Source organism: Variovorax sp. CCNWLW235 (genome assembly GCF_037204085.1).
GTDB lineage: Bacteria > Pseudomonadota > Gammaproteobacteria > Burkholderiales > Burkholderiaceae_C > Variovorax.
The window spans coordinates 110440-225782 of the sequence record NZ_JBBCBW010000003.1 but is presented as its reverse complement, the minus strand read 5'-3'; the positions used below and the strand labels follow the sequence as shown (position 1 = coordinate 225782).

The following is a 115343-nucleotide window of genomic DNA, read 5'->3' as shown; positions in this document are numbered from 1 at the left end:
GAAGATCGTTCGCCACCCGATCGTGATCGTCGGCGCAGGCCCTTCCGGCCTCACGCTGGCCTGCGACCTGGCACAACGCGGCGTGCGTGCCGTGCTGCTCGACGAGGACGACACCGTCGGGGTGCGCGGCGCCTCCTCCCGCGGCATCTGCTATGCGCAAAAGAGCCTCGAGATCTTCGAGCGGCTTGGCGTCTACGAGCGCATGGCCAGCAAAGGCATCACGTGGTCTTTCGGGCGCACCTTCTCGGGCGAGCAGGAGGTCTACAACTTCAACCTGCAGGCGAACAGCGTCTCCAGGCAGCCGCCGTTCATCAACCTGCAGCAGTTCTACGTTGAATGGTTTCTGGTCGAGCGCATCCTCGAGCTCGGACTGACCGACGTGCGCTGGAAGAACCGCGTGGCCAGCGTCGAGCAGTTGCACGACGGCGTACGCATCGAGGTCGAAACACCCGCCGGCCGCTACTCCATCGAGGCCGATCGGCTGATCGACGCCACCGGTGCCAACAGCCCGATCCGCACGCAGTTGGGCATCGATGCCCACTCGTCGCGCAGCACCGACCGCTGGTGCATCAGCGACGTGCGCTTCAAGAAACCGCTGCCCACCGAGCGCTGGACCTGGGTCGACGCGCCCTTCAATGAAGGCCGCGGCGTGTGGCAGCACCTGATGGCCGACGGCGTGTGGCGCATCGACTACCAGATGCCCGAGGATTGCGACACGAGCTACATCAGCAAGCCTGAAGTGGCGGGCGCGCGGCTGCGCGAACAGCTGGGGCCAGGCGTGGAGTTCGAGTTCGTGTGGATCGGGCCGTACGGCTACCGCGACCATCTGCTCGACAGCTTTCGCCATGGCAACGTGTTCTTCATCGGCGATGCCGCGCACGTGGTGAGCCCGTTCGGCGCGCGCGGCGGCAACAGCGGCATCCAGGATGCGGCGAACCTCGGCTGGAAGCTGGCGCTCGTTGCGCAAGGGCAGGCGAGCGAAGCGCTGCTCGACAGCTACAACGCCGAACGCCAACCCGCCGCGCAAGAGAACCTGCGGGTGACGAGCCGCTCGGCGCGCTTTCTCGCCCCGCGTTCGCCGGCCGAGCACACGCTGCGCCGCGCGGTGGTGTCGTTGGCCGCGCGATATCCGTTTGCGCGGGCGCTGGTGAACACGGGCCGCATGTCGGTTGCGAACGACTATCCACCCGCGCCGCAATTGCCCGAAGGGGGGCGCAGCGTACAGAACCTGCCGCTGCGCTGGGCCGACGGAAGCGAGACAACGCTGATGCAGTTGCTCGCCGATGGCACGCAGTGCATCGGGCTGTGGCTGGCGCCGACACGCGCCGGGGCGGAGGCGGCGATGGAAGCGACGGCGTCGTTGCCGCTGCGCCTGCTGGCCATTGGCGGCGACAGCGGCTTGCCGACACTGCAAGCCGGCGAACGGTTCACGAACCATCTGGGCCTGCGTGACGCGGGCAGCCTTGTGCTCGTGCGCCCCGATGCCTACCGCGCCGCGACGCTACCTCACGCCACGCCCGCAGCCATTGCCGATGCGCTTCGCACGGCGCTTGCCCGAAACACCAATTCATGATCACCGAGCCCCGCATCCCCGATCCCGATGGCTTCTACGCCGCCTTGCTTGCGGCCCACGAAGGCCTGGGCGAAGCACAGAGCGCCGACCTCAACGCCCGCCTCATGCTGCTGCTGGCCAACCAGTGCGGCGACCAGGCCGTGCTGCTCGATTGCATCCGCGCAGCGGCCGTAGACCTCACGACCCTTCAAGCCCCATGAACGCCAACGTCTCCTTCGCTTCCGCCTCCGACACACGCGAGCAGAAACCGCAGCTGCGCGAGCTCGCGCCCGGCGTGTACGGCTACATCAGCGACTTCGATCCGAACTGCGGCTTCGTCGTCGGCGACGAGCATGTGGTGCTGATCGACACGCGCCCGACGCCGCGCATGGCCCGCGACTTTCTCGCCGCCATTCGCACGGTGACCGACAAACCCATCAAGACCATCGTGCTCACGCACTACCACGCGGTGCGCGTGATGGGCGCGAGCGCTTTCGACGAGGTGCAGGCCATCATCGCGAGCAACGGCACGCTCGACTGGATTCGCACGCGCGGACAGGCCGATTTCGATTCGGAGGTCGGCCGCTTTCCGCGCCTCTTCGCGGGCGTGGAAGAGATTCCAGGCCTGACCTTTCCGACGATGAGCTTCGAGCGCGAGATGAGCCTGTGGCTCGGTTCGCGCCCAGGCCTGGGCCGCGAGTTGCGCTTGATGGCGCTGGGCCGCGGCCATTCGAGCGGCGACACGGTCGCGTGGCTGCCCGATTGCGGCGTGCTTTTCTCCGGCGACGTAGTCGAAAACCACTGCGGCGTGTACGCGGGCGATGCCTACATCGGCGACTGGGCCGGCACGCTCGATGCGGTGCGCGCCCTGAAGCCCCGCGTGCTGGTGCCGGGACGCGGCGCCGTGCTGCAAGACGAGGCCGCCTGCGCCGAAGCCATCGAACTCACCCAGGCTTTTCTTGGAACCCTGCTCGACAGCGTCAAGGTCGGCATTGCCGCGGGCGAAACGCTCAAGGGCTGCTTCGCGCGCGCAGAAGCAGCGATGACGCCGCGCTTTGGCGCATGGCCCGTGTTCCAGCACGTACTGCCCTTCGACGTATCGCGCGCCTATGACGAGTTGCGCGGCATCGAACACCCCGTGGTGTGGACGGCGGAGCGCGACCGCGAGCTCTGGCAGACGCTGCGCGGGGACTGACCCGCTACCCATTTCAAAACAAGCAACGGAGACACAGACAATGAAACGATTTTTCCACCTGCTGGCTGCACTCGTGGCGCTGGCTGCCGCACCTCTTGCCTCTGCCCAGCAGACCGCCTACCCGAGCCAGCCCGTCAAGTGGATCGTGCCCTACGTGGCCGGCGGCGGCACCGACAACCTTGCGCGCGCATTGGCGGAAGCCATGCAGCCTTCGCTCGGGCAGCCGCTCATCATCGACAACCGGCCGGGCGCGTCCACCAACATCGGCGTGTCGGTGCTGATGCAGGCCAAGCCCGACGGCTACACGATCATGCAGGCCGAGAACGCGGCGCTGCTCTTCAACGAGCACATGTTCGCCAAGCTGCCCTACAAGCCTGCGAGCGACTTCACCTACATCGGCACCATCGGCCGCTTTCCGGTGGCGCTGGTGGTGCACCCGGACTTTCCCGCGAAGAACGTGGCCGAGTTCGTGCGCTACGTGAAGGCCAACCCCGAGAAGGTGAGCTACGCCTCGCCCGGCAACGGCTCGCCGCACCACATGGCGATGGAACTCTTCAAGCAGAAGGCCGGCATCAGCATCACGCACGTGCCCTACAAGGGCGCCGCGCCGGCAATGACCGACGTGATGGGCGGCCAGGTGCCCACGATGATGCTCGACCTAGCCTCGGGCCTGCCGATCATCAAGGCGGGCAAGGTGCGGGTGCTGGCGATTGCGCTGCCGCAGCGTGCGGGCGCATTGCCCGAAGTGCCGACCTTCGTCGAGGCCGGGTTCAGCGACGTGAACGCCTATGCCTTTCACGGCCTGATCGGCCCGGCCGGCATGCCGCCGGAAGCGGTCGCGCGCATCAACAGCGAGCTGCAGAAGGCGATGAAGGCACCGAAGGTGGTGAAGCTGTTCGCGGAGTTCGGATTCGAGCCGCTGCCGGGCACGCCGCAGGAGTTCTACAAACTGTCGCGGGCGGAGAGCGAGCGCTGGGGCAAGATCATCCAGGCCGCCGGCGTGAAGCTGGACTGAAATTTTTTACCAGCCCAGCCACAGGTGCAGAGGCAGGTACACGGCCATGCCCGCCAGCATCGTGCCGAGCACGCCGCGCCGCCAGTAGTAATAAGCGGCGCCAACCACTGTCGCGTACAGGCGCGCGTCGTGCAGCGTGGTGATCAGGTGGCCTTGGGTCATCACGATCTCCGGCGCGATCACGCCCGCCAGCGCAGCGGCCGGCGCGTAGTGCAGGGCGCGGTGCGCCCAATCGGGCAACCCCCAAGGCCGGTCGAGAATGAAGAAGAAGCAGCGCGTGAGCACGGTGACTCCCGCCAGTCCGACGATGATCGCGAGCGTCCAGAAATCGGTGGTGCCGCTCATTTGTTGTCTTCCGCATCCGGGTCGAGTCCGAGCTGCTTCTCGAGCCAGAAGCACAGCAGAACCGCCGTGCCGATGGCCACCACGATGTTGAGCTTGAGCGGCAGCGCATAGGCGGCCACGGCGGTAACGCTGGCAATCAGCGCGGCCAGCATACGCAGCGGCGTGGTCGCCATCGAGCAGACGATGGCCACCAGGCTCAGCACGCCTGCAAAGCCGAGTCCCCAGTTCTGCGGAATGAAGTTGGCGAGCGCAATACCCAGAAGGCTCATGCCCATCCACGAGCACCAGGTCACGAAGTAGTTGCCGGTGAGGTAGGCCTCCTGGGCCTTCTGCTCATCGGGCCCGACCGGCGGCGACGCATAGCGCCGGGTGAACAGCGCATAGCTCAGGTCGGCGGTGAGATAGCCATGGGTCATGCGGCGCCAGCGCGGCATGTGCATGAGGTATGGCCGCAGGTGCAGGCTGAAGACCACGAAGCGCAGGTTGACGCAGAAGCCCGTGGCCAATATCACCCAGGCCGGCGCGCCTGCAAACAGCAGCGGAATGGCGGCGAGTTGCGAACTGCCGGCGTAGACCAGCAGTGTCATCGCCACCGATTCCAGCACGCTCATGTTCGACTTGACCATGGCAACGCCGGTCATGAGCCCCCAGGCGCCGATGCCCAGAGCGGCCGAAGACATGTCGCGGATGCCGGCGCGGAATTCGGGGCGGCGGCGGATGGCTGCGGACAGGAACATCAGCCGAACACCTGCCCGGGCTTCAGGTCGAAGCCGCGCAGGAAATCAGCCACGGCCAGGCGCTTGCCGCCGGGACGCTGGAGTTCGGTGACCATCACGATCGAGCCGGCCGCGGCCACAGCAATGCCGGTGTCGGTCACGGCCAGGATGGTGCCAGGCGCAGCCGATTGCTCCGCAGGGGCAGCGTGTGCGGCCCAGAGCTTGATGGTCTCGCCGTCGAGCGGACTGTTGGCGCCGGGGAAAGGATCGAAAGCACGAATGCGCCGCACGATTCCATCGGCAGGCTGGTTCCAGTCGACCTGCGCTTCGTGCTTTTCGACCTTGTTGGCGTAGGTCACGCCTTCGGCAGGCTGCGGCGTGCGCTCCAGCTTGCCGATATCGGCCAGCGCCTGGACGATCATGCGGCCGCCCAGTTCGGCCAGCCGGTCGTGCAGGCGGGCGGTGTTGTCGTTGCCGATATCCACCGACTCGCGCAGCAGCATGTCGCCCGTGTCCAAGCCGGCGTCCATCTGCATGATGGTGATGCCGGTTTGCGTGTCGCCGGCCTCGATGGCGCGGTGGATCGGCGCTGCCCCGCGCCAGCGCGGCAGCAGGCTGGCGTGGATGTTGAGGCAGCCGAACTTCGGCAGGTCGAGCACCCATTGCGGCAGGATGAGCCCGTAGGCCGCAACCACCATCACATCGGGATTTGCTGCCAACAGGGCCTCGCGCGCGGCCGAGGCGTCTTCAGGGTACTTGCCGTCGAGCCGCAGGCTGCGCGGCTGCGCCACCGGCCATTTGTTGGCCACGGCGCATTGCTTGACGGGAGAGGCCTGCAGCTTCATGCCGCGCCCGGCGGGCCGGTCGGGCTGGCTCAGCACCAGCACCACTTCATGCCCGGCAGCGGCAATGGCCTCAAGCGCGACGCGCGCAAACTCGGGCGTGCCCGCAAAAACGACCTTGAGCGGGTTCAATCCCGGATCCGTTCGAGTTCGAGGTCATCCCCCGTGTGATAGCGGCGAACCACGCCGGTGGGATCGATGTAGATATAGAGCATGCGGCGTTCGTTCACGGCCTTGTAGCGCCAGGTCCAGACGGCTCCGTCGAATGAACTGACGCGGCTGATTTCATAGGGCCGGCCATAAAAGGCGACCACGTCGTTCTGGCGCCATCGGTCGACCTTGATGTCGTGGCCGAAGCGCGCCTCGTTGAGCACCTGCGTCACGGAAACGACCTTGCCGGAGGCATCGACGTCGATGTCGATCACCTCGAAGCCGGCAGGCATGCGCGAATACTGCAGGCGTTCGCCGCCGCCGGTGAGCGGGTAGCGGCCCGTCGGAGGGCCCAGGCGCTGCAGGGTTTCGACCGCCGTGGTGCCCGGCACGATGCGTGTCGGTTCGCTGGCGCAGCCGGCCAGCAGCAGCCCGGCGGCAACGACGAAAGCACTCGGCCAAGCGAAGCGCATTCTCAGGCCCGGCCCTCTCGGGCGTCTTCGCGTTGCTGCTTGAGCAGCTTGCTCTTGATGCGGTTGCGCTTGAGCGGCGACAGGTATTCAACGAACACCTTGCCCAGCAGGTGGTCGAGCTCGTGCTGAATGCACACGGCAAGCAGGCCTTCGGCCTCGATGGTGCGCAGTTCGCCGTTTTCGTCCAGCGCCTGGACCTTGACCGAGGTGGAGCGCATCACGCCGTCGTAGATGCCGGGCACGGAAAGGCAACCCTCTTCGTTCAGCACCTTTTCGTCGCTTGCCCAGATAATTTCGGGGTTGATGAGCACCAGCGGCTCGTTGCGCTCTTCGGAAACGTCGATGACGACCAGGCGCTCGTGCACATCGACCTGGGTGGCGGCCAGTCCGATGCCGTTGGCGTCGTACATGGTTTCCAGCATGTCGGCAACCAGGGCCTTGATGCGTGCGTCGACGCCCTGCACCGGCTTGGCAACCGTGTGCAGGCGCTTGTCCGGGTAACTCAGAATGATTCGTTTGGCCATGAAAAACGGGAAAAGTTGTGGCTATTTTCGCCAATTCCGCGACGCGATGAGCTCGGATCGCCTGAAAACGTTGCCCTTCAAAGGGCTTCGGGCGCAGAATTCGTAGCAAATTGTGAGATTCGTATGCGCACCGATACTTTGATGCGCTCACCCATCCAGACATGAAAAAGCTCCGAACCCCTGTCCGCCAGCGCCCGCATCTTTTCGCCACGTTGGCAGCCCTTGCGGTAATCAGCGGCGGCACGACGGCCTGGGCTCAGAACTACCCCGTCACCCCGCAGCAACGCGCCACGGCACAGCAAACCGCCCAGAACGGCGTTCCGCTGAGCGAACTGGCGGCCAGCGCGCCGGACGAATACACGGTCAAGCCCGGCGACACGCTGTGGGCCATTTCGCGCCTCTACCTGCTGCGCCCCTGGCGCTGGCCGGAACTGTGGGGCATGAACATCAACGAGATCGCGAACCCGCACCGCATCTACCCGGGCCAGGTTCTCTACCTGGACAAGACGGGCGGCCGCGCACGCCTGACCATGCGCCGCGGCGCGGGCGGCAGCGCAGACGGCGGCACCATCAAGCTGTCGCCGCGCACGCGCTTCGATTCGCTGGCCGGCATGGCGCTGCCCACGCTCAACCCAAGCATCATCGAGCCGTTCCTGAGCGAGCCGATCGTGGTGGACGCCGACACGCTGCAAAGCGCGCCGCGCATCGTGGCCGGCAACGACAGCCGGGTGCTGCTGTCGCGCGGCGACCGCGCTTATGCGCGCGGCAATGCTGACACCCCGCTGCTCGAAACGCCGGGCCCGCTGAAGAACTTCCGCGTGTTCCGCAGCGCCACGCCGCTGAAAGACCCGGGAACGGGTGAAATCCTCGGCTACGAGGCGCAGTACCTGGGCAAGGCCCAGCTCCAGCGCGGCGAATCGACCACGGTCGAGACCCAGAAGGACAAGGACGTCATCACGGTGGTGCCGGCTAGCATCGACATCATCGCGGCGCGCGAGGAAATTCGCGCTGGCGACCGCCTCCTGCCCGAGCCGCCGCGCCAGCTGCTGAGCTACGTGCCGCGCGCGCCCTCCACGCAGGTCGAAGGCCGCATCATCTCGGTCTACGGCAATGCGGTGCAGTTCGCGGCGCAGAACCAGGTGGTGGCCATCAACAAGGGCACGCGCGACGGCGTCGACAGCGGGCACGTGCTGGCCATTCTGAAGAACGGCGAAACCATTCTCGACCGCACCGGCGAACGCAAGGAAACGATCAAGCTCCCGAACGAACGCATCGGCCTGCTGATGGTGTTCCGGCCGTTCGAAAAGGTGTCGTACGCGCTGGTGCTCGAAATCACCGACACCCCGCGCGCCGGCGACTTCCTCGTCAATCCCTGACGCTTTTTCGCTTCGTTTGGAACGCGCAGAACTCGCCGGCTGGCTGCGGCTTTCACTGACGCCGGGCATCGGCGACGGCGCCGCACGCAAGCTGCTGGCGGCCTTCGGGCTGCCCGAGGGCATTTTTGCGCAACCTGCCGCGGCGCTCCGGCAGGTGGTGTCGCAGGCGCAGGCCGACGCATTGCAGCAGCCGCCCAACGGCCTCCAGGCGCAGGTCGACATGACCTGGCAGTGGCTGCAACCCGGCCAGGACGAAGGCACCTCACGCCGCATCGTGACGCTGGGCGATTCGGGCTACCCCGCCTCGCTGCTCGAAATGGTCGATCCGCCGTTGATGCTCTACGTGCTCGGCGCGTCGAATCTCGACCTGACACAGCTCACCAACAGCATTGCCGTGGTGGGCAGCCGCAACCCCACGCCGCAGGGCGCCGCCAATGCGCGGGCCTTTGCACGGGCGCTGGGCGACGCGGGCTTGCCGGTGATATCGGGACTGGCGCTCGGCGTGGACGGCGCGGCGCACCAGGGCGCGTTGGACGCAGCCGGCGATACGCCCCGGCTCGCCACCGTGGCCATCGTGGGAACGGGCCTCGACCGCGTCTATCCGGCCCGGCACCGCGACTTGGCGCACCGCATCACGCAGCAGGGACTGATCGTGAGCGAGTTGCCGCTCGGCACACCCCCGCTCACGCAAAACTTTCCGAAGCGCAACCGGCTCATTGCCGGCTTGGCGCGCGGCACGCTGGTGGTCGAGGCCGCGCTTCAATCGGGTTCGCTGATCACGGCACGCCTCACTTCGGAACAAGGCAAGGAAGTGTTCGCCATTCCGGGCTCGATCCATTCACCGCAATCGCGGGGCTGCCATGCGTTGATCCGCCAGGGCGCGAAGCTGGTCGAGTCGGTGAACGACATCCTCGAAGAGTTGCCCGACCTGCGCACATCCAGCGCTAACGCGGGTCTTTTCGGCGATTCGGGTGCTTCCTCGTCAGCCGCGGAGAACCCGCTGCTCGAGGCCTTGGGCTTCGATCCTGTGAACCTCGACGCCCTGAGCGCACGCACCGGCTGGAGCGCGGCCGCGCTGCAGGCGAAGATGCTCGAACTCGAGCTCGACGGCCACGTGGCGCGCCTGCCCGGCGGGCTCTTCCAGAGAACGGCAGCGGCTTAGTATTTTCCTCCCCCCAAAAAGGGCCGAAGAAGTGACATGAAGCCCGGGAGCTCGCAACAAGCTTCGGCTATATTGGGCTCATGTTCGAAGTGCTCGTTTTTGTCTACGAAAACTATTGGCGCGGCGATGCTTGCCCCGAACCCGTACAACTGGGCCGCAAGCTCAGTGCCCACGGCTTCGAGGCAGAAGAGATCCGCGATGCGCTGCACTGGCTCGACGGCCTGAGCCTTGCAACACAAGGCTTGCAGCTCGAGCGAAGCGCCAATGACGACACCGTCGCCACCGTCACGCTGCAGGGTGCGCCCGAAGCCGCGCTGCCCCAGTCGAGCAACGCCATGCGGGTGTATTCCCAGGCCGAGCAGGAGCACCTGGGCGCCGACTGCCTCGGCTTCATCCGTTTTCTCGAGTCGTCGAACGTGCTGTCTTGCGGTTTGCGCGAAATCGTCATCGACCGCGCCATGGCCGCACCGGGCGACCCGGTGGCGCTGGACGAACTCAAGATCATCGTGCTGATGGTGCACTGGAGCACCGGCATCGAGCCCGACGCACTGGTGCTCGACGAACTCTGCGAAAGCCGCGAAGGGCGCGTCGCGCACTAGCCGACTAGTTCAACAGCCGTTCCGGGTTGGCGTCGAGCTTGGCGAGCGCCTCGCGCGTGGCGCGCACGGTGAGCGTTTCTTCTTCGGCCGGCACCAGCAGGCCGGCCTGCAGGTAGTTGGCCAGCCGACCGACCTGGATGAGAAAGCTGCGGCCGTCGGCCGAGGCGAACAGGTGCAGCTGCTTGCGGTCGCTGCGCCAGACGAATTGAACCTGGCTCACGCGGTCGTTGTGGTCGAGCATGAACCAGTTGCCCACCTGCAGTTCGTGCGCCCACTCCAGCATGTCTTCGGCCACAACGGCGCCGGAGGTGTCGGGCACCACCTCGATCGAGGCCGCATCCACGCCGAGCAGCAGTTCGATGCTGTTCGCATCGAGCGGCAAGTTGGAAGCGCCGCCTTCGTCGCTCACAAAGTCTTCAAGGTGCGCCAGGCGCTCGGCCATGGCGTCGATCTTGGCTGCGGGAATGGCCTCGGTCTTCGACAGGAAGGCATCGGACAAGGTCGCGCCGATGGTCTTGATGTGGGCTTCCTGCGGCTCGTCGATGATGCCCAGCAGGTTCATGCCCAGGCGCAGGCGCTGCAGCAGCTGCGGCAGGTCCTGGATCACGCGGGCGCGGTCGGCGCGGTTGGGTTTGGCGCTCGCGGCCCACACCAGTTCGGAGGCGACGCGCTTGAGCATGACCGTTTGCTCGCCCTGGGCGCCGTAGCGCAGTGCGGCAATGGCCAGCACCTCGGCCCAGACCTTGAAGAGAAACTCGCGTATCTCGTCGCGCACCGGCATGTCGTTGAGCATCTTGCGCAGTTCGATGGTGTACTGGATCGCCATCGTTTCCTTCTGCTCGACCTGCTGCGCCACGCTCATGACACGCTGGGTGGTGTCGCTTTGCGTGAGATAGCGGCCCAGGAACGCGACGAACTCGTCGAACACCAGCTTGAAGACGCGCTGCCCGGTTTCGGGGTACTGCTCAATCACCTGCACCACGCGGCGGATTTCGCCTTCGAGCGCACTGCCCGAAATGGCGGCGGCGTCGAAACCCATCACGCAGGAGCCCATGCGGTCGATCAGCATGCGGGCCGGGTGCTGCAGCGTGCCGAAGAACTCGGGTTCGGCAATGGCCACGCGCAGCACAGGCATCTGCAGTCGCGCAAACCATACGCGCGCCGAAAAAGGAATGCGCTCCTCCGCGAGGATGGCCTGGAACATGAGCGCCACGATCTCGACGGTGGCCTTGTCGGCGGTGGTGGGCGCCCGCTTCTTGATCTCGGCGCTGCGCCGCCGCAAGTCGACCGAGGCCTGCTGGATGACGGTGGCCGCGTCGCCGGGGTGGTTCTGCATGTACTGCGTGGCGGCCATCCGGTAGGCGGCTTCGGCGTCGGCGATCACGCCCGCAAAGGTGTTGGAAACCGCGCGGGAGGTGCCGCCGCCACCCCCGCCAGCACCGCCCGCGGGCGCGCCGCCGCCGTCCATTCCGGCGACTGACTGCGGCGACGAAGACATGGTGGACTGCATGTCCGCCGCGCCGATACGGGCGGCGACGAAGCGCTTGAGACTCAGCAACGCCGTTTGCGCGCGCTGGCGGGCGAGCAGCAACGGAGAGCCGCCCGTCGTTGCGAGCGGCACCGACGGCGCAAAGCCGCGGTTTTGCGGCGACGCATCCGAGCCGTGGCGCGAGGCGGCACCCGGAGCCTGGCTGGCACCGCCGCCGGCATATGGCGACCCGGGCACCGTTGCCGGCCCGCTGGAGCCGCTGCCGGAAGCGCCCGTGCGGCGCACAAAATTCTTGAGATCGATCTCCTCCATCACGCCCTTGGAAACCAGGAACGCATTGGCGTCTTCGTAGGCCTTGACGACCACGCCGACCAGGAGCTGCTGCACGGTGTCCTGCACCCGAGCCCAGAGCGCACGGCTCAAGCCGGCCGCCAGCCATTGTTCGACCAGCAGCTTGGACAGCGCTTCGGGCCTGAGCACGTCATTGGCGTCCAGCTCGGTGCTGCCTTCGAGATGCTGGATGCGCAGACGCAGGTCGCTGAGTTCGAAACTCGCCTTTTCCTGGATCGCCTGGGCCAGGCGCGACGACAGGATGTTGCTTTCCATCACGTCGTCGCCGATCAGTTCGAGCCGCAGCCCGCCTGTGGACGATCCGCCGGCCGACGCGCCCGTGGCGTTGACCGACTTGCGCCAGTGGGTCTGGGCGAGTGAAACCCACTGCGTGGCCTGCCCCTGGAACGCCACGAAATCGTCACGGCTTTCCTGCATGGCGCGGGCGCTGCCGATTTCAGAGGCCTGCTTGGTCAGCCGGTCCCGGATGGCTTGCGCCAAGGGAACGATGACGCTCCCGGTCGCCAGCACGAAACGCTCACGCGTCTCGCGTGCGAGCTGCAAGGAAGAGGCGGACCGCGCAATACTCATTGAAAGATCGGAAAGGCCGGTGAGGCTCTATTCGGCAACAGCCGAGAGCTTGCATCGGGAAAAGCAACTGCACAAGTGTGCATCAGCTTCCTTGCAGTTGCTGACTTCCCGCGGCACTTTCCTTCAGTTTCGGTGGCGTCAGACCACGGCGCCGGCGTTCGGGTCGTCCTCGGAATCGCCGTCGCGCTTGGCCGGCGTGCCCTTGATGAGGTCTTCGCGCTTGATGCCCAGCCACATGGCGATTGCCGCCGCCACGAAGCACGACGAGTAGATGCCGAAGCAGATGCCGATGGTCAGCGCCAAGGCAAAGTAATGGAGCGTCGGGCCGCCGAAGAAGAACATCGAGAGCACCACCAGCTGCGTCGAACCGTGCGTGATGATGGTCCGGCTGATGGTCGAGGTGATCGCGTTGTCGATGATCCCCACCGTGTTCATCTTGCGGTAGCGGCGGAAATTCTCGCGCACCCGGTCGAAGATCACGACCGATTCGTTCACCGAATACCCCAGCACCGCGAGCACCGCCGCCAGCACCGCAAGCGAGAACTCCCACTGGAAGAAGGCGAAGAATCCCAGGATGATGACCACGTCGTGCAGGTTGGCCAGCACGGTGGCCACGGCGAACTTCCATTCGAAGCGCACCGCCAGATAGATCATGATGCCGACCACCACCATGCCGAGCGCTTTCAGCCCGTTGGTGGTGAGCTCCTCGCCCACCTGGGGCCCGACGACTTCCAAGCCGCGCTGCGTGGCCGAGGGGTCGACCGACTTGAGCGCCTGCATGACCTGCGCGCTTTGCTGGTCGGAGCTCATGCCCTTTTGCGCCGGCAGGCGGATCTGCACGTCGCGCGACGTGCCGTAGCTCTGCACTTGCACGTCCGGATAACCGAGCTTGCCGATCGCCTCGCGCACCTTGCCGATGTCGGCGGACTGCTGGTAGGCCACCTCCATCACGGTGCCGCCCGTGAACTCCACCGACAGGTGCAGCCCGCGGTGCAGCAGGAAGAACACCGCCAACGCAAAGGTGGCAAAGGAAATGATGTTCAGCACCAGTGCATGGCGCATGAACGGGATGGTCTTGTGGATGCGGAAGAATTCCATGGCGCTTGTCCTTGACCTTTACTTGCCGTCAGCCACGGCCGTGCCGTCGGTCTTGGGCCGCCACACGGTGCCGATCGACACCGACTTGAGCTTTTTCTTGTTGCCGTACCAGAAGTTCACGAGGCCGCGCGAGAAGAACACGGCGGAGAACATCGAGGTGACGATGCCGATGCAGTGCACCACCGCAAAGCCGCGGACGGGGCCCGAGCCGAACGCCAGCAACGCAATGCCGGCAATCAGCGTGGTCACGTTGGAGTCGAGAATCGTGCCCCAGGCGCGGTCGTAGCCGGCATGGATGGCGGCCTGCGCCGAAGCGCCGTTGCGCAGCTCTTCGCGTACGCGCTCGTTGATCAGCACGTTGGAGTCGATGGCCACGCCGATGGCCAGCGCCATGGCCGCAATGCCGGGCAGCGTGAGCGTGGCCTGCAGCATCGAGAGAATGGCCACCAGCAGCATCAGGTTGACGGCCAGCGCGATCGACGAGAACAGGCCGAACAGCGCGTAGTAGGCGCACATGAACACCATGATGGCCAGGAAGCCATACATCACGCTCTTGAAGCCCTTTTCGATGTTGTCGGCGCCCAGGCTCGGGCCGATGGTCCGCTCCTGGATGATTTCCATCGGTGCGGCCAGCGAGCCGGCGCGCAGCAGCAGCGCGAGGTCGGCCGCTTCGGACACGGTCATCGAACCCGAGATCTGGAAGCGGTTGCCGAGCTCGCCATTGATCGACGGGGCCGTGAGCACTTCGCCCTTGCCCTTCTCGAAGATCAGCATCGCCATGCGCTTCTTGTAGTTCTCGCGGCTCACGTCGCGCATGATCCGACCGCCCTTGGCGTCCATGGTCAGGTCGACCTTGGGCTGGTTGCTCTGCTGGTCGAAGCCGGGCTGCGCGTCGGTGAGGCTTTCGCCGGTGACGAGCACCTGCTTCTTCACGATCACCGGGCGGCCGTTGCGCTCGAAGAATTTCTCGGAGCCGAAGGGCACCGGTCCGCCGCTCAGTTCGGCCGCGCGGCCTTCGGCGCTTTCGTCGACCAGGCGCATTTCGAGCGTGGCGGTGCGGCCCAGGATGTCCTTGGCCTTGGCCGTGTCCTGCACGCCGGGCAGCTGCACCACGATGCGGTCCAGGCCCTGCTGCTGGATCACCGGCTCGGCCACGCCGAGTTCGTTGATCCGGTTGTGCAGGGTGGTGATGTTCTGCTTGAGCGCCGCGTCCTGGAGCCGGCGCGCGGCCTCGGGCTTGATGGTGGCGGTGAGGCGCCAGTTGGCGCCGTCTTGCGTGTCGGTGGTCGCGAGATCCGGAAACTGGTCCTGGATGAGCTGCTTGGCGGTTTGCAGCGTGGCCGCGTCGCGGAACGAAACCTCGATGGTCTGGCCGTTGCGGTTCACCGAGGTGCCGCGAATGCTCTTGTCGCGGAAGGTGGTGCGCAGGTCACCCGCGAACGACTCGGCCTTCTTGTCGATCGCGCCCTTCATGTCGACCTGCAGCAAGAAGTCGACCCCGCCGCGCAAATCGAGCCCCAGGTACATCGGGAACGCATGCAGCGACGTGAGCCATGCCGGCGACCGCGAGACCAGGTTCAGGGCCACCACGTAGGGCGGCTCGGACGGATCGGGCACCAGCGTGCGCTGCAGAACGTCGCGCGCCTTGAGCTGCTCGTCGGGCGTGCGGAAGCGCGCGCGCAGCGAGCCGCCTTCGAGCGTGAGCAGGTCGGGCGTGAGCCCGGCTGTTTTCAGCGCCTCCTCGACCCGGCCCTGGGTGGCGGCGTCGACCTTGACGGTCGACTTGGCCGCGGACACCTGCACGGCAGGCGCCTCGCCGAAGAAATTGGGCAGGGAATAGATCAACCCCACAAGCAGCACGATCACGATGATCGCGTACTTCCAGACCGGATAACGGTTCATGAGAAAGCGCTTTTCAGAAACGAAACACGGCGTGACTTGAGGCCTTGCTCCACAAAGCGCAAGGCCGGGCCACGCATTTATTGCTTACTTGACGGCGCCCTTGGGCAAGACCTGGACCACAGCGCTGCGCTGGATCTTGATCTCCACGCCATTGGCGATTTCGAGGCCGAGGTACTGGTCGCCGAGCGACGTGATCTTGCCGAGCACGCCGCCGGCCGTTGCCACTTCGTCACCCTTGGCGAGCGCCTCGATCATGGCGCGGGCTTCTTTCTGGCGCTTCATTTGCGGGCGGATCATCACGAAATACAGCACCACGAACATCAGCACCAGGGGCAGCATGCTCCCGAGCGAGGACAACATGTCGCCACCGCCGGAAGCAGCGGGCGCGGTTTGGGCGAAAGCAGAGGAAATGAACAAGAGAGTCTCCAGCAGAGAGAAGAGGAATGTCAGAAGCGCGGAACGGGCCCGCGGTTCCGCGGCCCCGTGGAAAAGGCCGCGAGTCAGAGCGTGAAGCGGCATCGGCCGCGCACAGCAGCGGGCATTGTATTCGTGGCAATGCCCCGCTCCGCGCGCTTATCCGGCGCGCCGGGCAGGGCTTTCCAGGGCTTGGGGCGCGCCTCTGGCGCTATCTTTTCGGGAGCAAAGCACAGCCGCAGGCCGGCTGCTCCCTAAAAAATCAGGCTGCCGCGCGCTGCGCCGATTGCGGGTTGCGCCACTTGGCGAGCAATTCGCTCCAGCGGGTGCGGGCAGCGGCCAGGTTGCGCTCCTTCACATGGCCGTAGCCGCGAATCTGCTCGGGCAGGCTGGCAATCTCCAGCGCCAGCGCGTGGTTCTCGGCGCGCAGGCCGGCAATCACCTCTTCGATGCTCGCGCGGTATTCGCCGATGAGCGCGCGCTCGGTCTTGCGCTCTTCGGTGCGGCCGAAGATGTCCAGGGCCGTGCCGCGCAGGCCCTTGAGCCGGGCCAGCAGCCTGAAGCCGGAGAGCATCCACGGGCCGAATTGCTGCTTCTGCAGCTCGCCCTTGGTGTTCTTCTTGGCGATGATGGGCGGGGCGAGGTGGTAGTTGAGCTTGAAGTCCTTGCCCATCTCGCCCTCGAACATGCCCTCGACCCGCTCCAGGAAGCTGCGGTCGGTGTGCAGGCGCGCCACTTCGTACTCGTCCTTGTACGCCATCAGCTTGAACAGGTAGCGGGCGACCGTTTCGGTCAGCGCGGTCTTGCCCAGTGCCGATTCGGCCTGCTGCACCTTGCCCACGAACTGCCGGTATTCATCGGCATAGGCCGCGTTCTGGTAGCCAGTGAGAAATTCAACCCGGCGCGCCACCAGGCTTTCGACGGTTTCACGCTTCTTGAACTCGATGACCTGGCCGGGGCGCACGCGCTTTTGCAGCGCCCCCGGGTTGACCGCCGCCTGGCGGCCCCAGGCGAAAGCGGTCTTGTTGTTCTCGACCGCCACGGCGTTGAGTTCGATGGCGCGCAGCAGCGACTCGAGCGCCAGCGGGATCCAGCCCTTTTGCCAGGCAAAGCCCAGCAGCATCGGGTTGGCGTAGAGGCTGTCGCCCATGAGCGTGGTGGCGGCCGCGTCCGCATCGAAGGTGCCGAGCGCATCGGTGCCCACGACGCGTGCGATCTGGTTCGCGCAGTCGTCTTGCGGATTGACCCAGTTGGCGTTGCGCACAAAGGCGGCCGTGGGCGTGCTGTGCGTGTTGAGCGCCACGTGCGTGCGCCCTTCGCGCATGCGCGCCAGGGTTTCGGCGTTTACCGCCACCAGCGGGTCGGCCGCCAGAATCAGGTCGGCCGCAGCGGTGCCGACGCGCGTGGTGCGGATCGCGTCCTGCGATTCACCGATGAGTGCATGGCTCCACGTGGCGCCGCCCTTTTGTGCGAGGCCGGCCGCGTCCTGCGTGACGATGCCCTTGCCCTCGATGTGCGCCGCCATGCCCAGCAGTTGGCCGATGGTGATGACGCCCGTGCCGCCGACGCCGGCCACCACGATGCCCCACACCTGGTCGCGGGCCAGCACCGGCACGGCCGGGTCGGGCAGCGCGCCGAGTTCGAGCGGCGTATCGGTCTTGTTCTTCGCCTTCTTCTTGAGCTGGCCGCCTTCGACGGTGACGAAGCTCGGGCAGAAGCCCTTGAGGCAGCTCATGTCCTTGTTGCAGCTGCTCTGGTTGATGGTGCGCTTGCGGCCGAACTCGGTCTCGAGCGGCTCCACCGACAGGCAGTTGCTCTTTACGCTGCAATCGCCGCAGCCTTCGCAGACCAGATCGTTGATGACCACGCGCTTGGCCGGGTCGACAGCCGTGCCCCGCTTGCGGCGGCGGCGCTTTTCCGTGGCGCAGGTCTGGTCGTAGATGATGGCAGTGGTGCCGGCAATCGCGCGGAACTCGCGCTGGATGTCGTCCAGCAGATCGCGGTGCTTCACTGCCACGTGGTCGCCGGGGATGTTCACGCCCTCGTACTTCTCGGGCTCGTCGGTCACGATGACGACCTTCTTCGCGCCTTCGGCATGCAGGCTTTCGGCAATCTGCAGCACCGAGTGGCCCTCGGGCCGCTCGCCGACCTGCTGGCCGCCGGTCATGGCCACGGCGTCGTTGTAGAGAATCTTGTAGGTGATGTTCACGCCCGCGGCAATGCTCTGGCGAATGGCGAGCAGGCCGCTATGGAAATACGTGCCGTCGCCCAGGTTCGCGAAGATGTGCTGATCGGTGGTGAAAGGCTGCTGGCCCACCCACGGCACGCCCTCGCCGCCCATCTGCGTGAAGCCGATGGTGGAGCGGTCCATCCAGGTGGCCATGAAGTGGCAGCCGATGCCGCCCATGGCGCGCGAGCCCTCTGGCACCACCGTGCTGGTGTTGTGCGGGCAGCCCGAGCAGAACCACGGCTGGCGGTCGGCGCCTTGCACGCCGCCCACCTTGAGCGCTTCCATCGAGCGCTCCTTGGCTTCGAGGATGGCGATCTGCGCATCGATGCGCGCATGCATGTCGGCGCCGGCCTGGTCCAGGATGCCGAGCTTGCGCAGGCGCTGGGCAATGGCTTTGGCGATGAGCGCGGGGTTCAGGTCGGCATTGGCGCGCAGCAGCGTGTTGGCGGTGGGGTTGGGCATGGCCCATTCGCCGCCGGAAAAATCGCCGTCGAGCTCGTTGAACTTGCCGAGCACGTTGGGCCGCACGTCGGCACGCCAGTTGTAGAGCTCTTCCTTCAGCTGGTATTCGATGACCTGGCGCTTTTCCTCGACCACCAGGATTTCCTGCAGGCCGGTGGCAAAGTCGCGCGTGAGCTGCGCCTCCAGCGGCCACACCACGCCCACCTTGTGCAGCCGGATGCCCAGTTGGCGGCAGGTGGCGTCGTCCAGGCCGAGGTCGATCAACGCCTGGCGCGTGTCGTTGTAGGCCTTGCCGCTGGCCATGATGCCGAAGCGGTCGTTCGGCCCTTCGATCACGTTGTGGTTGAGCCGATTGGCGCGAATGTAGGCCAGCGCGGCGTACCACTTGTAGTGCATGAGGCGCGCCTCTTGCTCGAGCGCGTGGTCGGGCCAGCGAATGTGCAGGCCGCCGGGCGGCATCTGGAAATCGGTGGGAATGACGATCTCGACGCGGTCCGGATCGATCATGGCCGTGGCGCTCGACTCGACGATTTCCTGGATCGTCTTCATGCCCGACCAGATGCCCGAGAAGCGGCTCATCGCAAAGGCGTGAATGCCCAGGTCCAATATTTCTTGCACATTGGCCGGAAAGAACACCGGCGTGCCGCAAGCCTTGAAGATGTGGTCGCTCTGGTGCGCGGCCGTGCTGCTCTTCGAAATATGGTCGTCGCCCGCTACTGCAATCACTCCGCCCCATTCGGTGGTGCCGGCCATGTTGGCGTGCTTGAAAACGTCGGAGCAGCGGTCCACGCCCGGGCCCTTGCCGTACCAGATGCCGAAGACGCCGTCGAACTTGTTGGTGCCCGCGGGCGAGAAGCCCAGTTGCTGGGTGCCCCAGAGCGCCGTGGCGGCAAGCTCTTCATTCACGCCGGGCTGGAAGACGATGTTCTGTTCCTTCAGGAACTTGCTGGCCTTCCATAGCGCCTGGTCATAGCCGCCGAGCGGAGAGCCACGATAGCCGCTGATGAAGCCCGCGGTGTTCTTGCCGGCCTGCTGGTCGCGCAGCCGCTGCAGCATGGGCAGCTTGACCAGCGCCTGCACCCCGCTCATGAAGGCCCGGCCGTAGTCGAGGCTGTATTTGTCGTCGAGCGTGACGGTTTCCAGCGCCTTGCGGATGTGCTCGGGCAACGGTGCGTTCATGTTTGTCTGTCTCCGTGTGGCAGGGCCTTGTGGGCCTGGCTGATGGGTGTGGGTCTGTGCCCGGGTCGGGCGCGAGCCCATGATCACGCAAAGTGTATGCCGGGGCCAGCGACAGGTGTTTGCGTTCTTCGCCTCGAAAAACCGCCTTTCAGAAAGAATCTTGCTTAAGATCGGCGCTTATGGAAAGCATTGACAAGTTCGACCTTGCAATCCTGCAAGAACTGCAGGCAGATGGCCGCCTGACGAATGCCGAGCTTGCGCAGCGCGTAGGCCTTTCGGCCGCACCCTGCTGGCGCCGGGTGCGCGCGCTGGAAGATGCCGGCTTCATCAAGGGCTATCACGCCGAGATCGACCGCCACAAGATCGGGCTTGGCGTGCTCGCTTTCGTGCGAGTGGACACCGAACGTGTGACGCACGACGCCACCCAGCAACTCGAGGACGCCATCCGCAAGCTGCCCGAGGTGGTGGCCTGCCACTACATCAGCGGCACCGGCACCTTCGAGCTGCAGGTGGTGGCGCAAGACCTCGACAGCTTCTCGGCCTTCGCGCGGCGCCACCTGATGAACCTGCCCAACGTGAAAGACCTGCACACCAGCTTCTCGCTGGGGGAGGTGAAGGCCAGCAGCGCCTGGCCGCTCGGGCACTTGGCACGGTAGTGCAACTTAGACGCTTGGCACGCTAGTGCAACCTAGACGCCTGGCACGCTAGCTGCAACCTAGAATTCCCGCCCACCACAGACACATGCCGCCCCATTGGCGGACAAGAGGAAGAAGCTCCATGAACTCCATCCGCCGCGCCCTGGCGCTCGGCCTTGCCGCCGCCACGCTCGCCTTCGGCGCCCAGGCACAGAACCGCGAACTCACCGTGGCCTCGAGCGCCACCTACGCGCCCTTCGCCTTCGAGAACAAGGACAAGCAGATCGTCGGCTTCGACATCGACATCATCAACGCCATTGCCAAGCAGCAGGGCCTGAAGATCAAGGTGGTCAACACGCCGTTCACCGGCATCTTCGGCGCGCTCAACAACGGCGACGTCGACCTGGTGATCTCGGGCGTGACCATCAACGAGAAGCGCAAGCAGAGCTACGACTTCACGCCGCCCTACTTTGCGGCACGACAGCTCATCGCACTGCCGAAGAGCAGCACGGTCGCGTCGCTGAAGGACCTCGCCGGCAAGAAGATTGCCGTGGTGAGCGCCTCCACCGCCGACGACATCGCCTCGCGCGAGTTCGGCAAGACCAGCCCCAACATCCGCCGCTTCGAGAGCACCCCGCTCATCATTTCGGAACTGGCCGGCGGCGGTGTCGATGCCGCCATGGGCGACAACGGCGTGATCGCCTACCGCGTGGCACAAAACCCCGATCTCAAGACCATCGACGACAAGTCCTTCCCTGAAGAGGGCTTCGGCATCGTGGTGAAGAAGGGCGACAAGGCGCTGCTCGACAAGCTCACGGCCGGCCTGGCTGCGATTCGCGCCGACGGCAGCTACAACACGATCTACAAGAAGTGGTTCAACAAGGACCCGAACGCCCGATGAGCAGCAGCACGTCCGGCCCGGGCGCAAGGGAGCACTAGATGGAACAGCCGATCCTGTTGTTCGGATGGTTCCGCTGGGACATCCTGGTCGAATACAAAGACCTGTTCTGGCAAGGCGCCTGGATGACGCTGCGCATGACGGTGGTGTGCGTGCTGCTGGGCGCAAGCTGGGGCCTGTGCCTGGCGCTCGCGCGGCTCGCGCAGCCGCGCCATGCGCCCTGGACGTGGGTTGCGCGGTTCTTCCTGCGCTGGCCGGCCACGGTGTACGTGAGCTTCTTTCGCGGCACGCCGCTCTTCGTGCAGATCCTGCTGATCCACTTCGCGGTGATGCCGGTGTTCATTCACCCGAGCACGGGCCTCCTGATCGACGGCGACCTGGCGCGTACGCTCAAGCAGGAACACGGCGCGCTCATTTCGGGCGTGGTGGCGCTCACGCTCAATTCGGCGGCCTACATCTCCGAAGTGTTCCGTGCCGGCATCCAGTCGATCTCGCGCGGGCAGTTCGATGCCGGCCGGTCGATCGGCTTCACACCCGCGCAGGTCATGCGCTACGTGGTGCTGCCGCAAGCCTTTCGCCGCATGCTGCCGCCGCTTGGCAACAACGCGATCGCCTTGCTCAAAGACACCTCGCTGGTCTCCGCGATTGGCTTGGCCGAACTGGCCTACGCCGCGCGCACAGTGGCGGGCGCCTATGCGCGCTATTGGGAGCCGTACCTTGCGATTTCGGTGGTGTACTGGGTGATGACGCTCGTGCTCACCACGATGCTGCGGCGGCTCGAACACCGCCTGGCGCGCAGCGACAGGGGATAGGCACAATCGGGCGACATGCCACCGATTTCCCCCGAAGAGACACCCATTCCCCCAGCGCGGCCGCAGCCGCCGAAGTTCGCGGCGCTGGAGCCGCTCAAGCTGCCCGTGTTCCGCATGCTGTGGAGCACCTGGCTCATCGCCAACATCTGCATGTGGATGAGCGACGTAGCGGCGGCGTGGATGATGACTTCGCTGACCACCTCGCCGATCTGGGTGGCGCTGGTGCAGTCGGCCTCCACCTTGCCGGTGTTCCTGCTGGGCCTGCCCAGCGGAGCGCTGGCCGACATCCTCGACCGCCGGCGCTGGCTGGTGGCCACGCAGTTCTGGCTGGCGGGCACGGCCATCGTGCTGTGCGCGGCCATTGCGCTGGACATGATGACCGCGCCGCTTTTGCTGGCACTCACTTTCGCCAACGGCATCGGCCTGGCGCTGCGCTGGCCGGTGTTCTCGGCCATCGTGCCCGAGCTGGTGCCGCGGCCGCAGCTGCCGGCGGCGCTGGGCCTGAACGGCATTGCGATGAACGCCTCTCGCATCATCGGCCCGCTCACGGCCGGCATGCTGATTGCCAGCGCGGGCAGCGTCTGGGTGTTTGCGCTCAACGCGGTGCTGTCGGTGGCCTCAGGCTTCGTGGTGCTGCGCTGGCGGCGCGAGCACAAGCCCAATCCGCTGGGGCGCGAGCGGCTCATCAGCGCGATGCGCGTGGGCGTGCAGTTCGTCTGGCAGTCGCAGCGCATGCGGGCGGTGCTCTCTCGCATCACGATCTTTTTCTTTCACTCCACCGCGCTGCTTGCGCTGCTGCCGCTCCTGGCGCGCAACCTCGAGGGCGGCGGTGCCGGCACCTTCACGCTGCTGCTGGCGGCCATGGGCTCGGGCGCGATCGTCGCGGTGCTGTTCCTGCCGCGGCTGCGCCAGGCGCTGGGGCGCGACCAGCTGGTGCTGCGCGGGACGATGCTGCAGTCCCTTGCCACCGCGGTCATGGCCTTTGCACCCAACGCGTGGGTTGCGGTGCCTGCCATGTTCTTCGGCGGCATGGCCTGGATCACCGTGGCCAACTCGCTCTCGGTGTCGGCGCAGCTGGCGCTGCCCGACTGGGTGCGCGCGCGCGGCATGTCGACCTACCAGATGGCCATCATGGGCGCGAGCGCGATCGGCGCGGCGCTGTGGGGCCAGGTGGCCACCGTCACCAACCTGCGCTCCAGCCTCGAAATTGCCGCGGTGAGCGGCACGCTGATGATGCTGGCGGCGCTGCGCTGGGTAACCGACGTCTCGGGCGAAGAGGCCGACATGAGCCCCGCGCGCGCCGGCTGGGCGGCGGGCCCGCCCGCGGAAACGCCCGAAGAAAACGGCCGCGTGGTCATCACCATCGAATACATGATCGACCCGGCACGCGCGGCGGCCTTCCACCTTGTGATGCACCAGACCCGCCGCGCGCGTCTCGGACAGGGCGCCATCGGCTGGGAACTGCTGCATGACATCTCGGAGCCCGGCCGCTACGTGGAAGAGATCGTCGACGAAAGCTGGACCGATCACCTGCGCCGCTTCAACCGCGCCACGGCCGCCGACATGGCCCTGCGCGAACGGCGGCTGGCGTTTCACATCGGCGAGTCGCCGCCCGTGGTGACGCGCTATGTGGTCAAGCGCTGAATCCGACCAGCCGCTTTGGTTTGCGGTAGCCGGTTTTTCGGGGTGATCGGCCTGTCTGGGTAACTACCGATCCATCTTTTTTTGACCGATTGGATAATTTAGACCATCATCCCGCCCTGATTGCCCGTCACCACGAGGTACGCCACGATGAACCCGGTCCCCCTGCGCAGCCGCTTCTGGTCCGACCTGACCAGCGAAGAGTTCTCCCGCCTCGACCGTGAACGGCTCATCGCCGTGCTGCCGGTAGGCGCCACCGAACAGCACGGCCCCCATCTGCCGATGTCGACCGACACGGCCACCATCGACGGCATGGTGCGCGCCACCCTCCCGCACCTGCCCGAGGACCTGCCGGTGCTGTTTCTCCCCACCGTGCCCTACGGCAAGAGCAACGAGCATTCGCGCTATCCGGGCACGCTCACCGTGTCTGCGAACACGCTGATCTCGCTGTGGAAGGACATCGGCGCCTGCGTTGCAAAAGCCGGGGTGCGCAAGCTGGTGCTCTACAACAGCCACGGCGGCCAGATGAGCGTGATGGACATCGTGGCGCGCGACCTGCGCGAGGAGCACGACATGATGGTCGTGGCCGCCAACTGGTACACGCTGGGCTTGCCCGAAGGCCTGTTCACCCCGCACGAGGGCAAGCACGGCATTCACGCGGGCGATCTCGAAAGCTCGGTGATGCTGCACCTCACGCCGGACTACGTGCGGAAGGACCAATTCCAGAATTTCAGATCGATGACCGAGCAGTTGGCCGCTGAAAACAAGTTTCTCTCGATCACGCCCAGCGGCAAGCTCGGCTGGCAGATGCACGACATCAACCCTTCGGGCGCCGCCGGCGACGCCACGCGCGCCACTGCCGAGAAGGGCGCCGCGGTGCTCGACCACGTGGGCCGGCGCTTCGTCGAACTGCTGCACGAGGTCGACCGCTTTCCGCTCTCGCGCCTTGCCAACGAGCCCGCCTGGAAATGAGCTCCGCCGCCACCACTCCGCCGCTGGTCAGCCTGCGCCACGTCAGCAAGCGCTTTGCCAACGGCACGCTTGCACTGCAGGGCATGACGCTCGACATCGGCGAGCACGACTTCATCAGCTTTCTCGGCCCGTCGGGCTGCGGCAAGAGCACCGCGCTCAGGCTCATCGCCGGGCTCACCCGGCTCAGCTCGGGCGACATGCACTGGTCCGGTGCCAACACCGGAAAGACGCAAAGCGACCGCGACCTGGGTTTCGTGTTCCAGGAGCCCACGCTCATGCCCTGGGCCAAGGTGTTCGACAACGTGTGGCTGCCGCTCAAGCTGGCCGGCATGAGCCGCGATGCGGCCGCGCCTGTGGTGCAGCAAGTGCTGGAGATGGTCGGCCTTTCGCGCTTTGCCGACGTGTACCCGCGCGAACTTTCGGGCGGCATGAAGATGCGCGTGTCGATTGCGCGCGCACTGGTCACGCATCCACGCCTGTTGCTGATGGACGAGCCCTTTGCCGCGCTCGACGAAATGACGCGCATCAAGCTCAACAACGACCTTCTCGCCATATGGCGCGAGCACCGCTTCTCGGTGGTGTTCGTCACGCACAGCGTGTACGAGTCGGTGTATCTCTCCAATCGCATCGTGGTGATGGCCGCCCGCCCCGGCCGCGTGATCGAAGAGATCCGCATCGACGAGCCGTATCCGCGCGGCGAAGAGTTCCGCACGTCGAGCCGCTACAACGCGCACTGCACGGCGGTGTCGCAATCCCTGCACGGAGCGCTGCATGACGTCGATCACTGAACCCGTGGCGCCGCCCGCCGAGGTGGCAGTGAACCCGGCCGACGCGGCGCCGTCGGAAGCAATGCTGCGCGCGCATGAAGACAAGCTGCGCCGGCGCGATTCGGTGCTGCGCATCGTGGTACCGGCGGCCATCGTCATTGCGCTGCTGCTGGCATGGGAATGGATGGTGCGCGCCAACAACATTCCGCACTACATACTGCCCGCGCCCTCGCTCATCCTGCGCACGCTGTTCGACAACTGGTCGTCGCTTTCGAGCGCGCTGTGGTTCACGGTCAAGCTCACGCTGCTGGCGCTGGCCGCGGCCATCGTCGGCGGTGTGCTGCTGGCGATTGCGTTCGCACTCTTCAAGTGGGTGGAGATCGGCCTTTTCCCGATTGCCGTGATCCTGCAGGTAACGCCGATCATCGCAATTGCGCCGCTGATATTGATCTACGTCTCGAGCACCACCGCGGCGCTGTTGCTCTGCGCATGGATCGTGGCTTTCTTTCCGATCCTGTCGAACACCGTCGTCGGCCTGAAAAGCGCCGACAGCAATCTGCGCGACCTGTTCCAGCTCTACAAGGCCTCGCCCTGGCAGACCTTCCGCTACCTGCTCGCGCCCAGTGCGCTGCCGTACTTCATGGCGGGCCTGAAGATCGCGGGCGGCCTGAGCCTGATCGGCGCGGTGGTGGCCGAGTTCACGGCAGGTACGGCAGGCAAGGAAACTGGGTTGGCTTCGCGCATTCTCGAATCGAGCTTTCGCACCGAGATCCCGATGATGTTCGCGGCACTGCTGCTGGTGTCGCTGCTCGGTATCGTGATCTTCATCGTGTTCGCTGCGTTGTCGCGATTGGTTCTAGGTCACTGGCACGAAAGCGAGATGCGCCGTGAACGCTAGGGCGATGCGCACCGCCACCGATTGGGATGCCGTGCGCGAAGACCTGCGCGGCCTCAATGTCATCACCGCGCCGGCCCAGCGCAAGCAGCTCTCCAAAGACTTCTACTGGTACAGCCCCATCCTCACCGCGCAGCTCGCGGGCTGCGTAGCCGACCTGGTCGTCAAGGTCAGCACCGAGGACGACGTACGCCAGGCCGCCGCCGTGGCCGCCAAGTGGAAGCTGCCGCTCACCGTGCGCGCCGGCGGCACCGGCAACTACGGCCAGTGCGTGCCGCTCGAAGGCGGCATCGTGCTCGACGTGACGCAGATGTGCCGCGTGCTCGATATCCAGCCAGGCCGCATTCGCGCGGAAGCCGGTGCGCGCATGCACGACATCGACCTTGCCGCGCGCGAGACGGGCCAGGCGCTGCGCATGTGGCCCTCGACGTGGCATGTGGCCAGCATCGGCGGCTTCATCGCGGGCGGTTTCGGCGGCATCGGCTCGTTCCGCCACGGCATCCTGCGCGACCCGGGCAACCTGCTGCGGGCGCGCGTGATGACGGTGGAGCGCGAGCCCCGCATCATCGAACTGCACGGCGACGAGATCCAGCAGGTGCACCACGCCTACGGCACCAACGGTTTGATCCTCGACGTGGAGGTGGCGCTAAGCCCGGCCGTCGAATGGGTGCACTGCACGGTGCTGTTCGACACGTACCGCGGCGCACTCGACTTCGGCATTGCGGCGCAGGCGCCAACGCTGGACATCTTTTTGCTATCGACCGTCGAAGCGCGCTTTTCGCCCTACTACACGGCGATGCGCGACCGCTTTCCGCCTGATCGGCATGCGGTATTTGCCATGGTCTCGCCCGAATCAATGGCGGATTTCCGCGCACTCGCCTATGCGCACGGAGGCACGATCTCCGTCGCCGGCACGGAGGCCGAGCTGCTCGCCGACGGCCTGCCACCCGCCTACGAATGCGCGTTCAACCACACGACCCTGCAGGCGCTGAAGGCCGACCGCGGCTGGACGTACCTGCAAGTCGCCTATGCCCAACCCTTCGACCCGGCGGTTGTCGAGCGCCACCTGCAGATCTTCGGCGACGACGTTCTGCAGCACCAGGACTTTGCGCGAGCCGGCGGTGAATGCGGCACCTTCGGCATCCTGCTGGTGCGATGGAAGGGCGAGGCCCACCAGTACGAAGTGATTCGCGAGATCGAATCGCAGGGCAGCTGCCAGATCTTCAATCCGCATGTCTTCACCATCGAGGACGGCGGAATGAAGACCATCGACACGCAGCAGATCGAGTTCAAGAAGCGCAGCGATCCGATGGGTTTGATGAACCCTGGAAAGACGCGCGGCTGGACTTCAGATATGGCTGTCGAGCGCTGAGATGACGGCCCGCTTTGTCGTTCGTTGTGATGGTTTTCGCGGCCGCTGTTCGGGGCGCGCACCCGCCGACGGGGGACATTCGCGGAGGGGAGTACCCGGTGGCCTGTGCACAAGCCCTGAACAGCAGCACCAAGAACCCCGACGCCCCAACAAAAGCCCCCAAAACAGCGCACCAAAAGTTTGTTCCGTCACACGCCCGCTGACATGAAAATCCCCCGCAGTATTCAACCCAGGAGTCCACTGCCATGCGCGTTCCCGCTCTGACCATCCGTCCGCTTGCTCTAGCCCTCGCCCTTGCGGCCGCTACCTTCGCCGCACAGGCGCAGGAAAAAGTGGTGTTTGCCACCAACTGGAAAGCACAGGCCGGCCACGGCGGCTTCTACCAGGCGCTGGTGGACGGCACCTACAAGAAATACGGCCTCGACGTCGACATTCAGCAGGGCGGCCCCATGGTCAACAACCGGCCGATGCTCCCGGCCGGCAAGGTCGATTTTCTGATGACCGGCAACCTGCTGCAGTCCTTCGACAACGTGAAGAACGGCGTGCCCACCGTCGTGGTTGCGGCCTTCTTTCAGAAAGACCCGCAGGCCATGTTCGCTCACCCAGGCCAGGGCTTCGATACCTTCAAGGACATGGCCAAGGCGCCCGTCGCCTTCATCGGCAAGGACGGCCAGTTCAGCTTCTGGCAGTGGATGAAATCGGAGCACGGCTTCAAGGATTCGCAGCTCAAGCCCTACACCTTCAACGTGGGCCCGTTCCTGGCCGACAAGAAGTCTATTCAGCAGGGTTATGCCATCTCGGAGCCGCTGTCGATCAAGGCGCAGGCCGGCTTCGACCCCGTGGTGCAGCTGCTGGCCGACAACGGATTTTCGACCTACTCGACCACCATCGAGACGCGTGCCGACCTCGTCAAGACCAAGCCAGAAACCGTGCGCAAGTTTGTCGAGGCCTCGATCATCGGCTGGAACAACTATCTCTACGGCGACAACAAGGCAGCCAACGAGATGATCGCCAAGATCAACCCCGACTCGCCCGTGGCCGCATCGCAAGGCTCCATCGAGCTCATGAAGAAGATGGGCATTGTCGACAGCGGCGAATCGCTCACCAAGGGCATCGGCGCAATGGACGAAGCACGCGTGAAGGACTTCTACGACAAGATGGTGAAGGCCGGCTTGTACAAGCCCGGCGAGATCGACCTTTCGAAGGTCGTGACCACGCAGTTCGTCAACAAGGGCGTCGGACTCGACGTTCGCAAGAAGCTCGCCGGCAAGTAACCGGCTTGGTTTTTTCCCGCGGGCCGCGCGGGGCTTGCGCCGGGGTCAGATGCCGGCGCCTGGGTTGCCATAAGGCACTGCGCGGCTCTTTGTTCCCTGGGCTCTGACCCCGTCTCGCCGACAGGCGAACCGGCCCTCTCTTTCATGAAAACGCTCGTCGTCCACTGCCATCCGAATCCTGAAAGTTTCAACCACGCGCTCTACCGCACGGCCCTTGCTGCGCTGGAGCCGCGGCACCCCGTCAAGGCCATCGATCTGTATGCCGAAGGCTTCGACCCGACGCTCACGCGCGAAGAGCGCATCGCCTACTTGGACAACCCCGAACTCATCCGCGAACGCGTGAAGCCCCATGTCGAAGCGCTGCTGTGGGCCGAGCACCTCGTGTTCGTCTACCCCACCTGGTTTCATGGTCCGCCGTCGATGCTCAAGGGCTGGCTCGAGCGCGTGTGGCTGCCGGGCGTTGCATTCCTCCCTGCGGAGCGCAAGGGGCAGGTTGCGAAATCGGGCATGCGGCACATCAGGCGGTTGACGGTCGTGACCACGGGCGGCTCGCCGCGCTGGTTTGTGATGCTCATCGGCGACCCGGGCCGGCGGCTCTTCACGCGCGCGCTGCGGGCGCTGTTTGCGTGGCGCTGCAAGGTCACGTGGCTGCAGCTGCACGACATGAACGCAGTCACCGAACGCGACCGCATCCATTTCATCGAACGCGTTTCGCGCAAGCTGCAGAGCATCTAGCCAGGGAGACACACACCATGAGCCTCGAACGCACGCTCACTGTCCGCGTCGAACGCATCTTGCGCGAGACGCCGGAAATCCTGGCTTTCGAGCTGGCGCATCCGTGGGGCCGCACGCTGCCGGGCTACGAGGCCGGCGCGCATATCGACGTGCACATGCCCGGTGGGTTTTCGCGCCAGTACTCGCTGGCGCGATGGTCTTCGGATGCGGCGTCGAACGCCGCCTCGTACGTGATCGGCGTGAAGCGCGAGGCCCAAAGCCGCGGCGGCTCGGCCTCGATGCACGAGCGCGTGCGCGAGGGCGACCTGCTGGCCATCAGCGCGCCGCGCAACACCTTTCCGCTGCGCGAAGCGGCCACGCGGCACTTGTTGCTGGCGGGCGGCATCGGCATGACGCCGCTGCTGGCCATGGCGCAGGCGCTTGCGGCACGCGGCGCCGACTTCACCCTGTGCGTGTTCGCTCGCAGCGAAGAACACCTGGCGTTTGCAGACGCACTGCATTCGCCGGCATTGGCACCGCACCTGCGGCTGCACCTGGACCAGGGCGATGCCACGCAGCGCATCGACTTGCACGCCCTGCTGGCCGAGCGCGCGCCCGGCACGCACCTGTACGTCTGCGGCCCCGGGGGCTTCATGAAGGCGGTGCGCGAAGCGGCTGCGCACTGGCCCGAAGACGCGCTGCACGCCGAATACTTCGCCGCGCCGGCCGATGCGAACACCAGCACCGGCCTGCCCTTCACCCTGAAGCTCGCGCAGCGTGGCATCACGGTGCCGGTGGCGGCCGACCAGACCGCCGTCGATGCACTGCATGAAGTCGGCATCGACATTCCGGTGTCGTGCCAGCAGGGCCTGTGCGGCACCTGCGTGGTCGAAGGAGACGGCGAAGGCGCGGAGCACCGCGACTTCTGCCTCACGGGCACAGAGCGCCGCACGAAAGTGGCCTTGTGCTGCTCGCGGGCCAAGGGCCAGGAACTGGTACTGCAGCTGTGAATGCGCCGCGGCCCGCCATCGGCACTACCGACGAAAGCATGGGCGAGGCGCCCGCCACGCGCGGCCGTTCGCGCAAGTACACCCAGGTGCTCGGCCTCATCAACCAGGCCGCCATCGAGGTGTTTGCCAGCGAAGGGCTGGCCGGCGCATCGACCCAGGCGATTGCCGACAAGGCCGGGCTTTCGAAGGCGCAGCTGCACTACTACATCGAGAGCAAGGAAGCGCTGTACCGGCAGATCCTGCAGGACATCCTCAACGACTGGATCGTGGTGTTCGGCTTTGCGGACGAGGCCTTCGGCCCGCGCAAGGTGCTGGGCGACCTGATCCATCGCAAGATGGTGTTCTCGTTCGAGCACCCGCTGCGCTCGCGGATATTTACGGCCGAGATGATGCATGGCGCCCCCGTGCTCAACAGCATGATGAACACGAGCAAGCAGCGCACCGACCAGGCCGCGGCCGTGATCCAGAACTGGATGAACCAGGGCCTGATGGACAAGGCCGACCCGATGCTGGTGCTGTTCCACATCTGGGCGGTGACGCAGTTCTACGCCGACCACGCCACGCAGGCCGCGTACTTTCGCAACGTTGCGCAGGAGGGCGACGACAGGGACCGGCGCTACCTGATCGAGCAGGTGACCGAGTTCCTGCTGAAGGGCGCGGGGGTCAAATAGGCCGGTGCTGCGGGAGGTACATGGTGGCTTCCACTTCCACCAGCACCTCGTCGCCCGGCAGGAAGCGCGACACCTCGACCACCGTGCTCACTGGTGGCTCGCCCGGATAGAACAGCCCGCGCACGCGGTTGTAGAACGCATAGTGCGGCAGGTGCCGAAAGTACTGCACCAGCTTGACCACGTCTTCCATGGTGCCGCCGTGCTCGGCGGCAATCTGGCGGATGCGTTCGAGCACGAACCAGCTCTGCGCCACGATGGGCGCTTCGAAGATGTCGACCGACATCTGGCCCGTGGCATAGCCCACGCCCTGCAAGGCCGTGCGGGCTTCCTCGGGAATAGCGTCGTAGCCGGCCACGGCACGCCGCGTGGCCGGATCGACCGCGACCACGCCGCTCATGAAGACGAAGTCGCCCACGCGCTTTGCGGCGGCGTAGTTGGCCATTGGTTTGCCCATGCTCATTGTGTTTGCTCCAGAATTTGACCGGCACGGATTACGGTGCGTTGGCGCCCACGCGGGCCGATGAGTTCATGCTCATCGGTGGCCGCAAGCAGCACCAGGTCGGCGGGGCAGCCCGGCGCAATGCGCCCGTCCCACGCAAGGCCGAGCGCCTTCGCAGGGCTGACCGTGACCGCATCGAACCATTCGCCCGCAGGTGCGAGGTGCGCCATTTGCACGCCAAGGCCAAAGGTTTCCAGAAGGTCGTAGCTGCCGTAGGGATAGAAGGCGTCCTGCACGTTGTCCGTTGCCAGGCTCACACGCAAGCCCCGTGCCGCCGCTTCGTGGATGCGCGTGATGCCGCGCGGCACAGGCGTGCGGTCCCAGGCACCTTGAAGGTAGAGGTTGGTGGTCGGCAGCGCGACGATGTGGAGGCCTGCCCCGGCACACAGCGCCAGCGTTTCGTTGGCCACCGCATCGTCCTGCACGGCCAGCGAGCAGCAGTGGCCGCAGACCACGCCGCGCCGGAACTCGCGCGCACGCATCAGCTGCGCAATGCTGCGCAAGCCGCTCGCGTCGGCATCAAGACCTTCGTCGACATGAAAGTCGAGGCCCAGGCCATGGTCCTGCGCCAGGTCGAACACGCGGCCCAGCTTGTGCAGCAGGCCTTCGTTGCGATAGACGAAGGCACCGAGCGTGCCGCCCGCACGCTTTACCTCGCGCGCGATGCGCTCGCCGGCCTCGAGGTCCGCAAACAGATCGAGCGGGGTGAGAGAGACGAACTGCAGCTCGATGCGCCCGCGCCATTCATGGCGCAAGGCTTCGAACACTGCGAGCGCGGCCGGCGGCTCGGCCTGCACCCAGTCGATGTGCGTGCGCAGCGCGCGCGTGCCCGATTGCCAGGCGTCGTGCAGCGCGCGTGCCATGCGCGGTCGCAGCGCTTCGCCGGTCCAGCCCGCGCGGTGCTTGTCCATGCGTTCGATGGCCGCGAACAGGTTGCCCTCGGCCGCGCCGACCTCCTGCACGGTGTAGTTCTTGTCGATGTGCGCATGCGCCTCGACCAACGCACTCAGCAAGGTGCCGCGCGCGCTCGACTGCGATGCGCTGGACACGACGGCCTGCACACGGTCGCCGGCCAAGGTCACATCGAACACCTGCGCATCGCCCGCGGCAAAACCCCGCAGCCGCGTCGGAATGCGCACGGACTCGAGCTTCATGCGCGCTGTTGCAGTGCCCGCAGCCAGCCCAGCCCGGCCGAAGTGCCGCCGGGCTCCATGCCGCGGCTGGGCCGGTATTCGCAGCCGATCCAGCCCTGCCAGCCGCACTGCGCCGAGACTTCGTCGATCAGGTCGAACAGGTATGGGTAGTTCTGCTCGCCGATGTCGGGCTCGTGGCGCTCTGGCACGCCCGCAATCTGGATGTGGCCAACGCGGCCGGTCGGCAGGTACTTTCGGATCTTCATGGCCACGTCGCCCTCGACGATCTGGCAGTGGTACAGGTCCATCTGCACCTTGAGATTGGGCGCGCCCACCATGTCGACGATTTCGTGCGCGTGGTCTTGCCGGTTGAGAAAGAAGCGCGGAATGTCGCGCGTGTTGATCGGCTCGATCAGCACATCGCGGCCGGCCTTGGCAGCCTCGGCCGCAGCCCAGCGCAGGTTGTCCACGTACACGGGCTGCACGGCTTCGCGCTCCAGGCCCTCAGGCACCAGGCCCGCCATGATGTGGATGCGCGGGCAGTCGAGCGCCGCGGCGTAGTCGATGGCCTTGGCAATGCCTTCGCGAAACTCGGCGTCGCGGCCCGGCAGGCAGGCAAGACCCCGCTCGCCGCCGTCCCAGTTGCCCGGAGGGCCGTTGAAGAGCACCTGCTGCAGGCCGTTGTGCTTCAGGCGAGCCGCAATCTCGTTGCGGTCATAGGCGTAGGGAAAAAGATACTCGACGGCCTTGAAGCCGTCTTTGGCGGCGGCTTCGAAGCGGTCGAGAAAGTCGAGCTCCGGATAGAGCATCGAGAGGTTGGCGGCAAATTGAGGCATGGGGTGCTTTTTACTATTACCAGCGCGCGCCGAAAGTGCGGCGCAGTTCGTCGATCTGTTCATCGCTCAGCGGCTGGGGTTTGGCCGTGCCGGTGAGCAGATGGAGCTTTGCGGTTTCTTCGAGTTCCTCGAGCACGGCCATCGCCGCGCCCGGTGTCTCGTGCCACACATTGGGGCCGAGGCGCTCGAGCATCACGGCGCGAATCGGCGTGCCGGCGGCACCGTGGCGCTCGATGGCTTGCGCCACGAGCTCGGCCGCTTCGGGGGCGCCGGGGCGGTGATAAGAAATGAGCGGCACGTGGCCGACCTTCATCACGAAATACGGCGTGAGCGCGGGCAGGAGTTCGTCGCGTTGTGCGTTGAGCGTGAGCGCAACGCAGTGCGTGCTATGCGTGTGGATGACGCATGCCGTGCCAGCATCGAATTTGCGCGCCGCCGCATAGATGCGGGTGTGCAGGGCGATGGTCTTGCTGGCGCGGTCACCTGCGGTCTGGTTGCCCTGTGTGTCGAGCCTGGCCAAGCGTGCAGGGTCGAGGAAGCCGAGGCAAGCGTCTGTGGGTGTGATGAGAAAGCCGTCGTCCAGCCGCACGCTGATGTTGCCTGCCGTCGCATGCACATAGCCGCGTTCGAAAAGGCTGCGGCCTACGCGGCAGATTTCTTCTCTAGCCTGGGTTTCGTTCATGTCGCTTTTCCGCGCTTTGTGTTGCGTCGTTCAGGGCGTGTGCACAGGCCACCGGGTACTCCCCTCCGCGAATGTCCCCCGCCTTCGGCTCCTCCTTTATTTCGCTGCGCGGAGCACCCGATGCCCTGTGCACTTGGGCACGCTGCTGGTGCAACGCCGATCAACGACCGCCGCCTAAGACGCACACGTCGATGGGGTGCCTTGCGCAGCGAAATAAAGGAGGAGGCCGCAGGCCGGAGGACATTCGCGGAGAAAGGTACCCCGTCGGCGGGGGCGCACCCCGAACGCACGGAAGCGCGTCCTGAACAAGTACCCGGCATGCAATTCATGCCAGCACTGTAAATGCCTTGGTAAAAAAATCATCCCCCCCAAAGTTGCCAGACTTGAGCGCAATGTGCACCGACGTGCCTTCCGCCACATCGGTGCGGGCATGGCACCACGGCACGCCGGGGTCGATCTGCGGACCGATCTGCATCTGCGCAATGCCCAGCGCCTGCACGCACGCGCCAGAGGTTTCGCCGCCCGCCACCACGAGTTGGCGCACGCCGCGTTCGACGAGGCCGCGCGCAATGGCGGCGATGGTTCGCTCAACCATGACACCGGCCTCTTCGACGCCTAGGCGGCCCTGCACCGACTTGACGGCGCCCGCCTCGGCCGTGGAATACACCAGCACCGGCTGCTTGCCGACGAGCGGTGTCGCCCACGCCAGGGTTTCGGCCGCCACATCGACGCCCGCGGCAATACGCAGCGGATCGATGGCCAGTGCCGCGCCGCCACGCTGGATGAAGTCGAGCACCTGGCGGTTGGTGGCCAATGAGCAGCTGCCCGACACTACGGCGCGCAATCCGGCCGCGGCTGGCAGTGCGCTGGCTTGCGACGAAGGTGCAAGGCCGAAGTTGGCGGGCAGCCCGATGGCCACGCCCGAGCCGGCGGTGACCAGCGGCATCTTCGCAATGGCCGGGCCAAGCCGCAGCAGGTCGTCGTTCGACACCGCATCGACGATGGCAATCGACATGCCCTCGCCTTTCAACTGTTCGATGCGCTCTGCAATGGCTGCCGCACCGCGCGCGACCACCGCATGGTCGATGAGCCCTACCTTGCGCTTGCACTGCGCCTGCAGCACGCGCACGAGGTTCGGGTCGGTCATGGGCGTGAGCGGATGGTTCTGCATGCCGCTCTCGTTGAGCAGCACGTCGCCCGCGAACAGGTAACCCTTGAACACGGTTCGCTTGTTGTCGGGGAAGGCTGGCGTGGCAATGGTGAAGTCGCATTGCAGCGCGTCCATGAGCGCTTCGGTCACCGGGCCGATGTTGCCCTGCGGCGTGCTGTCGAAGGTGGAGCAGTACTTGAAGTAGATCTGCTGCGCGCCCTGCGCCTGCAGCCAGCGCAGCGCGGCCAGCGACTGCTCGATGGCTTCGGCCGGGGCGATGGTGCGCGACTTGAGCGCGACCACCACGGCATCGACTTCCGCATCGAGCGGCGTGGCGGGCACGCCGATGGCCTGCACCACGCGCATGCCGGCGCGCACGAGGTTGTTGGCCAGGTCGGTGGCGCCGGTGAAGTCGTCGGCAATGCAGCCGAGCATCAGCTTGGGCATCGATCAGTCCTTTGCTGCCACGGCCAGCTTCACGGCCTGCGGGTTCTCGCGCACGTAGTCGCGCAAGATGGCGTCGAAGCTCGCATCGGCCTTCAGGCCCAGCGCCTCGGCGCGCGCCGCATGAATGCGGCTGGGCCAGCTGGTCACGATCTTGGCGATGTTCGCATCGGGCTCCCAGTCGATCAGCGACGTGGCCTCGTTGCCCGCGATGCGCTCGAGCGCATCTGCCATTTCGCGCACGGTGGTCGTCAAGGCGGGCAGGTTGACCGCGGTGCGCGCACCCCACTCGGCAGCGCTGGCCGTGGCCGCGCGGATGATGCCTGCAACGGTGTTGCCGGGCGATGCAAGGGCTACGGCGGTATCGGGCGCCACGGGGCAGCGCGCACGTTCGCCGGCCAGCGGCTCGCGCAGCATGCCGCTCAGAAAGCTGGAGGCCGCGCCGTTGGGCCGGCCCGGCCGCACCGACACCGTCATGAGCCGCACGTTGCGGCCCTGCACGAACCCCTTGCGCGTGAAGTCGGCCACGAGCTGCTCGCCGATGAACTTCTGGATGCCGTAGCTGTTCTGCGGTGTCGGCAGCGTGGTGTCTTCGATCACCTCGGGCAGGCGCTGCTCGGGCGAATCGCCGAAGACCGCGACCGAGCTGGAGAACACGAACACCGGCGCATGGCCCGCGCGGCGGCAGGCTTCGAGCAGCGCGCGCGTGGTGTCCAGGTTGCTGCGCATGCCCAGGTCGAAATCGGCCTCGCATTCGCCGCTCACTGCGGCGGCAAGGTGGAACACGGCGTGCGTGTCGGCCAGCGGCAGCACGCCGCTCACGGCCTGCTCGTACAGGTCGCCTTGCACAAAGTGCACGCGACCATCGGCTTGCAGGTCGGCCGGGGGCGGCACGCGGTCGGCCAGCGTGATGCGCGCGACGGGCTGCACCACACCGCCGGCCAGTGCCAGCGGGCCGCCCGCAAGCAGCGTGCGCGCGAGCCGCGCACCGACAAAACCGCAACCTCCGGTGATGAGAATATTCATGATGCTTGTCTTCCTTGTTCAGGCTTTCTTGTCGGCAGCCGGCAGCTCGATGCCGGGAAAAATCTTGATGACCGCGCTGTCGTCTTCGCGCGCAAAACCCGCGGTCGACGCCTGCATGAACATCTGGTGCGCGGTGGACGAGAGCGGCAGCGGAAACTTGCTGGCGCGCGCCACGTCGAGCACCAGGCCCAGGTCCTTCACGAAGATGTCGACGGCCGAGAGCGGCGTGTAGTCGCCCGCCAGCACGTGCGCCATGCGGTTCTCGAACATCCAGCTGTTGCCCGCGCTGTGCGTAATGACCTCGTACAGCGCCGCCGGGTCCACGCCTTCGCGCAGGCCCAGCGCCATGGCCTCGGCCGCCGCGGCAATGTGCACGCCGGCCAGCAACTGGTTGATGACCTTGACCTTGCTGCCCGCACCCGCGCGGTCTCCAAGACGATAAACCTTGGCCGCCATGGCGTCGAGCACCGCGCCGGCTTTTTCATAGGCCGCGGGCGTGCCGGCGGTCATCATCGTCATCTGCCCGCTCGCGGCCTTGGCGGCGCCGCCGGAGATCGGCGCGTCGAGGTACAGGATGCCCTGCGCGCCCAGGCGCGCTTCGAGCGCGACCGACCAGTTCGGATCGACGGTGGAGCACATCACGAACAGGCTGCCCGGCTTCATCGACGCCGCGCAGCCGGGCGTGGTGCCGTCGCCGAACAGCACCGACTCGGTCTGCGCCGCATTGACCACCACGGAAACCACGATGTCGCACTGCGCGCCAAGCGCGGCCAGCGTGTCGCAGGCCACGCCGCCGTCGCGCGCAAAGGCGTGGGCCACGTCCAGGCGCACGTCGAAAACGTGCGGCTCGTAGCCCGCGCGGCGCAGCGATTGCGCCATGCCGCTGCCCATGGCGCCAAGGCCCACGAGGCCGACGACCGGTGTGTTGTTGGTGTTGGAAGTCATGTCAGGGGTTCTTTCGATCAGCGATTCACGAGCTGCTTGGGCGTGAGCCACACGCCGATGGCCCCGAGCACCAGCGCGCCGGCCAGCACGTACATGCCGATCTGCGTGCTGCCGGTGAGGTCTTTGAGGTAGCCGATGAGATAGGGGCTCACGAAGCCCGCAAGGTTGCCCACCGAATTGATGACCGCAATGCCCGCCGCCGCCGCGGTGCCCGAAAGAAAGGCGGTGGGCAGCGACCAGAACAGCGGCGCGCAGGTGAGAACGCCGGCCGCGGCGAGCGAAAGAAACGCGAGCGACACGACCGTATTCTGCGTGTACGAGGCCGCGACCGTGAAGCCGATGGCACCCATCAGCGCGGGCACGATCAGGTGCCAGCGGCGCTCCTGCCGGCGGTCGGCGCTGCGGCCGAAGAGGTTCATCGCGACGATGGCGCAGATGAACGGAATGGCGCTCAACAGGCCGATGTGCAGGTTGCCCTTGACGCCCGTGGCCTTGACCAGCGTGGGCAGCCAGAAGGTCAGTGCGTATTGGCCCATGACGAAGGCGAAGTAGATCAGCGCCATCCACCACACGCGCGCGTCGCGGAACATGGCGCCCACCGAGTGCGGCCCCTTGGCGCCGTGCGCCTGGTCGCGCTCGACCTCGCGCTGCAGCAGGCGCTTTTCTTCGGGGTCGAGCCAGCGGGCATGCTGGATGCCGTTGTCCAGGTAGACCAGCACCATCACGCCGACGATCACGGCCGGAATCGCTTCGATGATGAACATCCACTGCCAGCCTTCCATCGAAGAGACGCCGTGGAACGCATCCATGATCCAGCCCGAGAGCGGATTGCCGAAGATTCCCGCCACCGGAATGGCCGACATGAAGACCGCGATGATGCGCGCGCGCCGATGCGCCGGGTACCAATGGGTGAGGTACAGGATCACGCCGGGGTAGAAGCCCGCCTCGGCCACGCCGAGCAGAAAACGCAGGATGTAGAAGCTGGTGGGCGTTTCCACGAACACGAAGCAGGCCGAGAGCAGGCCCCAGGTGATCATGATTCGGGCAATCCAGATGCGCGCGCCCACGCGGTTGAGCAGCAGATTGCTCGGCACCTCGAAAAGGAAGTAGCCCAGAAAGAAGATGCCGGCGCCCAGGCCGAACACCGTTTCGCTGAAGCCGAGGTCTTGCCCCATCTGGAGCTTGGCGAAGCCCACGTTCACGCGGTCGAGATACGCGACCACGTAGCAGAGCATCAGAAAAGGAACGAGGCGCCAGAACACCTTGGTGTAGGCACGCTTCTCGAGCGCGACATCGGCCGGCGTGTCCGCGTTGGCAGCCAGCGGCGCGTGGAGTGTTGAAGTCATTGGAGGAAGTCCGTTTGGATGATGAACCGGGTCTCGCTTGGGCGCTGCGTACAGTGCGCCGCTCTTATTTGTCAGGTCATCATACAAATCTGAAACAGGCGATATGCCTCGGGTAAACCCGCAAGCTACACCTCGTTTCCTTTTCTTCTATTGGCCCGCGGGCCAGCCTTCGACCAGCGGCCGGGCGAGTTGCGCGCCCTCCTGCTGCCAGAAGGCAGGGTCGGCCTGCTCGATGCGGCGAATAGCGTTGTCCATGTGGGACTTGGCGGCTTCCCGCGCGCGCAGCGGGTCGCCGGCCTCGATGGCCTCGACGATCCGCGCATGCTCTTGCGCCACCTCGCGCGCAAAGTCGGCCCGGCGCGCCTCGTTGGCGCGCGTGACACGCGTGGCGCCATGCAGGAACTGCCGCAGGTACTGCAGCGTGCCGATCAAGAAGGGGTTGCGCGCCGCCTCGGCAATGGCGCGATGAAACCGCACGTCTTCGTCGGCGCCGTTGCGGCCGGCCGCAACCGCGGCATGCAACGCCTCGATGGCTTCGCGGATGCGTTCCACGTCTTCGGGCGTGCGCCGTTCAGCGGCAAGCGCGGCCACTTCGGCCTCGAGCGCGCGGCGCAGTTCAACCATCTGGATCACCGCTTCACGCGAGGCCACATGCGGCATCTCGAAGCGCAGCGGCTCCACGCCGGCCGCGCGCACATACACGCCGCTGCCCTGGCGCGAGTCAAGCAGCCCCAGCGACTTGAGCCGCGAAACCGCCTCGCGCACCACCGTGCGGCTCACGCCGAACTGCTCGGCCAGCGCGGCCTCGGTCGGCAGACGGTCGCCTGCCGACAAGCGCCCGCTGCGCACCTCGGCCGCCAACGCATCGGCCACTTGGTCGGCAAGGCGGACGGTGGGGGCGACGGATTGAAATCGTGCGGTCATGACGCGTGGGGCGGTGGGCTGCGACTCTAACGCAGGGCCCTGCGCCCGACATCTAGAACTTACGGGTTACACACCATTGACGAGTGTTGTTCTGATGCTCGTAGCACCTGTGAAAAATCTGACGATTCCTCTGCATATCTGCGCGTTTCCATTGGTTTTGACATTCATTAACTCTTTGTAACGAGAAAATCCCACTCGTCGGCATCGGTGCCGGCGGGTCGCACGCCTTCCAAAGCGGCGTGCATTGCTGTCACGCGGAGAGATCAGGGAATGAATAAAAATTTGCACCGCATTGTGTTCAATGCGAAGCGCGGGCTGCGCATGGTCGTTCAAGAAACGGCCAAGAGCACGGGCAAAGGCGCTTCCAAGGCTACCAGCGGTGCGAGCGCCGCCATCGCCGCCGGTGCGGCAGCCCTGGCGCCCATGCTCGTGGGCGCAGCGCTCGCGGGCATGCTCTCGGCCTCACCCGCCCAAGCCCAGATCGTCGGCGCGCCCAACGTTCCCGCCAACCTCCGCCCCACCGTGATGGTCGCGCCCAACGGCGTGCCGCTCATCAACATCCAGACGCCCAGCGCCGCAGGCGTTTCGCGCAACGTGTACCAGCAGTTGAACGTGGCACCCAACGGTGCCATCCTGAACAACAGCCGCACCAACGTGCAGAGCCAGCTTGGCGGGTTCGTGCAAGGCAATCCGTATCTCGCGACCGGCCCCGCGCGCATCATCCTCAACGAAGTGAACGGCGGCAGCCCGAGCCAACTGCGCGGCTACATCGAAGTCGCGGGGCAGCGTGCCGAAGTGATCATCGCCAACCCAGCCGGCATCAGCGTCAACGGCGGCGGCTTCATCAATGCATCGCGCGCCACGCTGACCACGGGCACGCCGCAGTTCAATGCCATTGGCGGCCTCGACAGCTTTCTGGTGCGCGGCGGCACCATCACCATCGACGGGGCCGGCCTGGACGCCAGTAAGACGGACTACGCCGCGATCCTCGCGCGTGCGGTCGAGGCCAACGCCGGTATCTGGGCCAGCGAGCTGAAGGTGGTGACGGGTGCGAATACCGTGAGCGCCGACCACAGCCAGGTCTCGCCGACCAGCGGCAGCGGCACGGCGCCCACCTTTGCGCTGGACGTGGCCGCGCTCGGTGGCATGTACGCCGGCAAGATCACTCTCATTGGCACCGAGGCCGGGCTGGGCGTGCGCAATGCCGGCACGATCCAGGCCGCACCGGGCGCCACCGCGCTGATGGGTGCGGGCCAGCTGGTGGTGACCAGCGCCGGGCGCCTGGAGAACATCGGAACCATCCAGGCCACCGCCGACGCGAACCTGACGGCAACGGGCATGGCCAACAGCGGCCGCGTGGCCAGCGGCGGCAACCTCAAGATCACGACGCAGGGCGAGCTGGCCAATGCGCTGAACGGCGCGGGCGGCACGCTCGAAGGCGCGCGGCTGGATCTGGCCAGCACGGCGGGCGACATCGACAACCGCGGCGGCACCATCCGCCAGACCAGCAGCGCCGGCTTGGCGCTGAGCGCACCCGCCTTGAGCAACACCAGCGGCGGCGTCATCGGCGCGGAGCCCGTGGGGGCTGCGCCGTCCACGCCCGGCGCTGGAACGGGCGGGGGTACAGGGACGGGAGCAGGAACAGGCGGCACCGCCAGCCCCACCACGCCGTCCACAGGCACTGGCACGGAGACCGGCTCCGGCGGCACCATCACGCCCGCCCCGTACGTGCCGCCGTCGCCGGGAGCGATTGCCGCCGCCGGCACGATCCGCAACGACGGCGGCAAGATCTACGCCGGCGGGCCCATCAGCCTGCAAAGCGCCAACATCAACAACAACGGCGGCACCCTGAACGTCGCCAGCATGGCCGTGAGCCAGCCGACGTTCGACAACCACGGCGGCACGCTGAATGTCAGCAACAGCTTCAGCGCGAATGTCGATCGCTTCGACAACACTGGCGGCACGCTGAACGCGGGCAGCCTGAACATCACCACGACCGGCGACCTGGTCAACGTCGACGGCAAGCTGACCAGTGCCACCGACGCCACGTTGACCGTAGGCGGACAGGCCGACAACACGCGCGGAACGATTGCAGCAACGGGCGCGCTGACGGCCAACGTGGCGGGCGCGCTCAACAACACCGGCGGCACGCTGGTGGCGAATCAGGGCGTCGCGCTCGGCGCGGGCAGCCTGAACAACACGAAGGGCAGCATCCAGTCGGCGCAAGCCGGGGTGCAGCTGACGGTGGCGAATCAGCTGACCAACGGCAGCGGCGGCACGATCGGCGCGGCCACGGACCTGAAGGTGCAGGCGGGGTCGCTCGTCAATGCCAATGGCGCCAGCCTGCGCAGTGCGAACGACGTGAGTGTCGCGGTCGGCGGGGCGATGACCAACGACGGCAGCATCACGGCCGGTCGGCACGCGTCGGTCGCCGCAGGCAGCCTGCAAAGCGACACCACCGGCGTGCTGGGCGCGGGCATCCAGAGCGACGGCAAGCTTGGCGCGGCGGGTGACCTGGTCGTGACCACGAGCGGCGCCCTGGTCGCCAACGGCACCAACCTTGCGGCAGGCAATGCCACGCTGCAGGGCGCGAGTGTCGATCTCTCGGCCAGCCAGACCAGCGCGGCGAACATCGCGGTCACTGCCACGCAAGGCAATGTAGTTACCAGCAGCCAGGCCAAGATCGTGACGCCCGGCGCCTTGCGCATCACGGCCAACGCGCAGCCCGGCCAGACGCTGGTCAACGATGCGGGCACGCTCAATGCCGGCCAGCTGGACCTGAACGTCTCGAACATTGCCAACACGAACGGCGGCGAGATCGTGCAGACCGGCACGGGAGCGACCGGCATTGCCGTATCGGGCACCTTGAACAACGACGGCGGACGCATCGCCAGCAATGGACAGGACCTGAGCCTCAGTGGTGCCAGCATCACCAACACCGGCGGCAAGATCGAGCATGCCGGCACCGGCACGCTGAGCATTGCGGGCGGCAGCTACAGCAGCACCGACGGCCAGATCACAGGCAACGGCGCATTGGCGGTCGCCATGTCAGGCGCCTTCAACCAGAATGGCACCAAGGCCGCGATCAGCGCCAAGCAAATCACCATCGACGCCGGCTCGTTCGGCAACCGCACTGGCGCCCAGATCGTGCAGACCGGCACCGACGCGACGCGCATCACGGTAGTGGGCGCGTTGGACAACAGCGGCGGCACGCTGGCCAGCAATGGCAACACGACCGTCGCCGCCGGCAACCTGACCAATCAGGGTGGCATCCTTCGCGCCGCCGAGACTTCCGACCTCGGCCTGACCGTGGGCGGCTTGCTCGACAACAGCAACAAGGGTGCGATCGGTGCGGGCGGGAACACCACCGTGGTGGCCGGCAGCCTGAACAATGACAAGCTCGGCAGCATCACCGCGGTGGGGGGCTTGACCATCAAGGTGGACGCTGCCGCAACCAACGTCGGCGGCACGCTGGCGGCCAACGGCAACACCACGCTGGTGGCCGGTACGCTGGACAACACCGATGGAACCACGGCGGCAGTCAATGGCAACCTGAGTGTCACGACCAGCGGCGCGACGACGAACAACGGCGGCATCTTGCAGGCCGGCGCCACGATCACGCTGCTCAACAGCGGCCTGAACAATGTCGGTGGCAAGATCTTCGGCAACAGCCTGTCCGTGGACACGCGCGGCAATGCACTGGACAACAGCGCGAAGGGCACGCTGGCAGCGACCACCACCGTGGATGTGAACTCAGGTGCGCTGAACAACGATGCGGGCCTGATCCAGTCCGGTGGCGCCATGACCATCGATACGGCTGGCAACAAGCTGACCAATACCGACGCCAACGACTACCGCACCAAGCCAGAAGACGCGGGGGGCGGTATCACGAGTGCGGACAAGCTGACGCTGAAGAACGTGGGCGAGTTGGACAACGCGGCCGGCTTCATCGGCGCGAAGAATGCGTTGGTGGCCGACACGCAGGCTTTCTCCAACACGGGCAAAGGCCAGGTGCTCGGGCAGTCCACCGTAACGCTCGACACCCATGGCGCCGCATACGACAACACCGGCGGGGAGACGCTGGCGGTGGGCAATCTCAGCATCAATGCCGGAACGTTGACCAATACCACGGGCCTGATTCGCTCTGCGGCCACCACGACGCTCAATGCCGCGAGCATCGTCAACAGCAACACCCAAGGGGCTGAGCAAGGCATCGAAGGCCAGAACGTCGACATCGCCGCGCAGTCCATCATCAACAAATCTGGCGCGATCCGCGCCGACCAGAACACCACGCTGACCAGCAGCGGGAATATCGACAACAGCGCCGGCCTGGTGTCCGCCGGCAAGGTGCTCACCGTCAAAGACCCCGCTGCGGCCAAGACCCTGTCGGTGCTCAACACCGGCGGCACCCTGGTCGGCGGCGAGGACGTCTTCCTCGATGCGGGCTCGGTCAGCTGGGATGGCAAGCTGCTGTCGCTCGGCGACATGACGCTGGCGGTCACCCGGGACATCGCTTTCGCGGCGGGCAGCGAGACCGTCGCGAACCGCAACCTGACCATCTCAACGACGGGCGACATCACCAACAGCGGCAGGCTGGCTGCGGGCAACGATCTGACGCTCTCCGCGAATGACATCAACAACAAAGCCACAGGCGACATCCAGGGCAAGACCACCACGCTGAATGCCAGCGGCACGCTGACCAACCGCGGCGTGATCGACGGCGGCACCACCCGCATCAACGCCACCACGGTGGACAACCTGGGCACCGGCCGGATCTACGGCGACTGGGTCGCTATCGGTGCCGGCACGCTCAATAACGGCGCCGAAACGGTCAACGGCGTGGCCTCGGCTGGCACCATCGCGGCGCGCACTCGCCTGGACATCGGCGCCGGCACCATCAACAACCGGGACGGCGCCCTGATCCTCAGCGCCGGAAACCTCTACATCGGCGGCAAGCTGGTGGACGGCAAGGCCAACGATGCGGACAGCGGCGCGGCCAACGCATTGAACAACCATGCCGCGACCATCGAGGCGGTGCAGGACATGGGAATCAAGACGAATGTCCTGAGCAACACCAACGGCGGCGTGACCTGGACGACGCAGACCAGCTCCGACGGCAAGCAGCACACGGAATACGCACTGCCCGGCAGCGCAACGCGCTATGACGCTAGCCAGCTGGTCTTTGTGAGTGTGGGCGGGCCCAACTTCGACTTCGCGCACATGAACGGGATTCTGTGGCCCAGCTTCGTCAGCTACGCGGCGGGCCCTGTCGCCGGCCCGTTTGCCGGCATTCTGGTGCCGTCCGCCAACTATCCGCTGTCTTGGTACAGGGCCTACTACGCGAACCCACCGCGCAACAGCAGCGACCTGCACGGCACCCGGCAGATAAACATCGATCAGACCGAGTCCTATACGGAGCCGGGTGCCTGGTACTCCCGCACCGATCCGATCTGGGCCACTTTCGGCGTGATGCCGCCGGCCACGGACACTCCGGCCGATGACGCCGAGCGGGCCGCGTACCTCGACGCGCACAAGCGCCTGGACGCCGCGACCGAGGCCTTCATCCGGGACGTGTACGAGAACTACCGGCGCTCCTATTACGCCTGGGTCTACACCGAGTCGACCACCACCCCGGTGCTGCAGACCTCCGCGCCCGCCCGGATCATCGCCGGCGGCAAGATGGACATTGCCGTGGGCAGCGGCACCAACGACATGAGCCAGATCCTTGCCGGTAAGGCGCTCAACGTCACCGGCGGGACCATCACCAACAAGAATGTGGAAGTCTCTGGCGCACAGACCCGCACAGGCTGGCAGCACTTCCAGGCGGGGGTTGGAGATCCTACGCAGGTCACCCCCTACAACACCAGCGATCCCATCACCGTGACCCTGGCTGCGGCACGGCAAGAGGGCAACGTGACGGTGGTGGGCAGCGGCGGATCCACCGGCACGCTCGCGCCTGGCCACACCAACCAGGGCGTCGCCAGCGCCAGCGGCGTCACCCCCGGCAGCCCCTCGAGCGCACCTGGCGGGACTGGTACTGCGGTGAACGCGCCGGGCGCAGGCTCGGGCGGGGCGGCAGGCCCTATCGTTCACCCGATCATCGAGGTGAAACTGGCGTCCAGTTCCGGGACCACGCAGGTCGTGCGCACCACCTTGCCAGGCCTGACCGTGCCCACCGCCAGCCTGTTCCGCACGCATGCGGAAGCCTCGAGCCGCTACCTGATCGAAACCGATCCGCGTTTTGCGAACCAGCGCAACTGGCTCAGCAGCGACTACCTGCTGAACAACCTGGGCCAAGACCCCAACAACACCCTCAAGCGGCTGGGCGACGGCTTCTACGAGCAGCGCCTGATCCGCGAGCAGGTGGCGCAACTGACGGGCTACCGCTATCTGGACGGCTACGACAGCGATGAAGCGCAGTACACCGCGTTGATGGATTCAGGGCTTACCTTTGCGCGCCAGTACGGGCTGCGGCCCGGCATCGCGCTGAGCGACGCCCAGATGGCGCAGCTGACTAGCGACATCGTCTGGCTGGTGGAGCAGACCGTCACGTTGCCGGACGGCAGCACCCAGCGCGTGCTGGTGCCGCAGGTCTACGTGCGCGTGAAGAACGGCGACGTCGACGGCTCGGGCGCCTTGCTGGCCGGCAAGGAGGTCAACATCAAGCTCGATGGCGACCTCGTCAACAGCGGCACCGTCGCCGGACGCAAGACGGTCAGCATCACGGCGGAGAACATCCAGAACCTGAACGGCCGCATCTCCGGCGGCAGCCTCGACCTCAAGGCCCGGACCGACCTGAACAACATCGGCGGCACGATCGACGCGGCCAGCCAGCTCAAGATCGAAGCTGGCCGCGACATCAACGTGCGCACCACGACCAGCACCAGCGCGCTGGCGCTGGACTTCGCACCCGGGGCCGCGAGCCTGCGCGGTGCCACCATCGTCGACCGGGTGGCCGGCCTCTACGTGAGCGACGCCAAGGGCGTGCTGGTGGCTTCGGCCGGGCGCGACGTCAACCTGATTGGCGCCCTCGTCGCGAACAGCGGCAAGGAAGGCACGACCGAGATCGGCGCCGGCCGCGACATCAACCTGGGCACCGTCACCACCGCAAGGCACGACACCACGGTTCGGGACGCCGGCAACTACCGCGCCGAATCCAGCACGCAGGAAGTCGGCACCCGCATCGAGACCAGCGGAGACATTACCCTGCGTGCTGGGCGGGATGTCAGCGTGCGCGCGGCCACCATCAACAGCGCCGAGGGCGCGCTGGAGGTGACCGCCAAGCGCGACATCACCATCGATGCCGGCCAGTCAACCTCGGTGCTCAATGCCGGACGCCGCACCGAAGAGAGTGGCTTCTGGGGCAGCGACCGCAGCATGGAACAGGGCACCTTCGGGTCGACCGGCATCATCGGCAGCAGCCTGGGCGGAAAGACCGTGGTGCTGGATGCAGGCAACGACATCCGCATCCGCGGCTCGAACGTGGTGAGCGATCAGGGCACCGAGCTCTGGGCGGGCAACAACATCACCATCGAAGCTGCGACGCAGACGCGCGACAGCCAGTATGTCCGTGAGGAATCGAACAGCGGCATGTTCGATGCGAACTCGGGATGGACCTGGGGCCACCAGGACATGCGCAGCACCAGCAAGACCGGCGAGAGCACCGCCGTGGGCAGCACCGTCGGGGCGATCTCAGGCAATGTCACGATCACGGCTGGCAATCGCTACAGCCAAGTGGGCAGCGATGTGATCGCGCCAGGCGGCGATATCGATATATGGGCGCGCGACGTCCAGATCGTCGAGGCGCGCGAGACAAGCCGCAGCGAAAGCACACAGAGCTTCTCCCAGGGCGGCATCACGCTGGGGATCAAGGCGCCGCTGCTCGACCTGCTGCGGAACCTTGGGGAAACCACCCAGGCGATGGGCGACACCAAAGATGCCCGCATGCAAGCACTGGGGGCGGCGAGTATGGGGCTCAGCGGCTACTCAGCATATCAGGATGTCTCCAAGGCCGCCGCTACGAACAAGGGAACCGGCGCCGTCAGCATGGGCGCCACTTTGACCTTGGGCAGCAGTTCCAGCGAGTCCACCAGCACCCAAAGTAGCAACACGTCGGCCGGCTCGCGTGTGCAGGCTGGTGGCAACATCACCATCACCGCAAGCGGCGGCGGGGGGGATTCCAACATCCTCATACGCGGCAGCGAGATTGACGCCGGCAAAAATGTCAATCTCTCGGCGGACAACAACATCAGGCTCGAGGCGGCGGCGAACACCCAAGAGCAGAGTTCCACCAGCCACAGCAGCAACGCGAGCATCGGCGTGGGCTACACCTTTGGGTCTAGCAACGGCTTCACAATCGAGGTGGCCGCGGGAAGCCAGAGCGGGCGCGACAATGGCACGGACGGCGCATGGACGAACACCACGATCAATGCAGGCCAGCAGGTCAACATCGCCAGCGGCGGCGACACCACCGTTCGTGGCGCCACGGTGTCGGGCGAACGTATCAACGCGGACGTGGGCGGCAACCTGCACATCGAGACATTGCAGGACACCAGCACGTACCACAGCCAGAACAGCGGTGGGGGTTTCAATGCCACCATCTGCGTGTGGTGGTGCGTTGGCGACAGCAGCGTCAGCGTGAATGCCCACAGCATGCGCGGGGACGGCGACTTCGCGAGCGCGACACAGCAAAGCGGGTTCCTGGCGGGTGACGGCGGTTTCGGTGTCAACGTGGCGGGCAACACCAATCTCGTCGGCGGGGTGATCAGCAGTACGGATATCGCAGTAAGTGGAAGCCAGAACCGCTTCACAACCGGCAGTCTGACGATGACCGACTTGGTCAACCACGACACCTTCAAAGGCAGCGGCTACAGCATCAGCGTCAGCACGAGCACTGCGGGGACAGGCTCTGGAGGCGCTGGAATCGGCAGCAATGACATCAACGAATCCAGCACCACGCGAAGCGGCATCTCGGGCATCGCAGGCAACACGGAGGTGCGCACCGGCTTAGACACCACCAATGCGCTGCAGGCGACCGATGGCGCGCAGGCCATGCGCGACGTGCAGGCGCAGATTCAGATCACAGCTGCATTTGGCCGTGAGGCAACGACGGCGGCGGCGACGTACGCAGATCGGCAGGCCGTCCTCGCACGGCAGGGGCTCAATGAAGAAGAAGCACGGAAATGGGACGAGGGTGGCGAGTATCGTGTGGCGCTCCATACGGCTATCGGGTTTCTGACCGGCAATCTGTCGGGAGCTGCAGGCTCGCTATTGAGCGCGACGGCGCTTCCGGAAATCGGAGAAATGATTGCGGGCATGGGCTTGCCTGAAGCAGTCCGGGTTGCGCTGACGCAGGTCGCGGGATTGGCTTTAGGTGCAGCGACAGGCAGCGTTGCGGGCGCAGCGGCTTCGTTCAATACCGCCCAAAACTATGTGAGTCACAGTCCATTTGCGAATGTGCGACTAGCCGTTTCTCGAGAGAATGCCCGACTCCTTAGGGCGTGCGGCAACGATTGCACGCTGGCGGATTTTCGACGTATCGACCTGCAGGTGCAGCAGTTGGAATCGATCGCGCAGGATTTGGAGATAAAGAAGCGTTCTGGGTTGACTGCGGATCAAGCGCTGCGGCTTGGCGAAAACATCGCCGCCATGCTGCCCTATTACGGCGCACCCATCGCCCTGTATCAAGCCATCACTGGCGAAAGTCTCAGCGGCAGCGAGTTAAGCACTGTCGAACGCTTCTTCAACGGTATCGCAGCAGCTATCCCGGTCGGCAGCGGAGCTTACAAACTGATCAGCGGCTACATAGCCGATCTGAAATTGGCTGCAAGCGTCGGCGGAGTTGCAGCAAACGGCAAGCCGCTGATGGACTTCAGCAAGCTGTCGAGTGCGCAAAAAGGGATTGTGGGGGAGTTGCTCGGCGCGAACACTGTGAAGAATGTACTGCCGGAAGGGTCAACGCGCTTGGGTCGCATGGGTGAGGTTGGCAGCCAAGGCATCGACGACCTCTACAAGGTAACAAGCACAAATGTGGACTACGTCGTTGTGGAATACAAGTTTGGGACCTCGACGCTGGGCAATACTGCCGACGGGCTGCAAATGAGTGACGGATGGGTTTTAGGGAGCGACCGGTTGCTCAATGTGGTCGGGAATCCTGCCGAGGTGATCAAAATCAAGGATGCGATTGCTGCTGGCAGGGTCGAGAAATGGGTCGTACATACCGATCCCGCTGGTGGATCTTCTGTTTGGATCGTCGACGCTGCAGGGAGAATCGCCCGAGCGGACTCAACGATCACAAGCCAAATACTGGGGAATATCAAGTGATTCGTGATGCACTCAAAGGACAAGACTTCTGGGATCGATGGATCGACCACTACGTTTATGAGGTCGACCATCGCCAAAAGCGTATTGAGGCTCCATTCGAGCGCGAGGATTACAAACCGCAGTACGTCTACGAGCTATCCAAGACCTATCTCTGGTTAGCTTTGCACCGTTATTCAAGAGGTGACTCGATCAGCGAGTTGTCGCAATATTTCGAGCCACTACTTCACTACTGGGAGGAGTCCGAGAAGCTAGGACTAGAAGTATGGACGCCCGAGCAGCAACGCGTTCGCCATACGTGGTCCATCAATTTGGATTTTTACGTCGATTGCTTCTGGCTGGTTAGTTTGGGAATTTCTCTCGAGGTGTCCGATGCGCAGTGGTGCAGATTGGTCGCACTCGTCGGGAATGAGGGCCAAGATGCTTTACTAGATCGCATCATTGCCACGCGAACAACCGAGCGGCGTATTGGTGCTTCGCTGTGCTATCCCAAGCCTTACGCTCGTCTCGTCGAAGCCATCGATGCACCACGTTCACAGCAAGCATCCCTGCTTGCGAAGTTTGTCGAGGGCTGGTATGGGAGCATTGGCGCCGCGACCAAGTTCGGGCGTGACAAGCAGGCCGTTGCTCACAAGGAGCCCTATTGGCACCGCTATCACCTGTTGGAGGGTGGTTATTTCGGGTACTGGTGTCTCGAAGCCGTCGCTGCCGCAAAGGTTTTTGGTTTGGATGACAGCCAATGCATTGGTCATCCGCATTACCCTGGGGATCTCCTTCGTCCAGACATTGACACTGCGCCGGACATGTCCCGGCTGGAGCCCGAATTGACAGCCTCCGTGGGTGTCCCGCCTGAGCCGCCATTCACGGGCGAAGCTCGGCAGATAAGTTCTTGGGAAGCGCTGAAGTTACTAATGAAGAACAAGCTTGGAAAGTGACTTGAGCTACAGCTATGTCCGCTTGGTCGAACGTTCGTCATTTCAGCGACCAGTTGTCTCTGGGCGGCAAGATTCTGGCCCCTAAGCCTGGCGCGAAATACCGGGCGCGCCTTTTTCAAGGCCGGGCTGACGTGTTCGCTTTCGATTACTTCGATGGGCAGCTCGCCGGTCGAAACAAAGGATGCGCCGTACGCGCGCGTCCACCCAGATAACCCGCACCAGCAACCAGACGGCGTGACTGCGTGCGCAGTCGCCCTTTGCGCGTCGCGTACCGCACATCTCAAAATGAACCCAAAAAATCGACCGCTTACGCGTCTGTTGACGACGGCCATCCTCGGCATGCCGCCGCTCGCATCAGCGCAACTGGCGAGTGCTCCCCAGCCCTTCGTTGAACAGCAACGCCAGCAGGAACGCGAACGCGCCCTGCGCGAGCAGAACGAGCGCACCGTCGATCAACGCCCGCAGGCGGCCCCGCCTGCACCGGTGGCGCGCATTCCCGAAACCGAAGCCCCGTGCTTTCGGATCGACCGCGTGCTGCTGGTCGGCGAGCAGGCCGAATTGTTCCAATGGGCGGTTTCCGATCTGTCGGGCCCCGAGGGCAACGATTCGCCTGTTGGCCGCTGCCTGGGCACGGCAGGCGTGAACGTGGTGCTCGCCCGCGCCCAGCAGGCGGCCATCGCGCGCGGCTTTGTCACCACCCGCGTGCTGGCCGCGCCGCAGGATCTTTCGACCGGCACCCTGACCCTGTCGCTGGTGCCCGGACGCATCGCGACCATCGGCCTGACGCCGGATTCTTCCGCGGCGCTGCTGGGAAGCGGCGCCTTGCTGGGCTCCGCCATTCCGGCCCGGCCGGGCGACCTGCTGAACCTGCGCGACATCGAGCAAGGCCTGGAGAACCTCAAGCGCGCCCCCACGGCCGAGGCCGACATCCAGATCGAGCCCTCGACCGCGCCCGATGCCAAGCCGGGCGACAGCGACCTGGTGGTCAAGTACGTGCAGGCGCGCAAGGTGCGGCTCACGCTGAGCCTGGACGACAGCGGCACCAAGGCCACAGGCCGCAACCAGGCCGGAGCCACGGTGTCGGTGGACAACCCCTTCGGGCTGAACGACCTGTTCTACCTGAGCGCCAACCACAGCATCAACAGCCACTTTCTCTCGGAGCCGAGCTACGGCACCGAGGGCCAGACGGTGCATTACTCGCTGCCGTATGGCTATTGGATGCTGGGGTTCACGGCCTCAAACAGCCAATACCACCAGAGCGTGGCGGGGCTGAACCAGAACTATGTGTATGCGGGCAAGACCAACAACGCCGAGGTCAAGCTCTCGCGCCTGCTGTATCGCGACCAGAGCCGCAAGACGACGCTGGCGCTCAAGGGCTTCCGGCGCGAGTCGCGCAACTTTGTGGACGACACCGAGGTCGACGTGCAGCACCGCGTGGTGGGCGGCTGGGAGCTCGGCCTCAATCACAAGGAGTTCATCGGCGAGGCCACGCTGGAAGGCACGCTGGCTTTGAAGCACGGGACGGGTGGCTTCGGGTCCATTGCGGCGCCGGAAGAAGAGTTTGGCGAAGGCACCTCGCGCATGAAGCTGTACACGGCCGAGGTGAGCCTGAATGCGCCGTTCAAGCTGGGCGAGCAGAAGCTGCGCTATTCGGGCTTGATCCGCGCGCAGTGGAACCGCACGCCGCTGACGCCGCAGGACCGGTTTTCGATTGGCGGGCGCTACACGGTGCGCGGCTTCGACGGCGAGACGAGCCTGATGGGGGAGCGGGGCTGGCTGATTCGCAATGACATCGGATGGGCCATGGACCAGAGCGGGGCGGAGCTGTATGTCGGCGCCGACTACGGGCATGTGGGCGGGCGCTCGACGGTGGACTTGCTGGGTCGCAGCCTGGCGGGTGCGGTGGTCGGGGTGCGGGGGCAGTGGAGCAAGTTGAGCTATGACTTCTTCATGGGGGCGCCGATCCGCAAGCCCGAGGGGTATCGCACGGCCAAAACCACTTTTGGATTCAACCTGAACGCAAGTTTCTAAACAAAAAAGGGAGTATCAAGAAAATGAAAAAACAAGTGATCGCGAAGGCAGTTGCCTTGCTCGCAATCGGCGTGCTGCATGGCTGCGGCGGAGGAGGTGGTGGCGGAGGCGGTGGTGCCTTTCTGCCTATCGCCGCCGCTCCTGCAGCAGCACCGCCCGCACCGCCTGCGCCCGCACCCGAACCACAACCTCCCGCGGTCATACCGCCAGAAGCCGCTTCTTCGACCGATCCGACTGCATGCATCACAGCCCCGCAGCCTGGCTCGACGGCGGCCGTAGGCAACGGGTACGAGGGCGTCTGGCATCAGCCGGCTACAAACGGAAGCAACGGACTGATGCTTCTGGGTGCAACTGGCGATGCAGTCGGCTTCACCGTGCCAGCGTCTGCTGGCACGTATCCGATCGAGAGCCTGTTCCATGGTTCGTTCAATTTCGACACTGCCAACTTGGCTTGGCAGATCGCGAGCGGCAAGGTCAACGAATATCCGCTGGCAACCTGGGGCGCGCTTTCCGGTAGCGGCACCTTCGTGCCGAAGACGACTCTGGACGGCTCCTATGCCGAAGCGGCTGGCGCGCCCAAGCCCTTCGGGCCGTGGAAATACGAAATCGAAAACTCGTTGGCTGTCGATTCGGCGCTACTCACTGGTGCTTGGGGCGGCTTCATGACCCAAATCTTGGGCTCGATCAATATTGCGTCAGATGGCAGTTTCACCGGTTCGACTGCGACTTCCAGCCCCATGGGTGCATGTGCCCTGACTGGCAGTGTTTTGCCAAGAGATGCAGGAACACTCAAGAACAATTTGCGCGTGACGCTCAATTCGACCGACGCAGCTCAAGCAGGCCAGAAAAGCTGTGCAATGGTCGCGCTTCAGGACGGTACGGCCTTTGTCGACGTGAACCAGAGCACGACCGATGGCGTGTGCAAACGGTCGATGAGCCTGTATATGTTTTTCAAGGACGCGACCGGGAACCAGCTAGCGAGCTTGTCGTTTCCGAAGTAGCGCGCCGCAAACAAATCGCAACGGCACGGCCCGAGCCGCACCGGGTTCAACTTGAATGCGAGTTTTTGATCAAGGGAGGATTCCAATGAAAGCAACGAAAGAAAAAATCTCCGCAAGTGCGGCTGCTCTGCGATGTGGCGCACTCGGCATCGCGCTTCTCCTCTCGGCATGCGTCACGCATCCACCATTGGCCGCAACGCAGCCGGAGGAAGCCGCAGTCTCGGCGCCCCCGCTGAGCAGCTACGCGGCGACGGATGGGCTCGTGCCCGTGGGCACGACGAAGATGCGTCTGAACGGCAAACAGTATCCAAGCGGCTTCGAGCAGCTGCGCATCGTGCGTCGTGATCACACAGGCCAGGCCGTGGCGATGCAGGTGGCGCTCAACGTGGGCCTTGCAGTGGTAACAGGGGGGAGAGGAGGGTTCGTGCAAGGCTTCTCCAAGAATGAACTGATCGGCGACGCCGTCCCAGAACTGGCGGGGCAGTCATGGGCCAGCAATCCCGGTCTGAAAGAACTGCCGCAAGCGCTCGGCGAGATCGCTACCCGCGTTTATGCAGCCCGGGCGTGGACGGAACTGGAGCGAGGCCGCAGCGAGGGCGGATGGACGCGCGAAGACATGCATGCTGCCGCACAGCTGCCGGCTGAGGCCGACGCGCCGGTCAACCCGGGCGTGTGGAGATTGGTCTACGAAAACCTGTCGGGGCAAGACGAGCTTTACCGCCTGCAGTTCAGCGCGGGACTAGGCTTGGCAAGCCTGCGTTTTGGCTTGCCCCCCATGCCGGCCAACTGTTTCTACCAGTCCGAGCCTGCCGCCTGGACTGCATGGCAAGCCGACAGCTGGCAGCGCCTGCGCGAGGAACGCGCCAAGGCCTTGGGACAGTGCATCGAGACACTGGGTCAGACCAAAGGGCGCCTGTGGTGAAGGATGTTTCTTCGCAAGCGCCTAGCTCACCCTAACGCATAACGCGCCGCCCGCGCAATGCTCCCCGCATCCACCCCAAAGAACTCCCGCAGCGCCGCGCGCGTATCGCTGCGGCCGAACCCATCCGTTCCCAACGTGAGATAGCGGCGGCCTTCGGGCAAAAAGGCGCGCACGCTCTCGGGCACGGCGCGCACGTAGTCGGTGGCGGCGATGATCGGGCCCTTTCCGGCGCCAAGCTGCTGCGTGATGAACGGCGCACCGGCCTCTTTCTCGCCCGCGATCGCGCGCTGCTCGCAAGCCAGCCCGTCACGCGCAAGTTCGCTCCAGCTCGTCACGCTGAACACCTCGGCCTCGATGCCTTCGTCGGCCAGCAGCTGTGCTGCCTTGACAACTTCGGTGAGGATGGCGCCCGAGCCCATGAGCGTGACGACCTTCTTCGTTTTCGCCTTGCCTGAAGCAGCCGGCGCATACACGCCGAAGCGATAGCAGCCGCGCAGAATGTCCGCCTCTGCACCCTCGGGCACATCGGGCTGCGCGTAGTTCTCGTTCATGAGCGTGACGTAATAGAACACGTCCTTCTGCTCGACCATCATTTCGCGGATGCCCGCATCGACGATGACCGCCATCTCGCCCGCAAATGCGGGGTCATAGGCCTTGCAGTTCGGAATGGTCGCGGCCACCAGGTGGCTGCTGCCGTCCTGGTGCTGCAGGCCCTCGCCGCCCAAGGTGGTGCGGCCCGAGGTGGCGCCCAGCAAGAAGCCGCGCGCACGTTGGTCGGCCGCGGCCCAGATGGCGTCGCCCACGCGCTGAAAGCCGAACATCGAGTAGTAGATGTAGAACGGCAGCATGGCCAGGCCGTGCACGCTGTAGCTGGTGGCGGCTGCCGTCCAGCTGGCAATGGCGCCGGCTTCGCTGATGCCTTCTTCCAGAATCTGTCCGTCGGTGGCTTCGCGGTAGCTCAGCACCGAGCCGATGTCTTCGGGCGCATAGCGCTGGCCCACGCTCGAATAGATGCCGACCTGCTTGAACAGGTTGGCCATGCCGAAGGTGCGCGCCTCGTCGGCCACGATGGGCACGATGCGCGGGCCCAAGGCCTTGTCCTTCATGAGGTTGCCCAGCATGCGCACGAAGGCCATGGTGGTGCTCATTTCCTTGCCGGCCGCCGCTGTCGCGAATTGCGCGTAGCTTGCGATGTCGGGCTTGGGCACGACGTCGCACGCGGTCTCGCGGCGGGGCATGGCGCCGCCGAGCGCAGCGCGGTGGCTGCGCAGGTACTGCATCTCTGCGCTGTCTTCGGGCGGGCGGTAGAAGTCCATCGCAATGGCCTGCGCATCGGTCAGCGGCAGGTTGAAGCGGTCGCGAAACTCGATGAGATCGACGTCGCCCATCTTCTTGTGCGAGTGCGTGGTCATCTTGCCCTGCGCGGCGCTGCCCATGCCATAGCCCTTCTTGGTGTGGGCGAGGATCACGGTCGGTTGACCCTTGTGTGCGGCCGCGGCGGCATAGGCGGCGTATATCTTTACGAGGTCATGGCCGCCGCGCTTCAAGCGGTCGATCTGCTCATCGGTCATGCCTTCTGCAAGTCGAGCAAGCTCGGGGTTCTGGCCGAAGAAGTTGTCGCGGTTGAAGCGGCCGTCCTTGGCCGCAAAGGTCTGCATCTGGCCATCGACGGTGTTGGCGAACACGCGCGCCAGCGCGCCGCTCACGTCCTGCGCGAAGAGGCCGTCCCAGTCGCTGCCCCACACGAGCTTGATGACGTTCCAGCCCGCGCCGGCAAACAGCTTTTCAAGCTCGTCGATGATGCGGCCGTTGCCGCGCACCGGGCCGTCGAGGCGCTGCAGATTGCAATTGACCACCCACACGAGGTTGTCGAGCTTCTCTCGCGCGGCAAGCGTCAATGCGCTCATCGATTCGGGCTCGTCCATTTCGCCGTCGCCGAACACGCCCCACACTTTGCGGCCCTCGCAGTCGAGCAGGTTGCGGTGCGTGAGGTAGCGCATGAAGCGCGCGTGGTAAATCGAGCTGATCGGGCCGATGCCCATCGAGCCGGTGGGGAACTGCCAGAAGTCCGGCATCAGGTAGGGATGCGGATAGCTGCTCAAGCCGCGTGCGCCGCTGCCCTGGGTGAAGGCGGGCGCGGTCAGTTCCTGGCGATAGTGCTTCAGGTCGTCTTCGCTGAGGCGGCCTTCGAGGTAAGCGCGTGCGTAAACGCCGGGTGCGCTGTGCGGCTGAAAGAACACCAAGTCGCCTCGATGATTTTCATCGCGCGCATGAAAGAAGTGATTGAAGCCGGTCTCGAACAAATCGGCCGCACTGGCATAGCTTGCAATGTGGCCGCCCAGTTCGCCGTACGCCTGGTTGGCCTTCGCCACCATCGCAAGCGCGTTCCAGCGCATGAGCGACGCCAGGCGCTCTTCGACGGCCAGGTCGCCCGGAAACGGCGGCTGGTCTTCCACCGCAATGGTGTTGACGTAAGGCGTCGCGAGTTCGGGCTGCCAACCGATGCGTTGCTGCCGCGCAAGGCGGGCGAGCTCCACCAGCATCTGCCGCGCGCGCTGGGGGCCGTGCGTTTGCGCCAGCGCCAGGAAGGCATCGCGCCATTCGGCGGTCTCGGCAGGGTCGGGGTCGTGCGAGAGCGGCGCGTCGAGCAGCAGCGCGTGCATCTGGTCGTTTGAAATCGGGGCGTTCATGCCGGCACTTTAGGCCGCAACGGCAAGAATTAGCTACCGGCTTGGGCATACCCATGGCAACAGCGCAGCATAAAATTCCTGAAAACCAACCAAACGCCGCATTTCGTGCAACTCGACACCATTGACCTGCGCATCCTCGACGAGCTGCAACGCGACGGCGGGTTATCGAACGTGGAGCTTGCGCGCCGCGTTCAGCTGTCGCCCTCGCCATGCCTCGCACGCGTGAAGGCGCTGGAAGCCGGCGGCGTAATCGACCGCTATGTGGCGCTCGCGAATGCAAAGGCGCTGGGTCTGGGGCTCAACGTGTTCATCTCGATCAGCCTCACCACGCAAAGCAAGCAGTCACTCGCCGACTTCGAGCAACGCATTGCCGAGCACGACGAAGTGATGGAGTGCTACCTGATGACGGGCGACAGCGACTACCTGATCCGCATCGCGGTGGCGGACATGGCGGCGCTGGAGAAGTTCATCCTGGAACAGCTCACGCCGATTCCAGGCATCGAAAAGATCCGCTCGAGCTTTGCGCTCAAGCAGGTCAGATACAAAACGGCGCTGCCGTTGCCGGTAGCGCCGCTTCAATTCAAAGGGTGAGCCAGCCACCCGCACGGGCGGCTGGCTCACGGCCGGCCGTGGTCAGCTGCCGACGCGCCCGCCGTCGTCCTTGGTGATGACGATGGTTGCCGAACGCGGGCGCTTGCCTGCGCCGTAGCCTGCATTGGAAGGCCACTGGCTGGTGTACTTCGACGGGTCCGCCAGGTTGGCTTGCTTGGTGCTTTCGCCTGGGTGCTGGATGTTGACGAAGATCGCCTTGCCGTCCGGCGTTTCGCACAGGCCGGTGAGTTCGCAGCCCGAAGGGCCGACCAGGAAGCGCTTGAGCGTGTCCGCCGTCGGTTGCTTGCCGATCATGGTGTCGACCGTGTACTGCGTGCTGTCCGCGCGCTGGTAGGTCAGGGTCTTCTTGGCGCCGTCGCCGACCTGGCCCGGCAGGGCGGCCAACATCATGCAGTTGGTCACGTCGGTGTAGGCGCCGTCATCGGTCTGGATCCAGCAGATACCCGTCGAACGGCTGAACACCAGGCCGTCGGGGCTGGAGAAGTCCTGGTCGCCGGTGAGCTTCGACAGGTTCACCGTGTCGGCGTTGGCGCCCGACTCGGCGCCAAAGGCGTAGACGTCCCAACGGAAGCTGGTGCTCGCCGGATTGCCGCCGGCATCTGCCATGCGCAGGATGTGGCCGTTCGGGTTGCCGGACTGCGCGGTGGCGCCCTTCATGTCGGTGTAGACGCGCGGGTTCGCCGGATCGGGAGCCAACTGCGTGGACGAGGTCGGGGACGGTTCGATGCGCCGGTTGCTGTTGTTGGTCAGCGTGAGGTAGACCTCGCCGTTGGCCGGGTTGGTGGCGCACCACTCGGGGCGGTCCATCTTGGTGGCACCCACGGCGTCGCCGGCGAGGCGCGCGTTGACCACCACGTCGGCCAGGTTCGCGAACGAATAGCCGGCAAAGCCTGCCACCGCCGGGTTCGACAGCGACAGCTCCTGCCAGGTGCCCGCGCCGTCAGCTTCGAAGCGCGCCACGTAGAGCGTGCCTTGGTCGAGGTACTTGGCGCCGGTGGCGAGCGGATCGGCCGGGTTGGCATCGGCCTCGGACCAGACCGCGTCGGAAACGAACTTGTAGAAGTATTCGTTGCGTGCGTCGTCGCCCATGTAGCAGGCCACCTTCTGGCCCGCAACCGGCTTGCTGAACGCGATGCTCTCGTGTGCGTAGCGGCCCAGGGCGGTGCGCTTCACGCCAAGCTTCGACTTGTCGTACGGATCGAATTCGACGACGAAGCCCATGCCGTTCATTTCGTTGCGGTAGTCGTCGGTACCGTCGATGGAAGCGCCGGTCTTGCTGATGTTCCAGCGCTGGTACTTGTCGTCAGCGCCGGCGGTTTCCCAGCCGTGGCGGCTCGCGGTGCCTTCGGCGCGGCCATAGCGCTTGAGCGAGGTCACGCTCTTGTCGTTGCCGCGTGCGACATCGTCGCCCACTGCGCGGGTGAAGTAGTTCACCCAGTTTTCTTCGCCGGTGAGGAAAGTGCCCCATGGCGTCTTGCCGGTGCCGCAGTTGTTGAGCGTGCCGCGCGTCTTGACGCCGGTGGCCGAGTACTTCGTCTTCATCAGCGCGTCGCCCTTGGCGGGGCCGGCGATGTCGATCTCGGTCAGCGGCGTCACGCGGTGGTTGAATGCCGAATCCCGGACGTAGCTCCACTTGCCGGCGCCGTCCTTGCGCACCTCGAGCACTGCAATGCCGTGGACGGCAACTTCCTTGTCCACTTCCGCGGCCGGGCGGGGCAGCGTGGTGGTGCCGCCGTTGGCGTGCAGGAAGAACGAGGAGAGCGTTTCGTCGGTGGTCGCCTCATGGTTCACCGCGAGCAGGCCGCGGTCGATGCTCGAGTCGGAGCGCTTGCCGTCGGCGCCCAGGCCAAACCACTCCATGCCGTCGTGGTGGTCGCCGCCGCGGTTTTCAAAGTCGGTATCGGTGCCGTCGTTCGCATAGGCGGGCGTGGTGCCGGACAGCGGGTCGCCCAGGGCATAGACAACGCTGGCGCTGTAGCCGACGGGAATGACCACGCTGTCGGCCAGGCTCTTCGCCACGGCGCCAAAGCCCAGCAGCTTTTCGACCGGACCAGGGGCCGGGCCGGGAGCTGGCGCGGGCGCCGGGGCCGGTGCAGGTGCCGGAGGAAGAATCGGAAAACCCACGCCGCCACCGCCGCTGCCGCCGCCGCAGGCGGTCAGCACGGCAGAGCCGACACCGCCCAGCAGCAGGCCACGACGGCTGAGCCGATTGGCCAGAACGCTGTCGAACGTGGGGTTGGCGGAACGATTGGAGTCTTCGTCGTTGAAATCGATGCGGTCTGACATTGGAGGAGTTCGTGGGGTGTTGAAAAAAACACCCCATGCTAGGAAGCCCCCATGACATCGCCGTGAATCCGAAATGACAGCTCGCTTACGTCCTATGTCTTACTGCTTTGGCCACAGCGCCCACAAGCGCAGCGGCTGGTTCATGCTGGCGGCCAGCCGGCCGGCGTCGGCACCGGTGCCGGCAAAGTAGTCGGCACGCACGGCGCCGACGATGGCGCTGCCGGTGTCCTGCGCGACCACGAGTTTCTGCAGCTGCGCGGCGGGGCCGCTCGACGCGAGCCACACCGGCGTGCCGTACGGAATGCTTTCGCGGTCGACCGCGATGGAGCGCCCCGCCGTGAGCGGCACGCCCTGCGCACCGCGCGGGCCAAACGAAGCGTCCAGCTCGCTCAGGGTCTCTTCGCGGAAGAACACATAGCGCGGATTGCTCCACAGCAATTGCGACACGCGCTGCGGATTCTGCGCGGCCCATGCCTTGGTGTCGTCAGGCCATTTGCCGACCTTGGCCACGCCTTGCGAAATGAGCCATTGCTGCACGCTCTTGTAGGGCTGCTCATTCGTGGCTGAGAACGCCACGCGCACGGTGCGCTGCACGCCGTTGGCTTCGGTGATGCGAAGACGCCCGGAGCCTTGGATGTGCAGCATGAGCGCGTCGATGGGGTCGGCCATCCACGCGATCTCGCGGCCGCGCAGTGCCGCCTGGGCCTCGGGCAGGGTTTCGATCTCTTGCCGGCTGTACCAGGGGCGGCGCGGCACCAGGCCTTCCGGCGCCTGGTAGATCGGAACATTGAAAGTGGCGGTGGGCACGCGCGAGGCGTCATACACCGGCTCGTAGTAGCTCGTGAGCTTGCCTTCGCTCGAGCCCGCGAGCGACTCGACCCGGTAGGGCTGCAGCCTGTCGGTCATCCACTGGCGCTGCTCTTCGGGCGTGGCAATGGCCAGCTGGCGCACGTCGCGGCACAGCGGGGCAAAAGCCGCGTTGGGGCGCGCGCAGTTGGCAAGCAGCGCAATCCAGGCTTCGTGCAGCGGATCGTCGCTGAAACCCGGAAGCTCCGACCAGCCGACGGGGACCCATCGGCTCTTGGGATGCGCCAGCGAGCCGGTCAGGGGCCCGAGGTCGCGCGGGGGTGTCACGGTGGGGCGTGCCGGGGTTTCCGGCGCGCGCGGGCTGAGCGAGCAGCCCGCCATCGTTGCTACGATCGCGAGCCCTACCAGCCACTGGAGTCCATTTCTCATGGGTTTGATTTTGCTTGAAGCCCTCGGGGCCGGGCTCGTGCTCATATTGATCGTCTGGTGGACCATGTTTTCCGGTCGAAAGAAAGGTGAACTGCACGACGAGGACGAGGCCGCCGATGACAACAAATCGTCCAGGAAGGACCACCCTCCCGAAGCGTGAATTTCTTGCGTAGCCCCAAACCGCAGGGAAATGTCGGAGAAGAGGCCATTCGCTATTACTTTAGTAGCAATCATCGCAGCATTCATCGGACATGGCGAAAGGTTTTCCTGTTTTCCGCAGATCGGGAAGGCCGTACCATCGCAAGCTTGCCGAAGCTAAGCTGTGGCCCGCCTGATTCATCCTTGAAAGGGAAAGCCATGAAAAAATTCGTTCTCGCCACCACCGCCGCCGCACTCGTCCTGTCTGGATGCGCCGGCGGCATGACCGACACCCAGCGCAACACCGGCATCGGTGCCGGCATCGGCGCCCTGGGCGGTGCGGCCATCGGCTCCGCCACCGGCGGCAACCGCGGTGCCATCGGCACCGGTGCCGTGGTCGGTGCCGCAGCCGGCGCGCTCGGCGGCTACCTGTGGTCGCAGCGCATGGAAAACCAGAAGCGCCAGATGGAAGCCGCCACGCAAGGCACCGGCGTGGCCGTCACGCAAACGCCGAACAACGAGCTCAAGCTCCAGATCCCGAGCGATGTGTCGTTCGACGTGGGCCGCGCCAACATCAAGTCGAACTTCGCGCCCGTGCTCGACCAGTTCGCAAGCGGGCTGCGCAACAACCCGAACGCCGAGATGCGCATCATCGGCCACACCGACAGCACCGGCTCGGACGCCATCAACAACCCGCTGTCGGTCGACCGTGCCGCCAGCACGCGCGACTACCTGGTGGCACGCGGCGTGAGCGCCGCGGCCTTCCGCATCGAAGGCCACGGCTCGCGTGAGCCCATTGCCGACAACAACAGCGATGCCGGCCGGGCCCAGAACCGCCGCGTCGAAATTTTTGTGGGCGAGCGCGCACCGCGAGGCTGAACTCGCCAGTAGATAGAAAAATAAGTAAACCAGACAAGAAGAAAAAAGCCGGCCGGGCGGGAGCGGCCGGCGCCCGTCGTTATCGTTTCAATGTCAATCCAGAGGGAAAACTCATGAGGAAGTTTGTTGTTTCGGGTGCGGCTGCGGCCGCATTGTTCATTGCGGGCTGCGCCTCGCAATCGCCTGCACCGGGTGCTGCAACCGCACCGGATGCCCAGTCGGCCGCGCCGTCCAATAGCTGGACTGCACGCCTGGCGTCGCTCAAGACCGAGTTGGAAAATTCCACCAAGGGCACGGGCGTGGTGATCGAGCAGACCGCGGACAACCAGCTGCACCTCGTGGTTCCCAACGAACTCTCGTTCGACGTGGGCCGCTCCAACGTGAAGCGCAATCTTGCCCAGGTGCTCGACAAGGTCGCCGAAGGCCTGCGCAGCGCCACGGCGGCCAGCGTGCGCGTGGTGGGCCACACCGACAACACCGGCAGCGAAGAAGGCAACGAGCGCCTCTCTGTGAGCCGCGCCGACAGCGTGCGCAACCACCTGGTGGCGCGCGGCGTTTCGACGACCGCCATCACCACCGACGGCCGCGGCTCGCGCGAGCCCCTGGCCGACAACGGCACCGCCGCCGGCCGTGCGCAGAATCGCCGCGTAGAAATCTTCGTGGCGGAAAAGTCCTGATCTCTTAGAGATCTCTCAAGCGGTTGGCGAGCTCAACCGCTGATTTCACTTCCATCTTTTCGAACACGCGCGCGCGGTGGACCTCCACCGTGCGCACGCTGATCGCCAGCTGATCGGCAATCAGCTTGTTCGGCAAGCCTTCGACCACGAGCCGCATCACGTCGCGCTCGCGGTCGGTGAGTTCGGCGATGCGGTCGGCCAGGCTGCGACGCACGCGCTGCACTTCGAGCGCCCGAAGCGAAGCCCCCAGCGCCTGCTCGATGCGGTCGACCAGCGCATTGTCCGAAAACGGTTTCTCGCAAAAGTCGAAAGCGCCGCGCTTCACCGCGTCGACGGCCGTCGGCACGTCGGCGTGACCGGTCAGAAAGATCACCGGCATGGCGGCCAGCAGGCCGCGCTCCGCGAGCCGGTCGAACAGCACCAGTCCGCTGGTGCCGGGCATGCGCACGTCCAGCAGCAGGCACAGCGGCTGCTGGGGCAGCGGCCCTTCGGCCAGGCGCTGCTCGAAGGCCTCGGCATTCGCAAAATGCTCGCTCTCGAGGCGGCGCGAGCGCAGCAGCCAGGCCAATGCCTCGCGCACGCTGGCGTCGTCGTCCACGATGAAGATGAGGCCGTCAATCAGCGGTTGCATGTCAGTCAGTCGTTTCAAAAATATGGCCGCGGCAACCCTGCAAGGGTCATGCCGCCGGCAAGGTAAAGCGGAACACCGTGCCCCGGGGCTGGTTGGGCTCGAACATCAACACGCCGCCGTGCTGCTCGACCACGGTGCGACACAGGCTGAGGCCAAGCCCCATGCCGTCGGCACGCGTGGTGAAGAAGGGCGTGAAGAGGCGGCTCGCCACCTCTTCGCTGATGCCGCTGCCGAGGTCGGCCACCGAAAATTCGAGCCAGCGGCGCACGTCCTCCGCACCGGCACCGGTGCCACCCACCGCGACGGCGCGCGCCACGCGCAGCCGCAGCACACGTTCTCCGGCGTTGTCCGGCGTGTCCATGGCCTGCATCGCATTGCGCGCCAGGTTGAGCAGCACCTGCTCGACCAGCGTGCGGTCGCACATGGCCTGCGGCAGGCGGTCTTCGAGCACCACCTCGATGATCACGCCGAGCTTGCGCGCCTGCAGCCGCACCAGCGGCAGCACCGCATCGATCAGCGCCTGCGGCGCCACGGCTTCGCGCGTGCGGTCTCGCCGGCGCACGAAGTCGTGCACGCTGCGAATCACCTGGCCGGCGCGGTCGGCCTGCTCGGCGATGCGCCGCACCGCCATGGCCACTTCGGCCTGCTCGCCCTTGGCATGGGGGCCGAGCATGTTGAGCGAGCCGGTGGCGTAGCTGGCAATCGCAGCCAGCGGCTGGGTGAGTTCATGGCTCAGCAGCGACGCCATTTCGCCCACGGTGGCAAGCCGTGCGCTGGCCTGCAGGCGCTCCTGGCTGGCGCGCGAGAGTTCTTCGATGCGGCGCTGCTCGCTGATGTCGATGAAGGCGCTCATCCAGCCGGTCTGCACGCGGTGCGCGTTGATCAGCGGGGCTTCGAAGATAAGCACCGGAAAACGCGTGCCGTCCTTGCGCATGAAGACCGACTCGAAGCCCTCGCGCGGCGGCATGCCGCCGGCCAGGCGCCGGGCCTGCCGCTGCTGGTATTCGTGTGCCAGCTCGGTGGGCCAGTAAGGCACCTCGGGCGATTCGCCGCTGTCGGCCATCAGCTCCTCAGGGCTGAAGCCGACCATTTCGCAGAACGCGGGATTGACGTAGGTAATGCGCCCCTGCAGGTCGCGTGCGCGCAGCCCGGTAATGACCGAGTCTTCCATCGCCTTGCGAAAGGCGAGCGCATCGGCCAGGTCGCGCTCGGCACGCAACCGGCGGCGCGTGTCGCGCGCCAGCAGCACCAGCACCGACACCAGCGCAATCGAGATGCCGGTGACCAGCGCCGTGAGCACGTTCGGAAAAAGATCGGGCGCCGCGCGCCAGCCGTCGACGCGCAGCATCAGCGCGGCACCGGGCAGGTCGATGAGTTGCTGCGAGGTGAAAACGCGCGTTCCCGTGCGGCGCGAGGTGCCGAGCGCCACCAGCCGCGTGCCGTCTGTTTCGGTAAAGGCCACCTCCTGGCCGCGCGTGAGCGTGGGGCCGACCAGTTCGATGAGCGTGTCGCGCAGCGAGTAGCTCGCCACCAGGAAACCGCCCGCGTCGATGGGCACGCAGAGCTCCATCACCTCGACGCCGCCTCCGCCGAGCACCGGCACGAAGTGGCTCGGCGAATAGGCCGGCGCGCCGAGCTTGCGCGCGGCCGTGCAGGCCAGCGCCACGTCGGTCTGGTCGGCGCCGCGGCTTTCCTCGTCGATAAGGCGCATGCGGTAGGGCGTGTTGGCGGCCTCCAGCGGACGCAGCGCGGCATCGCGCCACTCAAGGCGAAGCCACTCGCGATGCTCCCTCAGCAGCGTGGCCGCGGCCTCTGGCCAATGCGTGCGGTCCAGGCCTGAAGCCTGCGTGGCCCGCAGGCTCTGCGCATTGCGCTGCAAGCCGATGCGAAGGTCGGACACCGCATCGGCCGTGTCGCGGTCGAGCGCCGCCTGCACCTGCTCGACCTCGTGCCGGCCCGCAAGCCAGACCACGGTAATCAACAACACGGACACCAGCACGGCCAGGATGAGCCAAAGAAACCAGCGCTTCCACAGCGAGCGCAGGCGCGCAAACGCCAACAGCGCCCAGCGTGGCGATGCGGCGGTCAGCACATCCTGCATCTAGAGCACACAGTGCGAGAGAACCGGCAGCTGCGCGCGCATGCGCCCCGTCTGCCCGGCATCGATGTCGAACAGCACCACGCCTTCTTCGCGGGCCTGCTGCGCAACCACGGCGCCCCACGGGTCGACCACCATCGACTGGCCCCAGGTGTGGCGGCCGTTCTCGTGCGTGCCGCCCTGCGCCGGCGCCACCACCCATGCAAGGTTTTCGATGGCGCGTGCGCGCAGCAGCACCTCCCAATGCGCGGCGCCGGTGGTGCGGGTGAAGGCGCTGGGCACCAGCAGCAGGTCGGCGCCCTGTTTGGCAAGCGCGCGGTACAGCTCCGGAAAGCGCAGGTCGTAGCAAACGCTCATGCCCACGCGCCAGCGGTGGCCGTCGCGGGACGGCAGGTCGAACACCACAGGCGCGGCGCCCGGCGCGATGACGCGGCGCTCGTCGTAGCGCTCGGTGCCGTTGTCGAAGTAAAACAGGTGGATCTTGTCGTAGCGCGCCACGCACTGGCCCTCGGGCGAGTAGCACAGCGAGCTGTTGAACACGTGCTCCGCATCGCCGCTCTCGATGGGCAGCGTGCCGCCGACGATCCACAGCCCGAACTCGCGCGCCGCATCGGCCAGAAAGCCCTGCACCGTACCGGCGCCGGCCGTTTCGCGCAGGCCCAGCTTGTCGGTGTCTCGCGCACCCATCATGCAGAAATACTCGGGCAGCACCGCCAGCTCGGCGCCGGCCGCGGCGGCTTGTGCGAGCAGGTCGTGGGCGCGCGCGAGGTTGGCTTCGCGGGCGATGGCCGACACCATCTGGATGGCTGCGACTTTCATTGCGTGGTCTCCGTTTTCCGGCCTTCCGCGGCGGGCGGCGCCGCGGGAAGATTCAGGGGATTCGGCAGGATGGATCGCGGCACCTTGGCGATCTTGGGGTCGGCCCAGGTGCCTTCGATGTGAAACTCCTGAGTGGCGGCGGCCGCGAGCGGCTTGCTCAGCACCCATTGGGCGAGGAAGGTGCCAAGGCCGATGGCAGGGTTGATGGCGGTGGCCACCAGCGCAGCGGTGCCTGCGTTGATCTCGGGCACCACCACCACGCGCAGGTCTTGCGTTTCGCGCACGATGTCCGCCGAGCCGTCCATCAGCGCGGCGGCGTTGACGCCCTTCATCTGCAGGTTGTTGGTGCTCGCGATGCCGTTCGTGATCTTTGCGTCGCCGCGGATGAAGTCGAAGGCGAAGCCCTGGCTGAACACATCGCGGAAGTCGAGCGTGAGCCGGCGCGGCAGCGCCTGCAGGCTCAGCACGCCAAGCAGCTTGGCAAGACCCGGGTCGGCCTTGAGGAACTGGCCCGATCCCACGTTGACCTGCAGCTGCCCGCCCAGGCTGGGGTAGTCGAGCGAGAACGGCGAGCCGCGCCAGTTGACGTCGCCCTCGAGCCGCCCGCTGCCGCGCCGCAGCACGCCGGGCATGCCGAAGCGCGCGAGCAGGTCGCCGGCATCGGCAATGTCGAGCCTGAAGGTCATGGCGGTGCGGCGCTGCTCGGCGCGTCCGGCCCTGCCGCCGGGCACGGCCGCCCAGGTGCCCTTGGCCGCGAAGCTCGCCTCCGGCATGGTGAAGCTCAGTTTGTTGAGCAGCCATTCGCGGCCGGCGCCGCCGCGGTTGACGGCATCGATCTCGGCGCGGCCGAGCCGCTTGCCCAGCAGCTCGAAGTCGTCGATGACGATGTCGAGCGCGGGCAGCGTACCGGGCTGCTCGTCGAGCAGCGTTTCCACCTGCGTCGCCTCGGTCGGCGCGATCTTGAGCCGCGCGAGCCGCGCATGGAGCCGCCCGGCTTGCGAGTGGCTGTACTCGGCATAGCCGCTGAGCTCGGTGGCGTCGATGTTGGCGCGCCAGAGCGAGCCGTCGCGCGTGCCGCCCAGCACCACGTTGTGCAGCGTGCGGCCCGCAATGCCGAGCTCCTGCGCGCGCACGGCAATGCGCGTGGGAAGGTAGCCCATGGCCGCGTCTTCGGGCCGCTCGGCGCCGCCCGCTTCAGCCGCATTGGTTGCGGTGTCGCCGACCAGGGCTTTCCACGCAGGCATGTCGAGCTTGGCCACGTTCACGTTGGCCAGCACACCCCTGTCGGGCACGCTGGCGGTTTCGCCCGGCGCCAGGCCGATGCCGATGCTTCCGCGCAGCACCCGCGCCTCGGCGCCGGAGATGTCGCGCACATACTGCGCGCTGCCTATGCGACCAAGCTCCAACGAAAGCTGGTCTTGCACCGCAACGGCGGCGCCCGCGCGGGTTTCGCGCTGAAGCACTTTCTTTTCGACGCGCAGCGGCATCTGCTCGTCCGCCGTCTTCACGAGCGGGGCGGGCAACTGCAGCGCCAGGCCCTGCAGGGTGCTGGTCAGCAGGAATTCCGGCGCGCCGTCGCGCATGGAGAAGGTAAGCGCGTACGGCGTGCTGCCGGTCGCCTTGGCCGCGATGCGCGTGAGCCACTCGGCCTCGCGCGCGCCGCGGAGGCCTTCGGCCGTTGCGGTGCCCTGCGCCTTCAGTGCCACCTCGCGGTTGGCGCCGGCAAAACGGCCGCGGCCTTCGACGCGAACATCTCCGCCCAGCAGCCTGGCATTGACGCCGGCCAGCGAGAAGTTGGTTTCGGTAAAGCCGACGATGCCCTTTACCTGGGTGAACGACGGCGCCTCAGGCGCGAGCTGCAACTCGTTGTCGGAGAGCGCGATGCTGGCCTGGACCTTGGCCGCATCCATGTCCTCGAGCGGCAGCTCCAGGTGCAGCCGGTAGTCGGCCGTGCCGGTGGCGCGTACACGGGACAGCACCTCGCCGGTTTCGCCGGCCAGCGGCGCGCCCACGCGCAGCAGTTCGCCGAGCGGACCCTTGGCTTGGGCATCGACGCGCAGCAGCGAGGCGTGGTGCGACATGTCGGCAATCTGCGCCTCGGCCTTGGTCACCTCGATGCCGTTGGCGCCCGCCAGCCGGCCGCGCGCATTGCGCACCAGCATGCCCGCGCGCTCGAACACCAGCTCGCCCGAGACGCCGGTGAGGGCGGGCCAGACCGCTGCGGGCGTGCCGGGCCGGGCCGAGGCGGCGGCCCTGGAGGCGGTGGACGCCGCAGTGGCGGAGGCCGGCGGCACGTAGGCGTAGTTGACGTCGGCCACCTTGGCCACGATGCGGAATTCGCCCTGCTTCGGGTCCATGAAGGGCATGTCGTGCAGGTCGCCGCGCACGCGGAAGTCGACGCTGCTGGCCGTGCCCTTGGTGACCGCCTGGCGCACGTAGTCGCGCGTGTGCTGGGGAATGTCGAGCGGCAGGTAGCGGAACACGCGGGTGCCGTCGGCGCGGGTCAGCTTGCCCTGCAGGTCGAGCACACCGGGGTAGAGCGCCTGGCCGGCGGATATGGCGGGATCGCTGGTGCGCCAGCTGGCTTCGGCCTCGCCCTCGGCGTCGGCGTTGGCAAACCGCAGCTTGGACACCTGCAACTGCGCATGGCCCTTGTCGAGCTTCCACTGGAGCTGGGCCGCCAGCCGGTCGATGGGAATGACGGGCTCCTCGAACACGCCCGGAAATTCGAGCGTGCCCTGCGCCATGGACAGCGCGGCAGTGCCGCCGGTGTGGGTGGCGTCGAAATCGATGGTGGCGCCGCTCAGGCCGGGCGAGCCGGCGTGCGCGTGGGGGGTGGCCGGGGCGCCGGCCTTGGGAGCAGCGGCAACCACGGGCGGAGCGGGTTGCGACGCGACCCGCAGGCCGCTGACCCGCCCCTTGGCCTGGTAGCGCTCGGGTGCACCCAAAGAACCCTGCCAGTTCAGGTCGATGCGCTCGACCAGCCCACGCGGGGCATAGGCATCGAGCACGCGGTGCGTGGCCTCGCCCAGCGGCAGGCGGTCGGCAATGAGAGCCAGCGCGGCCAGGTCGAGCCGGTCGGCGCGCAAGGCGCCGTGCTCCGGCGTGCGGCCGCGCGCGGGCGAGTGCTGCATCCACAGGTTGCCGCCGGGCCAGCGCATGCCGTCGGCGGTGTCGAACTGCAGGGCGGCGGTCGAGAACTCGAAATTCTCTTCGTTGAGCTGGCCGGCAAGCCGGCCGGTGACCGAGCGCAGCACCAGCGGCTGCAATCCCCGCCCCAGCGAGGCGTCGACGCGGTTGAGCCCGAGGTCGGCCGCGCCGCCCACGATCTGTCCGTCTTTCACGTCGGCCCAGACGCGCAGCGCGCCGCTGCCTTCGCGGATGCGCGCGTCGATGGAGACGTAGCGGCCCAGGCGGGTGACGTCCATGTAGGGCAGGTCGGCATAGAGCTGGCCGTCCCACGTCTGCCAGCGGCCGGAGCGCACCGACAGCAGGGGCTGGCGGAACTGGCCGCGCAGCGTGAAGCGCTCGCCCCAGCCGGCCGGCGGAGTGGCGTCGAGCCGCAGTCCGTGGCGGCGACCGCCGTTGCGGGCCACAAAACGCACGTCGGTCAGCAGCAGCGGCTCGGCTTGGCGCTGCTCGTCGGTCCAGCGGACGGTGCCGCCTTCGACCACCAGTTCGCGCTGGGCGAAAAACCAGTCGGCGGCGCGGGTCTCTCCGGTGGTGTCGTTCGACATGTGCAGGCCGGCCACGTGCAGCTTGCCAAGCACGTCGCGGCGCACGTCGACCTGCGGCCCCTCGATGTAGAGCTGCTCGAAATTGAGGCGCCACAAGGAGCGCGGCGACACGCTCGCCACCACCCGCACAAGGCGCAGGGCTTCGCGCTGGCTGGCATCATGCAGCACCACGTCGCGCAACTCGAAGGCGGGAAACAGACTATCCGAACGGGCGGTGATCGACCCGATGCGCACAGGTACCCCGATGGCCTTGCTGGCTTGTGCCTCCAGGGCACCACGGTAATCGCCGATTCGCGGCACAATCCACGCGTGTAGGACAACCACTGACAGTGCAAGCAGAAGCCATGCAGCGATCAGTAAACCCAGCAGCCAGCGCGCCGTCGCAGCGGTGATCTTGAGCAGACGTGAAGGGGGAGACGCCGTGTCGTTCATTGAGGATCGCGCTGTGTCGGGAATTATGACCGCCAGCATTCAGAGGGGTTCCACGGAAACCAATATCAGTGTGAACCAGTTGCCAACCACGCCCACGCCACCTATCGCGATCGAGGTCGCGTTTTCTTCCTATTCGCGCTTCGTGCAGCGCCTACGCCGCAGGTATGCGGCCGAGCTTGCATTGCTTCCTCCCGGCGCGCCGCTGCGCGAGTCGATCTCCACGGCCTACGAGGCATTGCGCGCACGCGGCGACAGCGTCGGCGATGCGCTGCGCATTGTGCGGCAGCTCGTGATGGAACGGCTTGTAACGCTCGATTGCGATGCCCAGGCGCCGCTGGCCGTGGTGACCACCGCCGTGACCGAGCTCGCGGAATTCGCGCTCGACGTTGCGTGCCGCGACGCCTGCCACGAACTCGACGCGGTGCATGGCGCGCCGCTCGGCCCCGAAGGCCAGCGCGCGCAGCTCTGGGTGGTGGGCATGGGCAAGCTTGGCGCGCGCGAGCTCAACGTGTCGAGCGACATCGACCTGATCTACCTGTACGACCTGGACGGCGAAACCCGCGGCGACGCGGACGGCCGCGGCCGCCTGTCGAACCAGGAGTATTTTTCGCGCGCCGTGAAGCGCATCTACGCGCTGGTGGGCGACACCACCGAGCACGGCTTCGTGTTTCGCGTCGACCTGGCGCTGCGGCCCAACGGCAACTCCGGACCGAGCGTGGTCTCGCTCGACGCACTGGAAGAATATTTCCAGGTGCAGGGCCGCGAGTGGGAGCGCTTTGCCTGGATGAAGAGCCGGGTGGTGGCGCCGCGCGACATCGTGTCCGAAGGCCATGCGCAGGGCCTTCGCGCCACGGTGCTGCCCTTCGTGTTCCGCCGTTACCTGGACTACAGCGTGTTCGATTCGCTGCGTACGCTGCACCGGCAGATTCGCGAGCAGTCGGCGCGCCGCAGCGCGGGCCGGCCCGAGCGCGCGAACGACGTCAAGCTGTCGCGCGGGGGCATCCGCGAGATCGAATTCACCGTGCAGCTGCTGCAGGTGGTGCGGGGCGGTCAATTCCCTGAACTGCGCACCCGGCCCACGCTCGACGCGCTGCAGCGCCTGGCGCGCGCCGGCCTGATGCCGCAGGAAACCGCCGATGCGCTGGCCTCGGCCTACGAGTTTTTGCGCCGCGTGGAGCACCGCATCCAGTACCTGGACGACCAGCAGACCCACATGCTGCCGGTGGGCGACGACGACCTGCGCTGGATTGCGCAGACCATGGGCTATGTCAACTGCTGCCCCTTTCTCGAGCAGCTCGATACGCACCGCGAACTGGTGGCGCAGGAGTTCGACAAGCTGCTCGGCGGTGAGAAGCCCTGCAACGGCAAGTGCAGCGGCAAGAAGACCGCCGCGCCCGCCGACCTGGCCGATCTGCTCGACGACCTGCCGCCGGTGTTTGCCGAGCGCATTCGCAACTGGTGCGAGCAGCCCCGCGTGCTTGCCCTGCGCGAAGACACCCGGGCCCGGCTGCGCCAGCTGGTGCAGCGCACCGGACAGTGGCTGAAAGAGCCCGACGGCGACGGCCCGGGGCAGACGCCGCGCCATGCGGACGCCGCATTGCGCTGGGCCGATTGGATCGAGCCGCTGCTGCGGCGCGAGAGCTACCTGGCGCTGCTGGTCGAGCGCCCCGCGGTGCAGGAGCGGCTGCTGCGGCTGCTGGGCGCCGCGAAGTGGCCGGCGCGCTACCTCATGCAGCACCCGGGCGTGATTGACGAGCTCGCAAGCGACGAAATGCTGTCGGGCCGCTTCGTGGCGGCCGAGTTCGAACGCGAACTGGAAGCACGCCACGCCTCGCTCAGCCGCACCGGCGAAGCGGACGAAGAGCGGCTGCTGAACCTGCTGCGCCATGCCCACCATGCCGAAGTGTTCCGCACGCTGGCACGCGACGTGGACGGCCGCATTACCGTGGAGCAGGTGGCCGACGACCTGAGCGCCTTGGCCGACACCACGCTGCGCGTGACGGCCCGCTGGTGCTGGCCGCACGTGCGAAACCGCCACCGCGAAGTGCCGCAGTTCGCCATCATCGGCTACGGCAAGCTGGGCGGCAAAGAGCTGGGCTACGGCAGCGACCTGGACATCGTTTTCGTCTACGACGATGACGACGAGCGCGCCGGCGAGGTGTACGCGGCCTATGTGCGCAAGCTCATCAACTGGCTCACGGTCAAGACGCGCGAGGGCGACCTGTTCGAGATCGACACCGCCCTCCGGCCGAACGGCAATTCGGGCCTGCTGACGACCAGCTTCGAAGCCTACGAGAAGTACCAGCTTGGCCGCGGCAGCAACACGGCATGGACCTGGGAGCACCAGGCCATGACCCGCGCGCGATTCGTGCTGGGCAGCGCCGAGCTCGGCGCGCGCTTCGACGACGTGCGCCAGGCCGTGATCGTGTCGCCGCGCAACCGCGAGGCGTTGAAGGCCGAGATCATCGCCATGCGCGACAAGGTGCGTGGCGCACGGCCGGTAAAGGCCGACCGCTTCGACGTGAAGCACAGCCCCGGCGGCATGGTGGACGCCGAGTTCGCGGTGCAGTTTCTGGTGCTGTCAGCCTCGGGCGAGCACCCGGAACTGATTCCCAACGTGGGCAACATCGCGCTGCTGATGCGCGCCGAAGAGGCTGGCCTGCTGCCCGCCGGCGTCGGGCGCAATGCCGCGGCGGCATACCGCGAACTGCGGCGCGTGCAGCATCGCGCCCGCCTCAATGAAGAACCGACCCAGGTCACCCCGCCTGCATTGGCCGCCGAGCGCGATGCCATGCTGGCCTTGTGGAAGGCTGTATTTGGCTGAGCGAGCCGGCACCCAGGCCCCCACCGCGCTGGCTGCGTGCGCGGTGGCCGTCGCCATTCTTCTTGCGGGTTGCGCGAGCGGCACCCGCAGCGGCGGCGGCGCGCTGAGCGGCCGCGACGGCCCGGGCACGAACATTCCATCGGATCTCGACCGGGTGCCCGATGCCGAGCCCCGCATCGAAGCCATCCGCAGTAGCGGCGGCACCAGCAAGCCCTACACGGTGCTGGGCCGGGCGTACCAGCCGATCACCGACGACCGGCCGTTCCGTGAATCGGGCATCGCCTCCTGGTATGGCCGCAAGTTTCACAGCGCATCGACCGCGAGCGGCGAGCCCTACGACATGTACGCGATGACGGCCGCGCACAAGACCCTGCCGCTGCCGAGCTACGTGCGGGTGCGCAACCCGGCCAACGGGCGCGAGGTGATCGTGCGGGTGAACGACCGCGGCCCCTTCGTCGACGGCCGGATCATCGACCTGAGCTACACGGCGGCGCTCAAGCTCGACCTGCTGCGCGGCGTGGCGCCGGTGGAGATCGAGCGCATCACCAACGAAGACATCCGCACCGGCGCCTGGCGGCGAGACCCGGGAACCGCGTATGCCGCGGCGCCTGCGGCATCACCGCCGCCCCGGCGTGCGGCGGCTGCACCGGTGGCCGTGCCTTCGGCCTGGGTGGCGCCGGTGGCGATGAATGCGCCGGAGGCCTCGACGATGCCGGTCGCGCCGCAAACGCCGGTGGTACCGATGGCACCGATGCCGCAGACAGAAACTATCACGCAAGCCGCACCGGCCACGCTAGAGGCCGATGCCGCGCCGCCGCCGCGCCAGCCCATGGTGGTCACCGACCTTGCGCCCATGGCCCCCCTGTCCGCGCCGACGGCACCGGCAGTGGCCGGGCCGGCCGCCGCACCATCATCCGGCGCGGTGGCGGGCTTCTGGGTGCAGCTCGGCGCCTTCCGCGAGCGCGATGGCGCGGAAAGCCTGCGCAGCCAGGCGGCGCGCGGCCTGCCTTCACTGGCGCCGCAACTGCGCGTTTTCAGCGAGGCCGGCACGCACCGGCTGCAGGCCGGGCCCTTTGCTTCGCGCAACGAAGCCGGCGAGGCTGTCACGCAGCTGCGCGACAGCCTGCGCATCGCGCCGATGGTCGTCGAGCGCCGCTGAAGGAGAGAAGCTCAGTCCAGCGCCTTGGCGGCGACAGGCATGCGCATGCCGACGTTGATGCGGTTCCAGGTGTTGATCTGCGCGACGGCAACGGTGAGTTCGGCAATCTCGACGTCGCTGAACTGCGCCTTCAGGGCTGCGAACTCGGCTTCGCGCTCGTCGTGATGGTCGGCCAGCCGCGTGAGCGATTCGGCCCACGCCAGCGCCGCGCGTTCACGCTCGTTGAAAAAGCTCACTTCGCGCCAGGTCGCCAGGCTGTTGATGCGCTGCCATCCCTCGCCCTGCTTGCGCAGGTCGCGCACGTGCATGTCGAGGCAGTAGGCGCAGCCGTTGATCTGAGAGACGCGCGCGAACACCAGATCGAGCACCGTCTTGCCGACGGTGCTCGAATCGATGCTGGCGTTGACGGCCAGGATGGCTTCGAAGGTCTTGGGGATGGTCTTGAACCAGTTCAGGCGCGGGGTCGTGTTCATGAAAATGCTCCAGTGGTTTGGGTTTGAAAGATCTGCTTCCTACCCACTGAAGACGGGCCATGACCCAGCCCTGTGACACGCCGCGCGAACTATTTCGAAGAAAAAAGCTGCGCGATGCGCGCCAGCTTGTCGGGGTTGCGCTGGGCGCGGATGCGCACGATGCGCTCGCCCTCGATCTCGAAGGTCTGCGCCGATTCGAGTTGCCCGTCGAGAAAGCGCAGCAGCCCCGGCTCGCCATTGATGTCCACCAGTTCCATGCGCACCGCGGGGCCCATGCGGCGCCAGAGCGCAAAGTAAAGCTGCGCCAGCCGCTGGCTGCCACGCAGACCCTTGCTGAAGGTCTGCACCTTGCCGCCGCCGTCGCCGATGAGTTCGACGTCTTCCGCCATCAGCGCCTTCAGGTCCTGCAGGCTGCCGCGTGCCGCCGCATCGGCAAAGGCCTGAAGCAGGCGCTGGTGGGTTTCGCGCGAGACCTGGAAGCGCGGCCGTGCCTCCTGCACCTGCGCCTTGGCGCGGTGCACCAGCTGGCGGCAGGCAGCTTCGCTCTTACCGAGGGTGCGGGCGACTTCTTCGTAGTCGGCGTCGAACACCTCGCGCAGCAGGAAGGCGGCGCGCGCCTCGGGCGCCAGGCGCTCCAGCACGGCAAGGAAAGCCACCGACACGTTGTCGGCGCGCTCGAGCAACTGCTCGGGCGTGGCGGGGGTATCGGTGAGCGTGGGTTCGGGCATCCAGGCCCCGATGTAGTGCTCGCGCTGGACCTTGGCGGCGCGCAGCCGGTCGATGGAAAGCCGTGTGACGACGGTGACCAGCCAGGCTTCGGCGCTGTCGAAACTGGTCTTGTCGGCCTCGTGCCAGCGCAGCCAGGCGTCTTGCACCACCTCTTCGGCCTCGGCAACGGTGCCGAGCATGCGGTAGGCAATGCCCTGAAGGCGGCGGCGGTGGCTGTCGAAAGTAAGGGTGGCGTCGTCCATGGTCACAAGACGGGCGATCGACCTGGTTTGTGACAGGCCATTTCGCGGGACGCGCCCCTTTATCCCTTTACGCGCCCTGGTACTCGGCCTGCGGCCCGAGGTTGGCGGAGACTTCCTTGCGGTAGCGATTGAGCTCCTGCACGGTCTTGAAGCTGCGGTTCATGAGCAGGCTCAGGTTGTGCAGGATGCGCTCGCCGACCTTGCCCTCCCAGGCCGCATCGAACTTGATCTGCTTGTCGAGCCAGTGCTCGAGCCAATCCGGGTCGGGCATGCGGCTCTGGATGGTGTCGTTGGGGAACAGCGCCTTGTTGACGTGCAGGTTGGTAGGGTGCAGCGCCTGCGCGGTGCGGCGCGCGCTGGCCATCAGCACGCCGACCTTGGTGAAGGCGGCGCGGGCTTCGTCGCCGAACTTTTCGAGCGCACGCTTCATGTAGCGCAGGTAGGCGCCGCCGTGGCGGGCTTCGTCCTGGCTCAGCGTGGTGTAGATGTGCTTGATGACCGGCTCGGTGTGCCACTGGGCCGCCCGGCGGTACCAGTGGTTGAGGCGGATCTCGCCGCAGAAATGCAGCATGAGGGTCTCGAGCGGGGGCGCCGGGTCGAAGTCGAAGCGCACTTCGTGCAGCTCCTGCTCGGTGGGGGCATGCTGGGGGCTGAAGCGCTTGAGGTACTCCATGAGCACCAGCGAGTGCTTCTGCTCCTCGAAGAACCAGATCGACATGAAAGCGGAAAAATCGCTATCGTGGCGGTTGTCGCGCAAGAACATTTCGGTGGCCGGCAGCGCCGCCCACTCGGTAATGGCGTTCATCTTGATGGTTTGCGCCTGTTCTTCGGACAGCAGCGAAGCATCGAACGACTGCCAGGGAATGTCCTTGTCCATGTCCCAGCGGACAGATTCGAGTTGTCTGAAGAGTTCCGGATAAAGCATCAAAATCTTTCTAAGGCCGCCGATTTTAGTCGGCCTGCTTGGCGCGCTCGTGACAGACGCGCGATGATGCGGCCATGCGCCCCCTGACGGCACGGATACATACCCCCATTTTTGTACCAGGAGCCCCTATGCCAACCCCCACCCGATCGCCCGTGCCGATGCGCCTTGCACAGGCCGCCGCGCTCGCGGCTTGCCTGCTTGCCGCCGGTACGGCGGGTGCCCAGGCCCCCTCTGCCGGCCCATCTACGGCTCCGGCCACCAGCCCCGCTGCGGCCCCCGCCGACGCAGCCTGCCCGGCCACACTGCAACACACCTTCCCGCGGCTGCAGGACGAAAAACCCCAGTCTTTGTGCCAGTACTCCGGCAAAGTGGTACTGGTGGTCAACACCGCGAGCTTCTGCGGCTTTACCCCGCAATACAAGGGGCTGGAGGCGCTGGACAGCAAATATCGCTCGCGCGGGTTGGTGGTGCTGGGCTTTCCGTCGAACGATTTCTCCCAGGAGTCGGGTTCCAACAAGGAAATTGCCGACTTTTGTGAAAGCACCTTCGGCGTGAAGTTTCCGATGTTTGCCAAAACTTCGGTCCGCGGCCCCAACGCCAACCCGCTGTTCAAGCAGCTGGCGCTGGCCTCCGGCACCACGCCGAAGTGGAACTTCTACAAGTACCTGATCGGACGGGACGGCAAGGTGGTTCAGGCGTGGTCGAGCATGACTGCACCCGACGAAGCCGCCTTCGTGAAGGTGGTGGAAAGCCAGCTCGCTGCAAACTGACCGGGAGCCCCGACGGGGCGCTTCTCGCACTGGAGTCTTGTAGTACGTGTGAACTGATCGTCACAAACGTTTACCACTGAACCGGGAACCGCGCTGGCACACTGTCCTCATAAAAGACGTGGACAGCAAATGTCCTCCGGTTTTCATGTTGCGAGGTCTTCCAGGCGTTTCTCGTCTGGTCGAAATCCCGAGGTGATTCTTCTCCTCCTCCCTCCCTCCCTCCTTCGCGTCGGGGCGCCTCGCAGCATTTTTGTATTCCCCACGAAAAGGGGGCGCCGCACACGGTGCCCCGGAAATGAAAAAGGCGCCCGGGGCGCCTTTTTCATTTCATGGTTGCGTGTCGATGAAGCTCGGCCGCAGCATCAGCTTGTCGTACAACTTTCCGAGGTTCGGGTGCTCACCGCGCCAGTCGATTTCTGGAAAGCGAAACCCCACCCAGCCCAGCGCGCAGCCGACTGCGATGTCCGACAGGCTCAGGTGAATGCCGCTGCAAAAAGGCTTGTCGCCCAGGCCCTTGGCCATGGCGGCAATACCGCCCTCGACCTTGGCGCGCTGGCGCTCGATCCAGGTGGCGCTGCGCTCGCCGTCGCCGCGGCCGCTCCAAGTGGCTTCCAGGCGCCAGAGCACGCCGGCGTCCATGACGCCGTCGGCCAGCGCTTCCCAGGTCTTGACCTCGGCACGCTCGCGACCCTGCTGCGGAATGAGCTTGCCCACGGGGGACAGCGTGTCGAGGTATTCGACGATCACGCGCGAGTCGAACATCGCCTCGCCGCCTTCCATGATGAGGCAAGGCACCTTCGCGAGCGGGTTGGAATGGGCGATGGTGGTGTCGGCGGACCAGACATCTTCGATCACGAACTGGTAGTCGAGCCGTTTCTCGGCCAGCACCACGCGCACCTTGCGCACATAAGGGCTGGCGGCCGATCCGATCAGTTTCATGAAGGCTCTCTCCCTTTGCTTTGATAACGATTGTTCGCGGCTATTTTAGGGGAACGCTGAAAAAGGCAGCTTCGAACTGTCGCAAACGGGCGTCGGCGCGGGCCGCCTAAAATTCGGGCATGAGCTTCTCCACCGTTTCCGCCCTCTCCCCACTGGACGGCCGCTATGCGGCCAAACTCGCGGCATTGCGCCCGCTGATGAGCGAACAGGGCTACATGCACCGGCGCGTGCAGGTCGAGGTGGCGTGGTTCATTGCGCTGTCCGACTGCGGCTTCGCTGAATTCAAGCCACTCACGGGCGGCGCCCGCAAGTACCTGCTGGGCCTGGTCGCCCACTTCTCGGAGGCCGACGCACTGGCCATCAAGGAAATCGAAAAAACCACCAACCACGACGTGAAGGCGGTCGAGTACTGGATCAAGTCCAAGTTCGAAGCCCGGCCGGAACTGCTGGCCGCCGCCGAGTTCGTGCACTTTGCCTGCACCAGCGAAGACATCAACAACACCAGCCATGCGCTGCAGATCCAGGCCGCCCGCGAGAAAGTGGTGCTGCCGGCCATCGACGGGCTGATTGCCAAGCTGCGCGAAATGGCGCACCAGTTCGCCGGCGTGTCGATGCTGTCGCGCACGCACGGCCAAACCGCGAGCCCCACCACGGTCGGCAAGGAAATCGCGAACGTGGCGGTGCGCCTCTCGAAGGCCCGCGCGCAGATTGCCGCGGTGCAGCTGCTCGGCAAGATGAACGGCGCGGTGGGCAACTACAACGCCCACCTTGCCGCCTGGCCAGACTTCGACTGGGAGGCGTTCAGCCGCAAGGTGATCGAAACGCCGGCGCCGCTGGGCCTGGGCCTGAGCTTTCAGCCGTACAGCATCCAGATCGAGCCGCACGACTACATGGCCGAGCTGTTCGACGCGGTGGCGCGGGCCAACACCATCCTGATTGATTTCTCGCGCGACATCTGGGGCTATGTGAGCCTGGGCTACTTCAAGCAGCGGCTCAAGAAGGGCGAAATCGGCTCGTCGACGATGCCGCACAAGGTCAACCCGATCGACTTCGAAAACGCCGAGGGCAACCTGGGCCTGGCCAATGCGGTGCTGCGCCACCTGAGCGAGAAGCTGCCGATCAGCCGCTGGCAACGCGATCTGACCGACAGCACGGTGCTGCGCAACATCGGCGTGGCCTTCGGCTACGCCACGCTCGCCTATGCGAGCCTGGCCACGGGCCTGGGCAAGCTGGAACTCAACGAAGAAGCGCTGGCCGAAGACCTTGACGCCTCGTGGGAAGTGCTGGCCGAGCCCATCCAGACCGTGATGCGCCGCTACGGCGTGCAGGGCGCCTACGAGCAGCTGAAGGAAGTGACGCGCGGCAAGACCGTCACGGCCGAGGCGCTGCACGGCCTGATCCGTTCGCTCGAGATTCCGGAATCCGAAAAAGAACGGCTCTTGGCCATGACGCCTGCGAGCTACGTGGGCAAGGCCGCGGAGCTCGCCAGTAGAATCTGAGGCTTCCCGCACCGATGCACCAGCCGCCCGAGGGCGGCTGTTCGCTTGGCGCTTTCGCCTTTTGCCGAGATTTTCAGCCAACGCGCCGTGACCGGCGCGCCAGCCAACAACCGTGACGGGACGCCTCGAAGTCCCCGTTGTTCATGCGCGCCCCCCTGAGACGCCTCTGGCTCAAGATTCACCGCTGGATCGGCCTGTCGCTCGGACCGGTACTCGCCCTCACGGCGCTGCTTGGCGCCGTGCTGGTGGTGGCCTTGCCGATCGACCGCTACGCGCATCCCGCCTTCTTCGTCGCGCGAAGCGCGGCCGATGCGGGAACAGCAACGGCCCGGGCCGCACTGCCGCTCGAGCCGCTGCGCCAGCGCATCCTGGCCGAGTTCGGCCCTACCACCAACTTCACGCTGCGGCCGCCGCGCAAGCCCGGCGAAACGCTCTGGGTGTACGTGCGCGGGCCGTGGGAGGGCACGCTTTACCTCGACCCGGCAACCGGCGCCGAGCAGGGCCGGCGCGGGTCGCACGAAGGCGCCTACAACCTGATGTTCGAACTGCACAGCAGCCTGCTGCTGGAAGACACGGGCAAGGGCATCCTGGCTTTTGTGGCGCTGGCCTACCTCTTTTTGCTGGTCACGGGCGTGGTGCTGTGGTGGCCCACGCGCTGGCCGCCTTCGCTGCGCATCGTGCTGAACCGCGGCCTGCTGCGCGGCTTGTTCGACCTGCACCGGACCGGCGGCGCGGTGCTTGGGCTGCTTGTCGCGGTGTCGGTCTTCACGGGCGCCTACATGGCCTGGCGGCCGCTCGGCAACTTCATTTCAGCAGCGGTCGGGCAACAGCAGGTCAAGCCGCCCGTGGTGCCCAAGAGCCCCGCGTCAGGCCCCCGGCTTTCGCTCGATGAGCTCGTCGCCCGCGCCCAGCAGGTGTTTCCGGGCCAGCCGATCGGCTACGTCCAGGTGCCGGCCAAGCCCGATCGGCCGCTGCGCGTTCGCTTCCGGCTGCCCGACGACCCGCATCCGAACGGCATCGGCTCGGCGTGGCTGCATCCGCTGACGGGCGAGGTGCTGGCGGTGCGCCGCTGGCAGGACCTGGACGTGGGCAACGGCGCGGTGGTGGTGATCTATCCGCTGCACACGGGCGAGCTGGGCGGGCTGGTGCACCAGGCGGTCACCGTGCTGCTCGGCCTTGCCCTTTGCGGCCTGGGCGTGAGCGGCGTCTGGCTCTGGTGGCGGCGCCGCGCCGTGGCCGCGGCGGCGGCTCGCGACCGGGCACTTTCCGGCAGCACCCGCACCACGTCCTGAGCGGGACGTCGCAGCAGTTTCGATTTATTGAGATATCCGAGGAGAAACCTTGTTCAAGCAGAAAAAGTGCGCCGCGCTGGTCATGGCGCTGTTTCCCGTCAGCTTCCAGAGCTTTGCGGCCGACGCGGAGCCTGCTGACGCCGCATCGGGCGCGAAATCGCTGGAGGCGGTGACCGTTACCGGTGACTGGCTGGGCTCGCCCAACGAGACCAAGGTGCTCGAGCATCCGGGCGCGCGCAGCATCATCGAGCGCAAGCAGATCCAGGAAAGCGGCTCGAGCAGCGTGCGCGACGTGCTGCGCCAGGTGCCCGGCGTGCAGGTGCAGGAGAGCAACGGCACGGGCGGCAGCGACATCTCGCTCAACGTGGGCGTGCGCGGGCTCACCTCGCGGCTGTCGCCGCGCTCGACCATCCTGCTGGACGGCGTGCCGCTGGCCTATGCGCCCTATGGCCAGCCGCAGCTGTCGCTCGCCCCCCTGTCGCTCGGCAGCCTGGAGGCGGTCGACGTGGTGCGCGGCGCGGGCTCGGTGCGCTACGGCCCCCAGAACGTGGGCGGCATCATCAACTTTGTGACGCGGGCGATTCCGAAGCAGTTTGCAGGCGAAATCGGCGTGGGCGTCGAAAGCGCCAGCCATGGCGGCGGCGTCAAGACCACGCCCACGCTGTTCATGGGCGGCACCAACGAGAACGGCCTGGGCCTTGCGCTGCTGTATTCGGGCACGCACGGCGACGGCTTTCGCCAGAGCAACGACCACACCAGCATCAACGACCTGATGCTGAAGGGCGCGTACCGCATCTCGAAGACCGACGACATTGCCGTCTCGCTGCACCATTTCGAAGGCAAGGGCCGCATGCCCGGCGGCCTGACGACGGCGCAATTTGCCGTCAACCCGTTCCAGTCGGACCGCCCTTTCGACGAATTTTCCGGACGCCGCACCGACGGCTCGATCAAGTACACGCACAACGACGGCGTGAACAAGTTCGAGATGCTGACCTACTACACGGACTCGTACCGCAGCAGTTACCTCGAGCAGGAAGGCACCGGCGCCAACACCGGCCGGCGCCGGCTCACCACGGCTCCGCGCGACTACAAGACCTTTGCCATCGAGCCCCGCTACTCGCGGCTGATCGATTCCGGTAGCGTGGTGCAGGAAGTGAGCGTGGGCCTGCGCTACCTCAAGGAAGAAGCCTCCGAGGTGGCAACGCGCAGCAGCTACTACACGCCTACGCCTGGCTACAACGCCTACACCCGTGCGCAGCCGGCGTACCAGACCAGCAAGGGCGGCACGGCCGCGCATGCCTTCTACATCGACGACCGCATCGACTTCGGCAACTGGACGATCACGCCCGGCGTGCGCTACGAATCGATCCGCTCGCACAACGATGTCTTCACCGTGGCAAACAACCGCGTGACGGGCGCGATCTATCCGAAGATCGACTCCAACGAAGTGCTGCCGACGCTGTCGGTGCTCTACCGCATGAGCGAGCGCTGGTCGGTGTTTGCAAACGCCGGCGTGTCGTTCGGCCCGCAGCAATACGCCCAGCTTGCGCAGTCCACCACCGGCCTGCACCCCGAAAAAGCCAAGACCTATGAAATCGGCACGCACTACAAGGGCGAGACCTGGAGCGGCGAGCTGACGCTGTTCAACATCAATTTCGACAAGGAACTGCAGCTGGCCCGCTCGATCACGGGCGACGTCGGCCAGTGGACCGACCTGGGCGCCACCCGGCACCGCGGCCTGGAGTCGGCCCTGCGCTACGACATGGGCAGCCTGAGCGATTCGCTCAAGGGCTTGTCGCTCTCCGCGACCTACACGTACACGCAGGCCACCTCCAAGGCCGGCGCCTTTGCCGGCCGCGACCTGCCGTTCTACTCGCGCCAGGTGGCAACGCTCGGCGCGCGCTACGAGCGCGGGCCGTGGACCTTCAACGCCGACGTGTACGCGCAGTCGAAGCAGCGTTCGCCGGGCTCGCCCGACGACGGCGCGCGGTACATCACGGTGGAAGATTCAACCGGCCGGCTGGGCGACATTCCGGGCTACGCCACCATGAACCTGCGCGCGGGCTACGACTTCGGCCCCTCGATGAGCAACCTGAAGCTGGCCGTCGGCTTCAAGAACCTGTTCGACCGCCGCTACTACAACCGCTCGGTCGACAACAACGGCGGCAAGTACGTGGGCCAGCCGCGCACGCTGTACATGCAGGCCTCGGTGGCGTTCTGACGAAGCCCATGGGGGCGCATACACTCGCGCACCCATGGCCCTCAAATCCACCATCTTCAAGGCTGCCCTCGCGGTGGCCGACATCGACCACGGCTACTACGCCGACCATGCGCTAACTCTGGCGCGCCACCCGAGCGAGACCGACGAGCGGATGATGATCCGGCTCGTCGCGCTTGCGCTCAATGCCTACAAGCTGCAGGACGTGTGCCAGGGCGACGGCACGCTGGCCTTCGGCGCGGGTCTGTCGAACGTGGACGAGCCCGATGTGTGGCTGCGCGATTTCACGGGCGAGACCAAGCTGTGGATCGAGGTCGGCCAACCCGAGGACAAGCCCATCATCAAGGCCTGCGGCAAGTCGGACGAAGTGATCGTCTATTGCTTCAACCATGCCGCCGAGATCTGGTGGCGCGGCATCGAGAACAAGCTCACGCGGCCGCAGAACCTGTCTGTCTACCGGGTGCCGACGGAGGCCTCGCAGGCGCTGGCCGCGCTCGCGCAGCGCAGCATGCAGCTGCAGGCGACGATCCAGGAAAACACGCTGACGCTGGGCGACGGCACCCACAGCATCGACGTCGAACTGCTGCGCTGGAAGTAGCGTTCAACAGGCGCTAGGCCGCCGGCATCATCGCGCCGCAGTGCCAGCACTGCTCGAAGCCGCCCTCGATCCGCTCGCCGCAGGCGCACTGCCAGTTGCGCTGCGGGCGATGCTGCGCCGCATGCAGCACTTGCTGCGCGCGCTCGAACTGGGTTTCATCGTCAATCCAGATCTCGGGCAGGCACTGGTCCGGCGGCAACTGGCCCATCACGGCGCCCAGGAATTCGCGCTGGACCGTTGCCTCGACGCCCTCCTCGCGCAGCGCATGCACCCACAAAGTCGCGATCGCAAGGTTCGGCGCTTGGGCGAGGCGGCGCATGCGGAGGCCTCTTTCAGGGCGTGTCGTCCGGGCCCAGGGGCTCGGCGGGATCTTCGTCCGGCCATTGCGGCGGCTCGGCCTCGCGAGCGCGCTCGGCATACTTGTTGAAGCGCCAGGCCGTGTCTTCCATGGTGATGCGGCGCCACGTGACGCGCTTTTCGGCGGGCGACATGGCGGGCCAGTGCTGCACCTCGTCGAAGCTGCGGCCACAGCCCTTGCATTGGTCGTCGCCCTGGCTCGTGGAGCAGATGGCAATGCACGGCGTGTCGGGCGTGCTGTGGTACCAGTCGAGCCAGGCGGCCCAGGCTTTTTCAGGGAAGCCCTGCTCGTCGACCTCGTCTTCATGGTGGAACACCATGAGCGCATAAACCTCTGCGAGCGCGCGCAATTCGGGCGCAAGCGTAATGCCGTCGGGCGAGGGACTCTTCTCGCGCCAATGGTTGATGGCGGCCTCGATGTCTGTGATGTGAATGGCGGCCATGGGAGAGAAAAAACAGCGAGCGGCGATCATAGTCCGGCAATGCCCCGCAGCCGCTGAAGGTTATGTCCGCTACCAAAAATGAAGCGCCGACGGCCCTGTTCGCGCGCGTTTTGGCGCGTCATTCCCAACGCGCAGAAAACTTTTGGTTGCCAGGGCGGGGGGCTCGATGATCTAATCCCCCCACGAAGGGGAGTAGCTCCCGACTGCCGTCCACGACGGCGGAAAACGCCAGGTCGTCAATACGAAGCACAACACTTCCGGCCTGTCGGGCAACGCGTGCCTGCCGGTATGCGCTGTCGAGCAAGACCTTCGATTTGAACCTGTGCAGGTTTGATCGAAGCGGTCCTGAATTCCCGGTTCCACCACCGGTCTTCGTCATGCTTCGAACAGCCCGCACGGGATGAATCGAAACGAACGAATGCGCCAAACTGCCGCCATTCCTCTTAGGATGGATGGCCGAATGGCGCGCGAAGACAAGAGGAACCTATGGAACAGTTCATGGCCCCGGAATTCTGGGTCGCGGTCGGTCAGATCATCATGATCGACATTCTTCTCGGTGGCGACAACGCCGTCGTCATTGCCCTGGCTTGCCGCAAGCTGCCGCCTGCGCAACGCACCAAGGGCATCCTTTGGGGCACTGCCGGTGCCATCGTGCTGCGCGTGATATTGATCTTCTTCGCGCTCACGTTGCTGGCGATTCCGTTCCTCAAGCTGGTCGGCGCCGCGTTGCTGGTGTGGATCGGCGTCAAGCTGCTGGCGCCCGACCATGACGATGCGCACGGCAACATCCAGGGCAGCGACAAGCTGTGGGCCGCCGTCAAGACCGTGATCGTGGCCGACCTGGTCATGAGCGTGGACAACGTGATCGCCATTGCCGGCGCCGCCCAGGGTGCGGGCCAGGGCCACCAGATGCCGCTCGTGATCTTCGGCCTGCTCGTGAGCATTCCGATCATCGTCTGGGGCAGCCAGTTGGTCATCAAGCTGATGGACCGCTTCCCGATCATCATCACGATCGGCGGCATGCTGCTGGGCTGGATTGCCGGCACCATGGCGGTGTCCGATCCCGCGCTGTCGAACACCGCCGCCTGGACCTGGGCGCCGAAGGTGCCGCAGAGCGACACGGTCAGGTACGCCGCCGGTGTTGCCGGTGCGTTGCTGGTGCTGGTCATCGGCAAGCTGGTGGCCATGCGCCGCCCGAAGCACGCCGAAGAAGCTGCGACGACGAGCTGATCGCCCGCAGCCGCCATCGGAGAAAATGCTCTTCCTCTATGGAACAGTCTCTGCCACTCTAACTACTTGAAGGAGCGCCTCATGGAAAAGATCATTCTCTATGTCGACGACGCTGGCTATGCCGCCGAGCAGTTCGCAGAACTCGCACCGGATGCCGGCAGCGTCGTGGCGCGCCATTGGGTACTGGTGGCCTGCGCTCCGCGCATGACGCACCGCATCAGCAAGTGGGTGAGCCACAGCGCACGCGAAAACTGGCGCGCCAAGTGGTTCAGCAAGGTGCAGGCGCAACTGCTGCCCATGCTCGAGCGCAACGGCGGGCAGGTGACGGCGGTGCTTGCCAAGGGCCCCCTGACCGAACTGACGCAGCAGCTCAAGCAAGAGCATGCGGCCACGCATGTGGTCGATGCGCGCCGCCCCAAGATCGGTGTCGACCTGGAGCCGGTCACGCACGAGCAGACGCCGCCGCGCCAGTCGGGTTGGGCTTTTCCCGGTGCCGTGATGGGCATGGGCGCGCTGCTGGTGCTTGCGAACGAACTGGCCGAATAAGCCGCCGGTTCAAGACGGCAACACGTTCCTGACGAGCCCCGGTGCGGCAACGCACCGGGGCTCGTTGTTTTAGGGCCGCTGGGGTATCCTGCGGCGCATGCGAATCATCATCAAATGGCTGCTCAGCGCCGTCGCGCTGCTGGCGGTGGCCTATCTCTACAGCGGCGTCCAGGTCAACAGCTTCGGCTCGGCGCTGATTGCCGCCGCGGTCATCGGCCTGCTCAACATGATCGTGAGGCCGGTGCTGGTGGTGCTGACGCTGCCGGTCACCATCGTCACGCTGGGGTTGTTCCTGTTCGTGATCAATGCGCTGCTGTTCTGGGCCGCATCGGGCCTGCTGGGGGGCTTTCAGGTCAGCGGCTTCGTGGCGGCGCTGATCGGCTCGCTGATCTATTCGCTGCTCGGGCTGGTCATCGAAGCCGCGCTGGGCGGGCTGCTTTCCAAGCGCTGAGCAAACGCCCCGAGCGCTCGGCCCACCCGATCCCAGTTCACCTCAGCGGCGGCTCTTCAGCCTGCCGCTTCACCATCGCTTCCACCGCCCGCGCGCGGGTGTCGATGATCGACGCCTCGTAGTGGTCGATGGGCGCACCGGGCTTGCGCACCAGCTCCTGCGCGGCCTTGAAGCGGTCGCGTGCAGCGGGGTAGTCGAGGATGGCGACGTTGGCTTCCGCATCGGCGCGCACGGCGCGCAGGGTGTCGTTCTGCGCACCGTAAAGATTGGCCAGCGCCCGCCAGGCGGTAGCGTCCCGCGGATGCGTGGCCACCCAGTCGCGCAGCACGGGCACCAAGGGCGCGGGCTGGCGGGTGGCCACGGCGGCCTCGGCTGCGAGCAGCATTTCCGGCCGCTCCCTGGATTTCACGTCAAGCAGGGCGGCGGCCTTGGGGGCACCGCCACCGGCGAGTTCGATTTCGGCGTTGAGCCATCGCGCCAGCTTGGCGGCGGATGCGTCTTCGGCGGTGCGCGCGGTCACTCGCTCGGCCAGCGCGCGCGCCGATCTGAAATCGCGCAGCTCCTTGGCCGACAGCGCTGCCGCGTAGAGCGTGCCGGCCTGCTGGGCCGGGCTGCTCCTGGCGAACTCGCCGCTCGAGGCGGCATCGACCCAGAGCCGCAGCACATCGACACCCGGCCGCGTGAGCACCCGCGCGCGCGCCGCAATCATCGCGTGGTCCATCACCAGCGGCATGGCCGGGGCCGTGTCCATGCGGAACTGGAAGCGCCCCTGCATGTCGGAGATGCGCTCCGACGTGAGCGGGTGGCTGCGCAGATAGGGGTACGAGCCGTTGTCGTTGAGGCGCGCGGCGTACTGCAGCTTCTCGAACATCGTCGCCGCGCCTTGCGGTGCAAAGCCCGCCTGGGTCATCACGCCAAAACCGACACGGTCGGCCTCGCGCTCCATGTCGCGCGAGAAGCTCAGCTGGTTCTGCATGAAGAGCGCCTGGCTGCCCATGATCACGGCCTGGCCCGCATCGGCGTTGCGGCTCTTGCTGGCCGCGATCATGCCGAGAATCAAGCCCGCCAGCATGAGCGGCATCTGCTTGCCCTGCCTGCTCATGATGCGCGAGATATGGCGCTGGGTTACGTGCGAGAGCTCATGCCCGAGCACCGTTGCCAGCTCGTCGCGGCTGCCCACGGTGGCAATCAGGCCCATGTTCAGCCCCAGGTAGCCGCCCGGCAGCGCAAAGGCGTTGATGTTGCGGTCGCGGCCCAGCAGAACGACCCAGGCAAAACGCTCATCGAGCTCGGGCGTGAGCTCGCCGCGCTCGCGTGCGGCAGTCATCAGGCGCTGCCAGATTTCCTGCACATAGGCGCCGACCACCGGGTCGTCGATGTAGTCGGTGTCGCGGTAGAGCTCTCGCGCGATCTGGTCGCCCAGCTGGCGCTCCGCGCTGGCCGTCATTTCGCCGCCGTCGCCCAGCCCCGGCAGCACCTGCAGCTGCGCGCGGGCAGGCACCGGCAGCACAACTTGGCACGCTATTAAAACGGTAGCGCACAACGACCGCAATGCGGGTGCGGCAGAACTTTTTTTCTTGGCAAAAGGAGTCAAGCGCGGCATTCCTCGTCCATGGCTCGGGCTCGTATGATGCACCTCCACACCGAACGTTCACACATGAGCTCCCTCACCCATTTCGACGCTCAGGGCCAGGCCCACATGGTCGACGTCGCGGCCAAGCCCGCCACCCACCGCGTGGCCGTGGCCACCGGCCGCATCGAGATGCAGCCCGCCACGCTGGCGCTGATCGAATCGGGCACCGCGAAGAAGGGCGACGTGCTCGGCATCGCTCGCATTGCCGGCATCCAAGCTGCCAAGAAAACCAGCGACCTCATTCCGCTGTGCCACCCGCTGGCGCTCACGCGCGTGGCGCTGGCATTTGCGCTGGCCGAAGAAGGCAGCGCGCCGCAAGTCGTGTGCACCGCAACCGTCGAAACCGTAGGGCCCACAGGCGTCGAAATGGAAGCACTGACCGCCGTACAGGTGGCACTGCTCACGATCTACGACATGTGCAAGGCGGTGGACCGAGGCATGCGGATCACCGACGTGCATGTGCTGGAAAAGCACGGCGGAAAGTCGGGGAGCTACGTCGCTGGATAGCCTGCCAGCCAGGTAACGCTAGGGCGACCGCGCGTCGACCGACTGGCCCCTGAGCCACCGCTCGTATTCCACCGGAAAGGCGATTCGGAATCGCTCCGCCTGCTCCCAGGCCTCCTGGTCCCGCCTCGTCAGTTCAGCGCTTTCGATCAGCTTGACGATCACGCGGGGCTCGGGCGAGAAATGCAGGATTCGCGCGGCCAGGGCATGCATCTCGGCGGCGTTGGCGGCGGTAACCCGCGTGAGCGTCAGTTCGGCAAAACCCACCTGCCTTGCGAAGAGCCAGGACTTCTTTGCCTTGGCCAGCGTGTCGTCTTCGTAAGCCGGCAAACGCTCGTCGCGCGGCAGGTAGATCTGGCTGATGCGGATGTAGTCCCAGGTGGCGTAGCCGACCACCGCCGCCAGCGCGGTGGCCGCCACGGTGGGCAACACCGGCGCGTCAAGCCACCTGGCTTTGAGCCGTTGCCGCGGCGGAGCAACTCGCGCCGGCCACAGCATTCCCAGGCACAGCCCGAACACCAGCTGGAACGGCCCATACCAGAGCGGATATTCCAGCAGGCTGTGCAGCACGATCGCACCCAGCATGCCCCACGCCATCAGCCGCGCCGGGTCGCGCTCGCGCCAAGGCTGCGCCGCCAACACCATCCAGGTGAAGCCGCCGCAGATCAGCACCGATGCCGGAATGCCCAGCTCCACGGCCAGGTGCAGCGGCAGGTTGTGCGCGTTGTCCAGAATCTCCGGGAACCGCGGCCCCGAATACAGCGTGCTGTAGTGCGCAAAGGCCAGTTCGCCCCAGCCCCACCCCGTCCATGGATGCTCGGCAATCAGCGTGAGCACATTGCGCCAGAGAATCATCCGCGTGTGGTCGCCTGGGGCGCCTTCCTGCAGGCGGCGCATCATGCCTTCGACCTCGCTGGCGGTGAGCTGCGGCAGAACCCAGGCGATGGCGAAATAGATCGGGACCATCGCCAGCAGCATGAGCGGCGGCGGCAGGCTGTAGCGATTCCCGTCGCTTGCAGGCGCGCTGCGGCGTTCGCGCCACGCGATCAACGTTGCAATGCCCACGATCGATAGCAGATGGAGCAGCCCGGTGCGCGACGTTGACGCCGCCGCGGCCACCAACAGCAGCGAAGCAGCCGCCACCAGCCAACGCCTGATCTGCAGCGACGGCTGCGCGGCGTGGATCCAGAGCGCCGCCACCAGCGCCATGCTGATCAGCGTGGCGAACTGGTTGCGCTGGCGCAGGTTGCCGTATGCCTGGCCCAGCGCGGGCGTGGTGGTCCAGGGCACCAGCGGCTCGGCCAGACCGTAGTACTGGAGCAGCCCGAGCACGGCGCTGACGAGGCCGGCCGCGAGGATGCCGGTCGCCAGCACCGCCGCGGCGGAGGGGCCGCCCCGGGCGATGCCCGCGCCCACGCAGGCCGCGGCGGCAATTGCGCCCAGCACCACGACCGGCGGCAGCCAAAGGGCAGGCGAGCCGTGAGAGGAAAGCACGACAACCGCCATTCCGGTCGCCAGCCAAGCCCAGATGCCCCGTGCCGGCGCGCCGGGAGGTATTGCAAGAAGCAGCGCTGCGAGGCAGGCCCAAGTTGCGAAGAGCTGCCACGCCTGGACCGAGGGACCGGCCACGAGTGGGCAGAGAAACGGAAACGCAACCAGGCCGGCCCGCAAGGCACCAACTGCTTTCGAAGGAAGGGCGGCGGCCTCGACGGGCGCTACGCGGGAAGTCATTCCGCCGATTGTGCCGACCGGTCGGGCCGACGAATGGCAGCGAACGAGAGACGAGCGGTTTTGCAAAAAAACACAATTAGAGACATTCTTTGACAACTGTCTGCAACTGTTGCCCGGCGCCTTCCAGAAGGGTGTGGCCGAGCGCGAAAGGTGTCAATGAAACAACATTCGGTTCCGCGTCAACCCCTGAGAAATCGACGCGGTTCACGCGGCTTCACGCTGATCGAAATCATGATCACCGTGGTCATCATCGGTGTGCTGGCGGCCATTGCCATTCCCAGCTATCAGGACTACGTGCGGCGCGGCTACGTGGTGGACGGCACCAATGCCCTGGCGACCGTGCGTGCCGATATGGAGCGCTATTTCCAGGACAACCGGACGTACGAAAACATGTCGTCGACGGTGCTGGCGCCGTGCGACGCCGGTGTTTCGGCCAGCAAGCGCACGTTCGGCAATTTCGTTGTTACCTGTCCCGCTCCCGGTGCGCCGACTGGCACGACCTACACGCTCAGGGCAACCGGAAGTGGCCCGGCTAACGGCGCCGTCTACACGATCAATGCCCTGAATGTGCGCGCTACGGTTGATATGCCTCCCGCGTGGGGCTGGACCAGAACCTGCAACACTTCCTGGATCGTAAAAAAGGGACAGGCGTGCTGAAGCAGCAGGGTTCCTGCGAGCGACAACAGGGCTTCACCCTGGTCGAAATGATCGTCACCGTCGCGATCATGGCGCTCCTTGGCGCTCTTGCCACGCCATCGATGATCGGGTGGGTTCGGAACAACAAGATTCGCACTGTCAGCGATTCGCTGCAGAACGGCCTGCGCCTCGCCCAGGCCGAAGCGACCCGCCGCAGCAGGCAAGTTGTGTTCTCGCTGACAGACGACAAGCCCAGCGCGAGTGGCTACACGGCCAAGACCGATGGCAACAACTGGGCGATCAACACCGTGCCGTCCATGACCAGCGGCGAAACCAGCGCATTCGTCGAAGCCGGCATCTTGCGCGACGTCGGGTCGAATGTCGTGATCTCGGGGCCGGCGGCGATCTGCTTCAACTCCCTTGGCCGCCTTGCTGTAAATCCCTCGCCAGGCGTGACCAGCGCTGTCTGCACACTTCCCACGACCGCCGCTTACTCGTACACCATTCAAATGAGCGATCGGGTTGAAGGAGACCGTCCGCTACGGGTCACCGTCGCCCTGGGTGGGCAGGTCCGCTTGTGCGATCCGGCCCGAACTCTCTCGGACAGTCAGCCCGACGGCTGCCCAGCCTCGCCATGAAACGCCCTTGCATCTCTTCGAGCCGCGCGCAAACCGGCGTCGCATTGCTCGAAATTCTTGTTTCGGTGCTGCTCTTCTCGCTGGGCTTGCTCGGTCTGATTGGTCTTCAAGCACGGGCGATCAGCCTGTCGAGCGATGCCGAAGACCGCAATCGCGCTGCGTTGCTTGCCAATGAGGTGGTTGCACTGATGTGGCTCAACAAATCGGCGACTGTCCCTGCTGGCGCCTTGGCCAGTTGGAAAACCCGGGTTGCAAGCCCGGAAACAGGCGGCCTGCCTGCCGGGGACGGACAGGTGAATGTGGACGGCACGGCCGCCACCGTGGTCATCAAATGGCGCGCTCCATCGCACGATGCAGACAGCCAACTCACAACACGCGTCGTACTGCCCTGATGAACAAGTTGCACACTCCATCGGCCACACGAGAGCGCGGCCTGACACTCGTCGAGCTGCTGGTCGCCATGATCATCGGCCTGGTCGTGACGCTGGCGGTCACCAGTGCCGTGACATTCGGCGAATCGGCCAAACGGACGACCACGTCCGTCAACGACATGGGCCAGTCGGGCTCCTACGCAGCCTACCTGCTCGACCGTGCGGTACGCAGTGCCGGCTCCGGCTTCACGCAGTCGTGGGACCTCGGCGTATTCGGTTGCAAGCCGCAGGTCAAGCGAGGCGCTACCGCGATATTGCCGCGCGCGACCGCTTTTCCAGTTCCATTTGAGAAATTCCTGGGGGGTGCCGCTGGCACCGTCAATCTACGCGTTGCGCCACTGGTGATCGGGAAGGGGCAGTCTCCCGATGGGATTTCCGATGTACTGATGGTGATGGGCGGCAATGGAGCCGCGGGTGACGTGCCCCGGCCAATCATCGCAGCGGGTGCGAGCGCCAACATATTGCGCCTGGACAACACCGTCCAGTTGAAGAAGAACGACCTGACGCTGATCAGCCAGGTTGGAGCGGACTGCCTGCTCGAGCAAGTCGCCTCGACTTTCGTCGACAGTGCCAGCAACGAGTTGCTTACGTTGGGCGGTACGGGTACGTACTACACGGAGGGTGCCGGAACCACGCTCGCTGGCCTCGCCGGGAGCGGCTCGGCATACCTCACTCTGCTGGGGAACGACGATGCCAAGAATGTGCAGTTCCAGCTGTTCGGCGTGAGCAGCGATCGCACGCTGTTCAGCTACGACCTGTTGCGCAGCAACGGAACCGACGCCTCCCAGGCGCTGGCTGATGGGGTGATGGAAATGCATGCGATCTACGGCGTCGACGCCAACAAGGACGGCATTCTTGATTCGTGGGCGTCGCCCGACTCAGCAGACTACGCCCTTGCGACCAAGATGGCCGCCGCAGGCACCACCGCAGAGCAAATCGCGGAAGCCGCCAGAAAGATCGTCGCCGTTCGCGTCGGTCTGGTACTGCGAAGCAGCACGCTCGAAAAAGACGAGGTCACCCTCAAGATTCCAGCGATGTTCAGCGGCACCGGTATCGCTCGAGACGAAGTCGAATTGCCGGAAGGCGAAGCCCGCCGCTACCGCTACCGGGTCGTCGAACTCACCATCCCGTTGCGCAACATGCTGCTGCTGCCTTCATCATGAATATTCCTCTGTCCCGGCGACCCGCAGAACGCGGCGTCGTGCTCCTGCTTTGCCTCATCGTTCTCGTCGTACTTCTGGCTGGTGGTGTTGCGGTAATGCGCTCCATGAATACCTCGCTCTCGAGCGCGGGTAACCTGGCTTTCAAACGCGACTTGGTCAACCAAGGCGAACAGGCAGCAGACACAGCGTTGAAACTCTTCAATACCGGTGCGCTGTCTGCCGCTGGTGCCGATCTTGTGAGCGTAAAGGCTCAGAACTACAGCGCTGAACAGCTGTCTTCTAACGACCGCGGCATCCCGCTTGCGCTGCTTAGTGACGACGCGTTCGAAACGGTCGCCAGCGCTTCAAACGATATCAAAGACGCCTCGCGCAAAGACCAGGTCAAGGTTCGTTACGTCATCGACCGCTTGTGCAACGCGCCCGGGGCGCCGAGCAAAACCAATTGCGTGTATGCGCCGGCCACCACTGACGTGCGCGGTGGCAGTGCGCAGGAATGGCAGCGGCCTCCGCCGCCGAAGGCGCTGGTTTATCGATTGAGCGTTCGCGTGGACGGCCCTCGCGATACCCAGGTGTTTCTGCAGTCCTCTTTCACGAAACCCGAATAACAAATCGCGGACCCGTCATGAATACATCCTCAGCTTCTGTTGCGCGCCTTACCCGCACCCTCGCGCTTGCAGCCGCATTGGTCGGCATATCCAGTCTGGGCCAAGCCGCCAGCCTGGCAAACCAACCCGTGTTTTCGACTTCGAGCGTGCCGGGCAACCTAGCCTTGACGTTGTCGGTGGAATGGCCGACCGCGTCGCGCACGGCGCACACGGCCGCCTACGCGAGCAGCAGCACCTTCCTGGGTTACTTCGACCCGGACAAGTGCTACACCTACATCGTGGACGCTACACGCAATGAGACCAATACCGGCGACAAGAGCTACTTCAATCCCACCGGCGTTGCAACCGGCCACACGTGCAGTGCCGTCGCGGGCACGTGGAGCGGCAATTTCCTGAACTGGGCAGCAACCGCAACCATCGACCCGTTTCGCTGGGCCATGACCGGGGGCCGGCGCGTGGTGGATACGCCGACCGAAACCATCCTTGAGAAGGGCTACCACTCGGGGCAAGGCCTATTCGACGATCGCACCCTGCCCGTCAGCGAAATAGCCGGCGCAACACCTTTCAGCAATGCCAGCAGTCTCGGCATCTCGGTCAATGGCCGGGGTTATGCCATGCGGATCACCACCACAGGCGGCGCGCTCAAGGGCGAATACTTCAAGAATGCCAACAAGACGCTTGCAGGCACCCCTAACTCGACCGTTGCCCAGGACAGCGCCGATCATGATTGGGGCTCGGATGAGCCTGCAAAGAACATCGGGAAGGACAACTTCGCCGCTAGATATACAGGCACATTCGTTGCCCCCGCGAGCGGTACCTATACCTTCCGAGTGCGCGCCGACGACGGCGTGCGCCTCTGGATATCCGATGTTCTTCTGATCGACAAGTGGATCGATCAAGGCCCCACCAACTACGACGCTACGGTGACCCTGACGGCTGGCCAGAGCTTCAAGGTCAAGATCGAGTACTACGAGAACGGCGGCGGCGCCGTCATGCAGTTCTCTTGGAAAAAGCCGGGGGACACTTCTTTCGGCATCTTCACGACTGATATCGGTGCAGCAACCGCAGCCGACTACACCATGCGCAACAAAGTATGCGTACCAAGCGCGCCCGGCGGCGTGGAGAGCAACTGCAAGCAATATGGCTCCAACTGGAAGCCCGAAGGATTGATTCAGCAATACTCGCGAAGAATGCGCTTCAGCGCATTCGGCTACCTGAATGAAAGCGGCAACCAACGTGATGGTGCCGTGCTGCGAGCGCGTCAGAAATTCGTCGGCCCCCTACAGCCGGAGCCGGGCCTTCCCGACGTTGTAAACCTCCAAAAGGAATGGGACGACAACGGTGTTTTCGTTCGCAATCCCAACCCGAAAGATGCCTCCGACACGTCCACCAATGGCGTGACGATCAGCGACAGCGGAGTGATCAACTACCTCAACAAGTTCGGCCAACTGATTCCAGGCAACTACAAGTCCAACGACCCGGTCAGCGAACTCTATTACGCAGCATTGCGCTACTACCGGAATCTGGGCAATGTGCCTGAGTGGAGCAACCTGAATACGGCGGATACCGCTACCACCGCGACGCGCCTCGATGGATTTCCGGTAATCAAAAACTGGGACGATCCGATTCAGTATTCGTGCCAGCGCAACTTTGTTCTAGGCATTGGCGACATCTACACCCACGGGGACAAGAACGTACCGGGTAACACCAACACGGCCAACGAACCAGACCTACCCGAGAAAGTTTCTTCCGACCGTACGGTCAATGCGGTGACAGCAACCAACAAGGTGGGTCAGTTGCAAGGAATGGGCGACGATCTCGGCACGCGCACGAACGTCTCGAACAACTGCTGCAGCAACAACTCCGCCCGAATGGCGGGCCTTGCCTACGATGCCAACACCAAGGACATCCGTCCCGACGTTGCCGGCAACGCCAACACCATCGGCAAGCAGACTGTCCAGACCTATTGGGTCGACGTGCTCGAGCAAGCCTTCCAGGCAAACAATCAGTTTTACCTGGCATCGAAATTCGGCGGCCTCAAGGTTCCCAAGAACTTGGAGAGCACTTTCGACCCCTACACGTTCACCGGCCCGATTCCGCAGGCATGGTGGGCGACAAGCACCGACCTGCTCACCGACACGCGCGGCACCGGCACCACGCAACCCCGTCCGGACAATTACTTCACCGCCGGCAAGCCAGACGCAATGGTCGACGGGCTGACACGGGCTTTCGCGAGCATCGCCAACGCCATCAAGTCGTACACCACGTCGTTCTCGCTCTCAAGTCCTCAGGTTTCCTCAAGCGGCGCGGCTTCCTATTCGTCGCAATACGACTCCAATGGGTGGACCGGCGTGCTCACAGCCAGCCTGCTCACCTTCCCTGGCGGCGTACCCACGGTTAGCGAACGGTGGAACAGCTCGACGACCCTTGAGGCGCAGCTGACCGGTACCGGCTGGGACACCGGACGGCAAGTGGTTACCTGGAATGGCACCGCCGGGGTGCCCTTCCGCAAGGCCGACCTCACGGCGGCTCAAGTGACCGCGCTGGACACGCCGTGGGCAGCGGGCGATGACAGCGCCGATTTCCTCAACTACCTGCGCGGAGACCGGAGCAAAGAAAGAACCGCCACGGACAGTACTAAGCCTTATCGCCAGCGCACGCTGCTCCTTGGCGATATCGTGAACGCAAAAGTCACACCCGTGGGCCCACCTTCGGCGCCACTTTCGAATACCGTGAATCCAGGGTATGCCGCGTTCAAGACAGCACGCGCGGGCCGGCCGACCATGGTCTATGTAGGCGCCAATGACGGCATGCTGCACGCCTTCGATGGCGCCTTCACCGGAACAAACGCGGGCAAGGAGCAATTTGCCTATGTGCCCAGTGTGTTGTTCTCCGGCCCCAGCAGTCCAGCCACTCCGACGATCGACGGGCTGCGCCAACTCGGAAACCCCGACTACGAACACCACTACTACGTAGACGCGTCGCCCAAGTACTTCGACATCGACTTCAATACCGCCGGCGGCACTTTCACGACCAGCGCCAATGGCAATGGCGCTGACTGGCGCACCGTTCTTATCGGCGGCCTTGGCAAGGGAGGCAAGGGCTTCTACGCCATCGACATTACCGACCCCGCAAGCATGACAACCGAAGCTGTCGTCAAGACCAAAGTCTTGTGGGAGTTCACGGCTGCCACGGCAGGTGTCGGCGACACACTGGGATTCAGCTTCGGCGCGCCAATCGTGCTCAAGACAAAGAAGTATGGATGGGTTGTGGTGCTTACTTCGGGCTACAACAACGGCGACGGCTTCGGCTATATCTATTTTGTGAATCCACGCAACGGCGCGCTGCTCGAAAAGGTTCAGACCGGCACTTCTTCGTCCGGATTGACCCAGGCGACCGCCTACATTTCCGACTTTACCGACGGCACGGCCGACGCCCTTTACGCAGGCGATCTGAACGGTCAACTCTGGCGTTTTGATGTGACGGCAGCAAAGGGCAGCACAGGCTTCTACCCTGCACCGTTGAAGCTCGCGACGGTTGCCGATGAGCAAGGAAATGCGCAGCCGATCACCACCCAGCCTCTCGTGGAAATAGACCCCAAGTCCAAAAAGCGCTACATCATGTTCGGAACGGGCCAACTGCTGGACACAATCGACATCAGTTCGTCCGCGATACAGAGCTTCTATGCGCTCATGGATGGAGGTCCGGGGAGTTTCAGCTCTGGTGGCGTTTACCCGATAACCCGGAGCCTCCTGAAGCAAGTTACGGAGACCGATCTGATTGGCACCACCCCGATCAGCTATGGCAACACCAGGGGTTGGTACCTGGACCTGGGCAAGGACACCACCATTGCCTGGCGCATGGTGTTGAACCCCACTTCCTTCAACGGCGTGGTGGTGTTCTCGAGCCTGCTGACCACAGGCAATGCCTGCAGCCCTTCAGGCCAGAGCCGGATCTATGCGGTGAACTACGGAACGGGTATTTCTGCATTGCTTCCCGTTGGCACCGCCTACGTATCGCACAGCAGCGCAATTATTGACCTGCAGATCGTCAGCAACGACGGCGTCACCCAAGGCGTGGGCGGTGACGTGGACGGCAAGCAACCTTCGCCAAAGATCGACTTTGGCAAGGGGACGGCGTTGCGGTTGCTGAACTGGCGGGAAGTGCCAGCGATTGATTGAGGAAGAGAGATCAGGAGCGGCGGGTCGCTAGCTCCTATCTCACTCACCTCTGATCGGAACCGTATGGAACGCTTGAACGAGTCTTGAGGCTCATTGCGGCAAATCGATGCGAGGTTTCTCTTTGATTGCGCGTCATCAGGCCCTGTTTTCATGGGGCCCGCTGCATTTACGCGCTGCATCTGCCAAGTACGCAACTCGACAGGCCTAAAAGCTACTCCGGGCCGCTGGCGAACGAAGATCATTCCTGCCTGCGGGGTCTCTGACCCTCTTAACGAACGTTGCCACTGCTGGGCGGCTTATCGAATGAGCAGTGGCCGGGCTACAAGCACTGCGACGATTTGTATGTCGCGGGCACGCTGCTGAGGCATGTCCAATTTCCCGTGGTGCTGCGCTGCCAGGTCAATGTTTGGCCCGCAAGCACCGTAGCGGCCGAGTTGCCGAAGGTGGCCGTCATGACGGCTGTCTGATCGCCAGTAGCGGGAAAATTCACAGCTGGAACGCCAGTACCCGCCGGAAGTTCTACTAATGTAGCAGCAGCGCCGTTAGTTGCAGGCACGGTCATGAGCGAGGAGCCGGTGGCCCCTGGATCGCATTGCAAATTGCCTGCCCCCACGCTTGTACGCCCTTCCACGACGCAAGTTTCGACGGCTGTTCTCAATGCACCAACCTCCGACATGACACGGGTCACTTGAGCGTGGGAAATATAGGTCCGATATTGGGGCAACGCGATACTTGCCAGCACACCGATCACGGCTACCACAATCATCAATTCGATTAATGCGAAGCCTTGGTCTCTTTCTTGAGCCTTCTTCATGCTTTCTCCTTGGCTAGGAGAACCCATTGCAGTTCGCGTGCCACCAAACACTGCATGCAATCTTTCGCGGAATGGGCTGCTGCCCGTTGGGGGCCTTCCTCATAAGCTAGGCAGCAAACTTCATACTTTGCTGTGACCTTTCCAATAGACGTAAAAAAGCCGCCCGGAGGCGGCTTTCGTCTGTCTGCGACGGATTACGTTGCCGACGTGGTGGGGCACGAAACTTGTTCGTACTTCTTCGCAACGTCAGAGGAGCAGGTCCAGGTGCCGTCCGAGGTGCGGCTCCAAATGATCTTCTTGCCCTTGATCACGGCTGCAGCGCTGTTACCAAATTCGGACGTCAGGGTAGCAGTGCCGTCCGTGCCAGTGAAAGCAAGAATCGGTGCGCCGAGGCCTGCAGCCGGAGCGCCGCCATTAACAGTGTTGCTACCTGTCGTCACGATCAGGTTCGAGCCTGTGGCCGTGCCTGCACAGGTCGTTGCGCTGGCGGTTACCTTGCCATTGTTCACGCAGTCTTCAACGGCGGTCTTTTGGGAGCCCGTTTCGCCAACTACGCGTGAGACTTGCGACTTCGCGATGTAGGTCTGGTACTGGGGAATAGCGATAGCAGCCAAGATACCGATGATCGCGACAACGATCATCAGTTCGATGAGCGTGAAACCCTTTTGCACGTTGCGTGCGATAGAACGACGGTTCATTTGAAGAAACTCCAGGTTGGTTGGTTTGAGCCCGGGAACCAAGCCCGGAGCGCAGTACCTACCGCAGCATCCGTGCCACCCCGTTTCGAGCGTTTGGCCGACGAAACCCGTCACTTCATGCGTACACAAGTTACATCGAGTGACACAAATCGTTTGTAAAGGCTCAAAAGCGTGACAAATTTGTCATGCCAGTCCTTCCGTCGGCTCAAAAAGTCAGAACCCCATTCGCCTTCAACCACCGGATATCCCGCTGCGCCAACCCCGCCACCTGATGCCCGGCCAGCAGCTGGATCTGGCTCATGATTTCTTCAGTTTCCGCCGGCTTGGTGTGGGTGATGTAGATCGGGTACTGCTTGCCCGGATCGATATGCGCCAGTTCATCGGCCAGCACATGCGGCGACAGGTGCAGGCTGCGCTCAGCCAAGGCTTGCTCGCGGTTGCTGAAGGCGGTTTCGATGACGAGCATGGCGACGTCGAGCGCGTTGACGCGGTCCCAGAAGGGGGCGTTGCGCTCGGTGTCGCCGGTAAAAACCCAGTTGGCACCGCCCTCGGCGCGGCACACGGCAAAGCCGCAGGCGGGCACGGTGTGAACGGCGGGGAGCACTTCGATGCGCTTGGGGGTGGCACTGCCGAGCTGCAGGACTTGGCCCACTGTGATGTCGTGAAAGCTCACGAACGGCGCCTGAGGGCTTGGAATAGTTTCGAAATCCGGCCAAATGACGTTGTTGAACACATGGGCGCGCAGCGCCTCGATGGTCGATCGCAAAGCGTGTACGCGCACTGGGCGGGTACGGCGGGCGCCGACGGCGTCGAGCATGAGGGGGAGCGCGGCGATGTGGTCGAGGTGGCAGTGAGTAAGCACTACGTCGTCGATGGCGGCCATTTCGTCGAGCGTGAGGTCGCCCACCCCGGTGCCGGCATCGACGAGCAGGTCGGTGTCGACCAGGAAGGATGTGGTCCGGCAGTCCTTGGCGATGGCGCCCGAGCAACCCAGCACGCGAACCTGCATTGTGAAAGACCCCCTGCTTGTGCCTGTCGTCATTTGGTTTCGAACCGGGTTGCGCCGTCCCATTCAGGGTCGTAAGGCCGCAATGCCATGGAGGCTAATCGCTGGGCGTAGAGCTGGTAAAGGACTTTTTTGGCATCCGCTGCGAGCAGCGGGTCCAGCAAGTTTCGGCCCGTGGCCCAGTCTTGGCGGCGGTAGGCGTCAAGAACGCCGGCCCAGCGGTGCAGTTGCTCGGCTTGCTGTTGCGCGGCGGCGGTTTGGGGCGCGGCGTCGGGTGCGAGAGGAGTGAACACGGTAATGGCCTGGGCCTTGCCTTTGACAAGCACGCTGTCGAGCTCTTGCCAGAGAAAGCCGGGCGCGAGTTGGCGGGTGGCTCCGCTGGCAACGATCTCCACGCCGTAGTGCGAGCTCAGGCCCTCCAGCCGGGACGCGAGGTTGACCGCATCACCCACGACGGTGTAGCTGCGCCGCGCCGCCGAACCCATGTCGCCGACGCTCATCACGCCGCTGTTAATGCCGATGCCCACGCTGATCTGGGGGCGTCCGTCGGCAACGTGAAGCTTGTTGATGTCGCGCACGGCTTCGGCCATTTCGAGCGCGGCGCGCACGGCAAGGGTGGCGTGGTCGGGCGTGTCGATGGGTGCGCCCCAGAAGGCCATGACGCAGTCGCCCATGTATTTGTCGACGGTGCCGCGGTGCGCGCTGATCACGCTGGTGAGCCGGTTGAACAGGGTGTTGAGAAAGGCCTGCAGCTCGGCCGGGGTCATCTGCTCCGAAAGGCGGGTGAACTCGCGCATGTCGCAGAACATGACGGTCATGTTCTTGCTCTCGGCGCGCATGCTGTAGCGGCCGGGGGTCACGAGCATTTCGTCGACGAGTTCGGGCGGCACGTAGGTGCCGAAAAGCCGCGCCAGCCCGCGGCGCGCGCGGGCCTCGATGAAGTAGCCCCAGCCCATGTTGAAAATGAAAGCCAGCGCCGCCATGGCCAGCGCCGACGCCAGCGGAAGCACGAGGCTGTGGTTCTGGTAGAGCCAGGCGTTCACGCCGACCAGCACGGCAACGGTGACGATGCCCAGCACGACGGCGCGCGGCGCCGGCAGCAGCGTGAGGCCCAGCGCCAGCACAAGCCCCGCGGCGAGCACGTTCAGCACTTCGTACCCGGGCGCGTAGTCGGGCACCGCGAGCAGGCGGCGGTCGAGCATGGCCGACACCACGTTGGCATGCACCTCGACACCGGGAAACGCAGCCCCGACGGGCGTGGCGCGCAGGTCTTGCAGGCCCGGCGCGGTGGCACCCACGAGCACGATGCGGCCCTTCAGTTCGCCCGGCGCGAGCCGGCCCTCGAGCACGTCGGTGGCCGGCACGTAGCGGAAAGAGCCGCCACTCGCCCCGCCCGGGCCGCGGAACGGCACCTGCATGCTGGCTGTTGCGTCGACCGGCACGCGCAGGCCGCCCACAATGAGCGACTGCAGCCGGGGCACGGCGCCGCCCGATGCAAAGGCCGGCAGCACGGGGGGCATGCCATTGGCGAGCCTGTAGACGGCCAATCCCAGCGACTCGTAATACCCCGGCCGGCCGCGGTCGCCCTCATAGCGAGCGATGAGCGGCACGCTGCGGATGATGCCCTCGTCGCCGGAGCTGACCAGCGTGTTGAGAAAGCCCGAGGCCGGTGCGGCGGTCGCCAGCACCGGAAGGTTGGCGCCGAAGCCGTTCCACTCCGTGGCATAGCCGTGGTCCGCCGGAAAGGCCTCGGGCAGCAACAGCGGCGCCGCCGGCAACTGGCCCTTGGCGCCGGGCCTTTCGGTTCGCGTGAAGTAATAGCCGAGCGCCACGCGCTGGCCTTCCAGGGCCCGGGCAAAGATGGCGTCGTTGTCGAGCGATGGCGCCACGCGCTCGATTTCACCGGCAAGCCCCGGCATGTCGCGCAGCGGCCCGCGCGCAATCTGCCGCAGCTTGTCGAGGCCGGAGCTTCGGTCCGGCTCGACGAACATCACGTCGAAGCCCAGCACCGCCACCTGCTGGCGCCCCGTGAGTTCCCTGGTCAGCCGGGCCAGCTTGTCGCGCGCCCAGGGCCATTGCCCCTGCCGCGCCAGGCTGGCGTCGTCCACGTCCACGATCACGATGCGGGGGTCGAGCGTGCCCGGCATGGTGGCGCGCAGGCGGGTGTCGTAAATCAGGTGGTCGAGGTGGTCGAGCACGCTCAGGCGCCAGGCGCCGGTGGCATGCGCCAGGGCCAGCAAAACCGGCAGCAGGGTAATGACGATGCGTGGCCAATGCCGCCGGAGCGCATTCATGGCGTCGGCGCTACGCGGGCCCTGAGCTCAGACCCGCACGAACTGCATGCGCGTGGCGCCGCCGAGTTCCAGCACGTCGCGTTCCTGCAACCCGACGGCGTCGGTACCGAGGGGATTGCCGTTGAGCCTGACCTCGCCCATGACGCTGGCCGCCACATAGCCTTGGCGCCGGCGCGTGACAACCGCCACGGCAACGCCGGGCTTGCCGATGGTGGTGACCACCTTCTGCAGCGGCAGGTCCTGGCCGCCGCCGGTGTCCGAGAGATCGCGCAGCACCGGCACGCCGATTTCGACCAGCGCACCGGCCTCGGTCGGTGCGGACGAGAGGGGAATGGGGGACGAAAAATCGTCCGACACGTTGTGCACCGAGCCCGCGCCGGGCTCCAGGTTGTTGCGGGCGCGAAAGTGAATGCGGCAGCCGCCGAGTTCGATGACGTCGTTGTCCTTGAGCACCTGCTTCTGGACGACGAGCGCATTGACGTAGGTGCCGTTGGTGCTGTTGAGGTCTTCAATTTCGACTTCGCCGCCGCGCATATGCAGCACGGCGTGTTCGCCACTCACCGCCAGATTGTCGATGACGATGTCGTTGTAGGCGCGCCGTCCCAGCGTGGTGCGGTCCTTGGCGAGCGCCACTTGTTCGATGACAACGCCATCGATCGAAATGATCATTTTCGGCATTGCCGACTCCCCGATTTACAGAAATTGGTTGGTGGCAGGCGCAACGACGGGCAGTCGCTCGGGCCTGGGGCTAGGCGGCAGCAGGCGCATCGCCGACGCGCGCTTTTGCCAGGACAACGGAAATGTTATCCCGTCCGCCATTGTCGTTTGCAATTGCAACCAAAAGTGATGCTTTCTGCTGAAGCCCGACATCGTGGTTCAAAAGCGTGAAAAGCTGCGCATCGGAAATCATCTCACTGAGCCCGTCGGAGCACAGCATATACAGGTCGTCGGGCCTTGCGGTGTGTTCGTGCATTTCGAGCACCACCTGCGCTTCTACGCCCACGGCCCGGGTCACGAGGTTGCGGTGGGGCGAATGCAGCGCCTCCTCGGCGGTGATCGCGCCCGCGTCGAGCTGCTGCTGGCGCAGCGAATGGTCGCGCGTGAGCTGCTCGAGCTTGTTGTTGCGAAGCCTGTAGCAGCGCGAATCGCCGATGTGGCCCACCAGCACGCGCTGCGGCCGGAAAGCCGCCAGCACCAGGGTCGTTCCCATGCCCTGCAGCTCCTCGTTGGAGATGCCGGCTTCGAGAATGGCCGAATTCGCCTCGTCGGTCGCGGCCTGCAAGGCGCGCCGGATCACCCGCGCGGGCGCCTGGGGCCCGGCTTGCGCAAACCACCGGGCAAAGCTGGCGTGCACCAGCGACACCGCCATGGCGCTGGCGACTTCGCCGCCCTTGTAGCCGCCCATGCCGTCGGCCAGCACGGCAAGGCCGAGCGCCGGATCGACATGGAGATCGTCCTCATTGTGGGCACGCGCGCGCCCCACGTCGGTCAGCGCGGCAAACTCCCAGGACAGCGGGGGCCGATTGGAAAAGAGGGACGCGCCGACGCTCACCATTGTGTACAAGCGTGGGCGCGCGGCATTCAGTGCCCGGCCGCAGCGCGAGCGCGCTGCTGCAGCAAGCGGCCAGCGGCCACGACAAAAAACGCACCGGCCGCCGCGGCCGCATAGTGCAGCCAGGGGTTGGCCGCGAGCACGCCATGCAGCGAGACGTCGCTTGCAATGGTTTCACCGCCGACCCAGCCGATCAGGGCGGCACCCAGCATGACGATGATCGGAAAACGTTCCATGAGCTTGATCATGAGCGTACTGCCAAAAATCACCAGCGGAATGCTGATTGCGAGGCCGAGCACCAGCAGCACCATGCTACCTTGCGCGGCGGCGGCCACGGCAATGACGTTGTCCAGGCTCATGACCAGGTCGGCCAGCAGGATGGTGCGCACGGCCGCCAGCATGCTGCCGTATTCCTTGGCCTCGCCGTCATCCTCTTCTTCTTCGCCCAGGAGCTGCAGGCCGATCCACAGCAGCAGCAGGCCGCCGACGATCTGCAGGTACGGCAGCGCCAGCAGCCTGGCCGCGACGATGGTCAGCACGATGCGCAGCACCACGGCCGCGCCCGAGCCGAACAGCACGGCTTTTTGCTGCTGCGCGGGCGGCAGGGAACGGGCAGCCATGGCAATCACCACGGCGTTGTCACCCGAAAGAATGATGTTGATCCAGACAATCTTGACCAAGCCGATCCAGAAATCGGTGCTTTGAAGGAGTTCCATGTCTCTTTTCCACTGTGTTGTAGTGAAAAAAGCGCCCGCAGGGTTTGCGGGCGCTTTTTTCTTTTTGCGTGGTGCGCAGAGAGAAGGTCTGCTGCGGTTTAGAGCTGTGCCTTGAGCAGCTTTGCCAGCTCCGAGAAGTTGCGCGTGACGGTGAAGCCGCACTCTTCCATGATGGCGAGCTTGGCATCGGCCGTGTCGGCGCCGCCCGAGATCAGCGCGCCGGCGTGGCCCATGCGCTTGCCGGGAGGAGCGGTAACACCGGCGATGAAGCCGACCACCGGCTTCTTCATGTGTTCCTTGCACCAGCGGGCCGCGTCGGCTTCGTCCGGTCCGCCGATTTCGCCGATCATGATGACCGCGTCGGTGTCCGGATCGTCGTTGAAAGCCTTCATCACGTCGATGTGCTTCAGGCCGTTGATCGGGTCGCCGCCAATGCCCACTGCCGACGATTGGCCGAGGCCGATCTCGGTGAGCTGCGCCACGGCTTCATACGTGAGCGTGCCCGAGCGCGAAACCACGCCGATGCGGCCCTTGCGGTGAATGTGGCCGGGCATGATGCCGATCTTGATTTCGTCGGGCGTGATCAGGCCGGGGCAGTTCGGGCCCAGCAGCAAGGTCTTCTTGCCGCCGGCCGCTTCCTTGGCCTTCATCTTGTTGCGCACTTCGAGCATGTCGCGAACCGGAATGCCTTCGGTGATGCAGATCGCCAGGTCCAGGTCGGCCTCGACGGCTTCCCAGATGGCGGCAGCCGCGCCTGCCGGCGGCACGTAGATCACCGACACGGTGGCGCCGGTTTGCGAAGCGGCTTCCTTCACCGAACCGAAGATCGGGATGTTGAAGATCGACTCGCCGGCCTTCTTGGGGTTCACGCCTGCCACGAAGGCGTTCTTGCCGTTCGCGTATTCCTGGCACTTTTCAGTGTGGAACTGACCGGTCTTGCCGGTAATGCCTTGCGTGATGACTTTGGTGTCTTTGTTGATGTAGATCGACATGACTTGTTCCTTAGGCCTTCTTGACTGCTGCCACGACCTTCTGGGCCGCTTCCGCCATGGTGTCGGCGCTGATGATCGGCAGGCCCGATTCGGCCAGCAGCTTCTTGCCTTCGACTTCGTTGGTGCCCTTCATGCGCACGACCAGCGGCACTTGCAGGTTCACGGCCTTGCAGGCTGCGATCACGCCGGTGGCGATGGTGTCGCACTTCATGATGCCGCCGAAGATGTTGACGAGGATGGCCTCGACATTCTTGTTCTTCAGCATGATCTTGAAGGCTTCGGTGACCTTCTCGGGGGTGGCGCCGCCGCCCACGTCCAAAAAGTTGGCCGGCTCGCCGCCGAACAGCTTGATGGTGTCCATGGTGGCCATGGCCAGGCCGGCACCGTTCACCAGGCAGCCGATGTTGCCGTCCAGCGAGATGTAGGCCAAGTCGAACTTGGAGGCTTCGACTTCGGCTGCGTCTTCTTCGTCGAGGTCGCGCAGGGCCACGATTTCAGGGTGGCGGAACAGCGCGTTGCTGTCGAAGTTGAACTTGGCGTCCAGCGCCATGACGTTGCCCTTGCTGTCACGGTTGAGCGGGTTGATCTCGACCAGCGAGGCGTCCGTCTCCATGTAGCAGGTGTAGAGCTTCTTCAGGATGTCGACCGTTTGCGCGGTCGAGTCGGCCGGCATGCCGATGCCGTCGGCAATTTCCTTGGCTTGCGCGTCGGTCAGGCCTTCCTTGGGGTCGGCGTAGACCGTAATGATCTTCTCGGGCGTGGAGTGGGCCACTTCCTCGATGTCCATGCCGCCTTCGCTCGATGCGATGAACGCAATCTTTTGCGTCGCGCGGTCGGTCACGGCCGAGACGTAGTATTCCTTGTTGATGTCGGCGCCATCTTCGATGTAAAGGCGGCGCACCTTCTGGCCTTCGGGGCCGGTCTGGTGGGTCTTGAGCTGCATGCCGAGGATTTCGCCGGCGAGCTTCTTGACGTCTTCGATGGACTTGGCGACCTTGACGCCGCCGCCCTTGCCGCGGCCACCCGCGTGAATCTGGGCCTTGACGACCCAGACCGGGCCTCCAAGTTTCTGGGCGGCCTCGACCGCCTCCTGAACCGTATAGGCCGGAATGCCGCGCGGCACCGGCACGCCGAACTTGGCAAGAATTTCCTTGCCTTGGTACTCGTGAATCTTCATGAGGGTTGTCTCTCGGAAGGAGGAAGTTGAGAACGGGAGATCTGGGGTCTGAGGCGTCTTTGGCTCTGTTGTTCGCGGGCGACGGCAACCTGACGGTTGGGGGCGGCGAACAACCGCGGACTGTATCATGGTGCGGCGCACCAATACTCGACGTGACCTTGCGGTCAATACGTACTTTCTTCTAGCGACCCCACGGATACTCCGATATGGCCAAGGTTTTCATCGACGGCGAAGCCGGTACCACCGGCTTGCAAATTCGCGAGCGGCTCCAGACGATGCCGCAAATCGAACTCGTGAGCATTGCGCCCGAGCTGCGAAAAGACGTGAACGCCAAGCGCGAGCTGATGGCCGGCGTCGACCTGGTGGTGCTGTGCCTGCACGACGACGCGGCCCGCGAATCGGTCGCGCTGATCGACCAGCTGCCGGGCAAGAAGCCCAAGATCATCGACGCCTCTACCGCGCACCGCGTGGCGCCGGGCTGGGTGTTCGGCTTCCCTGAACTGGTGGAAGGCCACTGGCAGGCCGTGGCTGCGGCCGACCGCGTCGGCAACCCGGGCTGCTATGCCACGGGCGCCATCGCCATCGTGCGCCCGCTGGTCGATGCGGGCCTGCTGCCGGCCGACTTCCCGGTTTCGCTGCCCTCGGTCAGCGGCTATTCGGGCGGCGGACGGGCCATGATCGAAGACTACGAAGGCGGCAAGGCGCCGCTTTTCGAAACCTACGCGCTCGGCCTCAAGCACAAGCACATTCCTGAAATCATGAAGTACACCGGCCTTACCCGCCGGCCCGTCTTCATTCCTTCGGTGGGCAATTTCAAGCAGGGCATGCTCGTGCAGTTGCCGCTGCACCTCGACCTGCTGCCCGGCAAGCCGAAGGCCGGCGACCTGCACGAGGCCATTGCCGCGCACTACGCCAGGAGCAACACGCCCGAGCAGTTCGTGAAGGTGCTGCCGCCTACCGACAACGGCAAGCTCGACGCGCTGGCGCTCAACGACACCAACGAGCTCGAAATTCGCGTGTTCCCGAACGAAGACCACCGCCATGCGGTGGTGATTGCGCGGCTGGACAACCTGGGCAAGGGCGCCAGCGGCGCCGCGGTGCAGAACCTGAAGCTGATGCTGGCGCTCTGAGCGCCAGCCATCGTTGTTCTCCGTCAGTTCACCTGACGAGCCAAAGCCCGACGCCCAGCAGCACCGCGTGCGCGCCCAGCGCAATGTAAAGCGGCTTGCTTGAGGGCTCCGCCATCTCCTGCAGCGTTTCGTTGATGCGGCGCGTGAGCAGTGCGCGCAGCGTCGGGTCTTGCGCGGCGCCCTCTTCTGCTGCCGCCGGCTCGCCATGTTCCGCACGGCCTTGCTGCCATTCGGCAAGCATGTCGCTCAATGGCAAGCGGTTGAGCACAAAGCCGACCACCGCGCGCACCGCCTTGCCCTCACCCAGCACCGGCGCAAGCTGCTTGCTCAGCGCGTCGACGGACAGCCAGTCGGCCGCACGCTGCAGCGTGCCGTGTGTGCGCGGCATGGCTTCGATGCGGCCTGCGATTGCGCCGCCCAGCCGCTCAGACACGGCCTCGCCCCGCGCGGCCACCAGGTGCTGCATGGCCTTGGCCCGGCCCTGCTGCACACCCAGCATCGCGTAGACGACCACGAAGAGAAACAGCAGCACCGCGACCAGCAGGGGCGGCGAAGTGAGCAGCGCGAGCGCGGCACCGGCGCCGCCCGCACGCGCGCCCGCATTGCCGGGCCCGTGCAGCTGGCTCAGGTAGTAGAAGAAGGCGCCGCCGCCGAGGATGAGCGAGAGCAAGCCGCCCTTGACCACCGATCCGATGAAAGCGGCGCCGGCCTTGGCGCCCGTGCGCATGAGCGACGGCTGGCCTGCAGGTCCTGAAGACATGAGAGTTCCTCCTCCGAAGTTTTATATGAAGGCGGTCCTCGCGCGGGACCGGCCCGCGCCGATCATGCCATCGGCGTCATCTTCAGCATCGCCAGCACGGCGATGCGACCGGCGCCACCCGCTTCATTCGCCGCCGCTGTCGCCGTCGAAATCGCTCCGGAGCACCTTGGCCACCACCGCGCCAGAAAAGCCGCGCGCCATCAGAAAGCGCATCTGCTTGGCGCGCTCCTTCGCATCGGCGGGCGGTGCGTCGAAACGGCGGCGCCACAACGCAGTGGCGCGCTCTACTTCGGTGTCTTGCAGGCTGGCCACGGCTTCTGCGATGGCTTCGGGCGCGATGCCCTTGGCCTGCAGCTCCTGGCGCACACGCAATGCGCCCGAACGGGCGGCGCGCTGGTTCAGCACCGAGGCCACCACCCGCGGCTCGCTGATGAAGTCCTTGGCGGCCAGTTCGTCGAGCGCGCGGGCCAGCGTACCGGGCTCTTCTTCATGCCTGGCCAGCTTGCGCTCCAGCTCCGCGCGCGAATGCTCGCGCTGGCTCAGGAGCCGTAATGCGCGGCCTTTGAGGGAGGGGGCACCGAATGCCATGCCTGGTGGTCGCTTGCGCGGCCCCTGAGAGGCCGCGCCGTACCTTGCTTACTCGCCCTTGTCGGCCTTCTCGGCCTTGGCTGCCTTCGCAGGCTTCTCGGCCTTTTCGGTGGCCGGGGTGTCGGCATCGGCCGCCAGCAGCGGAATGCCCAGCGACTCGCGCACCTTGTTCTCGATTTCGCGCGACAGCTCGGGGTTCTCGCGCAGGAACTCGCGTGCGTTGTCGCGGCCCTGGCCGATCTTTTCGCCGTTGTAGGCGTACCAGGCACCCGACTTGTCGAGGATCTTGGCGTTCACGCCCATGTCGATGATTTCGCCTTCGCGGCTGATGCCTTCGCCGAACAGGATGTCGAACTCGGCCGTCTTGAACGGAGGCGACACCTTGTTCTTCACCACCTTCACCTTGGTTTCGTTGCCGATGGCCTCGTCGCCCTTCTTGATGGTGCCGATGCGGCGGATGTCCAGCCGCACCGAGGCGTAGAACTTCAGCGCATTGCCGCCGGTGGTGGTTTCGGGCGAGCCGAACATCACGCCGATCTTCATGCGGATCTGGTTGATGAAGATGACCATGCAGTTGGTCTTCTTGATGGTGGCGGTGAGCTTGCGCAGCGCCTGGCTCATCAGGCGGGCTTGCAGGCCCGGCAGCGAGTCGCCCATTTCGCCTTCGATTTCGGCCTTGGGGGTGAGCGCGGCGACCGAGTCGACCACGATCAGGTCGACGGCGCCCGAGCGCACCAGCGAATCGACGATTTCGAGCGCCTGCTCGCCGGTGTCGGGCTGGCTGATCAGCAGGTCGGACAGGTTCACGCCGAGCTTCTGGGCGTATTGCACGTCGAGCGCATGCTCGGCGTCGACGAAGGCGCAGGTGCCGGCCTGCTTTTGCATGGCGGCGATGACCTGCAGCGTGAGCGTGGTCTTGCCCGACGATTCAGGGCCGTAGATTTCGATGACGCGGCCGCGCGGCAGGCCGCCGACGCCGAGCGCGATGTCCAGGCCGAGCGAACCGGTGGAGACCACCTGGATGTCTTCGAGCGCCTCGCCTTCGCCGAGCCGCATGATCGTGCCCTTGCCGAACTGCTTTTCGATTTGCGCCAGCGCGGCTTGCAGGGCCTTGGCTTTTTCACTGTTGGCGACCGAGATGCTTGCGCCCTTGACGACTGCGTCCATGTGGAAATCTCCTTGAAAATCAACGGTTTGTGTGTGACTGCCATCCATCTGCTTTTAATTACAGGCTGGATGCTTGAACAGTAGTGTAGGGGCTCATTGGTTTCAGTAGACCCATTTTTTAGTCAGTTTGCTTTACCATTTGGGCCATGGCCGAAAATGCTTTTCCGACCGATCCCGACGCGTGGCGGCAAACCCACCTGGGCCGCCTGCTAGGCCATGCGATGCGCCGCTTCGACGAGCGCGTGCTCGAGCTCATGGCGCACGACGTCGAGGTGCCGCTGGCGCTGTCGAACCTGGCCGCCCGCGCCCAGGTGAGCGCCGCGCACATCCACATCACGCGGCACCTGGCGCGCGAAGGTTCGCGCCTGACCGAGCTGGCCGAGCGCGCCGGCATGACCAAGCAGGCGATGGGCGCGCTGGTGGACCAGTGCGAAGCCTGGGGCCTGGTCACACGCGGGCCCGACCCGCTCGATGCGCGGGCGCGGCGCGTGCTTTTCACCGCCGACGGATTGGCTTGGCTCGACGCCTTCCGCGGCGCAGTCACGCAGGCCGAGCGCGAATTCCGCGCCAGCGTCGGCAACGACGTTGCCACCGTGGTAACCATCGGTCTGGAAGCGTACACAGCGGGCTAGACTCGGCTGGGAGAGAGACAAATGTGAACGGCGCCAGCGCGCGCCTGAACCGGCCGGAGGTGGCTCATGCGGATTCTGATTGCCGAAGACGACCAGGTGCTGGCCGATGCCCTGCTGCGCAGCCTGCGCACTTCGGGCGCGGCGGTCGACCACGTGGCGAACGGTTCGCAAGCCGACACCGCGCTCATGACCCACAGCGAGTTCGACTTGCTGATCCTCGACCTCGGGCTGCCCAACCTGCACGGCATCGAGATCCTCAAGCGCCTGCGTGCGCGTGGTTCGCAGTTGCCCGTGCTGGTGCTCACCGCGGCCGACAGCGTGGAAGAACGCGTCAAGGGCCTGGACCACGGCGCCGACGACTACATGGCCAAGCCGTTCAGCCTGCAAGAGCTCGAAGCGCGCGTGCGCGCGCTCACGCGACGCGGCATGGGTGCCACCAGCAACACCATCCGGCACGGTCCGCTGGTGTACGACCAGGCCGGCCGCGTGGCCACCATCGACGGCAAGATGGTCGAGCTCTCGGCGCGCGAACTCGGCCTGCTCGAGGTGCTGCTGCAGCGCGCGGGCCGCCTGGTCAGCAAGGACCAGCTGGTGGAGCGCCTGTGCGAATGGGGCGAGGAAGTGAGCCTGAACGCGATCGAGGTCTACATCCACCGCCTGCGCAAGAAGATCGAGAAGGGGCCGGTGCGCATTGCCACGGTTCGCGGCCTCGGCTACTGCCTCGAAAAAATCCAGCAATGACACGCAGGCTTGCCCCGCGGCTTCGGAGGCCGTAAGCCTTGAAACTGTTCCAGCGCGCGCAGCGCTCCCTGTTCGGCGAGATCCTCGACTGGATGCTCACGCCGCTGCTGCTGCTGGTGCCGGTGAGCATCGGCGTCACGTGGCTGGTGGCACAGGGCATTGCCAATGCGCCCTTCGACCGCGCGCTCGAATACAACGTGCAGACGCTGGCGCGGCTGGTCACCGTGCAACAGGGCCAGACGCAGTTCGTGCTGCCGCAGCCGGCGCGCGAAATCTTGCGGGCCGACGACGCCGACCGCGTGTACTACCAGCTGCTCGACAGCCACGGCAAGCTGCTGAGCGGCGAGTCCGACGTGCCGCATCCCAACACCGACGAGCCCCCGGTCCCTGGCGTGGTCACGCTGCGCAACGGCGAAATGCGCGGCAAGCCAGTTCGCGTGGCCTCGCTCTGGCTGGCCAATGACGACGACGACTCGGCGCCCGCGCTGCTGCAGGTGGCCGAGACGCGCGAGAAGCAATCGGTGCTGGCCACCGAAATCATCAAGGGCGTGCTGCTGCCGCAATTCGCGATCCTGCCGCTCGCGGTTCTGCTGATCTGGCTGGCGCTGGTGCGCGGCATCAAGCCGCTGTCGGTGGTGGAGGCGCGCATCCGCGAGCGCCGCCCGGGCGACTTGAGCCCGCTCGACGAATCGTCGGTGCCACTCGAGGTGGTGCCGCTGGTGTCTTCGGTCAACGAGCTGCTCGACAAGCTCAATGATTCGATCCATACGCAAAAGCGCTTTCTTGCCGACGCGGCGCACCAGCTCAAGACGCCGCTTGCGGGCCTGCGCATGCAGGCCGACCTGGCGCAGCGCGAAGGTGCCAATGCCGACGAGCTCAAGCAGTCGCTCAAACAGATCGGCCGCGCCAGCGTGCGCGCCACGCACACGGTGAACCAACTGCTCTCGCTCGCGCGCGCCGAAAGCACCGGTGCCGGCACGGGCCGCCAGCCCTGCGACCTGGCCCGGCTCACCATTGAAGTGGTGCGCGAAGCCGTGCCGCGCGCCATCGAAAAGCGCATCGACCTGGGCTACGACGGCGCCGAAGCGGGTGCGCCCGGCGTGGTGCTCGAAGGCAACCCGACCC

The 115343-nt window shown here is 65.5% G+C and carries 95 protein-coding genes (2 of these 95 only partly in view); 49 read left to right on the top strand and 46 right to left on the bottom strand.

Annotated features, from left to right (window positions below):
- The 4 genes in view from V9L21_RS05740 to V9L21_RS05725 are tightly spaced (at most 40 nt apart) and all read left to right on the top strand, a layout consistent with a single transcriptional unit that may run on beyond the window.
- Positions 1-1573, top strand: the 3' portion of a protein-coding gene (locus tag V9L21_RS05740; protein ID WP_337309914.1) for an FAD-dependent oxidoreductase. Its footprint begins 77 nt before the window's first position; 1573 of the gene's 1650 nt are visible here — the last part of the coding sequence; the start codon falls outside the window, past its left edge; the stop codon is at positions 1571-1573.
- Positions 1570-1773 (top strand): DUF2783 domain-containing protein, encoded by a 204-nt coding sequence (locus V9L21_RS05735; RefSeq protein WP_337309912.1) that lies wholly within the window; start codon positions 1570-1572, stop codon positions 1771-1773. Before V9L21_RS05740 ends, V9L21_RS05735 begins: the two co-directional genes overlap by 4 nt.
- Positions 1770-2747: an MBL fold metallo-hydrolase gene (locus V9L21_RS05730; RefSeq protein WP_337309910.1), complete on the top strand. Its 978-nt coding sequence runs from the start codon at positions 1770-1772 to the stop codon at positions 2745-2747. Before V9L21_RS05735 ends, V9L21_RS05730 begins: the two co-directional genes overlap by 4 nt.
- Positions 2748-2787: 40 nt before the next feature.
- Positions 2788-3762 (top strand): Bug family tripartite tricarboxylate transporter substrate binding protein, encoded by a 975-nt coding sequence (locus V9L21_RS05725; RefSeq protein ID WP_337309909.1) that lies wholly within the window; start codon positions 2788-2790, stop codon positions 3760-3762.
- Positions 3763-3768: 6 nt separating this feature from the next.
- Here the strand turns inward: V9L21_RS05725 and V9L21_RS05720 are convergent, their stop codons facing one another.
- From V9L21_RS05720 to def, 5 genes are read right to left on the bottom strand one after another with little or no spacing between them, the layout of a single operon-like run.
- Entirely contained in the window at positions 3769-4107 is a 339-nt protein-coding gene (locus V9L21_RS05720) for an AzlD domain-containing protein (RefSeq protein ID WP_337298298.1), read from the bottom strand.
- Entirely contained in the window at positions 4104-4844 is a 741-nt protein-coding gene (locus V9L21_RS05715; protein WP_337309907.1) for an AzlC family ABC transporter permease, read from the bottom strand. The genes V9L21_RS05720 and V9L21_RS05715 overlap by 4 nt, the downstream gene beginning before the upstream one ends.
- Entirely contained in the window at positions 4844-5797 is a 954-nt protein-coding gene (gene fmt / locus V9L21_RS05710; protein WP_337309905.1) for a methionyl-tRNA formyltransferase, read from the bottom strand. The genes V9L21_RS05715 and fmt overlap by 1 nt, the downstream gene beginning before the upstream one ends.
- Entirely contained in the window at positions 5794-6288 is a 495-nt protein-coding gene (locus V9L21_RS05705; RefSeq protein ID WP_337309903.1) for a hypothetical protein, read from the bottom strand. Before V9L21_RS05705 ends, fmt begins: the two co-directional genes overlap by 4 nt.
- A 2-nt stretch (positions 6289-6290) precedes the next feature.
- The gene (gene def, locus V9L21_RS05700; protein WP_126748575.1) at positions 6291-6812 is read right to left on the bottom strand and encodes a peptide deformylase; all 522 of its coding nucleotides are present in this window, start codon (positions 6810-6812) and stop codon (positions 6291-6293) included.
- A 161-nt stretch (positions 6813-6973) separates the two neighbouring features.
- On the opposite strand from def, the gene V9L21_RS05695 reads away from it, so the two are divergent.
- The 3 genes from V9L21_RS05695 to V9L21_RS05685 all read left to right on the top strand — a co-directional run bounded on the left by V9L21_RS05695 (position 6974) and on the right by V9L21_RS05685 (position 9949).
- On the top strand, positions 6974-8188 hold the full coding sequence (locus tag V9L21_RS05695) for a LysM peptidoglycan-binding domain-containing protein (protein ID WP_157616370.1): 1215 nt from the start codon (positions 6974-6976) through the stop codon (positions 8186-8188).
- A gap of 16 nt (positions 8189-8204) precedes the next feature.
- Complete coding sequence (dprA, locus tag V9L21_RS05690) at positions 8205-9350, top strand: DNA-processing protein DprA (RefSeq protein ID WP_337309899.1); 1146 nt, start codon at positions 8205-8207, stop codon at positions 9348-9350.
- 80 nt (positions 9351-9430) lie between these two features.
- The gene (locus V9L21_RS05685) at positions 9431-9949 is read left to right on the top strand and encodes a DUF494 family protein (protein ID WP_337309897.1); all 519 of its coding nucleotides are present in this window, start codon (positions 9431-9433) and stop codon (positions 9947-9949) included.
- Positions 9950-9953: 4 nt separating this feature from the next.
- On the opposite strand, the gene V9L21_RS05680 is transcribed toward V9L21_RS05685, so the two are convergent.
- The 5 genes from V9L21_RS05680 to V9L21_RS05660 all read right to left on the bottom strand — a co-directional run bounded on the left by V9L21_RS05680 (position 9954) and on the right by V9L21_RS05660 (position 19644).
- Positions 9954-12359, bottom strand: coding sequence for a DUF1631 family protein (locus tag V9L21_RS05680; protein WP_337309895.1), 2406 nt, complete (start codon positions 12357-12359; stop codon positions 9954-9956).
- Positions 12360-12497: 138 nt separating this feature from the next.
- Complete coding sequence (gene secF / locus V9L21_RS05675) at positions 12498-13457, bottom strand: protein translocase subunit SecF (RefSeq protein WP_337309893.1); 960 nt, start codon at positions 13455-13457, stop codon at positions 12498-12500.
- An 18-nt stretch (positions 13458-13475) separates the two neighbouring features.
- Positions 13476-15359 (bottom strand): protein translocase subunit SecD, encoded by a 1884-nt coding sequence (gene secD / locus V9L21_RS05670; protein ID WP_337309891.1) that lies wholly within the window; start codon positions 15357-15359, stop codon positions 13476-13478.
- A gap of 84 nt (positions 15360-15443) precedes the next feature.
- On the bottom strand, positions 15444-15776 hold the full coding sequence (gene yajC / locus V9L21_RS05665) for a preprotein translocase subunit YajC (RefSeq protein WP_126748582.1): 333 nt from the start codon (positions 15774-15776) through the stop codon (positions 15444-15446).
- Between the two features lie 259 nt (positions 15777-16035).
- Positions 16036-19644, bottom strand: a complete 3609-nt coding sequence (locus V9L21_RS05660; protein ID WP_337309888.1) for an indolepyruvate ferredoxin oxidoreductase family protein — start codon at positions 19642-19644, stop codon at positions 16036-16038.
- Between the two features lie 179 nt (positions 19645-19823).
- On the opposite strand from V9L21_RS05660, the gene V9L21_RS05655 reads away from it, so the two are divergent.
- The 12 genes from V9L21_RS05655 (at position 19824) to V9L21_RS05600 (ending at position 31305) form a co-directional block, all read left to right on the top strand.
- Positions 19824-20300: an Lrp/AsnC family transcriptional regulator gene (locus V9L21_RS05655; protein WP_337309886.1), complete on the top strand. Its 477-nt coding sequence runs from the start codon at positions 19824-19826 to the stop codon at positions 20298-20300.
- Positions 20301-20421: 121 nt separating this feature from the next.
- Positions 20422-21180 carry a basic amino acid ABC transporter substrate-binding protein gene (locus V9L21_RS05650; protein WP_337309884.1) on the top strand — a complete coding sequence of 253 codons (759 nt, stop codon included), beginning with the start codon at positions 20422-20424 and terminating at the stop codon, positions 21178-21180.
- Between the two features lie 38 nt (positions 21181-21218).
- Positions 21219-21989, top strand: a complete 771-nt coding sequence (locus tag V9L21_RS05645; protein WP_157616379.1) for an amino acid ABC transporter permease — start codon at positions 21219-21221, stop codon at positions 21987-21989.
- A 15-nt stretch (positions 21990-22004) separates the two neighbouring features.
- A complete protein-coding gene (locus V9L21_RS05640; protein WP_337309882.1) occupies positions 22005-23633 on the top strand; it encodes an MFS transporter in 1629 nt (542 codons plus the stop codon).
- A gap of 147 nt (positions 23634-23780) precedes the next feature.
- Positions 23781-24602 carry a creatininase family protein gene (locus tag V9L21_RS05635; protein WP_337309880.1) on the top strand — a complete coding sequence of 274 codons (822 nt, stop codon included), beginning with the start codon at positions 23781-23783 and terminating at the stop codon, positions 24600-24602.
- Positions 24599-25390 carry an ABC transporter ATP-binding protein gene (locus tag V9L21_RS05630; RefSeq protein ID WP_337309878.1) on the top strand — a complete coding sequence of 264 codons (792 nt, stop codon included), beginning with the start codon at positions 24599-24601 and terminating at the stop codon, positions 25388-25390. Before V9L21_RS05635 ends, V9L21_RS05630 begins: the two co-directional genes overlap by 4 nt.
- Positions 25374-26267 carry an ABC transporter permease gene (locus V9L21_RS05625; protein WP_337309876.1) on the top strand — a complete coding sequence of 298 codons (894 nt, stop codon included), beginning with the start codon at positions 25374-25376 and terminating at the stop codon, positions 26265-26267. Before V9L21_RS05630 ends, V9L21_RS05625 begins: the two co-directional genes overlap by 17 nt.
- Positions 26268-26271: 4 nt before the next feature.
- Positions 26272-27636: an FAD-binding oxidoreductase gene (locus V9L21_RS05620; protein WP_337309874.1), complete on the top strand. Its 1365-nt coding sequence runs from the start codon at positions 26272-26274 to the stop codon at positions 27634-27636.
- Between the two features lie 245 nt (positions 27637-27881).
- Entirely contained in the window at positions 27882-28910 is a 1029-nt protein-coding gene (locus V9L21_RS05615) for an ABC transporter substrate-binding protein (protein ID WP_337309872.1), read from the top strand.
- A gap of 144 nt (positions 28911-29054) precedes the next feature.
- The gene (locus V9L21_RS05610) at positions 29055-29645 is read left to right on the top strand and encodes an NAD(P)H-dependent oxidoreductase (protein ID WP_258502940.1); all 591 of its coding nucleotides are present in this window, start codon (positions 29055-29057) and stop codon (positions 29643-29645) included.
- A gap of 17 nt (positions 29646-29662) precedes the next feature.
- The gene (locus V9L21_RS05605) at positions 29663-30634 is read left to right on the top strand and encodes a PDR/VanB family oxidoreductase (protein WP_337309870.1); all 972 of its coding nucleotides are present in this window, start codon (positions 29663-29665) and stop codon (positions 30632-30634) included.
- 38 nt (positions 30635-30672) lie between these two features.
- Positions 30673-31305 carry a TetR family transcriptional regulator C-terminal domain-containing protein gene (locus tag V9L21_RS05600; RefSeq protein ID WP_337310091.1) on the top strand — a complete coding sequence of 211 codons (633 nt, stop codon included), beginning with the start codon at positions 30673-30675 and terminating at the stop codon, positions 31303-31305.
- On the opposite strand, the gene V9L21_RS05595 is transcribed toward V9L21_RS05600, so the two are convergent.
- From V9L21_RS05595 to V9L21_RS05555, 9 genes are all read right to left on the bottom strand, one after another.
- A complete protein-coding gene (locus V9L21_RS05595; protein WP_055807648.1) occupies positions 31298-31765 on the bottom strand; it encodes a RidA family protein in 468 nt (155 codons plus the stop codon). The two genes, V9L21_RS05600 and V9L21_RS05595, sit on opposite strands and share 8 nt — an antisense overlap.
- Positions 31762-32958 carry an amidohydrolase family protein gene (locus V9L21_RS05590; RefSeq protein WP_337309869.1) on the bottom strand — a complete coding sequence of 399 codons (1197 nt, stop codon included), beginning with the start codon at positions 32956-32958 and terminating at the stop codon, positions 31762-31764. The genes V9L21_RS05595 and V9L21_RS05590 overlap by 4 nt, the downstream gene beginning before the upstream one ends.
- Positions 32955-33773, bottom strand: coding sequence for a 2-oxo-tetronate isomerase (gene otnI / locus V9L21_RS05585; protein WP_337309867.1), 819 nt, complete (start codon positions 33771-33773; stop codon positions 32955-32957). Before otnI ends, V9L21_RS05590 begins: the two co-directional genes overlap by 4 nt.
- A 16-nt stretch (positions 33774-33789) precedes the next feature.
- On the bottom strand, positions 33790-34455 hold the full coding sequence (locus V9L21_RS05580; RefSeq protein ID WP_337309865.1) for a class II aldolase/adducin family protein: 666 nt from the start codon (positions 34453-34455) through the stop codon (positions 33790-33792).
- A gap of 325 nt (positions 34456-34780) precedes the next feature.
- Positions 34781-36052, bottom strand: coding sequence for a 3-oxo-tetronate kinase (otnK, locus tag V9L21_RS05575; protein ID WP_337309863.1), 1272 nt, complete (start codon positions 36050-36052; stop codon positions 34781-34783).
- A gap of 3 nt (positions 36053-36055) precedes the next feature.
- On the bottom strand, positions 36056-37075 hold the full coding sequence (denD, locus tag V9L21_RS05570; protein WP_337309861.1) for a D-erythronate dehydrogenase: 1020 nt from the start codon (positions 37073-37075) through the stop codon (positions 36056-36058).
- Positions 37076-37093: 18 nt separating this feature from the next.
- Positions 37094-38020: an L-threonate dehydrogenase gene (gene ltnD, locus V9L21_RS05565; RefSeq protein WP_337309860.1), complete on the bottom strand. Its 927-nt coding sequence runs from the start codon at positions 38018-38020 to the stop codon at positions 37094-37096.
- A 17-nt stretch (positions 38021-38037) separates the two neighbouring features.
- The gene (locus V9L21_RS05560; RefSeq protein ID WP_337309858.1) at positions 38038-39366 is read right to left on the bottom strand and encodes an MFS transporter; all 1329 of its coding nucleotides are present in this window, start codon (positions 39364-39366) and stop codon (positions 38038-38040) included.
- Positions 39367-39513: 147 nt separating this feature from the next.
- The gene (locus V9L21_RS05555; RefSeq protein WP_337297219.1) at positions 39514-40290 is read right to left on the bottom strand and encodes a FadR/GntR family transcriptional regulator; all 777 of its coding nucleotides are present in this window, start codon (positions 40288-40290) and stop codon (positions 39514-39516) included.
- Between the two features lie 270 nt (positions 40291-40560).
- Here V9L21_RS05555 and V9L21_RS05550 point away from each other — a divergent pair, with 270 nt between their 5' ends.
- From V9L21_RS05550 to V9L21_RS05530, 5 genes are all read left to right on the top strand, one after another.
- Complete coding sequence (locus V9L21_RS05550; RefSeq protein WP_337309856.1) at positions 40561-50613, top strand: hemagglutinin repeat-containing protein; 10053 nt, start codon at positions 40561-40563, stop codon at positions 50611-50613.
- On the top strand, positions 50610-51545 hold the full coding sequence (locus V9L21_RS05545) for a PoNi-like cognate immunity protein (RefSeq protein WP_337309853.1): 936 nt from the start codon (positions 50610-50612) through the stop codon (positions 51543-51545). Before V9L21_RS05550 ends, V9L21_RS05545 begins: the two co-directional genes overlap by 4 nt.
- Before the next feature lie 285 nt (positions 51546-51830).
- Positions 51831-53576 (top strand): ShlB/FhaC/HecB family hemolysin secretion/activation protein, encoded by a 1746-nt coding sequence (locus V9L21_RS05540; protein WP_443304507.1) that lies wholly within the window; start codon positions 51831-51833, stop codon positions 53574-53576.
- A gap of 23 nt (positions 53577-53599) precedes the next feature.
- Positions 53600-54577, top strand: a complete 978-nt coding sequence (locus V9L21_RS05535; protein ID WP_337309851.1) for a hypothetical protein — start codon at positions 53600-53602, stop codon at positions 54575-54577.
- Positions 54578-54662: 85 nt separating this feature from the next.
- Positions 54663-55499, top strand: coding sequence for a hypothetical protein (locus V9L21_RS05530; protein WP_337309849.1), 837 nt, complete (start codon positions 54663-54665; stop codon positions 55497-55499).
- Positions 55500-55525: 26 nt separating this feature from the next.
- Here V9L21_RS05530 and mdeB read toward each other — a convergent pair whose 3' ends face one another.
- The gene (gene mdeB, locus V9L21_RS05525) at positions 55526-58189 is read right to left on the bottom strand and encodes an alpha-ketoglutarate dehydrogenase (protein ID WP_337309847.1); all 2664 of its coding nucleotides are present in this window, start codon (positions 58187-58189) and stop codon (positions 55526-55528) included.
- Between the two features lie 105 nt (positions 58190-58294).
- Between mdeB and V9L21_RS05520 the strand changes: the two genes are divergently transcribed.
- Positions 58295-58780, top strand: coding sequence for an Lrp/AsnC family transcriptional regulator (locus V9L21_RS05520; protein ID WP_337309845.1), 486 nt, complete (start codon positions 58295-58297; stop codon positions 58778-58780).
- Positions 58781-58822: 42 nt separating this feature from the next.
- Here V9L21_RS05520 and V9L21_RS05515 read toward each other — a convergent pair whose 3' ends face one another.
- On the bottom strand, positions 58823-61087 hold the full coding sequence (locus V9L21_RS05515; RefSeq protein ID WP_337309843.1) for a PhoX family protein: 2265 nt from the start codon (positions 61085-61087) through the stop codon (positions 58823-58825).
- Between the two features lie 99 nt (positions 61088-61186).
- The gene (gene mltA, locus V9L21_RS05510; protein ID WP_337309841.1) at positions 61187-62323 is read right to left on the bottom strand and encodes a murein transglycosylase A; all 1137 of its coding nucleotides are present in this window, start codon (positions 62321-62323) and stop codon (positions 61187-61189) included.
- Between mltA and V9L21_RS05505 the strand changes: the two genes are divergently transcribed.
- The 3 genes from V9L21_RS05505 (at position 62322) to V9L21_RS05495 (ending at position 64017) form a co-directional block, all read left to right on the top strand.
- A complete protein-coding gene (locus V9L21_RS05505; RefSeq protein ID WP_337309839.1) occupies positions 62322-62483 on the top strand; it encodes a hypothetical protein in 162 nt (53 codons plus the stop codon). The genes mltA and V9L21_RS05505 overlap by 2 nt on opposite strands.
- Before the next feature lie 197 nt (positions 62484-62680).
- Positions 62681-63340, top strand: a complete 660-nt coding sequence (locus V9L21_RS05500; protein ID WP_337309837.1) for an OmpA family protein — start codon at positions 62681-62683, stop codon at positions 63338-63340.
- Between the two features lie 113 nt (positions 63341-63453).
- A complete protein-coding gene (locus tag V9L21_RS05495; RefSeq protein ID WP_258502968.1) occupies positions 63454-64017 on the top strand; it encodes an OmpA family protein in 564 nt (187 codons plus the stop codon).
- Positions 64018-64021: 4 nt separating this feature from the next.
- On the opposite strand, the gene V9L21_RS05490 is transcribed toward V9L21_RS05495, so the two are convergent.
- The 4 genes from V9L21_RS05490 to V9L21_RS05475 are packed head-to-tail and all read right to left on the bottom strand — an operon-like array spanning position 64022 to position 71734.
- Positions 64022-64648 (bottom strand): response regulator transcription factor, encoded by a 627-nt coding sequence (locus tag V9L21_RS05490; protein ID WP_337309834.1) that lies wholly within the window; start codon positions 64646-64648, stop codon positions 64022-64024.
- A 46-nt stretch (positions 64649-64694) separates the two neighbouring features.
- Entirely contained in the window at positions 64695-66749 is a 2055-nt protein-coding gene (locus tag V9L21_RS05485) for a two-component system sensor histidine kinase NtrB (protein ID WP_337309832.1), read from the bottom strand.
- Positions 66750-67565, bottom strand: coding sequence for a carbon-nitrogen hydrolase family protein (locus V9L21_RS05480; protein ID WP_337309830.1), 816 nt, complete (start codon positions 67563-67565; stop codon positions 66750-66752).
- Positions 67562-71734 carry a YhdP family protein gene (locus tag V9L21_RS05475; protein ID WP_337309828.1) on the bottom strand — a complete coding sequence of 1391 codons (4173 nt, stop codon included), beginning with the start codon at positions 71732-71734 and terminating at the stop codon, positions 67562-67564. The genes V9L21_RS05480 and V9L21_RS05475 overlap by 4 nt, the downstream gene beginning before the upstream one ends.
- A 25-nt stretch (positions 71735-71759) precedes the next feature.
- Between V9L21_RS05475 and glnE the strand changes: the two genes are divergently transcribed.
- A complete protein-coding gene (gene glnE, locus V9L21_RS05470) occupies positions 71760-74558 on the top strand; it encodes a bifunctional [glutamate--ammonia ligase]-adenylyl-L-tyrosine phosphorylase/[glutamate--ammonia-ligase] adenylyltransferase (protein WP_337309826.1) in 2799 nt (932 codons plus the stop codon).
- On the top strand, positions 74551-75717 hold the full coding sequence (locus tag V9L21_RS05465) for a septal ring lytic transglycosylase RlpA family protein (protein WP_337309824.1): 1167 nt from the start codon (positions 74551-74553) through the stop codon (positions 75715-75717). The genes glnE and V9L21_RS05465 overlap by 8 nt, the downstream gene beginning before the upstream one ends.
- A gap of 11 nt (positions 75718-75728) precedes the next feature.
- On the opposite strand, the gene V9L21_RS05460 is transcribed toward V9L21_RS05465, so the two are convergent.
- From V9L21_RS05460 to V9L21_RS05450, 3 genes are all read right to left on the bottom strand, one after another.
- Positions 75729-76190 carry a carboxymuconolactone decarboxylase family protein gene (locus tag V9L21_RS05460; protein WP_337309822.1) on the bottom strand — a complete coding sequence of 154 codons (462 nt, stop codon included), beginning with the start codon at positions 76188-76190 and terminating at the stop codon, positions 75729-75731.
- 89 nt (positions 76191-76279) lie between these two features.
- Complete coding sequence (locus V9L21_RS05455; RefSeq protein ID WP_337309820.1) at positions 76280-77161, bottom strand: RNA polymerase sigma-70 factor; 882 nt, start codon at positions 77159-77161, stop codon at positions 76280-76282.
- A gap of 67 nt (positions 77162-77228) precedes the next feature.
- A complete protein-coding gene (locus V9L21_RS05450; RefSeq protein ID WP_337309818.1) occupies positions 77229-78086 on the bottom strand; it encodes a ferritin-like domain-containing protein in 858 nt (285 codons plus the stop codon).
- A gap of 128 nt (positions 78087-78214) precedes the next feature.
- On the opposite strand from V9L21_RS05450, the gene V9L21_RS05445 reads away from it, so the two are divergent.
- Positions 78215-78856 (top strand): glutathione peroxidase, encoded by a 642-nt coding sequence (locus V9L21_RS05445; protein ID WP_443304506.1) that lies wholly within the window; start codon positions 78215-78217, stop codon positions 78854-78856.
- A 327-nt stretch (positions 78857-79183) separates the two neighbouring features.
- Here V9L21_RS05445 and V9L21_RS05440 read toward each other — a convergent pair whose 3' ends face one another.
- Entirely contained in the window at positions 79184-79795 is a 612-nt protein-coding gene (locus tag V9L21_RS05440) for a glutathione S-transferase N-terminal domain-containing protein (RefSeq protein WP_337309817.1), read from the bottom strand.
- 119 nt (positions 79796-79914) lie between these two features.
- Between V9L21_RS05440 and purB the strand changes: the two genes are divergently transcribed.
- From purB to V9L21_RS05420, 4 genes are all read left to right on the top strand, one after another.
- Positions 79915-81294, top strand: a complete 1380-nt coding sequence (gene purB / locus V9L21_RS05435; RefSeq protein WP_258502983.1) for an adenylosuccinate lyase — start codon at positions 79915-79917, stop codon at positions 81292-81294.
- Between the two features lie 143 nt (positions 81295-81437).
- On the top strand, positions 81438-82586 hold the full coding sequence (locus tag V9L21_RS05430) for a PepSY-associated TM helix domain-containing protein (RefSeq protein ID WP_337309815.1): 1149 nt from the start codon (positions 81438-81440) through the stop codon (positions 82584-82586).
- Between the two features lie 82 nt (positions 82587-82668).
- Positions 82669-84807, top strand: coding sequence for a TonB-dependent receptor family protein (locus V9L21_RS05425; RefSeq protein WP_337310085.1), 2139 nt, complete (start codon positions 82669-82671; stop codon positions 84805-84807).
- A 34-nt stretch (positions 84808-84841) separates the two neighbouring features.
- Positions 84842-85402: a YaeQ family protein gene (locus tag V9L21_RS05420; protein ID WP_307703778.1), complete on the top strand. Its 561-nt coding sequence runs from the start codon at positions 84842-84844 to the stop codon at positions 85400-85402.
- A 13-nt stretch (positions 85403-85415) separates the two neighbouring features.
- On the opposite strand, the gene V9L21_RS05415 is transcribed toward V9L21_RS05420, so the two are convergent.
- Together V9L21_RS05415 and V9L21_RS05410 are read right to left on the bottom strand one after the other, a co-directional pair.
- A complete protein-coding gene (locus tag V9L21_RS05415; RefSeq protein ID WP_258502988.1) occupies positions 85416-85721 on the bottom strand; it encodes a putative signal transducing protein in 306 nt (101 codons plus the stop codon).
- Positions 85722-85734: 13 nt separating this feature from the next.
- Positions 85735-86202: a DUF3717 domain-containing protein gene (locus tag V9L21_RS05410; RefSeq protein ID WP_157616416.1), complete on the bottom strand. Its 468-nt coding sequence runs from the start codon at positions 86200-86202 to the stop codon at positions 85735-85737.
- A 486-nt stretch (positions 86203-86688) separates the two neighbouring features.
- On the opposite strand from V9L21_RS05410, the gene V9L21_RS05405 reads away from it, so the two are divergent.
- The 3 genes from V9L21_RS05405 (at position 86689) to V9L21_RS05395 (ending at position 88429) form a co-directional block, all read left to right on the top strand.
- Complete coding sequence (locus V9L21_RS05405) at positions 86689-87432, top strand: TerC family protein (RefSeq protein ID WP_337309809.1); 744 nt, start codon at positions 86689-86691, stop codon at positions 87430-87432.
- An 81-nt stretch (positions 87433-87513) separates the two neighbouring features.
- On the top strand, positions 87514-87978 hold the full coding sequence (locus tag V9L21_RS05400) for a hypothetical protein (RefSeq protein ID WP_337309807.1): 465 nt from the start codon (positions 87514-87516) through the stop codon (positions 87976-87978).
- A gap of 97 nt (positions 87979-88075) precedes the next feature.
- Complete coding sequence (locus V9L21_RS05395) at positions 88076-88429, top strand: phage holin family protein (protein WP_126749591.1); 354 nt, start codon at positions 88076-88078, stop codon at positions 88427-88429.
- A gap of 37 nt (positions 88430-88466) precedes the next feature.
- Here V9L21_RS05395 and V9L21_RS05390 read toward each other — a convergent pair whose 3' ends face one another.
- The gene (locus V9L21_RS05390; RefSeq protein WP_337309805.1) at positions 88467-90032 is read right to left on the bottom strand and encodes a M48 family metalloprotease; all 1566 of its coding nucleotides are present in this window, start codon (positions 90030-90032) and stop codon (positions 88467-88469) included.
- A gap of 54 nt (positions 90033-90086) precedes the next feature.
- On the opposite strand from V9L21_RS05390, the gene moaC reads away from it, so the two are divergent.
- Positions 90087-90569: a cyclic pyranopterin monophosphate synthase MoaC gene (moaC, locus tag V9L21_RS05385; RefSeq protein ID WP_337309803.1), complete on the top strand. Its 483-nt coding sequence runs from the start codon at positions 90087-90089 to the stop codon at positions 90567-90569.
- Between the two features lie 18 nt (positions 90570-90587).
- Here the strand turns inward: moaC and V9L21_RS05380 are convergent, their stop codons facing one another.
- Positions 90588-92297, bottom strand: coding sequence for a PglL family O-oligosaccharyltransferase (locus V9L21_RS05380; protein ID WP_443304505.1), 1710 nt, complete (start codon positions 92295-92297; stop codon positions 90588-90590).
- 231 nt (positions 92298-92528) lie between these two features.
- Between V9L21_RS05380 and V9L21_RS05375 the strand changes: the two genes are divergently transcribed.
- The 6 genes from V9L21_RS05375 to V9L21_RS05350 are packed head-to-tail and all read left to right on the top strand — an operon-like array spanning position 92529 to position 99951.
- On the top strand, positions 92529-92954 hold the full coding sequence (locus V9L21_RS05375) for a type IV pilin protein (RefSeq protein ID WP_443304504.1): 426 nt from the start codon (positions 92529-92531) through the stop codon (positions 92952-92954).
- Complete coding sequence (locus V9L21_RS05370) at positions 92948-93571, top strand: GspH/FimT family pseudopilin (protein ID WP_337309797.1); 624 nt, start codon at positions 92948-92950, stop codon at positions 93569-93571. The genes V9L21_RS05375 and V9L21_RS05370 overlap by 7 nt, the downstream gene beginning before the upstream one ends.
- Positions 93568-93963 (top strand): type IV pilus modification PilV family protein, encoded by a 396-nt coding sequence (locus V9L21_RS05365; RefSeq protein WP_337309795.1) that lies wholly within the window; start codon positions 93568-93570, stop codon positions 93961-93963. Before V9L21_RS05370 ends, V9L21_RS05365 begins: the two co-directional genes overlap by 4 nt.
- Positions 93963-95165, top strand: coding sequence for a PilW family protein (locus V9L21_RS05360; protein ID WP_337309792.1), 1203 nt, complete (start codon positions 93963-93965; stop codon positions 95163-95165). Before V9L21_RS05365 ends, V9L21_RS05360 begins: the two co-directional genes overlap by 1 nt.
- Positions 95162-95770: a hypothetical protein gene (locus V9L21_RS05355; protein ID WP_337309790.1), complete on the top strand. Its 609-nt coding sequence runs from the start codon at positions 95162-95164 to the stop codon at positions 95768-95770. Before V9L21_RS05360 ends, V9L21_RS05355 begins: the two co-directional genes overlap by 4 nt.
- A gap of 17 nt (positions 95771-95787) precedes the next feature.
- Positions 95788-99951 (top strand): PilC/PilY family type IV pilus protein, encoded by a 4164-nt coding sequence (locus tag V9L21_RS05350; RefSeq protein ID WP_337309789.1) that lies wholly within the window; start codon positions 95788-95790, stop codon positions 99949-99951.
- Between the two features lie 319 nt (positions 99952-100270).
- Here V9L21_RS05350 and V9L21_RS05345 read toward each other — a convergent pair whose 3' ends face one another.
- From V9L21_RS05345 to sucC, 9 genes are all read right to left on the bottom strand, one after another.
- Positions 100271-100765 (bottom strand): pilin, encoded by a 495-nt coding sequence (locus V9L21_RS05345; protein ID WP_337309787.1) that lies wholly within the window; start codon positions 100763-100765, stop codon positions 100271-100273.
- Between the two features lie 194 nt (positions 100766-100959).
- A complete protein-coding gene (locus V9L21_RS05340) occupies positions 100960-101463 on the bottom strand; it encodes a pilin (protein WP_337309785.1) in 504 nt (167 codons plus the stop codon).
- Between the two features lie 205 nt (positions 101464-101668).
- The gene (locus V9L21_RS05335; protein WP_337310083.1) at positions 101669-102472 is read right to left on the bottom strand and encodes a 3',5'-cyclic-nucleotide phosphodiesterase; all 804 of its coding nucleotides are present in this window, start codon (positions 102470-102472) and stop codon (positions 101669-101671) included.
- A gap of 29 nt (positions 102473-102501) precedes the next feature.
- Positions 102502-104763 (bottom strand): CHASE2 domain-containing protein, encoded by a 2262-nt coding sequence (locus V9L21_RS05330; protein WP_337309783.1) that lies wholly within the window; start codon positions 104761-104763, stop codon positions 102502-102504.
- 27 nt (positions 104764-104790) lie between these two features.
- Positions 104791-105441 carry an FHA domain-containing protein gene (locus tag V9L21_RS05325; RefSeq protein ID WP_337309781.1) on the bottom strand — a complete coding sequence of 217 codons (651 nt, stop codon included), beginning with the start codon at positions 105439-105441 and terminating at the stop codon, positions 104791-104793.
- Positions 105442-105511: 70 nt separating this feature from the next.
- On the bottom strand, positions 105512-106318 hold the full coding sequence (locus V9L21_RS05320; RefSeq protein WP_337309779.1) for a Stp1/IreP family PP2C-type Ser/Thr phosphatase: 807 nt from the start codon (positions 106316-106318) through the stop codon (positions 105512-105514).
- A 26-nt stretch (positions 106319-106344) separates the two neighbouring features.
- Positions 106345-107031 (bottom strand): TerC family protein, encoded by a 687-nt coding sequence (locus V9L21_RS05315; protein WP_337309778.1) that lies wholly within the window; start codon positions 107029-107031, stop codon positions 106345-106347.
- A gap of 98 nt (positions 107032-107129) precedes the next feature.
- Entirely contained in the window at positions 107130-108023 is an 894-nt protein-coding gene (sucD, locus tag V9L21_RS05310) for a succinate--CoA ligase subunit alpha (protein WP_007828710.1), read from the bottom strand.
- 10 nt (positions 108024-108033) lie between these two features.
- Entirely contained in the window at positions 108034-109200 is a 1167-nt protein-coding gene (gene sucC, locus V9L21_RS05305) for an ADP-forming succinate--CoA ligase subunit beta (protein WP_258503010.1), read from the bottom strand.
- 206 nt (positions 109201-109406) lie between these two features.
- Here sucC and argC point away from each other — a divergent pair, with 206 nt between their 5' ends.
- Positions 109407-110330: an N-acetyl-gamma-glutamyl-phosphate reductase gene (gene argC, locus V9L21_RS05300; protein WP_337309775.1), complete on the top strand. Its 924-nt coding sequence runs from the start codon at positions 109407-109409 to the stop codon at positions 110328-110330.
- A 28-nt stretch (positions 110331-110358) separates the two neighbouring features.
- Here the strand turns inward: argC and V9L21_RS05295 are convergent, their stop codons facing one another.
- The 3 genes from V9L21_RS05295 to recA all read right to left on the bottom strand — a co-directional run bounded on the left by V9L21_RS05295 (position 110359) and on the right by recA (position 112845).
- Positions 110359-111090, bottom strand: coding sequence for a hypothetical protein (locus V9L21_RS05295; protein ID WP_337309773.1), 732 nt, complete (start codon positions 111088-111090; stop codon positions 110359-110361).
- 123 nt (positions 111091-111213) lie between these two features.
- Positions 111214-111678 carry a recombination regulator RecX gene (gene recX / locus V9L21_RS05290; RefSeq protein WP_337309770.1) on the bottom strand — a complete coding sequence of 155 codons (465 nt, stop codon included), beginning with the start codon at positions 111676-111678 and terminating at the stop codon, positions 111214-111216.
- Positions 111679-111726: 48 nt separating this feature from the next.
- The gene (recA, locus tag V9L21_RS05285; protein ID WP_258503014.1) at positions 111727-112845 is read right to left on the bottom strand and encodes a recombinase RecA; all 1119 of its coding nucleotides are present in this window, start codon (positions 112843-112845) and stop codon (positions 111727-111729) included.
- A 146-nt stretch (positions 112846-112991) separates the two neighbouring features.
- On the opposite strand from recA, the gene V9L21_RS05280 reads away from it, so the two are divergent.
- From V9L21_RS05280 to V9L21_RS05270, 3 genes are all read left to right on the top strand, one after another.
- Positions 112992-113477: a MarR family winged helix-turn-helix transcriptional regulator gene (locus tag V9L21_RS05280; RefSeq protein ID WP_337297259.1), complete on the top strand. Its 486-nt coding sequence runs from the start codon at positions 112992-112994 to the stop codon at positions 113475-113477.
- 66 nt (positions 113478-113543) lie between these two features.
- Positions 113544-114218 carry a response regulator gene (locus tag V9L21_RS05275; RefSeq protein WP_157616436.1) on the top strand — a complete coding sequence of 225 codons (675 nt, stop codon included), beginning with the start codon at positions 113544-113546 and terminating at the stop codon, positions 114216-114218.
- A gap of 38 nt (positions 114219-114256) precedes the next feature.
- Positions 114257-115343, top strand: the 5' portion of a protein-coding gene (locus V9L21_RS05270) for a sensor histidine kinase (RefSeq protein WP_337309767.1). 359 nt of this gene lie beyond the right edge of the window; 1087 of the gene's 1446 nt are visible here — the first part of the coding sequence; the start codon lies at positions 114257-114259; its stop codon lies off the right edge, out of view.

Excerpts from the sequence above, each read along its gene's own strand:
- V9L21_RS05735 (WP_337309912.1), top strand. The coding sequence starts at position 1,570 with ATGATCACCGAGCCCCGCATCCCCGATCCCGATGGCTTCTACGCCGCC.
- V9L21_RS05730 (WP_337309910.1), top strand. The coding sequence starts at position 1,770 with ATGAACGCCAACGTCTCCTTCGCTTCCGCCTCCGACACACGCGAGCAG.
- V9L21_RS05725 (WP_337309909.1), top strand. The coding sequence starts at position 2,788 with ATGAAACGATTTTTCCACCTGCTGGCTGCACTCGTGGCGCTGGCTGCC.
- V9L21_RS05720 (WP_337298298.1), bottom strand. The coding sequence starts at position 4,107 with ATGAGCGGCACCACCGATTTCTGGACGCTCGCGATCATCGTCGGACTG.
- V9L21_RS05715 (WP_337309907.1), bottom strand. The coding sequence starts at position 4,844 with ATGTTCCTGTCCGCAGCCATCCGCCGCCGCCCCGAATTCCGCGCCGGC.
- V9L21_RS05705 (WP_337309903.1), bottom strand. The coding sequence starts at position 6,288 with ATGCGCTTCGCTTGGCCGAGTGCTTTCGTCGTTGCCGCCGGGCTGCTG.
- def (WP_126748575.1), bottom strand. The coding sequence starts at position 6,812 with ATGGCCAAACGAATCATTCTGAGTTACCCGGACAAGCGCCTGCACACG.
- V9L21_RS05695 (WP_157616370.1), top strand. The coding sequence starts at position 6,974 with ATGAAAAAGCTCCGAACCCCTGTCCGCCAGCGCCCGCATCTTTTCGCC.
- V9L21_RS05685 (WP_337309897.1), top strand. The coding sequence starts at position 9,431 with ATGTTCGAAGTGCTCGTTTTTGTCTACGAAAACTATTGGCGCGGCGAT.
- V9L21_RS05680 (WP_337309895.1), bottom strand. The coding sequence starts at position 12,359 with ATGAGTATTGCGCGGTCCGCCTCTTCCTTGCAGCTCGCACGCGAGACG.
- secF (WP_337309893.1), bottom strand. The coding sequence starts at position 13,457 with ATGGAATTCTTCCGCATCCACAAGACCATCCCGTTCATGCGCCATGCA.
- secD (WP_337309891.1), bottom strand. The coding sequence starts at position 15,359 with ATGAACCGTTATCCGGTCTGGAAGTACGCGATCATCGTGATCGTGCTG.
- V9L21_RS05660 (WP_337309888.1), bottom strand. The coding sequence starts at position 19,644 with ATGAACGCACCGTTGCCCGAGCACATCCGCAAGGCGCTGGAAACCGTC.
- V9L21_RS05655 (WP_337309886.1), top strand. The coding sequence starts at position 19,824 with ATGGAAAGCATTGACAAGTTCGACCTTGCAATCCTGCAAGAACTGCAG.
- V9L21_RS05650 (WP_337309884.1), top strand. The coding sequence starts at position 20,422 with ATGAACTCCATCCGCCGCGCCCTGGCGCTCGGCCTTGCCGCCGCCACG.
- V9L21_RS05645 (WP_157616379.1), top strand. The coding sequence starts at position 21,219 with ATGGAACAGCCGATCCTGTTGTTCGGATGGTTCCGCTGGGACATCCTG.
- V9L21_RS05640 (WP_337309882.1), top strand. The coding sequence starts at position 22,005 with ATGCCACCGATTTCCCCCGAAGAGACACCCATTCCCCCAGCGCGGCCG.
- V9L21_RS05635 (WP_337309880.1), top strand. The coding sequence starts at position 23,781 with ATGAACCCGGTCCCCCTGCGCAGCCGCTTCTGGTCCGACCTGACCAGC.
- V9L21_RS05630 (WP_337309878.1), top strand. The coding sequence starts at position 24,599 with ATGAGCTCCGCCGCCACCACTCCGCCGCTGGTCAGCCTGCGCCACGTC.
- V9L21_RS05625 (WP_337309876.1), top strand. The coding sequence starts at position 25,374 with ATGACGTCGATCACTGAACCCGTGGCGCCGCCCGCCGAGGTGGCAGTG.
- V9L21_RS05620 (WP_337309874.1), top strand. The coding sequence starts at position 26,272 with ATGCGCACCGCCACCGATTGGGATGCCGTGCGCGAAGACCTGCGCGGC.
- V9L21_RS05615 (WP_337309872.1), top strand. The coding sequence starts at position 27,882 with ATGCGCGTTCCCGCTCTGACCATCCGTCCGCTTGCTCTAGCCCTCGCC.
- V9L21_RS05610 (WP_258502940.1), top strand. The coding sequence starts at position 29,055 with ATGAAAACGCTCGTCGTCCACTGCCATCCGAATCCTGAAAGTTTCAAC.
- V9L21_RS05605 (WP_337309870.1), top strand. The coding sequence starts at position 29,663 with ATGAGCCTCGAACGCACGCTCACTGTCCGCGTCGAACGCATCTTGCGC.
- V9L21_RS05600 (WP_337310091.1), top strand. The coding sequence starts at position 30,673 with ATGGGCGAGGCGCCCGCCACGCGCGGCCGTTCGCGCAAGTACACCCAG.
- V9L21_RS05595 (WP_055807648.1), bottom strand. The coding sequence starts at position 31,765 with ATGAGCATGGGCAAACCAATGGCCAACTACGCCGCCGCAAAGCGCGTG.
- V9L21_RS05590 (WP_337309869.1), bottom strand. The coding sequence starts at position 32,958 with ATGAAGCTCGAGTCCGTGCGCATTCCGACGCGGCTGCGGGGTTTTGCC.
- otnI (WP_337309867.1), bottom strand. The coding sequence starts at position 33,773 with ATGCCTCAATTTGCCGCCAACCTCTCGATGCTCTATCCGGAGCTCGAC.
- V9L21_RS05580 (WP_337309865.1), bottom strand. The coding sequence starts at position 34,455 with ATGAACGAAACCCAGGCTAGAGAAGAAATCTGCCGCGTAGGCCGCAGC.
- otnK (WP_337309863.1), bottom strand. The coding sequence starts at position 36,052 with ATGCCCAAGCTGATGCTCGGCTGCATTGCCGACGACTTCACCGGCGCC.
- denD (WP_337309861.1), bottom strand. The coding sequence starts at position 37,075 with ATGAATATTCTCATCACCGGAGGTTGCGGTTTTGTCGGTGCGCGGCTC.
- ltnD (WP_337309860.1), bottom strand. The coding sequence starts at position 38,020 with ATGACTTCCAACACCAACAACACACCGGTCGTCGGCCTCGTGGGCCTT.
- V9L21_RS05560 (WP_337309858.1), bottom strand. The coding sequence starts at position 39,366 with ATGACTTCAACACTCCACGCGCCGCTGGCTGCCAACGCGGACACGCCG.
- V9L21_RS05555 (WP_337297219.1), bottom strand. The coding sequence starts at position 40,290 with ATGACCGCACGATTTCAATCCGTCGCCCCCACCGTCCGCCTTGCCGAC.
- V9L21_RS05550 (WP_337309856.1), top strand. The coding sequence starts at position 40,561 with ATGAATAAAAATTTGCACCGCATTGTGTTCAATGCGAAGCGCGGGCTG.
- V9L21_RS05540 (WP_443304507.1), top strand. The coding sequence starts at position 51,831 with ATGAACCCAAAAAATCGACCGCTTACGCGTCTGTTGACGACGGCCATC.
- V9L21_RS05535 (WP_337309851.1), top strand. The coding sequence starts at position 53,600 with ATGAAAAAACAAGTGATCGCGAAGGCAGTTGCCTTGCTCGCAATCGGC.
- V9L21_RS05530 (WP_337309849.1), top strand. The coding sequence starts at position 54,663 with ATGAAAGCAACGAAAGAAAAAATCTCCGCAAGTGCGGCTGCTCTGCGA.
- mdeB (WP_337309847.1), bottom strand. The coding sequence starts at position 58,189 with ATGAACGCCCCGATTTCAAACGACCAGATGCACGCGCTGCTGCTCGAC.
- V9L21_RS05515 (WP_337309843.1), bottom strand. The coding sequence starts at position 61,087 with ATGTCAGACCGCATCGATTTCAACGACGAAGACTCCAATCGTTCCGCC.
- V9L21_RS05505 (WP_337309839.1), top strand. The coding sequence starts at position 62,322 with ATGGGTTTGATTTTGCTTGAAGCCCTCGGGGCCGGGCTCGTGCTCATA.
- mltA (WP_337309841.1), bottom strand. The coding sequence starts at position 62,323 with ATGAGAAATGGACTCCAGTGGCTGGTAGGGCTCGCGATCGTAGCAACG.
- V9L21_RS05500 (WP_337309837.1), top strand. The coding sequence starts at position 62,681 with ATGAAAAAATTCGTTCTCGCCACCACCGCCGCCGCACTCGTCCTGTCT.
- V9L21_RS05495 (WP_258502968.1), top strand. The coding sequence starts at position 63,454 with ATGAGGAAGTTTGTTGTTTCGGGTGCGGCTGCGGCCGCATTGTTCATT.
- V9L21_RS05490 (WP_337309834.1), bottom strand. The coding sequence starts at position 64,648 with ATGCAACCGCTGATTGACGGCCTCATCTTCATCGTGGACGACGACGCC.
- V9L21_RS05485 (WP_337309832.1), bottom strand. The coding sequence starts at position 66,749 with ATGCAGGATGTGCTGACCGCCGCATCGCCACGCTGGGCGCTGTTGGCG.
- V9L21_RS05480 (WP_337309830.1), bottom strand. The coding sequence starts at position 67,565 with ATGAAAGTCGCAGCCATCCAGATGGTGTCGGCCATCGCCCGCGAAGCC.
- V9L21_RS05475 (WP_337309828.1), bottom strand. The coding sequence starts at position 71,734 with ATGAACGACACGGCGTCTCCCCCTTCACGTCTGCTCAAGATCACCGCT.
- glnE (WP_337309826.1), top strand. The coding sequence starts at position 71,760 with ATGACCGCCAGCATTCAGAGGGGTTCCACGGAAACCAATATCAGTGTG.
- V9L21_RS05460 (WP_337309822.1), bottom strand. The coding sequence starts at position 76,190 with ATGAACACGACCCCGCGCCTGAACTGGTTCAAGACCATCCCCAAGACC.
- V9L21_RS05455 (WP_337309820.1), bottom strand. The coding sequence starts at position 77,161 with ATGGACGACGCCACCCTTACTTTCGACAGCCACCGCCGCCGCCTTCAG.
- V9L21_RS05450 (WP_337309818.1), bottom strand. The coding sequence starts at position 78,086 with ATGCTTTATCCGGAACTCTTCAGACAACTCGAATCTGTCCGCTGGGAC.
- V9L21_RS05445 (WP_443304506.1), top strand. The coding sequence starts at position 78,215 with ATGCCAACCCCCACCCGATCGCCCGTGCCGATGCGCCTTGCACAGGCC.
- V9L21_RS05440 (WP_337309817.1), bottom strand. The coding sequence starts at position 79,795 with ATGAAACTGATCGGATCGGCCGCCAGCCCTTATGTGCGCAAGGTGCGC.
- purB (WP_258502983.1), top strand. The coding sequence starts at position 79,915 with ATGAGCTTCTCCACCGTTTCCGCCCTCTCCCCACTGGACGGCCGCTAT.
- V9L21_RS05430 (WP_337309815.1), top strand. The coding sequence starts at position 81,438 with ATGCGCGCCCCCCTGAGACGCCTCTGGCTCAAGATTCACCGCTGGATC.
- V9L21_RS05425 (WP_337310085.1), top strand. The coding sequence starts at position 82,669 with ATGGCGCTGTTTCCCGTCAGCTTCCAGAGCTTTGCGGCCGACGCGGAG.
- V9L21_RS05420 (WP_307703778.1), top strand. The coding sequence starts at position 84,842 with ATGGCCCTCAAATCCACCATCTTCAAGGCTGCCCTCGCGGTGGCCGAC.
- V9L21_RS05415 (WP_258502988.1), bottom strand. The coding sequence starts at position 85,721 with ATGCGCCGCCTCGCCCAAGCGCCGAACCTTGCGATCGCGACTTTGTGG.
- V9L21_RS05410 (WP_157616416.1), bottom strand. The coding sequence starts at position 86,202 with ATGGCCGCCATTCACATCACAGACATCGAGGCCGCCATCAACCATTGG.
- V9L21_RS05405 (WP_337309809.1), top strand. The coding sequence starts at position 86,689 with ATGGAACAGTTCATGGCCCCGGAATTCTGGGTCGCGGTCGGTCAGATC.
- V9L21_RS05400 (WP_337309807.1), top strand. The coding sequence starts at position 87,514 with ATGGAAAAGATCATTCTCTATGTCGACGACGCTGGCTATGCCGCCGAG.
- V9L21_RS05395 (WP_126749591.1), top strand. The coding sequence starts at position 88,076 with ATGCGAATCATCATCAAATGGCTGCTCAGCGCCGTCGCGCTGCTGGCG.
- V9L21_RS05390 (WP_337309805.1), bottom strand. The coding sequence starts at position 90,032 with ATGCCGCGCTTGACTCCTTTTGCCAAGAAAAAAAGTTCTGCCGCACCC.
- moaC (WP_337309803.1), top strand. The coding sequence starts at position 90,087 with ATGAGCTCCCTCACCCATTTCGACGCTCAGGGCCAGGCCCACATGGTC.
- V9L21_RS05380 (WP_443304505.1), bottom strand. The coding sequence starts at position 92,297 with ATGACTTCCCGCGTAGCGCCCGTCGAGGCCGCCGCCCTTCCTTCGAAA.
- V9L21_RS05375 (WP_443304504.1), top strand. The coding sequence starts at position 92,529 with ATGATCACCGTGGTCATCATCGGTGTGCTGGCGGCCATTGCCATTCCC.
- V9L21_RS05365 (WP_337309795.1), top strand. The coding sequence starts at position 93,568 with ATGAAACGCCCTTGCATCTCTTCGAGCCGCGCGCAAACCGGCGTCGCA.
- V9L21_RS05360 (WP_337309792.1), top strand. The coding sequence starts at position 93,963 with ATGAACAAGTTGCACACTCCATCGGCCACACGAGAGCGCGGCCTGACA.
- V9L21_RS05355 (WP_337309790.1), top strand. The coding sequence starts at position 95,162 with ATGAATATTCCTCTGTCCCGGCGACCCGCAGAACGCGGCGTCGTGCTC.
- V9L21_RS05350 (WP_337309789.1), top strand. The coding sequence starts at position 95,788 with ATGAATACATCCTCAGCTTCTGTTGCGCGCCTTACCCGCACCCTCGCG.
- V9L21_RS05345 (WP_337309787.1), bottom strand. The coding sequence starts at position 100,765 with ATGAAGAAGGCTCAAGAAAGAGACCAAGGCTTCGCATTAATCGAATTG.
- V9L21_RS05340 (WP_337309785.1), bottom strand. The coding sequence starts at position 101,463 with ATGAACCGTCGTTCTATCGCACGCAACGTGCAAAAGGGTTTCACGCTC.
- V9L21_RS05335 (WP_337310083.1), bottom strand. The coding sequence starts at position 102,472 with ATGCAGGTTCGCGTGCTGGGTTGCTCGGGCGCCATCGCCAAGGACTGC.
- V9L21_RS05330 (WP_337309783.1), bottom strand. The coding sequence starts at position 104,763 with ATGAATGCGCTCCGGCGGCATTGGCCACGCATCGTCATTACCCTGCTG.
- V9L21_RS05325 (WP_337309781.1), bottom strand. The coding sequence starts at position 105,441 with ATGCCGAAAATGATCATTTCGATCGATGGCGTTGTCATCGAACAAGTG.
- V9L21_RS05320 (WP_337309779.1), bottom strand. The coding sequence starts at position 106,318 with ATGGTGAGCGTCGGCGCGTCCCTCTTTTCCAATCGGCCCCCGCTGTCC.
- V9L21_RS05315 (WP_337309778.1), bottom strand. The coding sequence starts at position 107,031 with ATGGAACTCCTTCAAAGCACCGATTTCTGGATCGGCTTGGTCAAGATT.
- sucD (WP_007828710.1), bottom strand. The coding sequence starts at position 108,023 with ATGTCGATCTACATCAACAAAGACACCAAAGTCATCACGCAAGGCATT.
- sucC (WP_258503010.1), bottom strand. The coding sequence starts at position 109,200 with ATGAAGATTCACGAGTACCAAGGCAAGGAAATTCTTGCCAAGTTCGGC.
- argC (WP_337309775.1), top strand. The coding sequence starts at position 109,407 with ATGGCCAAGGTTTTCATCGACGGCGAAGCCGGTACCACCGGCTTGCAA.
- V9L21_RS05295 (WP_337309773.1), bottom strand. The coding sequence starts at position 111,090 with ATGTCTTCAGGACCTGCAGGCCAGCCGTCGCTCATGCGCACGGGCGCC.
- recX (WP_337309770.1), bottom strand. The coding sequence starts at position 111,678 with ATGGCATTCGGTGCCCCCTCCCTCAAAGGCCGCGCATTACGGCTCCTG.
- recA (WP_258503014.1), bottom strand. The coding sequence starts at position 112,845 with ATGGACGCAGTCGTCAAGGGCGCAAGCATCTCGGTCGCCAACAGTGAA.
- V9L21_RS05280 (WP_337297259.1), top strand. The coding sequence starts at position 112,992 with ATGGCCGAAAATGCTTTTCCGACCGATCCCGACGCGTGGCGGCAAACC.
- V9L21_RS05275 (WP_157616436.1), top strand. The coding sequence starts at position 113,544 with ATGCGGATTCTGATTGCCGAAGACGACCAGGTGCTGGCCGATGCCCTG.